Source organism: Streptomyces californicus (genome assembly GCF_000717645.1).
Lineage (GTDB): Bacteria > Actinomycetota > Actinomycetes > Streptomycetales > Streptomycetaceae > Streptomyces > Streptomyces californicus.
Map to the genome: position 1 here is coordinate 340020 of NZ_JNZZ01000016.1, position 98225 is coordinate 438244.

The 98225-nt window shown below is 73.2% G+C and carries 83 protein-coding genes and 4 pseudogenes (1 of these 87 only partly in view); 35 read left to right on the forward strand and 52 right to left on the reverse strand.

Going from position 1 to position 98225, the window contains the following annotated elements; translation table 11 throughout:
- The 3 genes in view from IF19_RS0121940 to IF19_RS0121950 are tightly spaced (each overlapping or abutting the next) and all read right to left on the reverse strand, a layout consistent with a single transcriptional unit that may run on beyond the window.
- Window positions 1–337, reverse strand: partial view of a FecCD family ABC transporter permease gene (locus IF19_RS0121940; protein ID WP_030116736.1) — the start only. The gene continues 716 nt to the left of window position 1, outside the view; the window shows 337 of its 1053 coding nt (coding positions 1–337); it begins with the start codon at window positions 335–337; the stop codon falls past the left edge of the window.
- Window positions 334–1374 (reverse strand): FecCD family ABC transporter permease, encoded by a 1041-nt coding sequence (locus IF19_RS0121945; RefSeq protein WP_030276772.1) that lies wholly within the window; start codon window positions 1372–1374, stop codon window positions 334–336. Before IF19_RS0121945 ends, IF19_RS0121940 begins: the two co-directional genes overlap by 4 nt.
- Window positions 1371–2402 (reverse strand): iron-siderophore ABC transporter substrate-binding protein, encoded by a 1032-nt coding sequence (locus IF19_RS0121950; protein ID WP_030116733.1) that lies wholly within the window; start codon window positions 2400–2402, stop codon window positions 1371–1373. Before IF19_RS0121950 ends, IF19_RS0121945 begins: the two co-directional genes overlap by 4 nt.
- Window positions 2403–2679: 277 nt before the next feature.
- On the opposite strand from IF19_RS0121950, the pseudogene IF19_RS1000000136365 reads away from it, so the two are divergent.
- Window positions 2680–3756: pseudogene (locus IF19_RS1000000136365) on the forward strand (MerR family transcriptional regulator); the annotation flags it as partial.
- A 46-nt stretch (window positions 3757–3802) separates the two neighbouring features.
- Here IF19_RS1000000136365 and IF19_RS0121960 read toward each other — a convergent pair.
- Window positions 3803–4615 (reverse strand): helix-turn-helix domain-containing protein, encoded by an 813-nt coding sequence (locus tag IF19_RS0121960; RefSeq protein ID WP_050499001.1) that lies wholly within the window; start codon window positions 4613–4615, stop codon window positions 3803–3805.
- Window positions 4616–4893: 278 nt separating this feature from the next.
- On the opposite strand from IF19_RS0121960, the gene IF19_RS0121965 reads away from it, so the two are divergent.
- Window positions 4894–5427, forward strand: coding sequence for an EF-hand domain-containing protein (locus IF19_RS0121965; protein ID WP_030116730.1), 534 nt, complete (start codon window positions 4894–4896; stop codon window positions 5425–5427).
- A gap of 199 nt (window positions 5428–5626) precedes the next feature.
- On the opposite strand, the gene IF19_RS0121970 is transcribed toward IF19_RS0121965, so the two are convergent.
- Window positions 5627–6880 carry an MFS transporter gene (locus tag IF19_RS0121970; RefSeq protein ID WP_078580786.1) on the reverse strand — a complete coding sequence of 418 codons (1254 nt, stop codon included), beginning with the start codon at window positions 6878–6880 and terminating at the stop codon, window positions 5627–5629.
- Between the two features lie 173 nt (window positions 6881–7053).
- Window positions 7054–7470, reverse strand: coding sequence for an acyl-CoA thioesterase (locus IF19_RS0121975; RefSeq protein ID WP_030116728.1), 417 nt, complete (start codon window positions 7468–7470; stop codon window positions 7054–7056).
- Window positions 7471–7663: 193 nt separating this feature from the next.
- Between IF19_RS0121975 and IF19_RS0121980 the strand changes: the two genes are divergently transcribed.
- Window positions 7664–10693 carry a carbohydrate binding domain-containing protein gene (locus IF19_RS0121980; protein ID WP_030116727.1) on the forward strand — a complete coding sequence of 1010 codons (3030 nt, stop codon included), beginning with the start codon at window positions 7664–7666 and terminating at the stop codon, window positions 10691–10693.
- A 133-nt stretch (window positions 10694–10826) separates the two neighbouring features.
- Here the strand turns inward: IF19_RS0121980 and IF19_RS1000000138390 are convergent.
- The 9 genes and pseudogenes from IF19_RS1000000138390 to IF19_RS0122020 all read right to left on the reverse strand — a co-directional run.
- A pseudogene (locus tag IF19_RS1000000138390) lies at window positions 10827–10997 on the reverse strand (galactose-1-epimerase); the annotation flags it as partial.
- A 43-nt stretch (window positions 10998–11040) separates the two neighbouring features.
- Window positions 11041–12090 carry a LacI family DNA-binding transcriptional regulator gene (locus IF19_RS0121985; RefSeq protein ID WP_030116726.1) on the reverse strand — a complete coding sequence of 350 codons (1050 nt, stop codon included), beginning with the start codon at window positions 12088–12090 and terminating at the stop codon, window positions 11041–11043.
- A gap of 55 nt (window positions 12091–12145) precedes the next feature.
- Window positions 12146–13195, reverse strand: a complete 1050-nt coding sequence (locus IF19_RS0121990) for an ABC transporter permease (protein ID WP_030116725.1) — start codon at window positions 13193–13195, stop codon at window positions 12146–12148.
- Window positions 13192–14166 (reverse strand): ABC transporter permease, encoded by a 975-nt coding sequence (locus IF19_RS0121995; RefSeq protein ID WP_030116724.1) that lies wholly within the window; start codon window positions 14164–14166, stop codon window positions 13192–13194. Before IF19_RS0121995 ends, IF19_RS0121990 begins: the two co-directional genes overlap by 4 nt.
- Window positions 14163–15887 carry a sugar ABC transporter ATP-binding protein gene (locus IF19_RS0122000; RefSeq protein WP_030116723.1) on the reverse strand — a complete coding sequence of 575 codons (1725 nt, stop codon included), beginning with the start codon at window positions 15885–15887 and terminating at the stop codon, window positions 14163–14165. The genes IF19_RS0121995 and IF19_RS0122000 overlap by 4 nt, the downstream gene beginning before the upstream one ends.
- Window positions 15888–16095: 208 nt before the next feature.
- The gene (locus IF19_RS0122005; protein WP_030116722.1) at window positions 16096–17175 is read right to left on the reverse strand and encodes an ABC transporter substrate-binding protein; all 1080 of its coding nucleotides are present in this window, start codon (window positions 17173–17175) and stop codon (window positions 16096–16098) included.
- A 706-nt stretch (window positions 17176–17881) separates the two neighbouring features.
- Window positions 17882–19537, reverse strand: coding sequence for an alpha/beta hydrolase (locus IF19_RS0122010; RefSeq protein ID WP_030276774.1), 1656 nt, complete (start codon window positions 19535–19537; stop codon window positions 17882–17884).
- Between the two features lie 254 nt (window positions 19538–19791).
- Window positions 19792–23157, reverse strand: coding sequence for a LamG-like jellyroll fold domain-containing protein (locus IF19_RS0122015; protein ID WP_030120437.1), 3366 nt, complete (start codon window positions 23155–23157; stop codon window positions 19792–19794).
- 80 nt (window positions 23158–23237) lie between these two features.
- On the reverse strand, window positions 23238–23453 hold the full coding sequence (locus tag IF19_RS0122020) for a hypothetical protein (RefSeq protein WP_030116718.1): 216 nt from the start codon (window positions 23451–23453) through the stop codon (window positions 23238–23240).
- A gap of 221 nt (window positions 23454–23674) precedes the next feature.
- Here IF19_RS0122020 and IF19_RS0122025 point away from each other — a divergent pair, with 221 nt between their 5' ends.
- Window positions 23675–24091, forward strand: coding sequence for an ATP-binding protein (locus IF19_RS0122025; protein ID WP_030189833.1), 417 nt, complete (start codon window positions 23675–23677; stop codon window positions 24089–24091).
- Between the two features lie 475 nt (window positions 24092–24566).
- On the opposite strand, the gene IF19_RS0122030 is transcribed toward IF19_RS0122025, so the two are convergent.
- Window positions 24567–24902, reverse strand: a complete 336-nt coding sequence (locus IF19_RS0122030; protein WP_030116716.1) for a YkvA family protein — start codon at window positions 24900–24902, stop codon at window positions 24567–24569.
- A gap of 109 nt (window positions 24903–25011) precedes the next feature.
- Window positions 25012–25278, reverse strand: coding sequence for a WhiB family transcriptional regulator (locus tag IF19_RS0122035; protein WP_030116715.1), 267 nt, complete (start codon window positions 25276–25278; stop codon window positions 25012–25014).
- 622 nt (window positions 25279–25900) lie between these two features.
- On the opposite strand from IF19_RS0122035, the gene IF19_RS0122040 reads away from it, so the two are divergent.
- Entirely contained in the window at window positions 25901–27076 is a 1176-nt protein-coding gene (locus tag IF19_RS0122040) for a serine hydrolase domain-containing protein (protein WP_170757297.1), read from the forward strand.
- Between the two features lie 97 nt (window positions 27077–27173).
- On the opposite strand, the gene IF19_RS0122045 is transcribed toward IF19_RS0122040, so the two are convergent.
- Window positions 27174–28271, reverse strand: a complete 1098-nt coding sequence (locus IF19_RS0122045; protein ID WP_030276778.1) for a PP2C family protein-serine/threonine phosphatase — start codon at window positions 28269–28271, stop codon at window positions 27174–27176.
- A 200-nt stretch (window positions 28272–28471) separates the two neighbouring features.
- A complete protein-coding gene (locus IF19_RS0122050; protein ID WP_030116712.1) occupies window positions 28472–29305 on the reverse strand; it encodes a Scr1 family TA system antitoxin-like transcriptional regulator in 834 nt (277 codons plus the stop codon).
- 177 nt (window positions 29306–29482) lie between these two features.
- Here IF19_RS0122050 and IF19_RS0122055 point away from each other — a divergent pair, with 177 nt between their 5' ends.
- The gene (locus tag IF19_RS0122055) at window positions 29483–29890 is read left to right on the forward strand and encodes an ATP-binding protein (RefSeq protein WP_267882448.1); all 408 of its coding nucleotides are present in this window, start codon (window positions 29483–29485) and stop codon (window positions 29888–29890) included.
- A 29-nt stretch (window positions 29891–29919) separates the two neighbouring features.
- Here the strand turns inward: IF19_RS0122055 and IF19_RS0122060 are convergent, their stop codons facing one another.
- Window positions 29920–30633, reverse strand: coding sequence for a ribonuclease H family protein (locus IF19_RS0122060; RefSeq protein ID WP_030116710.1), 714 nt, complete (start codon window positions 30631–30633; stop codon window positions 29920–29922).
- Between the two features lie 95 nt (window positions 30634–30728).
- Window positions 30729–31523 (reverse strand): SDR family NAD(P)-dependent oxidoreductase, encoded by a 795-nt coding sequence (locus IF19_RS0122065; RefSeq protein ID WP_030120434.1) that lies wholly within the window; start codon window positions 31521–31523, stop codon window positions 30729–30731.
- A gap of 190 nt (window positions 31524–31713) precedes the next feature.
- Here IF19_RS0122065 and IF19_RS0122070 point away from each other — a divergent pair, with 190 nt between their 5' ends.
- The gene (locus IF19_RS0122070) at window positions 31714–33612 is read left to right on the forward strand and encodes an ABC transporter ATP-binding protein (RefSeq protein WP_030116707.1); all 1899 of its coding nucleotides are present in this window, start codon (window positions 31714–31716) and stop codon (window positions 33610–33612) included.
- A gap of 62 nt (window positions 33613–33674) precedes the next feature.
- Here IF19_RS0122070 and IF19_RS0122075 read toward each other — a convergent pair whose 3' ends face one another.
- Entirely contained in the window at window positions 33675–33944 is a 270-nt protein-coding gene (locus IF19_RS0122075) for a hypothetical protein (RefSeq protein ID WP_030116706.1), read from the reverse strand.
- A 134-nt stretch (window positions 33945–34078) separates the two neighbouring features.
- Here IF19_RS0122075 and IF19_RS0122080 point away from each other — a divergent pair, with 134 nt between their 5' ends.
- From IF19_RS0122080 to IF19_RS0122090, 3 genes are all read left to right on the forward strand, one after another.
- The gene (locus IF19_RS0122080; RefSeq protein WP_030116705.1) at window positions 34079–34768 is read left to right on the forward strand and encodes a class I SAM-dependent methyltransferase; all 690 of its coding nucleotides are present in this window, start codon (window positions 34079–34081) and stop codon (window positions 34766–34768) included.
- A gap of 443 nt (window positions 34769–35211) precedes the next feature.
- Window positions 35212–35808, forward strand: coding sequence for a carbonic anhydrase (locus IF19_RS0122085; RefSeq protein ID WP_030116704.1), 597 nt, complete (start codon window positions 35212–35214; stop codon window positions 35806–35808).
- 70 nt (window positions 35809–35878) lie between these two features.
- The gene (locus IF19_RS0122090; RefSeq protein WP_030120432.1) at window positions 35879–37360 is read left to right on the forward strand and encodes a SulP family inorganic anion transporter; all 1482 of its coding nucleotides are present in this window, start codon (window positions 35879–35881) and stop codon (window positions 37358–37360) included.
- 218 nt (window positions 37361–37578) lie between these two features.
- Here the strand turns inward: IF19_RS0122090 and IF19_RS0122100 are convergent, their stop codons facing one another.
- Together IF19_RS0122100 and IF19_RS0122105 are read right to left on the reverse strand one after the other, a co-directional pair.
- On the reverse strand, window positions 37579–38016 hold the full coding sequence (locus IF19_RS0122100) for a DUF2267 domain-containing protein (protein ID WP_030116700.1): 438 nt from the start codon (window positions 38014–38016) through the stop codon (window positions 37579–37581).
- Window positions 38017–38192: 176 nt separating this feature from the next.
- Window positions 38193–38624 carry an Hsp20/alpha crystallin family protein gene (locus IF19_RS0122105; RefSeq protein ID WP_030116699.1) on the reverse strand — a complete coding sequence of 144 codons (432 nt, stop codon included), beginning with the start codon at window positions 38622–38624 and terminating at the stop codon, window positions 38193–38195.
- Between the two features lie 135 nt (window positions 38625–38759).
- On the opposite strand from IF19_RS0122105, the gene IF19_RS0122110 reads away from it, so the two are divergent.
- Window positions 38760–39443 (forward strand): hypothetical protein, encoded by a 684-nt coding sequence (locus IF19_RS0122110; protein ID WP_030116698.1) that lies wholly within the window; start codon window positions 38760–38762, stop codon window positions 39441–39443.
- Between the two features lie 138 nt (window positions 39444–39581).
- Here the strand turns inward: IF19_RS0122110 and IF19_RS0122115 are convergent, their stop codons facing one another.
- Both IF19_RS0122115 and IF19_RS1000000137760 read right to left on the reverse strand, forming a co-directional pair.
- Window positions 39582–40364, reverse strand: a complete 783-nt coding sequence (locus IF19_RS0122115; protein ID WP_030116697.1) for an SAM-dependent methyltransferase — start codon at window positions 40362–40364, stop codon at window positions 39582–39584.
- Window positions 40365–40608: 244 nt separating this feature from the next.
- Window positions 40609–40764 (reverse strand): hypothetical protein, encoded by a 156-nt coding sequence (locus IF19_RS1000000137760; RefSeq protein WP_167345047.1) that lies wholly within the window; start codon window positions 40762–40764, stop codon window positions 40609–40611.
- 187 nt (window positions 40765–40951) lie between these two features.
- Between IF19_RS1000000137760 and IF19_RS0122125 the strand changes: the two genes are divergently transcribed.
- Together IF19_RS0122125 and proP are read left to right on the forward strand one after the other, a co-directional pair.
- Window positions 40952–42439: an alpha/beta hydrolase family protein gene (locus IF19_RS0122125; RefSeq protein WP_199807299.1), complete on the forward strand. Its 1488-nt coding sequence runs from the start codon at window positions 40952–40954 to the stop codon at window positions 42437–42439.
- Window positions 42440–42633: 194 nt separating this feature from the next.
- Complete coding sequence (proP, locus tag IF19_RS0122130) at window positions 42634–44142, forward strand: glycine betaine/L-proline transporter ProP (RefSeq protein ID WP_030116695.1); 1509 nt, start codon at window positions 42634–42636, stop codon at window positions 44140–44142.
- 124 nt (window positions 44143–44266) lie between these two features.
- On the opposite strand, the gene IF19_RS0122135 is transcribed toward proP, so the two are convergent.
- The 5 genes from IF19_RS0122135 to IF19_RS1000000137765 form a co-directional block, all read right to left on the reverse strand.
- A complete protein-coding gene (locus tag IF19_RS0122135; RefSeq protein ID WP_234310488.1) occupies window positions 44267–45685 on the reverse strand; it encodes a lanthionine synthetase C family protein in 1419 nt (472 codons plus the stop codon).
- A complete protein-coding gene (locus IF19_RS0122140) occupies window positions 45657–46868 on the reverse strand; it encodes a JmjC domain-containing protein (RefSeq protein WP_030116693.1) in 1212 nt (403 codons plus the stop codon). The genes IF19_RS0122135 and IF19_RS0122140 overlap by 29 nt, the downstream gene beginning before the upstream one ends.
- Window positions 46865–48139 (reverse strand): hypothetical protein, encoded by a 1275-nt coding sequence (locus tag IF19_RS0122145; RefSeq protein WP_030116692.1) that lies wholly within the window; start codon window positions 48137–48139, stop codon window positions 46865–46867. The genes IF19_RS0122140 and IF19_RS0122145 overlap by 4 nt, the downstream gene beginning before the upstream one ends.
- Window positions 48136–50763: a type 2 lantipeptide synthetase LanM gene (locus IF19_RS0122150; RefSeq protein WP_234310490.1), complete on the reverse strand. Its 2628-nt coding sequence runs from the start codon at window positions 50761–50763 to the stop codon at window positions 48136–48138. Before IF19_RS0122150 ends, IF19_RS0122145 begins: the two co-directional genes overlap by 4 nt.
- Window positions 50764–50844: 81 nt before the next feature.
- The gene (locus IF19_RS1000000137765; RefSeq protein ID WP_167345048.1) at window positions 50845–51012 is read right to left on the reverse strand and encodes a hypothetical protein; all 168 of its coding nucleotides are present in this window, start codon (window positions 51010–51012) and stop codon (window positions 50845–50847) included.
- 235 nt (window positions 51013–51247) lie between these two features.
- Between IF19_RS1000000137765 and IF19_RS0122160 the strand changes: the two genes are divergently transcribed.
- Complete coding sequence (locus tag IF19_RS0122160; RefSeq protein ID WP_030116687.1) at window positions 51248–53302, forward strand: neutral/alkaline ceramidase; 2055 nt, start codon at window positions 51248–51250, stop codon at window positions 53300–53302.
- Window positions 53303–53306: 4 nt separating this feature from the next.
- Here IF19_RS0122160 and IF19_RS0122165 read toward each other — a convergent pair whose 3' ends face one another.
- The 4 genes from IF19_RS0122165 to IF19_RS0122180 form a co-directional block, all read right to left on the reverse strand.
- The gene (locus tag IF19_RS0122165; RefSeq protein WP_030116686.1) at window positions 53307–53789 is read right to left on the reverse strand and encodes an NUDIX hydrolase; all 483 of its coding nucleotides are present in this window, start codon (window positions 53787–53789) and stop codon (window positions 53307–53309) included.
- Between the two features lie 29 nt (window positions 53790–53818).
- Entirely contained in the window at window positions 53819–55411 is a 1593-nt protein-coding gene (gene lnt, locus IF19_RS0122170) for an apolipoprotein N-acyltransferase (RefSeq protein ID WP_030120426.1), read from the reverse strand.
- 217 nt (window positions 55412–55628) lie between these two features.
- A complete protein-coding gene (locus IF19_RS0122175) occupies window positions 55629–56192 on the reverse strand; it encodes a hypothetical protein (protein WP_030276783.1) in 564 nt (187 codons plus the stop codon).
- An 82-nt stretch (window positions 56193–56274) separates the two neighbouring features.
- Window positions 56275–57060, reverse strand: a complete 786-nt coding sequence (locus IF19_RS0122180) for a glutamate racemase (protein ID WP_030120424.1) — start codon at window positions 57058–57060, stop codon at window positions 56275–56277.
- 58 nt (window positions 57061–57118) lie between these two features.
- Here IF19_RS0122180 and IF19_RS0122185 point away from each other — a divergent pair, with 58 nt between their 5' ends.
- Window positions 57119–58300 (forward strand): glycosyltransferase, encoded by a 1182-nt coding sequence (locus tag IF19_RS0122185; protein WP_030276785.1) that lies wholly within the window; start codon window positions 57119–57121, stop codon window positions 58298–58300.
- Between the two features lie 40 nt (window positions 58301–58340).
- On the opposite strand, the gene IF19_RS0122190 is transcribed toward IF19_RS0122185, so the two are convergent.
- From IF19_RS0122190 to IF19_RS0122215, 6 genes are all read right to left on the reverse strand, one after another.
- Window positions 58341–59648 (reverse strand): TerD family protein, encoded by a 1308-nt coding sequence (locus tag IF19_RS0122190; protein ID WP_050493855.1) that lies wholly within the window; start codon window positions 59646–59648, stop codon window positions 58341–58343.
- Window positions 59649–59812: 164 nt separating this feature from the next.
- Window positions 59813–61339 carry a SulP family inorganic anion transporter gene (locus tag IF19_RS0122195; RefSeq protein WP_030116678.1) on the reverse strand — a complete coding sequence of 509 codons (1527 nt, stop codon included), beginning with the start codon at window positions 61337–61339 and terminating at the stop codon, window positions 59813–59815.
- Between the two features lie 82 nt (window positions 61340–61421).
- Entirely contained in the window at window positions 61422–62021 is a 600-nt protein-coding gene (locus IF19_RS0122200) for a carbonic anhydrase (RefSeq protein WP_030116677.1), read from the reverse strand.
- Window positions 62022–62400: 379 nt separating this feature from the next.
- Window positions 62401–63060 (reverse strand): response regulator transcription factor, encoded by a 660-nt coding sequence (locus IF19_RS0122205; RefSeq protein ID WP_030116676.1) that lies wholly within the window; start codon window positions 63058–63060, stop codon window positions 62401–62403.
- Window positions 62990–64489, reverse strand: a complete 1500-nt coding sequence (locus IF19_RS0122210; protein ID WP_030189762.1) for a sensor histidine kinase — start codon at window positions 64487–64489, stop codon at window positions 62990–62992. The genes IF19_RS0122205 and IF19_RS0122210 overlap by 71 nt, the downstream gene beginning before the upstream one ends.
- Complete coding sequence (locus IF19_RS0122215) at window positions 64489–64857, reverse strand: hypothetical protein (RefSeq protein ID WP_136975144.1); 369 nt, start codon at window positions 64855–64857, stop codon at window positions 64489–64491. Before IF19_RS0122215 ends, IF19_RS0122210 begins: the two co-directional genes overlap by 1 nt.
- Window positions 64858–65341: 484 nt before the next feature.
- Here IF19_RS0122215 and IF19_RS1000000137770 point away from each other — a divergent pair, with 484 nt between their 5' ends.
- The 6 genes from IF19_RS1000000137770 (at window position 65342) to IF19_RS0122245 (ending at window position 71766) form a co-directional block, all read left to right on the forward strand.
- Window positions 65342–65497, forward strand: a complete 156-nt coding sequence (locus tag IF19_RS1000000137770; protein WP_167345049.1) for a hypothetical protein — start codon at window positions 65342–65344, stop codon at window positions 65495–65497.
- Between the two features lie 133 nt (window positions 65498–65630).
- Window positions 65631–66869, forward strand: a complete 1239-nt coding sequence (locus IF19_RS0122225; RefSeq protein ID WP_030116672.1) for a phenylacetate--CoA ligase family protein — start codon at window positions 65631–65633, stop codon at window positions 66867–66869.
- A 34-nt stretch (window positions 66870–66903) separates the two neighbouring features.
- Window positions 66904–67419, forward strand: a complete 516-nt coding sequence (locus tag IF19_RS0122230) for a glycine-rich domain-containing protein (protein WP_030116671.1) — start codon at window positions 66904–66906, stop codon at window positions 67417–67419.
- 562 nt (window positions 67420–67981) lie between these two features.
- Complete coding sequence (locus IF19_RS0122235) at window positions 67982–68455, forward strand: DUF6643 family protein (protein WP_030189756.1); 474 nt, start codon at window positions 67982–67984, stop codon at window positions 68453–68455.
- A 136-nt stretch (window positions 68456–68591) separates the two neighbouring features.
- On the forward strand, window positions 68592–69185 hold the full coding sequence (locus tag IF19_RS0122240; protein ID WP_030337203.1) for an Rv1733c family protein: 594 nt from the start codon (window positions 68592–68594) through the stop codon (window positions 69183–69185).
- A gap of 151 nt (window positions 69186–69336) precedes the next feature.
- Window positions 69337–71766, forward strand: a complete 2430-nt coding sequence (locus tag IF19_RS0122245) for a right-handed parallel beta-helix repeat-containing protein (RefSeq protein WP_030189754.1) — start codon at window positions 69337–69339, stop codon at window positions 71764–71766.
- Here the strand turns inward: IF19_RS0122245 and IF19_RS0122250 are convergent.
- Window positions 71733–74183: a membrane protein gene (locus tag IF19_RS0122250; RefSeq protein WP_030276787.1), complete on the reverse strand. Its 2451-nt coding sequence runs from the start codon at window positions 74181–74183 to the stop codon at window positions 71733–71735. The two genes, IF19_RS0122245 and IF19_RS0122250, sit on opposite strands and share 34 nt — an antisense overlap.
- A 270-nt stretch (window positions 74184–74453) precedes the next feature.
- Between IF19_RS0122250 and IF19_RS0122255 the strand changes: the two genes are divergently transcribed.
- The 5 genes from IF19_RS0122255 to IF19_RS0122275 all read left to right on the forward strand — a co-directional run bounded on the left by IF19_RS0122255 (window position 74454) and on the right by IF19_RS0122275 (window position 80567).
- Window positions 74454–75323: a DeoR/GlpR family DNA-binding transcription regulator gene (locus IF19_RS0122255; RefSeq protein ID WP_030116665.1), complete on the forward strand. Its 870-nt coding sequence runs from the start codon at window positions 74454–74456 to the stop codon at window positions 75321–75323.
- A gap of 217 nt (window positions 75324–75540) precedes the next feature.
- Entirely contained in the window at window positions 75541–75990 is a 450-nt protein-coding gene (locus tag IF19_RS0122260) for an SRPBCC family protein (RefSeq protein ID WP_030116664.1), read from the forward strand.
- Window positions 75991–76200: 210 nt separating this feature from the next.
- Window positions 76201–78222 carry a hypothetical protein gene (locus IF19_RS0122265; protein ID WP_030116663.1) on the forward strand — a complete coding sequence of 674 codons (2022 nt, stop codon included), beginning with the start codon at window positions 76201–76203 and terminating at the stop codon, window positions 78220–78222.
- Window positions 78223–78435: 213 nt separating this feature from the next.
- Window positions 78436–80028, forward strand: coding sequence for an SDR family oxidoreductase (locus IF19_RS0122270; protein ID WP_030116662.1), 1593 nt, complete (start codon window positions 78436–78438; stop codon window positions 80026–80028).
- Window positions 80029–80087: 59 nt separating this feature from the next.
- Complete coding sequence (locus IF19_RS0122275) at window positions 80088–80567, forward strand: SRPBCC family protein (RefSeq protein ID WP_030116661.1); 480 nt, start codon at window positions 80088–80090, stop codon at window positions 80565–80567.
- A 27-nt stretch (window positions 80568–80594) separates the two neighbouring features.
- Here IF19_RS0122275 and IF19_RS1000000138940 read toward each other — a convergent pair.
- Window positions 80595–80816 (reverse strand): annotated as a pseudogene (locus IF19_RS1000000138940) (IS5/IS1182 family transposase); the annotation flags it as partial.
- A 224-nt stretch (window positions 80817–81040) separates the two neighbouring features.
- Between IF19_RS1000000138940 and IF19_RS0122280 the strand changes: the two are divergent.
- Complete coding sequence (locus IF19_RS0122280; RefSeq protein WP_030116660.1) at window positions 81041–81670, forward strand: class I SAM-dependent methyltransferase; 630 nt, start codon at window positions 81041–81043, stop codon at window positions 81668–81670.
- 130 nt (window positions 81671–81800) lie between these two features.
- Here the strand turns inward: IF19_RS0122280 and cds1 are convergent, their stop codons facing one another.
- A complete protein-coding gene (gene cds1 / locus IF19_RS0122285; protein ID WP_030276789.1) occupies window positions 81801–82934 on the reverse strand; it encodes an L-cysteine desulfhydrase Cds1 in 1134 nt (377 codons plus the stop codon).
- Window positions 82935–83179: 245 nt separating this feature from the next.
- Between cds1 and IF19_RS0122290 the strand changes: the two genes are divergently transcribed.
- Complete coding sequence (locus IF19_RS0122290) at window positions 83180–83497, forward strand: hypothetical protein (protein ID WP_007459530.1); 318 nt, start codon at window positions 83180–83182, stop codon at window positions 83495–83497.
- 254 nt (window positions 83498–83751) lie between these two features.
- Entirely contained in the window at window positions 83752–84270 is a 519-nt protein-coding gene (locus IF19_RS0122300; protein WP_078580793.1) for an ATP-binding protein, read from the forward strand.
- Between the two features lie 54 nt (window positions 84271–84324).
- Here IF19_RS0122300 and IF19_RS0122305 read toward each other — a convergent pair whose 3' ends face one another.
- Complete coding sequence (locus tag IF19_RS0122305) at window positions 84325–85539, reverse strand: ROK family protein (protein WP_030116656.1); 1215 nt, start codon at window positions 85537–85539, stop codon at window positions 84325–84327.
- Between the two features lie 286 nt (window positions 85540–85825).
- Here IF19_RS0122305 and IF19_RS0122310 point away from each other — a divergent pair, with 286 nt between their 5' ends.
- Complete coding sequence (locus tag IF19_RS0122310; RefSeq protein WP_030116655.1) at window positions 85826–86956, forward strand: MFS transporter; 1131 nt, start codon at window positions 85826–85828, stop codon at window positions 86954–86956.
- Between the two features lie 117 nt (window positions 86957–87073).
- Entirely contained in the window at window positions 87074–87439 is a 366-nt protein-coding gene (locus tag IF19_RS0122315; RefSeq protein ID WP_030120415.1) for an SCO4225 family membrane protein, read from the forward strand.
- Between the two features lie 82 nt (window positions 87440–87521).
- Here IF19_RS0122315 and IF19_RS0122320 read toward each other — a convergent pair whose 3' ends face one another.
- Complete coding sequence (locus IF19_RS0122320) at window positions 87522–88226, reverse strand: TetR/AcrR family transcriptional regulator (protein WP_032747762.1); 705 nt, start codon at window positions 88224–88226, stop codon at window positions 87522–87524.
- Window positions 88227–88351: 125 nt separating this feature from the next.
- On the opposite strand from IF19_RS0122320, the gene IF19_RS0122325 reads away from it, so the two are divergent.
- Window positions 88352–88807, forward strand: coding sequence for a nitroreductase family deazaflavin-dependent oxidoreductase (locus IF19_RS0122325; RefSeq protein WP_030116653.1), 456 nt, complete (start codon window positions 88352–88354; stop codon window positions 88805–88807).
- A 43-nt stretch (window positions 88808–88850) separates the two neighbouring features.
- Here IF19_RS0122325 and IF19_RS0122330 read toward each other — a convergent pair whose 3' ends face one another.
- On the reverse strand, window positions 88851–90065 hold the full coding sequence (locus tag IF19_RS0122330; protein ID WP_030116652.1) for a geranylgeranyl reductase family protein: 1215 nt from the start codon (window positions 90063–90065) through the stop codon (window positions 88851–88853).
- A gap of 195 nt (window positions 90066–90260) precedes the next feature.
- Here IF19_RS0122330 and IF19_RS0122335 point away from each other — a divergent pair, with 195 nt between their 5' ends.
- Window positions 90261–91625 carry a dipeptidase gene (locus tag IF19_RS0122335; RefSeq protein WP_030116651.1) on the forward strand — a complete coding sequence of 455 codons (1365 nt, stop codon included), beginning with the start codon at window positions 90261–90263 and terminating at the stop codon, window positions 91623–91625.
- Window positions 91626–91770: 145 nt separating this feature from the next.
- On the opposite strand, the gene IF19_RS0122340 is transcribed toward IF19_RS0122335, so the two are convergent.
- Together IF19_RS0122340 and IF19_RS0122345 are read right to left on the reverse strand one after the other, a co-directional pair.
- On the reverse strand, window positions 91771–92808 hold the full coding sequence (locus IF19_RS0122340) for an NUDIX hydrolase (RefSeq protein WP_030276793.1): 1038 nt from the start codon (window positions 92806–92808) through the stop codon (window positions 91771–91773).
- Window positions 92809–92906: 98 nt separating this feature from the next.
- Complete coding sequence (locus tag IF19_RS0122345) at window positions 92907–93839, reverse strand: ROK family protein (protein WP_030276794.1); 933 nt, start codon at window positions 93837–93839, stop codon at window positions 92907–92909.
- 208 nt (window positions 93840–94047) lie between these two features.
- Between IF19_RS0122345 and IF19_RS0122350 the strand changes: the two genes are divergently transcribed.
- Window positions 94048–95076: a LacI family DNA-binding transcriptional regulator gene (locus IF19_RS0122350; RefSeq protein ID WP_030276796.1), complete on the forward strand. Its 1029-nt coding sequence runs from the start codon at window positions 94048–94050 to the stop codon at window positions 95074–95076.
- A gap of 26 nt (window positions 95077–95102) precedes the next feature.
- Here the strand turns inward: IF19_RS0122350 and IF19_RS0122355 are convergent, their stop codons facing one another.
- Window positions 95103–95927, reverse strand: a complete 825-nt coding sequence (locus IF19_RS0122355; protein ID WP_030116645.1) for an alpha/beta fold hydrolase — start codon at window positions 95925–95927, stop codon at window positions 95103–95105.
- Between the two features lie 92 nt (window positions 95928–96019).
- On the opposite strand from IF19_RS0122355, the gene IF19_RS0122360 reads away from it, so the two are divergent.
- Window positions 96020–96568, forward strand: a complete 549-nt coding sequence (locus IF19_RS0122360) for a CGNR zinc finger domain-containing protein (protein ID WP_030116644.1) — start codon at window positions 96020–96022, stop codon at window positions 96566–96568.
- A 78-nt stretch (window positions 96569–96646) separates the two neighbouring features.
- Here the strand turns inward: IF19_RS0122360 and IF19_RS0122365 are convergent, their stop codons facing one another.
- Both IF19_RS0122365 and IF19_RS1000000136390 read right to left on the reverse strand, forming a co-directional pair.
- Window positions 96647–97945 (reverse strand): DUF6986 family protein, encoded by a 1299-nt coding sequence (locus IF19_RS0122365; protein WP_030116643.1) that lies wholly within the window; start codon window positions 97943–97945, stop codon window positions 96647–96649.
- A 166-nt stretch (window positions 97946–98111) separates the two neighbouring features.
- Window positions 98112–98225: pseudogene (locus tag IF19_RS1000000136390) on the reverse strand (electron transfer flavoprotein subunit alpha); the annotation flags it as partial.

Sequence of the window (98225 nt, forward strand, 5' to 3'; positions counted from 1 at the left end):
CGATGATGTCGGGGCTGGCGAGCGGGTTGCGGAGCATCGTCTGGAAGGTGACGCCGGCCAGACCGAAGCTGAATCCGGCGATGAGCGCGAGGACCGCGCGGGGCAGCCGCAGCCGGCCCACCGTGAACGACGCGCCGGGCACCTGCTCGCCGAGGATCACCCGGAGCACATCGCCGGGCGGGTAGTAGGTGCGGCCCGCCATCAGGGTCACGGCGAACGCGGCGGCCACGAGGAGGACCAGCACCAGGACGACGCGGCGGCGGCGCGAGGCGCCCCGGACGCGGCGGCGGGTGGCGGCCTCGACGGAGGCGGGCCGGGTGAGGACGGGCGCGCTCACAGGGCACGTACCTTCTGTCGGCGGACGATGTAGATGAAGAACGGGGCCCCGATCAGGGCCGTGACGATGCCGACGTCGATCTCGGAGGGTCGTGCCACGATCCGGCCGACGACGTCGGCGGCGGTGAGCAGGACCCCGCCGAGCACGGTGGAGAGCGGCAGGAGCCAGCGGTGGTCGACGCCGACGAGGAGCCGGCAGGCGTGCGGGACGACGAGACCGACGAAGCCGATCGGCCCGGCGACGGCGGTGGCCGCTCCGCAGAGCAGGACGGCACCGAGTGCGGCCACCGCCCGGGCCACGGCGACCCGTTCTCCGAGCCCGGCCGCCAACTCGTCTCCCAGGGCGAGCGAGTTGAGGGCGCGGGCGGAGAGCAGGCAGACGGCGAAGCCGACGGCGAGGAACGGCGCGACCTGGCCGATGCGTTCGAAGGACGCGCCGCCGACGCCGCCGATCTGCCAGAGCTTGAAGCTTCCGGCGATGTCGTTGCGCGGCAGGATGACCGCGCTGACGAGCGAGGCGAAGGCGGCCGATGTGGCGGCTCCGGCGAGCGCGAGCTTGAGCGGGGTGGCCCCTCCCCTGCCGAGCGTGCCGACGGTGTAGACGAAGAGGGCGGACAGCGCGGCGCCCACGATGGCGACCCAGATGTAGCTGGTCGGCGAGGTGAGCCCGAAGAACGCGACGGCCGTGACGACGGCGAGGGAGGCCCCCATGTTGACGCCGAGGATGCCCGGGTCGGCCAGCGGGTTACGGGTCACGCCCTGCATGACGCCGCCCGCGAGGCCGAGCGCCGCGCCGATGACGACGGCGAGGACCGTACGGGGAATGCGCTTGGTCGCGGCCGCCTGCCCCAGGGTGTCGTCCGAGCCGCCGAACGCCGCGACGACGTCGGACCACGGCACGTCGCGGGAGCCGAAGGCGACGGAGGCGACCATGACGGCGGCCAGGGCGAGCACGGAGAGCAGGAGCCACAGCAGGCGCGCGCCCACCGGACGCCTGGTGACGGCGTCCGGCGGGGTGCGGGTGTCGAGCGTGGTCACTTGACCTTGTCCGCGGCCTCGGCGAGGGCGGCGGCGTAGTCATCCAGCACGTAACCGATCGACAGCGGCGTCGGGTTGGCGGCGGTGGCCAGCGGGCTGCTGCCGGGCAGGAGGTAGGTGGAGCCGCGCTCGACGGCGGGGATCTTCGAGAGCAGCGGGTCCTTGGTGATGGTCTTCAGCAGCTCACCGGTGTCGTCGCCGTAGCCGGTGATGATGTCGACGTCGTCGAAGGCGTCGATCTGCTCGGCGCTCTTGGTGAGGGCGAACTTGTCCGTACCCTCGGACGCCTTCGCGATGGAGCCGGGGATCTTCATCCCGAGGTCCTGGAAGAACTGCGTGCGGGTGTCGTGGGCGGTGTAGAAGCCGACCTGGCTGACGTCGTTGGGGTCGACGTGCGTCATGAACATCGCCGACTTGCCCTTGAGCTGCGGGTACTTGGCGGCGGTCTCGGCGATGTCCCCGTCGAGCTTCTTGATCAGCTTCTCGCCCTCGTCCGCGAGCCCGATCGCCTTGCTGTTCGTCCGGATGATCTCGCGCCACGGCGTCGCCCAGGCGGCGTCCGGGTAGGCGACCACGGGGGCGATCTCGCTGAGGGTCTCGTAGTCCTTCTTGGTCAGACCCGAGTAGGCGGCCAGGATCACGTCCGGCTTCGTGTCGGCGACCGCCTCGAAGTCGATGCCGTCCGTCTCGTCGAAGAGCACCGGCGTCTTCGCCTTCAGCTCGTCGAGCTTTTCCTCGACCCAGGGCAGCACACCGTCGTCGTTGTCGTCGCCGAAGTTGGCCGCGGCCATGCCGACCGGTACGACGCCGAGTGCGAGCGGGACTTCGTGGTTGGCCCAGTTGACGGTCGCGACGCGCTTGGGCTTGGCAGGGATGGTGGTCTTGCCCAGGGCGTGCTCGACGGTCAGGGGGAACGCGCCGTCGGAGCGGCTCTCGTCCTTGCTCCCGGTGTCGGAGGGCCCGCCGCAGGCGGAGACGCCGACGAGGGCGGCCGCCACGACGAGCAGGCGGAAGCGATGTGAAGACATGGGTGTGTACCCGGCTTTCGGGAGGATCGGGGTGCCGCTTCCCGCACGTCCGGGCAGGGGCCGCCGTCGTGGAGGGGTGCACCGCGAAGGCAGAGCGGCTTAGGTAAGGCTTGCCTTCGTACTTTATGAGAGTAGGTCCGGCTGTCGCAATCAACCGTTTGAGACACATGCTGTAGCGATAAGGACATGCGTCGTCGGTGGTGCGGCGGTACATGAGGCTCTTGACCCTCACGTGGCGTCAGACCGCACAGTCGGTGCCGTGGAAGAGCACTGGACCGTGGGACGCGTGGCCGAGCTGGCCGGCGTGAGCGTCCGCACGCTGCATCACTACGACGCGATCGGGCTGGTCCGGCCGTCCGGGCGGACCGCGGCCGGGTACCGGGCCTATGCGGCTGGCGACATGGAACGGCTGCGTGAGGTGCTGGCCTATCGGCGGCTGGGCTTCGGACTGCGGGAGATCGCTGAGCTGGTCGACGACCCGTCGGCCGACGCGGTCGCGCACCTGCACCGGCTGCGCGGCCTGCTGCTGGAGCGGCGTGATCGCGCCGACGAGATGGTGACGGCCATCGACAGGGAACTCAGGACACGGGCGAAGGGACTTGAGGTGACACCGGAGGAGCAACTGAACCTGCTCGGTGCACGGCTGTACGACGCGATCGGAGACGCCTACACCGCGACCCGGCGCACCGATCCACGGATCGCCGCGCAGATCTGGGACGCGCTCGGGGACGCGCGGACGGTGCTGAACGTCGGGGCCGGAACCGGCTCCTACGAGCCCGCCGACCGACACGTGACGGCGGTGGAACCGTCGGCGGTCATGCGGGGGCAGCGGCCTCCCGGCTCGGCGCCGTGCGTCGACGCCCCCGCAGAGTGCCTGCCGTTCGCGGACCGTTCCTTCGATGTCGCGATGGCCGTCTCCACCGTTCACCACTGGGGGGACCCGATCGCGGGGCTGCGCGAAATGCGGCGTGTGGCCCGCCGCGTGGTGGTGCTCACCTTCGACACCGACGAGCCGGGGTGGCAGGACCGGTTCTGGCTCACCCGCGACTACCTGCCCGAGTTCACCGGTGTCCTCGCAAAATTCCCCTCGCTCGCCGGGATGGCCGACGCGATCGGCGCCCGCGCCGATCCGGTGCCCGTCCCGTGGGACTGCGCCGACGGCCTGTTCGAGGCGTACTGGCGTCGGCCGGGGGCGTATCTGGAGGAGCGTGTGCGCCGTGCGATGTCGGTGTGGACGAGGGTCGGGCCGGAAGCGGAGGGGCGTGCGGTACGCAGTCTCGGCGACGACCTCGCCTCCGGCCGGTGGGCCGAACGCAACGGCGATCTCGCCGGCCTCGACGCGGCGGATCTGGGGCCTGTCGGACCATTCCCGTCGTCGCCCGTAGGGCGGCCGCGCGGCGTCAGGTGCGTGCTCTCGGCGTGCCGGCTCCAGGCCCTCGTACTGGACGTACTTGGGCCTGGGGCGTCAGCCCGGTGGTCCGCCGGAAGGCCACGCCGAAGGCGCTCGCGGAGCGGTAGCCGACCTGTTCTGCGACCGACTCGACGTCCCAGCCCCGCGTGAGCAGGCCGATAGCGTGCTGCGCGCGGACCGTGGCGACCCAGCGTACGAAGCTCGTGCCCGTCTCGGCGCTGAAGGCGCGCGTGACCGTACGGGTGCTGACCCCCAGCTCGGATGCCCAGTCCGCCAGCGTCCGCCGGTCGCCCGGATCCTCGCGGACCGCGTCCGCGATGGGGCGCAGGAGGCCGGAGGTGGGGACCTGGACGAGCAGCTCGCGGGGCGACGGCGCGAGAACGTCGAGCACGAGCGCCTCGGTCGCGGCCCGGGAGGAGGCAGCGAGGCCGGGTTCGCCGAGCCGTTCCAGCAGGAGGCGCAGCAAGGGGGTGATCTCCACGGCGACCGGGGTGTCGGAGATCGACGATGTCGTGCGGAAGCCGAAGAAGCTCGCCCGGAACCAGGTCCCCGCCGCGGCCGACCCGGAGTGCAGGGTCCCGGCGGGCATCCACAGGCCGAGCGCGGGGGTGATGGTCCAGACGCGTTCGCCGACCACCGCCGAGGAGGCGCCCCGCTCGTTCCAGAGCAGTTCGTGGAAGGGGTGGGAGTGCGCGTCCCAGAGGGTGTCGTGGGTGACGACCTCGTCGTAGCCCTTGATGACGAAGGGAGTGTCGACCGCGCCGGGCGCGTGCGCGGGCAGCGACCGCGTCTCCCTGGTCATGGGAGGCGGCCCTGAACGGTACGGGTACGGCTCACGGCGGACGGGGGGCGCATCCGCACAGCGTAGGCCTTTCCGTTGGAATCGTGCCGACGGGGGGCGTGCGGGATCCGGTGCCCCCTTCGTCTGCCTCAACTCAAGGTTTATGCACGTCAGTTACGTCCTTCAGGTGAAAGACCCGGCGCTTTCGCCGCAGCGGCGCCTCCCCGGCGGACAGTGGGTGGGCCGCCCCGGTGGACCGCGGTCGGCGCGACGTGACGTACGGAGAAAGGTGACGGTTCATGGGCACTGAGGCCAGCAGGCGGGTCGCACTCGTCTTCTCCCTGTTCGACGCCAATGCCAACGGCGTCCTGGAACGGGACGACTTCGACCTCATGGCCGACCGCGTCGTCCGGGAGGCGCACGCGTCGGACCGGGCGGCGAAGGACGCGATGCGCGCGGCGTTCCGGAGGTACTGGACGACCCTGCTCACCGAGCTGGACGCCGACGGGGACGGGGAGATCAGCTTCGAGGAGTTCACGGCGTGCGTGCTCTCCCCCGAGCGGTTCGACGCCACCATCTCCGTGTTCGCCGAGGCGCTGGCCGCGCTGGGCGACCCGGACGGCGACGGGCTGATCGAGCGCCCGCTGTTCATGGCGCTGATGCGGGCGATCGGGTTCGAGCCGGAGAACATCGACGCGCTCTTCGACGCCTTCGAGCCGGCCGACGGGGACCGGATCCGGGTGGAGACGTGGGTCGAGGGGATCAAGGACTACTACGCCCCGGGCAAGGCCGGCATCCCCGGAGACCACCTGGTCGTCGGCACCGCGGTCTGACCGGCGCCGGGGGCGTGCAAGGCCCCCGACAGCGCCACGGGGCCGCCGCGCGACCGGCGACGGCCTCCGGGCGGACGTGCGCGACCCGGGCGGCGGCCTGCCGGTGGCCGCCCGGCCCTTCGGTGGCGGCTTCCGGTCTTCCCGGTGGCCGCCACCGGGTCGGCGCCGGTGGCGGATGCCCGGAGGCGTACGCCGTCCGTCACGGCTTCCCGGGGGGCCGGTTCCTTTCACCGGGGGCCTGCCGAGGGCCGTCCTCCGCGGCGTCGGCCGACGCCGTGTGACCGACCAGGAGAACGGCCGCGCCCGCCACGGCCAGCAGCACGGCCAGGGTGGCGAAGCCGGCGGCGAACGTGGCCACCTGCGCGGCGACGCCCAGCAGGAGGGAGCCCACGCCGGTGCCCGCGTCGTAGCCGATGTTCCACGCGACCGAGGTGGCGTGCCGGTTCTCCGCGCCCGCGTACGCGAACGCCTGGACGAGGGTGAGGCTCTGCAGCCCCCCGTACGCGACTCCGAGGAGGAGCAGCCCGCCCAGCAGGGCGCCGACCGGAGCCCCCTGCGAGCCGACGGCGAACGCGGTCAGCGCCAGCCCCGCGCCGGCGGTCAGGGCGAGCGCGCCGGTGAGGGGCCGGAGGGCGACCCGGTCCGCGAGTTCCCCGCACCCCCAGCGGGCCAGTGCGGCGGTGCCGGTGAGGGCGAGCAGCGCCGTGGCGGCGAGCGCGGGGGTGGCGGTGAACTGCGGGGCGAACGTAAGGACGGCTCCGCCCGCCGCGGTGACCAGGAGCAGTACGGCGAGGGGCCGCCGGATGCGCCGGAGCACCTCGGGCGCGCGGACGGCCCGCGGGCCGGGGCCGTCCGACGTCGCCTCGGCGTCGGTGCGAGTCTCGACCGCGCGTCCGAGGTGGCGCGCCCAGGGCAGGGCGAGGACGGGCAGCGCACCGCAGGCGATGACGGCGGGCAGGTCGAGGGCGTCGGTCAGCCACGGGGCCGCGGGGGTCAGGACGACCTGCGGCAGGGCGACAGCGAGACCGTAGAGGCCGATGACCGCCCCCTGGCGTCCGCGCGGGGCCAGGACGGCGGCGGCCGTCGCGCCGCAGACGGTGACGATGCCGAAGCCCGCGCCCCGCAGGGCGGTCGTCGCCAGGACGGGCACCAGATGGTCGCTGAGGGCTTGCAGGAGGGAGGGCAGTCCGAGCAGCAGTGCGCCGAGGACGAGGGTGCGGGTCCAACCGAGCCTGCGGAGCGCGACCCTGACGCACAACTGGGTCAGGACGGTGGCGGCCATCAGGACGGCGGTGACGAGACCGGCGCCGAACGCGTCCGCTCCCCCGTGGACGGCCCAGGCCGGGGAGACCGGAAGCAGGAGGGCGAAGCCGGAGAAGCAGAACAGCATCGTCGCCAGCAGGTGGGGGATGCCGGGGGCCCGGACGACGGATTCCTTCACGGGTGCGGACATGGGTGCGAGCTGGTCCTGTTCACGTACGGGGACGAGGGGCGGGGACGCGGTGGCGAGCCCCGCCCGGACAGGATAAGGACGGCTCGGCGGGGCGGGTGGGCGACCGCCCCGCACGGAGCAGGGGACCGGCGCCCGGCCCGCCGGTCGGACCGGGAGCCGGCCCCCAGCGGGCGTCAGCCCGTCAGCAGGTCCGGGTTGCCCGCCAGGGCGGCGAGGCGGCCCTGCGGGTTCGGCACGAGGCGGCGTTCGGTCAGGTCGAGGACGCCGGCGACTCCGGTGACCTCCGCGGCCACCGTGCCGTCCTCCTTGATGATCCGCTGCTCCATCGTGAACGTCTTGCCCGTGCCGTAGGCGAACCGGCAGGTGACCCGTACGCGCTCGCCGCCGCGCAGTTCGCGCCGGTACTTGACCGTCACCTCCAGCTGCACCGGGCCGATGCCGTCCGCCAGCAACTTGTCCTGCGGCAGCCCGGCGGCCCGCAGCAGCTCCCAGCGGGCGTGTTCGGCGTACTGGAGGTAGACGGCCTGGTTCAGGTGGCCCTGGGTGTCGAGTTCGTAGCCGCGCACGGTCACGTCAACGGAGAAGGTCATGACCGTGCGAACACCCGGGCTCCGCCGCCCATTCCGGGTGTGCCGGCCGGATCCCTTTACGCACCTGTCATGCACCGGTAACTTCCTCCCCGCAAGGAATTGCAGCAACATTCCGGCAAGGCTTGCCGCCGGATCGTGGTCACTCACCGAACCCCGAGGCGCGTCAGGGTTCTCCCCTCCCCTGGAGACACGTATGAGACGCACTCCTCACCGGCTGCTGTGCCGCCCGCTCTCGGCGGCCGTGGCAGCGGCCGGGCTGCTGGGACTCCTGACCGCCGTACCGCAAGCGCGTCCCGCCCCGGCGAGCGAACCCGTCGCCTCCTCGGCCGCCGCCGAGACCTCGGCGACCGTCTTCTACTCCACGAAGACCCGCGACTGGTCGGCGTACTACCTGCACTACTCCCCCGACGGGGGTTCCTGGACCACCGTCCCCGGCACCCGGATGGAGGCCGCCTGCACGGACTGGGTGAAGCTGACGGTCCCGCTCGGGGGTGCGGGCGGGCTGAAGGCGACCTTCACCGACGGCTCGGGCACCTGGGACAACAACGCCGGGAAGAACTACGGCCTCGGCACGGGCAGCATCACGGTCCAGGACGGTGTCGTGGCCCACAGCGACCCGTGCGCGGGGACGGACCCCGGGCAGCCGCAGGAGCCCGGCGGGCCGAACACCGCCTCCGTCTACTACGCGACGTCCACGGTCGGCTGGTCCACCGTCAACCTCCACTACCGCCCCCACGGCGGAGCGTGGACGACCGTCCCGGGGATCGGCATGGAGGCCGCCTGTACGGGCTGGGTGAGGCGCACGGTCGATCTCGGGACGGCCACCGGCCTCCAGGCCGCGTTCAACAACGGCAACGGCGTCTGGGACAACGACAACGGCGGCGACTACACCCTGACGGCCGGGCTCACCACGGTGCAGGACCGCACGGTGACCTCGGCGGCGAAGGACCCGTGCGCCGCCGAGGAACCGGACACCCGGGCGCCCTCCGCACCCACCGCGGTCAGGGCCACCGCCGACGGGATCTCGGCCGTCGTCACCTGGGAACCCGCCACGGACGACCGCGGTGTGACGAAGTACCAGGTGACCAGGGACGGCGGGACGAAGGGCACGGTGGTCACCGACACCACCTCGACCGTCCTCTCCGACACGGGGCTCGACGCGAAGACCGCCTACCGCTACACCGTCCGGGCCGTCGACGCCGCCGGGAACGTCTCGGCCGCGTCCGCCCCGGCCTCCGTCACCACCGGCGAGAAGCCCACCGTCCCGGCCACGGGCGCCCCTCTGGGCACCGACCCCCGCAAGGACCCGATCTACTTCGTGCTCACCGCCCGGTTCAACGACGGGGACTCCACGAACAACCGGGGCGGCAGCCAGCACGGGAAGTCCGGCAACGCCGCCAACGACGACCCCATGTTCCGCGGGGACTTCAAGGGCCTGGTGCAAAAGCTCGACTACATCAAGGGCCTCGGCTTCTCCGCGATCTGGATCACCCCGGTCGTGCTCAACCGCTCGGACTACGACTACCACGGCTACCACGGCTACGACTTCTACAAGGTCGATCCGAGACTGGAGTCCGCCGGGGCCTCCTACCAGGATCTCATCGACGCGGCCCACGCCAAGGGCATGAAGATCTACCAGGACGTCGTCCACAACCACTCCTCGCGGTGGGGGGTCAAGGGCCTGTTCACCCCGAAGACCTACGGCGTGCGCGACGCGCAGTGGAGCTGGTACTACGACGAGAGGAACGACGACTTCGCGTACGACGGTCTCACCGTCGAGCCGAAGTCGGGGAAGTCGTACTACAACGGCGACCTGTGGTCCACGGCCGAACCGACGGGCAACACCTGCGTGGGCTGGGGGACTCCCACCGGGCACACCTCGCCGGAGGGCTACCGGATCTACAACTGCCAGTGGCCGAGTCCCACTTCGGGCATGTTCCCGAAGGCGCTCTACCACAACTGCTGGATCGGCAACTGGGAGGGCGAGGACTCCCGCTCCTGCTGGCTGCACGACGACCTCGCCGACTTCAACACCGAGAACGCCCAGGTCCAGAACTATCTGATCGGCGCGTACGACAAGTACATCGACATGGGCGTCGACGGCTTCCGGCTCGACACGGCGGTGCACATCCCCCGCACCACCTGGAACCGCCGTTTCCTGCCCGCGATCCAGGAGCGCGTCACGCAGCGGTTCGGCGCCGAGGCGGCGAAGAACTTCTTCGTCTTCGGCGAGGTCGCGGCCTTCGTGAACGACAAGTGGAACCGCGGTTCGGTCAACCACTCCGCGCAGTTCTTCACCTGGAAGGAGCGGAAGGAGTACAGCGCGGACGACGGGAAGGCCGCCCTGGAGATGTACGACTACGAGCAGCGGCAGGGAACTTCGGCGCAGCCCGTCTCGGACAACGCCTTCCTCAAGGGCAACGCCTACCACGCGCCCGACCGGAGCCGGTTCTCCGGGATGAACATCATCGACATGCGGATGCACATGAACTTCGGTGACGCGGACGACGCGTTCCACAACGGCAAGGACTCCGACGACGCGACCAACGACGCCACGTACAACGTCGTCTACGTCGACAGCCACGACTACGGCCCCAACAAGAGCAGCGAGCGCTACGCCGGCGGCACCGACGCCTGGGCCGAGAACATGTCGCTGATGTGGACCTTCCGGGGCATCCCCACGCTCTACTACGGCTCCGAGATCGAATTCCAGAAGCGGAAGAAGATCGACTGCGGTCCGACCTGCCCGCTGGCCTCGACCGGGCGGGCCTACTTCGGGGACCATCTGGCCGGGGAGGTGACGGCTTCGGACTTCGGCAAGGTCGCCTCCGCCACCGGGAAGGTCGCCGACACCCTCTCCGCTCCCCTGGCCCGCCACCTCCAGCGCCTCAACGAGATCCGGCGTGCCGTGCCCGCGCTCCAGATGGGCCAGTACTCCACGGAGGGCATCAGCGGCTCCATGGCGTACAAGCGCCGCTACACCGACGCGGCGAACGGCACGGACAGCTTCGCCCTGGTGACGGTCTCCGGGAACGCCACGTTCACCGGCGTCCCGAACGGCACCTACAAGGACGCCGTCACCGGTGACACCAAGGTGGTGAGCGGCGGCTCGCTCACGGTCCCGGCCCCCGGGAAGGGCAACCTGCGCGTGTACGTTCTGGACCTCGGAGGGAAGAACGCGGCGCCGGGGAAGATCGGCGCGGCGGGGCCGTATCTGAAGTAGCGGGACCGGCCGGCCCGGCCGCCCGGACGCGCGCCTGCTCCGACAGATGCGGGAAGCGCCGTTCGGTGCGGCTGCGCAGGACCTCGCCGGGGCGCGGCACCGTGCCCGGGTGGCCGGGGCGGTCGGGTGGGTCCGGGAGGTGCCGGCCGGGGCGGCCGGCGGTGTCCGGCACGGTGAGGTTGTGCAGCTCACCGCCGTAGGTGAGGATCCCGGCCCGGACGCCGGTGCCGGTTTCGAGGGTCCAAAGGACGGTCGCGCTCTGCCCGTGGGCGCGGCCGAACGGTTTGCGGTGCACGGTGGGCATGAGGAGTTCCTCAGGGATGCGGAAGGGGCGTCGCGAGGGCGCGTCAGCGCGGTGGGCCGGCGGCCTCGGAGGGCGTGGCGGGGGCGCGGGGGGCGGTGGATTCGCGGACGACGAGGCGGTGGCCGGGGCGGGGCCGGCGGGGTTCGGCGACCGGGGTGCCCGCGAGGCGTTCGACGAGGCTGTCGACGGCGAGCCGGGCGATGGCCGACTTGTCCGGGGCGATGGTGGTGAGGGTGGTGGCCCCGTACCGGCTCTCCTCGATGTCGTCGAACCCGACGACGGCGATGTCGCCGGGGATGGTGAGGCCGCGTTCGGTGATGGTGCGCATGGCCCCGGTCGCGATCATGTCGTTGTACGCGAACACGGCGTCGGGCCGCTCGCCCCGGTCGAGGAGGGAGGCCATGGCGGCGGCGCCGTCCTCGCGGCCGTAGCCGTCGGTGACGACGACCAGGGACTCGTCGGGGGCGATGCCGGAGGCGGCCAGCTCCTCGCGCCAGCCGCGCAGCCGGAGGTGGGCGGGCTGGCGTTCCCGGCCGGTGCGGGAGCCGAGGAAGGCGATCCTGCGGTGGCCCAGTGCGATGAGGTGGGCGACGGCCTCGCGGGCGGCGGCCACGTTGTCGATGGCGATGTGGTCGTAGGGGGCCTCGTACTCGCGCTCGCCGAGCAGCACCAGGGGCGCGGTCTCGGTGCGGGCCATCAGGTCCTCGGTCTCCAGGTGGATGGGGCTGAGGATGAGGCCGTCGATGACGTGGGAGCGGAATCCCTGGCAGACCAGCAGCTCCTTCTCGCGCTGGCCGGCGGTGTGGTCGACCAGGACGGTGTAGTCGTGCCGGGCCGCCGCGTCGACGACCTCTCCGGCCAGCTCCGCGAAGTACGGGTTGCCGAACTCGGGGACGGCCAGCGCGATGATGCCGGTGCGGCCCTTGCGCAGGTGGCGGGCGGTGAGGTTCGGCCGGTAGCCCAGTTCGTCGATGGCCTGCTGGACCCTGGCCCGCATCTTCGGGGTGACGTGCTGGTAGTTGTTGACCACGTTCGACACGGTCTTGATGGACACGCCCGCCCGTTGAGCTACGTCCTTGAGGCTGACGCCCACGGCACTCCTTGTTGCTCGTCACTTGTTCGACTCGGCCCGGCCCGGCCCGTGCGGTTCAGGTAGTTCTCCGGCTGCGCGCGAGGTAACGCTGCGCCACGACGACAACGATAAGGAAGCCGCCGCTGACCACCGACTGGTACGAGGAGTTGAGGGAGCCGATCTGGTTGATGAGGTTCTGGATCACGGCGAGCAGGAGGACGCCCCAGAGGGTGCCGCTGATGGAGCCGGCCCCGCCGATGAGCAGCGTGCCGCCGATGACGACGGCGGAGATCGCGTCCAGTTCCATGCCGACGCCGACGATGGTGACACCGGAGGAGAGGCGGGCGGCGTTCAGCGCTCCGGCGAGTCCGGCGAGCAGTCCGCTGAGGGTATAGACGAGGATCTTCGTCCGGGCGACGGGCAGACCCATCAGGGTGGCCGCGTCGCTGCTGCCGCCGACGGCGAACAGCGTCTGGCCGAACGAGGTCCGCTGGAGGAGGAGGCCGCCCGCCCCGAAGAGGGCGAGCGCGATGAAGATCGGGTGGCCGAAGCCCCAGACGCTGCCCTGGCCCAGCTCGGCGAAGGCGGAGTCCTTGGGCACCAGGTAGGTGGTGGCCCCCTCGTCGGTGAAGGCGAGCAGCATGCCGCGCGCCGCGAGGAGGGCGGCGAGCGTGACGATGAAGGGGGCCATGCCGGCGCGGGCGATGAGCAGCCCGTTGACCAGGCCGATCGCCCCGCAGACCACCAGGGGCACCAGCAGGGCGGTGAGGAAGCCCCACTGCGAGGCCCAGGCGGCGAGGACGCCGCCGAGGGCGAAGACGGAGCCGACCGAGAGGTCGATGCCGCCGGTGATGATGACGAGCGTCATGCCGAGCGCGACGATCGCGAGGAACGACGCCTGGACGGTGACGCCCCGGGCGTTGTCCAGGCCGGCGAACGACGGGTAGACGAACGAGGCGATGAGGATCACGGTCAGCAGGACCGCGAGGACGCCCTGACGCTGGACCAGTTCCCCGACGCGGGAGCCGGTGGAGCGCTCGGGGCGGGGTTCGGGGCGCGAGGGGGCGCTCTTGAGCGGTGCGGGGGCCTTCGCCGCGGGCACGGTGGCCGGTGTGGTCTTGTTCATCGGGACCTACGCTCCCGGGCGACGTAGACGGCGGCGATGATGATGGCTGCCTGGGCGATCTGTGCGGTGGAGTCGGGCAGGTCGTGCTTGACGAGGGTGGCGCGCAGCAGCTGCATGAGCAGGGCGCCGGCGACGGTCCCGAGGACCCGGACGGAGCCGCCGTTCAGCGGGGTGCCGCCGACCACGACCGCCGTGATGGCGGAGAGTTCCATGAGGGTGCCGAGGGAGGACGGGTCGCTGGCGGTGAGCCGGGCGGTGGCGAGGATGCCGGCGAGGGCGGCCATCACTCCGCAGAGGACGTAGACGCCGATCAGGACGCGCTTGACCGGCAGCCCGGACAGGGCGGAGGCCGAGCGGTTGCCGCCGATGGCGACGATCTGCCGGCCGAAGGTGGTGCGCTGCACCAGGAACGCGACGGCGAGCGCGAGGACGCCCGCGATGAGCACGACCGTCGGGACGCCGAGGAAGGAGCCGGTGCCGAGCGCGAGGAGGTCCGGGTTGACGATCTGCTTGAGCTGACCGTCCGCCATCACGAGGGCGAGGCCGCGGCCTCCGACGAACAGGGCGAGGGTGGCGACGATGGGTTGCAGCCCGACGAGGGAGACGAGCGTCCCGTTGACCGCGCCGACCACCGCCCCGGCGAGCAGCGCGATCAGGAGCGCGGGGGCGAGGCCGTAGCCGAGGTAGAGCGGCAGCAGGGCGGCGGCGAGCGCCATGGTGGAGCCGACGGAGAGGTCGATGCCCTCGGTGCCGATGACCAGGGCCATGCCGAGCGCGACGATCACGATGGGCGCGACCTGGACGAGCTGGGTGCGCAGGTTGTCGGCCGTCATGAAGTGTTCGGTGAACAGCGCGTTGAACAGCAGGACGACGGCGACGGCCGCGTACACCCCGTACTCCTGGTACCAGGCGGGGTCGCGGAGCCGGGCCAGGGGTTTCGCGGGGCGGGGCAGGGTGGCCTCGGTGGTCATCGGGGGTCCTCCTGGCCGGCCGGGGCCCTTCCGCCGGGTCGGGGCGGTTGGTCATCGGGCGCGGCGTCGGGCGTACGGTCGGCGGGCGCGGAGCCGGGTGTGGGGTCGGCGGGCGCCGTGCCGGGTGCGCGGCCGGCGGGAACGGAGCCCGGCGAGTGGTCGGCGAGCACTTCGAGGAGGCGGCTCTCGTCGACCTCGTCGCCGGAGAGTTCACCGGCGACCGCGCCGCCGCGCAGGACGACGATGCGGTCGGCGCCCTCGATCAGCTCCTCGATGTCGGAGGAGATCAGCAGGACGGCCAGCCCCTCACGGGCGAGTTCGTCGATGAGGGACTGCACCTCGGCCTTGGCGCCGACGTCGATGCCGCGGGTGGGCTCGTCGAGCAGCAGCACCTTGGGCTCCAGGCAGAGCCAGCGGGCGAGGAGCACCTTCTGCTGGTTGCCGCCGGAGAGTTCGCCGACCTTCTGCTCGGGACCGGACGCCTTGATCCGCAGCCGCTTCATGAAGATCTCGACGATGCGGTCCTGCTGGGCGCGGGAGACGATGCCGGCCCTGGAGAGCCGGGGCATGGCGGCGAGCACGATGTTCTCGCGGACGGAGAGCCCGGGGACGATGCCCTCGGCCTTGCGGTCCTCGGGGAGCATGCTGATGCCCGCGCGGATGGCGGCGGCCGGGGTGGGACGGCCGACGCGCTTGCCGTCGACGGTGATCTCCCCGCCGTCCAGGGGCAGCGCGCCGGTGAGCGCCTTCGCGGTCTCGCTGCGCCCCGAGCCCAGCAGCCCGCCGAGTCCCAGCACCTCACCCGCGTACAACTCCAGCGAAATGCCATGCAGTTGGTGGCGCCGGTCGAGACCGGTCGCGGTGAGGACGGGGGTGCGGGCGGCGTCGTGGCCCTCGGTGGCGAAGCCGGTGAGGCCGTCGCGGCGGACCTCGGCCATGTCGCGGCCGAGCATCATCGACACCAGCCGCATGCGCTCCAGCGGGGCGAGTTCGCCGGTGTGGATGTGACGGCCGTCGCGCAGGACGGTGACCCGGTCGCAGACGCGGTAGAGCTCGTCCATGCGGTGGCTGACGTAGAGGACGGCGATGCCCTGGCCGCGCAGGTTCTCGATGACCCGGAACAGGGTCTCGACCTCGCGCGGCTCCAGCGACGAGGTGGGCTCGTCCATGATGACGACCCGCGCCTGTACGGAGACGGCGCGGGCGAGGGCGACCATCTGCTGGGTGCCGATGCCGAGGGTGTGCAGCGGCCGCTTGGGGTCGACGCGGACGCCGAAGCCGTCCAGGAGTTCGGTGGTCTCCCGGTTCATCCGGGAGAAGTCGATGAGCCCGAGACGGTTCTTCGGCTCCCGGCCCAGGAAGATGTTGCGCGCCACGCTCATCAGCGGGACGAGGTTCACCTCCTGGTAGATGGTGGAGATCCCGGCCTGCTGCGCCTCGAACGGGCGGGCGAAGCGGACGGGTTCGCCGCTGACGCACACCTCCCCCTCGTCGCTCCGGTAGACGCCGGTGAGCACCTTGATGAGGGTGGACTTGCCGGCGCCGTTCTCGCCGACGAGCGCGTGGACCTCGCCCGCGCGCAGCGCGAAGGAGACGTCGTCCAGGGCGACGACGCCCGGGAACCGCTTGCTCACGGAGCGGGCTTCGAGGACGGGGTCGGCGACGGCGGTCCCGGGCCCGGCGGTCTCCGGGGGCGGGGGTGTCGGGTGGGTTGGTGCCATGGCTGCTGGCCTTCCGGTGTTACGGGAACGGTGCCGGGCCGCCGCGTCCCCCGGGAGGAGCCCGGAGGGGTACGCGGCGGCCGGGATGCCGGTGGGAGCGCGGGCCGGGGCCCTTCGGAGGAAGCGCCGGGCGGGGGCTCCGGTGGGAGCGCGCGCCGGGGCTCCGGAGGGGGCTCCGGGTGGGATTTCGGCACGGGCGCCGGTCGGGTCAGTACGCTCCGCCGAGCGACTTCTCGGCGTTGGACTCGTCGTACGCGCGGTCGGCGATGATGACGTTCTCGGGGATCGCCTCACCGGCGTAGAACTTCTGCGCGGTGGCGAAGGCGAGCGGGCCGAAGCGGGGGTTGGACTCGATGACCGCGTTGTACTCGCCGTTGACGAGGGCCTGGACGGCGTTGCGCGTACCGTCGACGGAGACGATCTTGACGTCCTTGCCGGGCTTCTTCCCGGCGGCCTTCAGCGCGGTGACGGCTCCGAGCCCCATCTCGTCGTTCTCCGCGTAGACGGCGGTGATGTCGGGCTTGGACTGGATGAGCTGCTCCATGACCTGCTGGCCCTTGTCGCGGGCGAACTCGCCGGTCTGCTGGGCGACGATCTCCAGGCCGGGGGCCTTGGCCTCGATCTGGTCGACGAAGCCCTTGGTGCGGTCGGTGGTGACGTTGTTGCCGGACGCGCCGAGCAGGATGGCCACCTTGCCCTTGCCGCCGGTGGTCTTGATCATCGCGTCGGCGGCACGCTTGCCCTGTTCGACGAAGTCCGAGCCGAGGAAGGCAACATAGTCCTTGCAGGCGGTGGAGTTGACCTTGCGGTCGATGGTGAGGACGGGGACCTTCTTGGCGGCCGCCGCCTTCAACGCGGGCTCCAGACCGTCGGAGTTGAGCGGCGCGACGATGAGGAACTGGGCTCCCTGGGACAGCATGTCCTGGATGTCGCTGATCTGCTTGGACAGTTGGGACTGGGCGTTGGTGGTGAGGAGCTTCTTGACGCCGACCTTCTTCGCCTCGTCCCTGATGGACCGGGTCTCGGCGATCCGGAAGGGGTTGGCCTCCTTCTCCGACTGGGAGAAGCCGACCACGGCATCCTTGAGGTCCAGCTCGGGCGCCCCGTACGTCTCCAGCTTGCACCCCGAACCGGAGGAGGAGTCGGGGGTCTTGGCCTCCTGGGCCGCCTGACCGCTGTCTCCGCCCGCGTTGTCGGAGGTCTCCGACTTGGCGCAGCCGGCGGCGGCCAGCGCGGTGGCGAGGACGCAGGCCACGGCGAGGGTACGGGATCGACGCTGGATCATCATGCGCGGAACGCTCCTTGGCGGTTGACGGCACGTCGAACGGCGTGTGGTGGTGCATGCGGGACGAGGCATCGGCCCTGCGGCGGCCGATAACCCTGTATTCCTCACACCCCTGCCCCGTACTGCGGGAACAGCGGTCGTGAGAGCTCGCACAGCCTGTCGGCGACTCGGTTTACAACGTTATATAGGCGGTGCGGCACGGGCTGCAAGAGCGTTGCCGCCGCGTTTCCAAAAAGTGCCGACCACACGTCGGCCCTGACTCGTGGCCGTCAACTCGCCGCAGGGCGACTGCGTTCGGCCGGCGGCCGAGCGCAGGAGCCGCGCCCGGAAAGGACCACCCGACTGAACGAGGCGAACGGGCCGCTGACCTACGACCGCCACATCGTGAAGGTGGCTACGGCGCGGGTGAAGGCCGCCGACCAGGTCCTCATCCAGGCGTTCCGCAACCCGGTTCCGCCCGCGAACCTCCCCAACGGGCAGCACACATCGCTGAGGCGTGGCGGACCGAGCCCGGCGGCGGAAAGGCGTTCGACAGCCCGGCGCTGTTCGCCGGGGACACGACGTGGGCGGTGGGCGCGCCGTGGGCGCCGTGACGCACGCCGCCCGCAGGCTCCGACGACCGGATGAACGGCACGGCCCGGCGGCGACGGAGAAGTCCTTCCGTCGCCGCCGGGCCTTCTGTGTGCGGAGTCGGGGCGCTGGGCCGGGGTCAGAAGCGGTCCGGGGCGCGCTCCGGGGCCGGCGAGCCGGGGAACGTGTCCTGCTCACGGTTCTGCCGCGCCTGCTCGTTCGACCCCTCGGTCGCCCGGCAGGTCATGTCCTTCGCCGGGAGCTTGCCGGTCAGCAGGTAGCGGTCGATCGCGCCGTCCGTGCACGGGTTGCCGCTGGGGTAGATGCCGTGTCCCTCACCACCGCGGACGGTGACCATCTTCGACCCCTTGAGCTGCCGGTGCAGGGCCTGGCCGCTGGGGAGCGGGGTCTGCGAGTCCCACTCGTTCTGGACGACCAGGGAGCCCACCTTGTTGTTCACCTTCGTCGCCCGCTCCACGGAGCGGTCCCAGAAGGCGCACGGCTTGATGCTGGACGCGAAGTCCCCGAAGATCGGGTAGCGGCCCTTGTCCTCGATGGCGTCCCGCCGGTAGCTCTCGGGGTTGCGGGGCCAGGCCGCCGAGTTGTCACCGCAGACCACGGCCCAGAAGCTCGCGGTCATGTTGTCCGCCGGTGCGGCGGCGGCCCTGTTCGCGGCGTGCGGCGCCACGGGGCGGAGGAACCGGTCGAGCTTCTTCGGGGCGACGGCCTTGCCGGCTGCGGCGTTCCTCAGTTCCACGAACGACTCGGTGGCGTATTCGGGGGTGAAGACCGCCGCCCTCATGCCGATGCGGATGTCGTCGCCGGTGACCGGCTGCCCGTCCAGGTCGATCGGCTCCTTCTCGGCCCGTGCGACCAGGTCCCAGAAGGCCGCCTCCACCTTCTTCGGGGTGTCGCCGAGGCCGTACGTCCCCGAACGCTCGGCGGCCCACGCCGTCCACCGGTCGAACGCGGGTTCGGCGCCCCAGGCCCACCACTGGATCATCCCGCGCCAGGCTTGTTCCGGGTCGACCGCGCTGTCCAGCACGAACCGGTCGGCGCGCCGGGGGAAGAGCTGGGTGTAGACGGCTCCCAGGTAGGTCCCGTATGAGTACCCCAGGTAGTTGAGCTTCTTCTCGCCGAGGACCGCCCGGATCAGGTCCATGTCGCGTGCGGTGTTGCGGGTCGTGATGTGCGGGAGGACGGCGCCCGCCTTCTGCTCGCACTTGCGGGCGACCGTCCGCGCCCAGGCGACGTCGTCGTCGAAGGTCTCCGGCTTGTAGGGCCGCAGCCAGTCCTCCTCCTCCGGCTTCAGACCGCAGGTGACCGGGGTGCTGCTTCCCACGCCTCGCGGGTCGAAGCCGATGAGGTCGTACTTCTCCCGTGCGGCGGCGGGCAGCCATTGGGCCATGCCCAGGGGCAGGTACAGCCCCGGTCCGCCCGGGCCTCCGGGGTTGGAGAGCAGGACTCCCCGGCGCTTTCCGGTTCCGGTGGCCTTGATCCGGGATATGGCCACCTCTATCCGCTTGCCGCCGGGCTTGCGGTAGTCCAGCGGGACCTGGATCGTGGCGCACAGGATCTCCGGCGGCGCCTCCGGTTCGGGGCACCGCTTCCACTGCGGCTTCTGCTTCACGTAGCGGTCCAGCGCGCTCTTGCCGGCCGCCGCTCCCGCGGCCGAGGGGGCGGCGGCCGCGGGAGCGGTCGCCGGAGCGGCCGAGGCGGTCGAGGTGGCGAGCGCGGGGGCCAGCGTCGCCGTGAGGCTCAGCGCCAGCAGGGGCACGAGACGTCGTCTGCGCACGAATTCGATCCTTCCGGTCTCACGTTCGGACAGGAGAGATCCTCCAGGAGCGTTCGCGCGCGCGTAACCTCCGCCGGGCTGCACCTCGTATCCGTCTTGGGGATGATGCAACTCCGCACAATGATGCGCGAGTTGTACAAGCGGACGGGTCCTCGCCCGCACCGTCGTCCCGGTGCGGGCGAGGACCCGAGGCCGTCCGGGCACGGCCCCCGACGGCCGTTTCCGCCCGACGGCTCTTGCCGGCCGTTCCTGCGCTACGGCCGCTGCCGCCCGTGCAGCGCGGACACCTCCTCCGCGCTCAGGGCCCGGTCGTACACGCCGACTTCGTCGACGGAGCCGTTCCAGAAGTCGGTGCTCGCCCCGTCGTACCGGGCCCGCCCGACGGCGAGCGGGCCGGTGCTCACGTCGGCCGGTCCCGCCTCGGTGGTGGCGGCGGGCTCGCCGTCGACGTACAGCGTGATCGCGTCGCCCTCGCGGACCCCGACCAGGTGGTACCAGCGGCCGGTCTCCGGGGTGATCTCCAGGCGGGCGCGTTTTCCGCCCGGGGTGGAGAAGGCGAACGCGCCCTGCCCGTACTGGAGGTAGAAGGGGTTCTCGGTGCGGCGGCCGTCCTGGCTGACGACGGTGGCATAGTTGCCCGGGAGGGCGTTCAGCGTGGCCCAGGCGGAGACGGTGTAGTCCTTCGTGGTGTCCACGACCGGACCGGCGCTCTGCGCGTACTGTCCGTCACCGTCGAACGCCAGCGCCGATCCCTTGACTCCCGGAGCCCAGGACGAGCCGCCCGCCAGCCCGAGGTGGGCCTTGTTGGGGCCGCCGTCCCGGGCGGTGGCGCCCCTGTTCTCGTCGAGCACCCAGGAGCCGCCGCCCTTCAACGCGTCGCGTTCGCCGGCCTTCGCTCCGGCCGCGATGACCTGCCGGTTGATCTCACGGACCTTCTTCGGATCGACCTTGATCTCCCGACGGTCGTACGTCCAGAGCCCGTTCAGCTCGTTCTCCAGATCGCTGACCTGGGTGTAGACGGAGCCGGACAGTTCGGCACCGGCTGCCGCGAGGTAGTACGTACGGGTGTTGTCGACGTACTTCGCGGTGAGGGCCGCCTTGTCCGCGACACCGGAGTAGATGTTGGCCGGGGCTCCGGGCCACATGTGACCGGGTGTCCGCAGCGTGAAGCCGCCGTGCTCACCGTCCATCGCGGCGCGGCGCTCGTCCGGGAACGCCGGGTCGTCGTTCACGTAGTCGTGGTGGTCGATGATCTCGCCCTTTCCGGAATCCCCCTTGGAGTTGCAGCAGTTGACGCCGCTGTGTGCGTTGACGACCCGGGACGGGTCGAGCGCCTTGACGTCCTCGGCGATGCGGCCGGTCTCGGTCCGGTCCCACTCGCCCCAGCCCTCGTTGAAGACGATCCAGCCGCTGACCGAGGGCGAGTTGTGGAGCTGCTTCATCATCTCCTTGCCCTGGGTGAGGAAGGCGTTCTTGCCGGCGTCGTCGTCGATGTCGGCGTTGACGAAGTCCTGCCACACCAGCAGCCCGAGCCGGTCGGCGTGGTAGTACCAGCGCGGCGACTCCACCTTGATGTGCTTGCGTACGGCGTTGAAGCCGAGGTCCTTCTGCGCCTTCAGGTCGAAGGTGAGGGCGGCGTCGCTGGGCTGGGTGTACAGCCCGTCGGGCCAGAACCCCTGGTCGAGCATGGCGAGCGAGAAGAACGGCTTGCCGTTGAGGACGAGCTTCGGGTAGCCGCCGACCCGGTCGACCTTCAACTGCCGCATGCCGAAGTAGCTTTCGACCCGGTCCTCGGACCGGCCGTCGGTGAGCGAGACGTCGAGGTCGTACAGGTAGGGGTCGTCCGGCGACCACAGGCGCTGGTTCTTGACCGGCAGGCTCAGCTCGCGGTTGGCGGGGCCGCTGACCGTTCCGACGACCTTGCCCCGGCGGTCGCGGGCGACGGCCGTGATCCGGGCGCCGGCGGACGCCTTCGCGCTGTTGACGGTGACGGCGAGACGGCCCGTGTCGATGTCCGGGGTGGTGGTGAGGGAGTCGATGGCGGCGGGCGCCACCGGTTCCATCCAGACGGTCTGCCAGATGCCGGAGGTCGGGGTGTAGACGATGCCGCCGGGGTTGGTGGACTGCTTGCCCTTGGGCTGGTTCGGCCCGGTCCTGTCGGTGACCGCGACGACGATCTCCTGAGGGCCGCCGTCCTTCAGCGCGTCGGTGATGTCGGCGCTGAACCCGGTGTAACCGCCGGTGTGTTCGGCGACTTCGGTGCCGTTGACCCAGACGGTGGACCGGTAGTCGACGGCGTCGAAGTTGAGCTTCAGCCGCTGGTTCCGGCCGTTCCCGCTCCCCTTGCCTCCCTTGCCGACGCCCCAGCTCTTCGGCACGGTGACGAGCTTGCGGTAGAACATGTGGTCCTCGTCGCGCTCCAGGCCGGAGAGCTGCGATTCGACCGGGAACGGCACGATGATCCGCTCGTCGAGCTTCTTGCCGAAGACCGGCTGCTCGCCCTCGGCGGCACCGGCGAACTCCCAGGGTCCGTTGAGGTTCTGCCACCGGTCGCGGACCTGCTGCGGGCGTGGGTACTCGGGCAGCGGGTGGTTCCTGTCCAGCTTGTCGCCCCAGGTGGTGGTGAGGCGGTGGGTGGAGAGGTTCTTGGCGGTGCGGGCGATCTCCGGGACGGTCTCGCTCCCCGACCTCAGCCCGCCCTCGCCGTCGTAGACGACCTTGACGCGCTGGCCCTCGAGGACGGGCGCGGCGAGGTCGACGATCAGCGCCCTCGGGTCGTCCGAGGCCCGCTTCACCGACGTGACCGGCATCGGAGAGGTGTCGACCTCGATCTTGAGGTGCTCCTTCACCTTCCGGTAGTCCGAGACGCGGTCCCGGAACGTGGCCTGGAGGCGCTTGCCGTTCTTCGCGACGCCGAGGGCGACCGGGTACACCTCGAAGTCGGCGGGCGGGGTGAACGCGGACTCGGGAACGATCTGCTTCGGGAGCGTGGCCGTCTCCCAGCGGAGGAACATGCTCGCGCCGCCGACGTCCTGGAACATCTCCAGCTTGAAGTCGTGCTTCTCCCCCGCCTTCAGGGTGAGGGGAGCGCTGCGCTGCTCCTTGTCCCAGTCCGGCTCCCAGTGGTCGATGACAACGTTGCCGTCGAGGAAGAGCCGGAAGCCGTTGTCCCCGACGGCGTAGAAGGTGTAGTCGCCGTCCCGGGGCGCTTCGAGCTGCCCGGTCCACCGGGCCGTCGTGTGCTCGGTCCGGCCGGTCGCGGACTCGAAGGTCCCGGTCAGCCCGGGGAAGTCGATCTCGGGCTCCAGCGCCGTGGAGCCGAGCTCGGCGAAGTCACGGGCGCCCGGGGCGGACATCCGGAAGTACTCGCCCCTCACCCCGTGGACATCGGTGACCGGGTCGTCGGCGGCGAAGGAGTGAGCGGCGGTTCCGGCGGGGGCGGCGGGAGCCGCGGCGGCCGTGGGGACCACGGCGGCGGCGACCGGTATGAGCAGCGCCGCAGCACAGGCCAGGGCCCTGAACAGGGCGCGGGAGAGCGGGGGTTGTCGTCTCAAGGCGTCGTCCTCGTCGAAGAGCCGGGGGTGCCTCGACCGGGCGAGGCACTGCACATAGTCGAACATTGAGCCACAGCGGCAAACGCTGCACAACGGTCGTGCGCGCGGAATTTTCAACGATAGAAACTTCTGGTCGCGCCCGGGCCTCACACCAGGAGCGATGCGGTGGCAACGGCGAAGAACCCGGGGTCGCCGGCCCAGGGGAAGTGCCCCGCCCCGGGCCGCTCCAGGAACGTGACGCGAGGGAGCAGTTCCGCACAGGCGCCCACCGCACGCGGCGGATCGCCGGCGTTCAGTTCTCCGGTGAGCCGCGGAGCGGACCCGCGGAAGCGGGCGAGCAGCGTCCGCGCGGCCGGTGGCATCCAGCGGTACCGGCGCCGTCCGCGTGGCCGGCGGATCAAGCGTTGCCGCCGCCGTCGGCGCGGCCGGCGGATCCAGCGGGACCGGCTCGACGGCGGGACTCGACGGCGGGAACTGAGCCGTTCGGGGGAACGTACGCGTTCGTTTCCGTCCTGCTCCATGAACCGCCGGTTCCGGGGTACCCGAACGTCAGCCAGAAAGCTCACGCGACGGGGTGAACGCCATGAACGACCGCATTCTCATGACTTTGTCACCGGACGGCGAGACGCGTACCGATTTCGTCTGCCGACCGGAGAAGGCCGCCGACGCCCGGGACGCGGTCAGCGCGTTCGTCTCACGCCTGCACCCGGCGCCGACCTCGCACATGGTGCAGAGTCTCCTGCTCCTCGTCTCGGAGCTGGTCACCAACGCCGTCCGGCACGCGGGGGCCGTCACCGCCCTGTGGCTGACCGCCGACCGCAGGGGCGTCCACGTCCGGGTCACCGACCCGAGCCCGGCGCATCCGCAGGACCGCACACCCGACCTGACCGGCCGCACCGGCGGCTTCGGCTGGCCGATGGTCCAGCGGCTGGCCCAGGAGGTGCGGGTCCGCGAGACGGTCGGCGGCGGAAAGGTCATCCTCGCCACCGTGGCCCGCTGAGGCCGCGCCGCCGGAGCCCGCCCGGCCTGAACGGTCCCGGGCACGCGCGCCCCCGGAACTCCGCCCCCGCCGCCCCGCCACCCCAGGGGCCGGGGCGGATCCGGGGGCGCGCGTGCGGGAGGGCTCGGCGTACGTGGTCCGCCGGGGGCACGCCGCCGTGAGGGACGGGGACGACGTGGGGAGGCCCCCGGCGCGTGCTCCGGGGGCCTCCCCACACCCCTGCCCTCGGATGCTGGTGCTGCTGGGCGGCGAAGGCGACCGGTGCGTCCGTCGCGGGCCGACCGGGAGCGGGACGGCAGAGGCCGCGCCGACCGGGAGCGGGCCCAACTTCCGGTGTGAAGGGGCCGGTTCCCGCGCGGGTCGTTGACGGGAGTCGGTCCTGGCAGGCCCGGACAGAGCGATGCGACGGCCGAGCGCGGCCGGGCCGAGTGAGGCCACGGCCGGGCAGTGCGGGCCAACGATCAGTGCGGGCCGTTCACAGCACGCTGTCCGGGTGGCTCTCCACCGGAGTCTTCGTCCGGTCGCCCCCCGCCCCCGTGCGCACTCCCGCCGCCGCGGCGGCGGCGTGCAGGGAGCGCAGGGCGACGAGCAGGAACCCGATGTCGTCCAGGTAGACCGGGTCGGGCAGCAGATCGATCGGGGACACGGTGTAGATGACGGCCGCCCAGACCAACGCCTTGTCGCGCAGCGGGATTCCGGCATCGACCAGCAGCTTCCTGGCTCGGAAGACCCGCACGAGAAGGACGACGGCCAGGGCCAGCATGATCAGCACGACCACAGCTGCGACAACGAGCCAAACGGTGGAGTCCATGGCTCATCGTCTACCCAGCGAGCCCGGGATGAAGAACCCGTTGCGGCGCTGTCACATCGCTCCGTGCTCCGGTGGGCCGAGCGCCGGCGGCGCCCACCCACCACACGGATCAGGCCGTGCCGCGTCCCTGGGCCTCGGCGCGACGGCGGTTGCGGCGCTTCAGCGCACGCCGTTCGTTCTCGGACAGACCGCCCCAGATACCGGAGTCCTGCCTGTTCTCCAGGGCCCATTCCAGACAGGCCGCCTGTACCGGGCAGGTCCGGCAGACAGCCTTGGCCTCCTCGGTCTGGACGACGGCCGGGCCCGTGGTCCCGATGGGGAAGAACAGGTCCGGGTCCTCCTCGCGGCATGCGGCGTGCAGGCGCCAGTTCTCCATGATGCTCAACTCCGCTCACTCCCGATGTCGATACGTCGTAAGTCAGTTGCCGTATGTGCCTTCCGTGCGGGTGACCGGCGATCGGCGCCTCAAACACCGACCGGCGTGCGGGACGTACGACGGCACAGGTTCTTCGCGGGTCCATCACCCGACGGGGTGGCGCGGTGCGGGGAGCGTCCGGCGGTTCGGGCCGTCACGCCGAGAGCGTGCGCGGGCTTCGGGTCCCGGGGGCACGGAGACGCGGGTCCCGGGGACACGGGCAGCGCGGGGACGCGGGCAGCGCGGGGACGCGGGCAGCGCGGGGACGCGGGCAGCGCGGGGACGCGGGCAGCGCGGTGACGCGGGCAGCGCGGTGACGCGGGCAGCGCGGTGACGCAGGTTCCGGGGGTACGGGTCCCGGGGCACGGGCAGTGCGGAGGCACGGGTCCCGGGGGCACGGGCAGCGCGGGCCCGAGGGCACGGGAGCCGGCCATGGTCCCGCGTTGACGGTGAGACGTCCATCCGGCCGGCCCCCCGGTCACAGCTACCGCCGGCCCCCTCGCCGACCCCCCGGCCAACCCCCGTACGGAAAGGGGTGGGAGCCGGATGGTCGCGGACCCCCTGCCGTTCCTAATCTCGCCTCATGATCCTTCACCGTTCATGGCGGTACGCCGCGGTCCTCGCCCTGGCCATGTCCTTACTGCCACCGCTCGCCGCTTCGGCGGCGCCCCGCCCGCCCGGCACCGCGTGGTCGCCGCAGCACGATGCGGACGCGCTGCGGGACACCGGGGTCACCGGAGTGGCCGTCCGCCTGGATACCCCGCGCGGGACGGTCACGGCGCGCTCCGGGGTGGCGGACCTGGTCACCGGCCGCCCGGTTCCGCAGGACGGTTTCCTGCGCTTCGGCAGCGCCACCAAGACATTCGTCGCCACCGTGGTGCTGCAACTGGTGGGCGAAAAGAAGATCTCGCTCGACCGGACGGTGGAGGAGCTGCTGCCCGGGACCGTCTCCGGTGCGGGCAACGACGGCCGGACCATCACGCTCCGCGACCTGCTGCGGCACACCAGCGGCCTCTCCGACTACATAGCCGACGTCTTCCCGGAGCCCGGCGCCGCCACCTACTTCGCCAACCGATGGAGTACGCACACGCCCGAGGAACTCGTGGCCATGGCCATGCGCCACTCCCCCGCCTTCCCGGCGGGCACCGGCTGGGAGTACTCCAACACGAACTACGTACTGGCCGGAATGATCATCGAGAAGACAACCGGCCGCTCCTGGGAAGAGGAGGTGAGGAGGCGCATTCTGCGCCCGCTCGGCCTGCGGCACACCGACACTCCTGGCACCCGGCCCTTCCTGCCCCGGCCGCATGCGGCCAACCACCAGCAGTTCGTCCCGGGCGGTCCGCTGGTCGACACGACGATCGCCTACCGCCCGTTCGACAGCGGTGCCGACGGCTCCATGACCGGCACGGCACACGATCTCAACCGCTTCTTCGCCGCGCTGGCCGGCGGACGCCTGCTGAAGCCCGCAGAACTGGCCGCCATGCGGAGCACGGTGCCGGTGCCTCCGGGAAGCGGCCACCCGGAGGGCACCCGGGACGGGCTGGGGCTGTTCCTCACTCCGCTGTCCTGCGGCGGCGGCTACCTGGGGCACAGCGGGAGCGGCTTCGGATATGTCGTCCAGGCGGCGACGACCGTGGACGGACGGCGCACCGTCACCGTCTCCGCCCACAGCCGCGCCGGGGACCCCGAGACCGCCGCTCGGCAGGAGGACGCGCTGCACGAACTGGTCGACCACGCCCTGTGCCGTGCCACCTGAGCCCAAGCGCCCGTATTCCCTGTGCCCCCGGTCCATGCCACCGGGACCCGAGCCCCCGTCCCCCGAACACGCCTTCCCGCCCTCCGGGGCCGGCGGTTCAGCTCCTGCGCGCCGGGCGGTGCAGGGCGAGGAGTGCCTGGTCGTCCTGGACCCGGCCGCCGGTGTGGCGGCCGACGTCCTCGATCAGCAGGCGGAGGATCTGTGCCGGGGTCGCGGGGTCGCCGACCAGCGCGCGGGGGTGGAGGAGAAAGGGCAGCCGGACGGCGGCGTCGTAGAAGGCACCGGACTCGTCACGGGCCTCGGTGACCCCGTCCGTGTAGCAGACGAGGGTGGCCCCGGGAGGGAAGGGGAACATGTCCACCGGCGACGACCAGGCGCCCAGGGCGCTCATGCCGAGCGGTGGCGCCTCCTCGGACGGTTCGAGGAGGGTGGCCCGCCCCTCGGCGTCCAGCAGCACCGGCGGCGGGTGCCCCCGGTTGACCAGCCGTACCGTGTCCAGCCCTTCGGAGAACTCGGCGATCAGGGCGGTGGTGAACCCCTCCTCCTGCTCCTGCCCGCCACGCCGGCCGCCCTCGCGCAGCAGCGCCCGCTCCAGCGCGGCCACGAGGCCGGGCAGGTCCTCGGCCTCGTCCGCCGCGTACCGGAACGCCCCCAGGTCCGCGCAGACGGCGCTCACCGCGCCCAGCCCCTTGCCCCGTACGTCTCCGACCATCACCCGGACTCCGTGCGGGGTGTCCTGGACCACGTACAGGTCGCCGCCGATCATGGCCTCGTCCTCGGCGGGCACGTACCGGGCGGCGATCCGCAGTTCGCCGAGGCGCGAGGGCGGCCGGGGCAGGACCGCGCTCTGGGCGACGGCGGCGATGTGCCGGGCCCGCCGGGTCCGGGCGTCCCGCCCCTCCAGAGCGCGGTTGATCAGGACGGCGAGCACGGTTACGGCCAGAAGGGTGAGCTGGTTGGCCACGCCGCGCTGCCACCCGAAGGTGCCGTCGAACCACGCGAGGACCGCGTGGACGGCCATGGCGAGCGCGCCGATCGCGATGATGCCGCGCAGGGTGAGCAGAGGAGCGGCGGCGACGGGGGCGGCCATCAGCAGGGGTGCGGAGGTGACGTCCGTCGGCGTCACCAGGTCCAGCACGACGCCCAGCACGATGACCCCCAACGGGATCCACTTGGCTCTGCGCGGCTGCACCACTCCCCCACGCTGTACGGAACCGGTGCGGTACGCATCCCGGCGACCCCGTTCGACGCGGGACCCCGGCGCTCCGTCAGGCGGCGGCCCGGTTCCCGGTGGCCGGCGTCCCGCTCCGGGGCAACGTGCCCACCGCGCTCCTCCCGGGAATCGAGGAGGCCCCACGAACCGGCGGTCGGACGCGGCCCCGGCTCGACCGGGTTCTACTCCGGCAGCGGAGTCCCGGGGCCGGGGGCGGCGGCGCACGCGGCGTCGAGCCGGATACGGTGGGCCATGACGGCGTCGGGGTCGTCGATGAGATCGACCCGCACGCCCGGGGTCTCCAGCACCGCCTGGTCCCCGATCTCCGGCGCGGGCACCCGCAGGATGTGCAGGGGCGGTACGCCCGTCAGGGGGTGCGGCGGGTGATCCAGCGGCACCACCTGCACGGTGACGTGCTGCTCCTTCATCGCCTCGACGAGGGCCGCCCGCTGCTCGTCCATCGTCTCCCGGTCGCCGACCCGGGTGTGCAGGGCCGCCGCCGGGAACAGGGCCCAGAGCGCGGCCCCGCGCTCGCACAGGCGGCGCCGCCGCTCCCGCAGCAGTTCGACGCGGCGCTCCCGGCGGGCGGGGCTGTCGTCCGGATACCGCGTGCGGTAGAGCGCGGCGGCGTAGGCGGGGGTGCGCAGCAGTTCGGGGACCAGCGCCGGGTGCCAGGTGCGGACGAGACTGGCCGAGGACTCCATGCCGATGATCTCCTGCTGCCAGCTCTCCATCTCCTCCCGCCAGCGGTGCCACCAGCCGGGGAGGTTCGCGGTGGAGAGAGCCGCCATGATGGGCTCGGCCACCGTCGGCGGCACGCCGTAACAGCGCAGCAGCTCACCGACCTGCCGGGCGTCGAGCCCGGTCTCGGCGCGTTCGATGCGCCGGACGGTGGCGGGGTGGGCGCCCAGCGCCTGCGCCGCCGCCCTCAGGCTGATCCCGGCGCGTTCTCTCAGCCGGCGGAGGCGGACCGCGAGGACGCGGTGTTCCACGGTGGGACCGGACCGGGCTCGCATACGGAAACCTTCTTCGTCGAGCCCCGATACGGAGCACTACACACTCTGTCGCTTGCAAAGTACGCGTTTTGCGCCGAGAGTGCATACATGTCGGAAATAGTCAGTTGTGCGGAACGTACCCCCGATGACGGAGGTGTCCGAGGTGCCCGAAGTGCACACAGCTGGTGGGTCCCCCGTCTGCCCGGGGGCGTCCCCGAGGCCCGGCACCGGGTTCAGGAGGCCATGCGGGCCTGGGGTGAGCCGGCCGAGCGGATCGAGGCGGCGGCTCTGATCGTCACCGAGCTGGTCACCAACGCGGTCCGCCACACCAGCACCCGACGCATCCGCTGCCGCGTCCTGCGCTCCCCGGGGGGTGTGCGCATCTGCGTGTGGAACCGGGGCCGGGCCCGGATTCCGTCCCCGGCCCCACCGGCCGACTCGGCGAGTCTCCCGGTCGGCGAGGCGCCCGCGGCGGCCGACCTCGAAGGCGACGCGCTCGACCACCTCGCCGAGGACGGCCGGGGCCTCCTCCTGGTCGACGCGCTGGCGGCCCGCTGGGGCACCCGCGCCGCACTGGCCGGCCGCCTCGTCTGGGCCGATCTCTAGGGCGGTGCCGACCTCCCGAGCCACCACACTCAGGCGGGAGCGGTGCGGCACTCCGGGTGCCCCCAGCCGTTCGGGTTCTTCGCGATCGGCTCCTTCGCCGCGTACGACCGTCCGCAGTGGCATCGCCCCGCGAACCGGGCCTTGATCGTGCCGGTGGACCGCCCGCTCCGGGACGCGCCCCCACCGGTCCGCGCCTTCGCGCCGCCCGCTTGCCCGGAATCCCCCGTGCGCCCCTTGGTGGACCGCGCGGGCGCGGGTACCGGCAAAGCCGCCGCGCCGTGCGCCGTACCGGCAGGAAGCTGGGTGACCGCCGCCTCGCTGGCGGCCTGGTCCGCGATCGCGTTGAGCGGGTCGCCGTCCACCTGGTGCGCGGGCACGTAGCGGAACGACACCGCGCGGTCGGCGAGCAGCGCGTCGATACGGGTGACCAGCTCGCGGTTGGCGACCGGCTTGCCGCCCGAGGTCTTCCAGCCGTTGCGCTTCCAGCCCGGCAGCCACTTGGTCACCGCGTTCATGGCGTACTGCGAGTCCATCCGCACCTCGACGCGCACGGCCGGGTCGACGGACTCCAGCAGCTCCGCCAGGGCGGTGAGCTCGGCGACGTTGTTCGTCGCGGTGCCGAGCGGGCCGGCTTCCCAGCGCACCGGGGTTCCCTGCGCGTCCGCCACGACCCACGCCCAGGCCGCGGGCCCCGGATTTCCCTTCGACGCCCCGTCACACGCGGCGATGATGCTCTCGTTCATCCCTCGATCATGCCAGCCCCGCATGACCGTTCCGACCGGCCGGCGAGAGCCGTGACCGCCCCGAGCGGGGGCCCGTCAACCGCCCGTCGCCCCGGTCACGGCAGGATCGAGTCCACGTAGCCGCCGTCGACCCGCACCGCCGCGCCCGTAGTGGCCGACGCCTGGCCCGAGCTGAGGTAGACGACCAGGTTGGCGATCTCCTCGGGCTCGATGAGCCGCTGGAGCAGGGACTGCGGCCGGTGCACGCGCATGAACTCCCGCTGCGCCTCGTCCCAGGGCAGCTCCTTGTCGACCAGTTCGTACACGAAGTCCTCGACGCCCCCGGTGTGCGTGGGGCCGGCGATCACGGAATTGACCGTCACGCCGGTGCCCGCGGCCTCCTTGGCGAAGCCCCGGGACACGGCGAGCAGCGCGGTCTTCGACATGCCGTACTGGATCATCTCGGCGGGGATCACGATCGCGGAGTCGCTGGCGATGTTCAGCACCCGGCCCCATCCGCTGCCGGTCATGCCCGGCAGGTAGTGCCGGATGAGGCGGACGGCGCTGAGCACGTTCGTGTCGAAGTACGTCCGCCACTCGGCGTCGGTGATCTCCAGCGGCGGGCGGGAGCCGAAGATGCCGAGGTTGTTGACGAGGACGTCGGCTTCGGGCACGGCCTCGTACAGCCGTTCGGCGCCTTCCTCGGTGGTGAGGTCGCAGGCCACGGAGGTCACCGAGGCGTCCGGTACCGCGGCGCCCAGCGTCGCGGCGGCCGCCTCCAGTCGGTCCTGGTTCCGCCCGGTGAGGACGACCCCCGCGCCCGCCCCGGCCAGTCCGGTGGCGATCGCGAGGCCGATGCCCTGCGAGGACCCGGTCACCACCGCGTTCCTGCCCGTCAGATCGATGCGCACGCCGTCTCTCCCTCGCTCCGCCCGTCCGACCGTCCCCGCCAGCCTCGCATCCTCGCCGGCCTGATGCCCGTCGACCTTGACCTCAACCAAACTTGCGGTTCTAGCGTTCCCAGTGATCCCGGGGCCGATCGGCCGCCGGGACCCGCAGGCCGTCGGGGGAACCGGGGGCCGTCACCTCTCGGAGCGCCCCATGGACATGGAAGTCACCGCGTGGCATTCGCTGCACAGCGCGATGAACGCCCAACAGGACCGCCGGCCGTTCTCCCGCGCGGCGCTGCGCCGCATCCTGCTCTTCGCCCGGCCCCATCGGCGGCAGATCCAGCGCTTCCTGCTGCTGAGCGTGGTGACCGCGCTGCTCGCGGTGGCCACCCCGGTGCTGGCCGGGAAGGTCGTCGACGCGATCGTGGACGGCGAGGACACCGGCGCGGTCACCCGGCTCGCCCTGCTGATCGCGCTCATCGCCGTGGCCGAGGCCGCGCTCGGCCTGCTCCTGCGCTGGCTTTCGGCGACGCTGGGCGAGGGACTGATCCTGGATCTGCGCACCGCCGTGTTCGACCACGTGCAGCGGATGCCGGTGGCCTTCTTCACCCGGACCCGGACGGGCGCCCTGGTCAGCAGGCTCAACAACGACGTGATCGGCGCGCAGCGGGCCTTCAGCAACACGCTCTCCGGAGTCGTCTCCAACCTCGTCACGCTGGTGCTGACGCTCGTGGTCATGCTCACGATCTCCTGGCAGATCACGCTGCTCGCACTCGCGCTGCTCCCGGTCTTCGTCGTACCGGCACGCCGGATGGGGGCCCGGATGGCAGGGCTCCAGCGGGAGGCGGCCGACCACAATGCCGCGATGGGCACCCGCATGACCGAGCGGTTCTCCGCACCCGGCGCGACGCTGGTCAAGCTCTTCGGTCGGCCGGGCGACGAGTCGGCCGAGTTCGCCGCCCGCGCCGACCGGGTGCGCGACATCGGCGTCCGTACGGCGATGGCCCAGTCGGCGTTCATCACCGCCCTCACCCTGGTCTCCGCCCTGGCACTGGCCCTGGTCTACGGGCTCGGCGGCTTCTACGCCCTGCGCGGCAGCCTGGAGCCGGGGGCCGTGGTGGCACTGGCGCTGCTGCTGACGAGGCTGTACGCCCCGCTCACCGCCCTCGCCGGCGCGCGGGTCGAGGTGATGAGCGCGCTCGTCAGCTTCGAGCGGGTCTTCGAGATCCTGGACCTGAAGCCGCTGATCGAGCAGAAGCCGGACGCCCGTCCGGTGCCCGAGGGGCCGGTCTCCGTGGAGTTCGACGAGGTGTCCTTCGGCTACCCCTCGGCCGACAAGGTCTCCCTCGCGTCACTGGAAGAGGTCGCCACGCTCGACGACCGGGGCGGCACACCGGTCCTGCACGGGGTGTCCTTCCGCGCCGAACCGGGCCGCACGGTCGCGATCGTCGGCTCGTCCGGCGCGGGCAAGTCGACGATCGCGCAGCTGCTGCCCCGGTTGTACGACGCGGACGCGGGCTCCGTACGGCTGAACGGCGTGGACGTACGCGACCTCGACGCCGGGTCCGTCCGGGACACGGTCGGCATGGTCACCCAGGACGGGCACCTCTTCCACGATTCGGTGCGCGCCAACCTGCTGATCGCCCGGCCCGACGCCACCGAGGACGAGGTCTGGGACGCGCTGCGCCGCTCCCGTCTCGACGGTCTGATCGCCTCCCTGCCCGACGGGCTCGACACGGTGGTCGGCGAGCGCGGCTACCGGCTCTCCGGCGGGGAGCGCCAGCGGCTCACCATCGCGCGGCTGCTGCTGGCCCGTCAGCGGGTCGTGATCCTGGACGAGGCGACCGCGCACCTGGACACCACGTCGGAGGCCGCCGTCCAGGAGGCGCTGGCCGAAGCGCTGGCGGGCCGTACCGCCCTGGTGATCGCCCACCGGCTCTCGACCGTACGGGCGGCCGACCGGATCCTGGTCGTCGAGGAGGGCCGGATCGTCGAGGACGGCACCCACACCGCCTTGCTGGCCGCAGACGGAAGGTACGCGGAGCTGTACCGGACCCAGTTCGAGCAGCCGTCGTCGGAGGGCGACCGGTCGGCGCAGCCGGTCCGCTGACCCGGACGCGCACACGCTGATCCGGTGCTGTCCGGCCGGAGTCCCGGCCGGACAGCACCGGATCAGTGCCTGCCGACGCGGACGAGGGACACCCGCTCGGCGGCGCGCAGCCGCCTCAGCGCGTGGCCTCCGCACCGGCTCCACTCCCTCGGCGACACCCGGGGCCGGTGGCCGCCGTTGGTGACGAGCGCGTTCACCGAGGTCATCGGGTCCGCCGCCATGGTCTTGGCCAGCAGGACGCCGACCACCAGCGGGAGGAGCGTGACGGCCAGGGCGGAACCCGCGGTGGTGACGTGCTGGATGCCGGTACGGCGCGGCGCTTCGGAGGTCATACGGTCATCGAACAGCGGCCGGGGACGCCCGAGCATCCGGGAACGTACTCAGGGGCGCGGTACCGGCATACTCAGGCACCCGCGGGGGGACGCTGACAGCGGCCGGGCGCGCGGAGTACGGAGGGATCGCCTCGATGAACGACAGCCAGGTACGCGGTGACGGCGGGGAGCCCCGGGGCGGGCGGGGGCCCTCGGCCGAGGGGCGGGGCCGGACGGCGGCCGCGGTGTTCGACGCGCTGGGGGCGGAGTGCGAGCGGGCGTTCGCCGGGTCGGCGGCGCACCGCGCGTCGCTGGAGCGGCTCCTGGCGGATCTCGCGCCGGCGAGCCGGGTGCTGGACGTGGGCAGCGGGACGGGGCGGCCCACGGCGCAGACCCTGGCGGGGGCGGGGCACCGGGTGCTGGGCGTCGACGTGTCGCCGGTGATGACCGGCCTGGCGGCCCGGCAGGTGCCGGAGGCCGAGTTCCGGTGCGCGGACGTCCGCGATCTCGATCTGGCCGAGGGCGGGTTCGACGCGGTCTGCGTGTACTTCTCGCTGCTGCAGATGGAGCGCGACGAGCAGCGCGGGCTGGTGGAGCGGCTCGTCCGGGCGCTGCGGCCCGGCGGCGTGCTGGTCGTCGCGACGGTGCCGGTGGACGCCGAGGGCGTCGAGGCGGTGTTCATGGGGCAGCCGGTCCGGGTCTCCAGCTTCGGAGCCGAGGAGTTCGCCGCCCTCGTCACGCGGGCCGGGGCGGTCGTGGAGTGGGCGCACGACGCCCTGTTCACCCCGGACCACCCGGCGGGCTCGCCCGAGCCGCATCTCTTCCTGCACGCCCGCCGCGTCTGACGGCCGCGTCATCGCGGGACGCGGCCACCGCCGCGCGCCCCGGGACCGCTCCCGTCGGCCCGCCCCGTGAGTCCGGCGGCGGGACCACCCTCGCGGCACGTGGCCTTCACACCATCCTCGTAACCACAGCCCCAGCCTTCGCATACGGCACGCCCCACCCATTGGCTATCACAAAGATCAAGCCGAATGAATGACTTGGGTGGCGCATTCGCGTTCCCTCACAAGAAGGTAATGCGATAGCAAAGTACAGGTCTATATGCTCAGCTGTAGTCGTATCCGCGAGGAGCGGCCGGAGCCTTTTCCATGGCGGCTGCCCTACGGCGAACCACCAGGTGAAGCACCGTTCCCATTCCGAACATTCTTACGGATACGAACAGCTCATTCGTCAATATGACCCGACCACACCGCTCCCCGGCACCGCCGGATGCAGGAGGCAGGCCACCATGCAGTCCCTCGTCGAACACGCCCGGACATTTCCCGAGCACGTCGCCGCGAACGCAAAGGACTTCGAACGCCTCGCGGACGGTCAGACCCCCGAAGCACTCTTCGTCACCTGCTCGGACTCACGTGTCGTTCCCTCGCTGATCACCGGCGCCCGCCCGGGTCAGCTCTTCGAACTCCGTACCGCGGGCAACATCGTTCCGCCCTACCCGGCCGAAGACCGGCCCACCGGCGAAGCCGCCACCATCGAGTACGCGCTGCGCATGCTCCAGGTGCGCGACATCATCGTCTGCGGGCACTCCCACTGCGGCGCAGTGGGCGCGATACTCCGCGGCGACGACCTCTCCGCCATGCCCGCCGTCCGCCACTGGCTGGCACGCTGCACGGACGGCCGCACACCCCCGGCCGACGCCGGCGACCTGCCCGGCGCGGTCCAGGCCCACGCCCTCGCCCAGCTCGACACCCTGCGCGGCTACCCCGCGGTGCGCGAGCGGATCGCGGACGGTTCCCTCGGTCTGCACGCCTGGTACTACGAAGTGCACACCGGCTCCGTCAGCGTCCACCGGCCCGAACGCGGGACCGAGTTCGCCCGCCTTTGACGGTTTCCCTCCCCCACGCTCGCACGCCCGGCCACGGCCGGACACGACCGTACACACAAGGGAAACCATCGTGATCTCCGCGAAGGAACTCAAGAACCCCCACACCGTTCGACGTGACCTCATGGCGTCACTCGTCGTCTTCCTGGTCGCACTGCCGATGTGCGTCGGCGTCGCCGTCGCCTCCGGAGTACCGGCCGAACTGGGTCTGGTCACCGGAATCGTCGGCGGGCTGGTCGTCGGCTTCCTGCCCGGCAGCAGGCTCCAGGTCAGCGGTCCGACCGCCGGACTCGCCGTGCTCGTCTACGAGTCGATCACGGAGTTCGGTCTCGGCGCGCTCGGCCCGATCGTGCTGGCCGCCGGGCTGCTCCAGGTGGTCCTGGGCCTGGCGCGCTTCGGCCGCTGGTTCCGTGCCATCTCCGTCTCCGTGGTGCAGGGCATGCTCGCCGGCATCGGCCTGATCATCGTGCTCGGCCAGGTGTACGCCATGGCCGACACCGAACAACCGGGCAGCGGTCTCGCCACGCTGGCCGGACTCCCGGGCCTCGCCGTCGAGATCGCCACAAACCACGAGGCCCTGACCGCGTTCGGCCTGGGCGCCGGAACGGTCGCCGTGCTGTTGCTGTGGCCGAAACTCCCGGCCACCGTACGCCTCGTCCCGGCCCCCCTCGTGGCGGTCGCCCTGGCCACCGCCGTCGCCTCCCTCGCCGGGCTGCGGCCGGCGGTGGCCGATGTGAACGGCCTGCTGCAGGCCATCGCTCCGCCCGGCGGGGCGGAGTTCGCCCGTCTCGCCGATGTGGCCGTCATCGGCACCGTCCTGGCCATCACCGTGGTGGCCTCGGCGGAGAGTCTGTTCAGCGCGGCGGCCGTCGACCGGATGCAGGACGGGCCACGCACCGACTACAACAAGGAGTTGGTGGCCCAGGGCGTCGGCAACACCCTCTGCGGGGCGCTCGGCGCGCTCCCGATGGCCGCGGTCGTCGTCCGCAGCACCGCCAACGTCCAGGCCGGGGCGACCACCGCGCTCTCCCGGATCGCCCACGGCGTGTGGCTGCTGTTCTTCGCCGCGCTCCTGCCCGCCGCCGTCGGGATCATCCCGTTGGCGGCGCTCGCCGGGGTGCTCGTGCACGCCGGGTGCAAGCTGGTGCCCGCCAAGGAGTTCGGGCCGCTGTGGCGCGAACACCGCGGGGAGGCCGTGCTGCTGGCGGTCACCACGATCGCCATCGTGGTGACCAGCCTCCTCGAGGGGGTCGTGCTCGGCCTGCTGCTCGCGGTGGTCAAGTCCGCCTGGGAGACCTCGCACATCCAGCTCACCACCCACGAGCTGACCGGCGGCCGGGTCGTGGTGACCCTCACCGGGAACGCCACCTTCCTGCGGCTGCCCCGCATCCTGGAGCAGTTGGAGAGGCTCCCGCAGGACCAGCCCATCGAGCTGGACCTGACCCGGGTGCGCCATCTCGACCACGCCTGCCGGGTCGCCCTGGAGACCTGGGCCCGCCGGCACAACCACGCGGAGACCGAGCCGGTGACGATCCGCCGGGAGCCCTCCGCCTGAGACCGCTCGGTTGTGTCCGCCGGACACACCCCGGCTAGGCGGCCGTACGGGACGCCGAGCGCTTCACATAAGCGCCCGGCGTCTCCCCGAAGTAGCGCCGGAAGGCCAGGATGTAGCCGTTCGTGGAGACGAACCCCACCCGGAGGCCGCTGATCCGGGGCGTTCCCCGGCACGTCCGAGCGGGGCCCGGAATCCGGGCCCCGCTCGGACGTCGGTGCTCAGGCCGCCTGGGCGAGGAGCTCGGCGCGGCCGAAGAGGAGCGCGTAGCCGGGCGGCAGGCAGCTGACGACGTTCGCGACGAGGTCGTCGCCCACCAGCGCGGCGACCTGGCTGAGGACCACTCCGGCGTCCCACCGGGCGGTCGCCGGGGTGCCCCCGGTCTGCTCGGCGAGTTCCCGCACGAAGGCGGCGCCGGGAAGCTGCTTCACGGCCGGGACCTCCGCGGTGAACACGCGGGCCGCCTCCTCGGGCAGGGCCCCGGCGAGCGCGACCCGCTCGTCGCCGGTGATCTGGCGGCCGAGCGCGCCCAGCACCGCGCGCAGGCTCTCCTCGGCACGTTCGCGCGTGGGGTAGGCGCCCTCGTACCGGATCTTCTCCAACAGCAGGCCAAAGGTCGTGTCCATCGGTGCGCCGGTGTTCCGGGACTCGTGGATCATCGTGGCGGCAGCCCTTCTCATCCGTACTGCTCATGGCGATGCGCTGCCCGCCCTCGCGGCTCTTCGTCGAGCGGCGCGGGGCGGGCAGCGGGTGAAACGAGGTCAGGTGTTCATCGCATGCCCGCACGGGCACGGGTCACACCTGGACAGCGGGGGAAGAATCAGGATGACCTGGATCAGCCCTTGAGCTGCTTGCGCCGGGACTCGCCGCCGACGGCGATCTTCCGGGGCTTCGCGCGCTCCGCGATGGGGATACGCAGGGTCAGCACCCCCGCTTCGTATGCGGCGTCGATCCGCTCGGTGTCGAGCGTGTCCGCCAGGACGATCTGGCGGGAAAAGGCGCCCAGCGGCCGCTCTGACAGCTCCATCTGAACCTGGCCGGTGTCGACCTCGGGCCTTCGTTCGGCCTTGACGGTCAGCATGTTCCGTTCGACATCGATGTCGATCGCCTCCGGTGAGACACCGGGAAGGTCGAAAGCCACCACGTACTCGTCGCCCTCCCGGTACGCGTCCATCGGCATCGCCGATGGACGCGACCAGGTGCCGGGGCGCAGGAGTTGCTCGGTGATCCGGTCGAGTTCACGGAAGGGGTCGGTACGCATCAGCATGACGGGAAACACCTCCGGTCGTTCGGGCGGACAGCCCACGCTTTCACCTGCCCCTGTTGTAGCATGTCATCCATTCGACGACAACAAGGCGTGTCACCGAAAGAATGACGATCGTCCATCACTCCGAGGAGCCCCATGCCCCCACCCCCACAGCCCCAGCAGCCCCCGACTCCCGATCCGGACGCCGTCTCCTTCCTCGCCGCGTGGGCGGCTCTCCGAACCATCGACGAGGCGGTCCGCGATGCACGCGCGGGCGACGAGGACACGGCCTACGGTCCACCCCCGGCCACGGACCGCGCCCAGGCCCTCGCCTCGCTCCAGCTCCTGCGCGAGGTGCGGGAGAGGCTCGCCGGCTGGGAGAGCGGCCTGATCGAGACGGCGCGCGCGGCGGGGGCGAGCTGGGCCGATCTGGCCGACCCCCTGGGTGTGGCCAGCCGTCAAGCGGCCGAGCGGCGCTATCTGCGTCTGCGGCCCGGCCCCGAGGGCAGCACCGGGGAGCAGCGGGTGCGGGCGACCCGGGACCGCCGGGCGGGAGACCGGTCGATCACCACGTGGGCCCGGGAGAACGCGGCGGACCTGCGGTCGCTCGCCGGGCGTATCACGGCACTGGCCGACCTGCCCGCCGCGGCGGGCCCCTCACTGGCCCGGCTCCGCGAAGCGCTCGGCGGCGACGACGCGGCCGACCTGGTCGCTCCGCTCGCCGACCTTCGCTCCCATCTCGCCTCGGACCACCAGGAACTGGCGGATCGGGTGGACGGCCTCACCCACCACACCGGCCGACTGCGCGAGGACACCACGGCCCGACGCCGGGGCGACTGACCGGGGCGGGCGGGAGCCCGGGCACACGGGGATCAAGAGGGTCCGGGGTGCGCGGGGCAGGAGGCGCACTCGTTCCGGGCGCACGCACCCGGGCCCGAGGCGGTCCGGAGATGCCGCGCGCCCTCCGTACGGCCGGGGTCAGGGCTTGCGGGCGACGAGGCCGCACTGGTCGACCGGGACCGCGTCGTCCTCCTCGGGCCGCCACCGGTCGATCGGGACGAATCCGGGCTCGACCAGCTCCAGCCCTTCGGCGCACCCGGTGATCTCCTCGGGCTCGCGGACGAGGTAGGGCGGGTTGTCGCCCGACGCGTACGCCTCCTGCGCGGCCAGCGTCTGCGGCGTCTTGACCGTGTCGCACAGCACCAGGTAGCTGCCCGACGGCATCCGGTCCAGGTACCGCCGGACCACGTCGATCCCGTCGGCCGGGGCGAGATGGCCCAGGGTCGAGAGCAGGAGCACGGCGACGGGTTCGGACAGGTCGAGGGTCCTCGCCGCCTCGTCCACGACCGCGTCCACGTCGGACAGGTCTGCCTCCACGTAGGCTGTGCTCCCCTCGGACGCGCTGGTCAGCAGGGCCTCCGCGTGGGCGAGGACGATCGGGTCGTTGTCCACGTAGACGATCCGTGATTCCGGCGCGATGCTCTGCGCCACCTCGTGCGTGCTGTTCGCCACCGGCAGCCCGGTGCCGACGTCCAGGAACTGGCGCACCCCGGCCGAGGCCAGGTGGCGGACGGCCCTGATCTGGAAGGCGCGGGAGGCGCGGGCGATGTCGACCATCTGCGGGTAGGCGGCGCTCACCGCCTCGGCGAGCTCCCGGTCCACCGGGTAGTGGTCCTTGCCGCCCAGCCAGGCGTTCCAGACGCGCGCCGAGTGGGGGACGTCGGACCGGATCCTGCGGCGGAATTCGTCGTCGACGCTCATGGCTCTCCTCTGCCGGCTCTCCGTGCCGGGCGGCCGGCCGGGTGACACGCGCCGGGCGCCGGACCTCTGCCGGCGACCGTACCGCGCCGACCGGTGGCACGCAGCGGGGCCGGACCGGGAGAAGGGCGCTCAGCACTACTCAGCGGGGCCGGGCCGGGACACAAGCACTCAGCGGCACGCAGCGGGCCGGACCGGGACACAGGCACTCAGCGGCACGCAGCGGGACGGGCCGGGAGACCTGCGCTCAGAGAATGCGGCCCATGAGGCCGAAGACCCAGCTGATCAGTACCGCGAGCAGGACGAAGACCCCGACAGTGATGACGCCGCACCACGACCAGCCGCCCCCGGTGTCCGGCCCGTGGCCGTCCCGCCCGCCCGGCTCCACGTCGAACAGATCCATGTCCTGGTCCTCCCCCGTACGCGGAACGTCCTGGTTCCGCTGGGGAGTACTGTCCCACGTCCGCCGCCGGCCGGTCCGGTGTACCCGTGCGGGATGACGGGCCGCCCCGCCGCATGCGCCTCAGGTCGCACACGGTCGCGACGTAAGCGCGATGTGCCGGGCCGTCACCGGATCCGACGATGGCCGTATGACCGTATCGACCGGGGCGACGCTGTCCGCCCCCGAAGCCCTGACGGTGCTCGGCGCCCTCGTCCTCGTCCTGGCCCGCTGGCTTCCCCGGCGGTGGCGCGGCCCGGCGGCGCTCGGCTCGGGGGCGCTGCTCGTGGGCTCGGTGGCCGTGCTCGCCCTGACGGGGCCGCGCTGGCAGTTCGCGTCGGTGGTGGGCGCGGCCGCCGTCGCGGGGGCGTTCGCACTCGCCGGGTGGCGGGCGCGGCGCTCCGGCCGGAGGCCGCGGCGGGCCAAGTGGTGGGCGGCGCTGCCGGGGTCGGCGGTGTGCGTGGCGCTCGTCGTCGCGGGGCCGGTGGCGGCGTGGGCGTTTCCGGTGCCGGACTTCCCCGGACCGACGGGGCGTTTCCCGGTGGGCACACGGACGCTGGAGTGGTCCGTGCCCGCGGCGGACCGGGCCCGGGGGAAGAAGACGTACCGGGCGGAGGAGCGTTCCCGCGCGGACGGGGAGAAGGGGGCGCGTCCACTCGTCGTACAGCTCTGGTATCCGGCGGGGCGGGGCCAGGGGGACGCCCGGCGGGCCCCGTATCTCGGGCGGACCGAGGCGGAGGCGCGCACGGTCTCGGCGGCGCTGGCCGACTACTCGGGCGTACCCGGGTTCCTGCTCGACGGACTGCCGCGCGCCCGGACCCACGCGGTGCCCGGCGCTCCGGTGGCGGAGGACGGCGGCCCCTTCCCGGTGGTGCTCTTCTCCCCCGGGCTCGGTGGTGTGCGCACCCAGAACACCGCCTGGGCCGAGGAACTCGCCTCCCACGGCTACGTCGTGGCCGCCGTCGACCACCCGTACGACGCGGCGGCCGTGGTCCTCTCCGACGGCCGGATCCTCCGTACCCGGGTCACCGCCACCGGCGACCCGGCGAAGGACGAGGCGCTGGCGGTGGGGTGGACGCGGACGCGCGCGGCGGATCTGCGGGCGGTGCTCAGCCGGCTGGAGCGCGTGGGGAGCGGCGGCGCGGACGGGCCGCTCGCCGGGCGGCTCGACACCGGGAGGGTGGCGGTGGCCGGGCACTCGATCGGAGGCGCGGCGGCGCTCGTGGCGGCGCGCGAGGACGCCCGGTTCGACGCGGTCGTCGACCTGGACGGCTATCCGCACGGGACAGACGGAGGGCGTGTCGAGCAGCCGGTGCTGGCGCTCACGCAGGAGATCGGCCCGGACACCGACCCGGACTATCTGCCGCGGCTCACCCGGGTGCTGGAGTCCGGCGCGGCGGTGAACTACCGGCTGACCGTCCCCGGGGCCGCGCACCTCACCTTCACCGACGCCCCGCTCTACCTGCCGCCGGTCCCGGGCGTCGTCGGCTCCCTGGGGCGTACGGAGAGCATCCGGACCACCGCGGACGCGACCCGCGCCTTCCTCGACGCCACCCTGCGCGGCTCCCCCGGCGACCTGCGCTCCGCGCTCGCGGCCCACGGGGAGGTGACGGTGCACCGCCCCGGCGGCGTCCGCTGACCGCCTCACCCGTGCGCACCGCCCGGGAGGCCGGGACGGTGCGGCGGGGCCAGAATCGGAGGCGCTGAGCTCCGGGACGCCCCGTGCCCCACCACGGCGGCCGTCCTCGCGGGCGGAGAGGGCGGACGATGGCCGGACCGGCACGGCGGGGGCGTAACCCCCGGCGCGGAAATGACAACGCGGCCGTGGACCGCATGGTCCGCACCCTGATCCGCCGACGCAAGAAGTCGTTCCGCGAGGGGGACGTCACCGTCACCGATCCGCCGAAGGTCCGGCGCGCGGTGACGGCCGCGGCCCTCGGCAACACCATGGAGTGGTTCGACTTCGGGGTCTACGCCTATCTCGCGGGGACGCTCGGCAAGGTCTTCTTCCCGGCCAGTTCGCCGGGCGCGCAGGTGGTGTCGACGTTCGCGACGTTCGCGGCGGCCTTCCTGGTGCGTCCGCTGGGCGGGCTGGTCTTCGGGCCGCTCGGCGACCGGGTGGGGCGGCAGAAGGTCCTGGCGCTCACGATGATCATGATGGCGGCGAGCACGTTCGCCGTCGGCTTCCTGCCCACGTACGCGGCGGTCGGCTTCGCGGCCCCGCTGCTGCTCCTGGTCTGCCGTCTGGTGCAGGGCTTCTCCACCGGCGGGGAGTACGCGGGCGCCACGACGTACATCGCGGAGTACGCCCCCGACAAGCGGCGGGGCTTCCTGGGCAGTTGGCTCGACTTCGGCACGTTCGTGGGCTACTCGCTCGGTTCCGGCCTGGTCACCGTGCTCACCGCCGTCCTCGGCACGGACGGGATGACGGACTGGGGCTGGCGCATCCCGTTCTTCGTCGCGGGTCCGATGGGCATCATCGGCCTGTACATGCGGCTCAAGCTGGAGGAGACGCCCGCCTTCCAGCAGGAGGAGGCGTACCAGGCCGCCGAGGCGCGGTCCGGCGGCGAGGACGATCCGGTCGAGGAGGCCCGGCAGTCGGGCAAGGGGCGGCTCAAGGAGATCTTCACGAAGCACTGGGAGGCCGTGCTCATCTGCATGGGCCTGGTGCTGCTGTACAACGTCACCAACTACATGGTGACGTCCTATCTCCCCACCTACATGTCCTCCACCCTCGGCGAGCCGGAGACCACCTCCCAGCTCCTGGTCCTCGGCACGATGCTGCTGGTGGTGCTGCTCATCACCACCGTGGGGCGGACCTCCGACCGGTGGGGCCGCAGACCGGTGTTCATGGCGGGCAGCCTGGCCCTGATCGCCCTGTCCGCGCCCGCCTTCCTGCTGATCCGGCAGGGCGGCATCCTGCTGCCGGCGCTGGGCTGCGGGGTGCTCGGTCTGCTGCTGGTCTGCTTCGCGGGGACGGCCGCCTCGACGCTGCCCGCGCTGTTCCCGACCCGGCTGCGGTACGGCGCGCTGTCGATCGCCTTCAACATCTCGGTGTCGCTGTTCGGCGGTACGACCCCGCTGTTCGCCTCGGGCCTGGTGGAGGCCACGGGGAACGAGATGGTGCCCGCGTACTACCTGATGGTGGCCGGAGTGATCGGGCTGGTGTCCACGTTCTTCCTGCACGAGACGGCGGGGCGCCCGCTGCGCGGTTCGGGCCCGATGGTGGAGACGCCGGAACAGGCGCGGGAGCTGGTGGCGCGGAGCCGGACGGCGGCGGGCCGCCAGGCGCGCGACGTATGGCTGCGGGTGCGGAACCTGTGGCGGGGGCCGCCGCGCTGAGCGGGCGTCCCGGGTCCCGTACGTACACCGCGCGCGCAACACGGTCCGGCCCTTGGCGATGCCGCCGCGTCAGGTCGGGTCAGGTCAGGTCAGGTCAGGTCAGGTCAGGTCAGGTCAGGTCAGGTCAGGTCAGCAACAGGGCGCCGTCCCAGGAGGTCACCGGCGGCTTCCCCGTGGCGTACGTGTGCAGGGCGAGGGCGATGCCCGCCGCGCCCTCCAGGAAGCCGGGGCGGTCGAGGGGGCGGCGCGCCAGTGCGTGGGCGTAGCGGTAGCCGAAGGGCGCCTTCGGATCGAACCCTTCCAGCGTCCGGAGCGCCAGCCGGTCGGCGGCGGTGTGGAGGGCCGGATCGGCGGTGCCGTGGGCGGTGCGCAGGACGATCTGGAGGAGTCCGGACCAGCCGTGACAGAGCGCGGAGTCGCGGATCAGGTCGTCGCCCGCCGCCGTCAGCGCGCCGAGGAGCGCGGCGCGGGCCTCGGCCCGCCAGTCGGGCCGGTCCAGCGCGGCGGCGGCGAGGTGGACCGCGCGGGCCGTGCCCGCCGCGCCGTAGCACCAGGAGTCCCGGCCGCGCTCCGGCGGGTCTGCGGCGGCGATACGTTCCCGGGTCATCAGGTGCGGCCAGCGCGGACCGGCCTCGTCGGTGGTGGCCAGCCGGGCCAGCAGCGCCACGGTCCGCTCGACGGCCTCGTCCTGGCGGTCGACCCGCACGCCCGCCAGCCAGGCGGTGGAGAGCAGGGCGAGGGGGCCGGACACCCCGTGGGCGAGGCCGAGGTTGACGTGTTCGGCGAGCCCGTGGTCGAGGCCGTCGGTGATCCACCAGGCGGGCAGCCGGGTGCCGTGGCGCACGATGTCGTCGGCGGTCGCGGCGGCGACGAGCGAGGTGAGCACCTCGGTCAGCGCGGTTCCGGCCGCCTCCCGCGCCTCCCGGCTCTCCGCCGCCCGGTGCCGGGCCAGCAGATAGCGGCCGATCCCGGCGGTGCCGCCGAGCACGTCGTAACGGGCCCACGCGCCGGCGGGCTCGCCGGCCCGGAACCGTTCCAGGTCGGCCCGGGCCCGGGTGCGGGCCTGGTCCAGGATGTGCCGGTCGAGTCCGGTGAGCAGGGTGGTGTAGCCGCCGGAGCCGAGAGCCGCGGTGTGCCCGGCGTACGCGAGCGCCACCATTCCGCCGAACAGCGACTGGGGCAGCAGCCGGATCCCGGAGGCGAGTGCGGCGGACAGGTGCGCGTGGGCCCGCTCGCGCGCCGCGGTGTCCCCGGCCGCCAACTCGGCGTGGAGCAGGGCGACTCCGGGGTGGCCGTCGGAGAGCTGGAGCGGGTCCCAGACCGGTTGCGGGTCGCCCGGGTAGTGCATGAGGTTGTCCGGGGCGCCCGCGATCCGCGCGACCCGCCCGGGGTCGGCCAGCCGCTCCGCGACCTCGGCGACCACGTCGGCGGCGGCCTGCCGGTGGGCGGGCTCGTGGGGCGGGCGGTCGTCCCGGGGATCGGCCTGCCCGAGGCCGCCCCCGTACGGTGAACGGTCAATGGGGGTCGGCGCGTGTGACGGCACGGAAGCTCTCCAGTTCCTCCAGCAGGCGGCGGACCTCCGCACGCCCGGACTCGGGCAGTTCCCCGACCCGTACCGGCTCCCCGGCCGCCAGCCGCCGCAGCACCGCGTGAGCCTCGGCGCCGACCCGGCCCGAGGTCGTGTGGCCGCCCGCCGCCCAGGCGCGCGGACCGTCGCCGGGGGCGGGCAGCAGCGGGGCGGACCGCCGTACGGGAGTGTCGTCGTCCAGGGCGCTCGGCGTGGCGGGCGGTTCGGTGGGCCAGAAGCCGCCCGCGGTCCTGACCCGCAGGGCGAGGCCGGTGGCCCGGTCGTCGAACCGGTCCTGTGCGAGCTCGGCGGCGAAGGCGTCCACGGCGTCGGCCAGGGCGGTGGGCAGTTCGGCGGCGAGGCGGCCGTCCGCGTCGGCGTCCGGGGTGAACAGCGGGGCGGAGGAGGCCGCCCGGGTGCCCCGGAACAGGTCCTTGATCTCGTAGTACGGCCGGTGCTCACGGCGCGGGACGCCCACGTTGACGCTGGTCGCGGGCGTGTCCCCGGCGCTCTCGCCCACGTGGTAGTAGCGCGAGGGCCAGTAGAGCAGGTCGCCCGGCTCGACCTCCGCGACGAACGAGGACGCCAGGTAGGGCTGGTAGTCCAGCACCGTGTGCACCGGGTCCGACCACGGCCGTTGCGCCCAGAACCGCATCCGCTTGGCGCCGCGTACGCAGAACATGAAGGTGGCGAACCGGTCCTGGTGCACGCCGACCGGACTGTGCTCGTAGGAGCCGTGGAACATCGTGGAGCCGACGCTGTGCGTGGGCTGGCCGACCCGCTCCCACAGCCCCGCGTAGAACCGGCGCGCGCGGTCCCACAGCGGATGGGAGAAGGAGTGGAAGCGGTGCACGACGAGGGCGTAGCGCTGCCCGTCCAGCCGGTCGGCCATGCGCCGCTCGTAGCCGTCGAAGGAGCCGTCGGACGGCTCGGGCAGGTAGTCGTACGGCCGGGTCTGCTGCCGTCGCCGTACGAGGAACTGGAGGTTGCCCGGAACGGCGAGGGGGTGGGGCGGACGGCTGCCGAGCACGGCGGCCCGGAACACCTCGGGCTCGGCGAACGGCACCGTGTCCACGCCCTTGTACAGCACGGGCCGCCGGTCCCAGAACCGCTCGGTGAAGGTGTCCCAGTCGAAGGTCTTCTGAACGGTCAGGGTCATGGCGTCCGCTCCTCGTCGACCAGGTCGATGCCGCGCAGCCGGTACAGCTTGTCGAGCAGCGCGAGCACCGTCGCCGCGTTCCCGTCGCCGTCGGCCCCCAGGGCGCGGCACACCTCGTCGGCCCCGGTCTCCCCGCCGTCGCCGAGAGCCGCGTACACCCGGTCGCCCGCGGCTCTCGGCAGCGTGAAGACGTTCCCCTCCACCGCCCAGACCTCGTGCCCGGGTCCGTCGGCCATCCGGACGATCTCGCCGGTGCGGCGGAAACGGGTGGACCGGGTGATCGCCGCGCCCCCGCGGGGCGCCGGGATCGGTTCGAGGCCGGCGGCGGAGCGCAGCGCCGCCCAGCGGATCCGCAGGGTTCTGCGCAGGTGTTCCCCGTCCACGACCGTGCGCAGGTCGTCGCCGAGCGCGGTGAGCCGGGGCAGCACACCGTCCGGGCCGTCGACGGCGGTGCCGGGGCCGAACGGGAAGTACGGGACGGTCTCGTCGCCGCCGCGGCCCGCGTGCACCAGATCGGCGAGGAGGTCCCGCAGGGCGGTGAAGGGCAGCGTCCGGTCGACCGGGACGCGCAGGCGGAGGGCGACGCACCGGTCCCGGTAGACGTCCACGTGCCGGTGGTCGCCGGGCCAGTACAGCAGCTCCCCCGCCCCGGCGCTCAGAGCGCGTGTCCCGGGGACGTCCCGGTCCGGGTCCGCGATGGTCTCCGGCGGGGGCCCGCCGCGCTCGTCCCACAGCCTCACGTCCATCCGCCCGCGCAGCACCCAGGTCAGCGCGGCGTGCGTCGGGGCCTCGGCCGCGCCGACGTGCTGGGTGAACCGGTCGCCCGTCAACACCTCGGCCACCACGGGGAGGTTGGGCCAGCCGACCTGACGCCAGAGGCCGCTGACCGCGTCGCGCACGGCGGACCACAGGGCGTGGTCGAGAAGCAGCGGCTGACGCACCGTCAGCAGATAGCCCTGCCTGGCGAGATCGGCGTCGAGGCGGTCGAGGTGGGCGTCCAGGGTCGGGTCATCCGCGTCGGGCAGCAGGGCGCCGGGCGCGCGCAGCCAGCCGTCCCCCGCGAGGAACCGGACGTCGGGCATCACCCAGAACCGCGTTCCGGCGCGGAACGGCGCGCAGGAGGCGACGTTCAGGGGATGGACCCGGTCGAGGCCGAACGGCGGCGGCGCGGTCAGCCGCACGGGCTCCCGGTCCCAGTGGTTCCGGGCGAACAGCTCCCAGTCGACTCCGCGGGGCGGGGCCCCGCGGGTCCCGGGGGCGAGCGTGCTCATGTCGCTTCCCTTCCGGTCAACGTCCGTTCGACCGAATCCGGGGGCCGGGGCTCCGCCTCGGCCCGTACGGTGCCTCCCCGGGGCGGTCGCCCTGACGGGACCCGCGCACCCTCCCCGGGCGGGCGCCCGGACGGGTCGCGCGCCTCCTCCCGGGGCGGGCGCCCGGACGGGTCGCGCACCACGTCACCCAGCGGGAACCGGCGCCGGATGCGCTCCGTGTGGTCGGCCAGGGGGTCCATGCCGTAGGCGGCGCGGCGCTGGTCCACCCGCTCCGGCTCCTCGATGGGCCAGGGCTCCAACCGGCCCGCCACCGGCTCGAACTTGGTCCCGTACACCTGCGGGCGCCCTTCGTCGACGCGCAATTCATCGGTGAGGTAGGCGACTTCGCGCCACGGAAGGTCCCGTCGCCCGGCGGCCTCCCGCATCAGCTCCAGACAGCGGCGGCGGAAGTCGAGGTGTCCGCGCGCGTGTTGTACGAGGCGGCTCGCGGCGGCCGCCGCCTCCGCGCCGACCAGGGCGTGCCCCGGCCATCCGTGTTCCGCGACGATCGTGGCGAGCCAGGCGATCCCGGCGTCGGTCAGCTCCCGCAGGCGGCGTTCGGCCCGCTCGTCGCGCATCCCGTCGGCCGCCCACGGCATCCGGACCGCGCCGTCGAGCCGGTCCAGCCGCAGCAGCCGGCGGCGGATCTCCCCGGCGGGCGCGGGCTCCACCGGAGCCTCGGGGGCGTCGACGGGGTCGACGCCCAGCCGCACCTTCGCACGGTCCCACCGGTAGGTGATCCGGCGCCCGGCCTCCGGCCAGTCGAAGGAGACCTGCCCCTCGGCGGGGCTCTGCAGGTGCAGCCGTACCCCCAGGGCCTCGTCCGTGACGACGTGGTCGGTCACGTCGTCGAAGACGTGCTCCACGGCGTCCCGGAGGGCGACCCCCAGACCGGCGAGCGTGAGGTTCGCGCCCTCCAGCAGCTCCGCCAGCGGGGGCCAGCCGCCCTCGGGTTCGGGCCGGGCCGCCACGGGGGACGTGCCGAACGGGACGGGCGGCGGTTCGACGGCGAGCACCGGGCCGCCGCTCAGCGGGCGGACGAAGTAGGGCACGTCCATGCGCCGCAGCTGTTCGGTCTCGGCCCGGTCGAACCGTACGTCCGGATCGGCCGGGCGGGGTGCGGCGCCGCCGCCGGAGAGCCAGCGGGGCACGAGCGCGTCGAAGTACTGGAAGGTGGGCCGGCGCAGCACCCGTACGTGGTGGCCGGGGGCGGCCGCGGCGAAGAACGCGGCGATCTCGGCGCGTCGGCGGCACATCAGGGTCCAGGCGTCGAACATGCCGCGCAGCAGAGCGGGCAGGTAGGGCCCGTAGCCGGTGCGCCCTTCGGTGTCGGCGACGACGTTCCTGGTCTCGTCCCGGGCGAAGGAGACCCTGCGCCGGTGCAGGCGCAGCCCTCCGGACGGCTCCTCGGCCCAGCACACCGGTGGCCCCTCGGCGGCGCACCAGCGGGCGAAGCGCTCCAGCCCGACGTGGTGCTGGTCGATCTCGGCGGTCGCGTCGTGCAGGAGGCCGGTGTCGTACAGGCGCGGGACCCGGCAGAGGTAGATCTCCAGGTCGATCGGGTAGAGCAGCGGCTCCGGGTCGCCGGGTCTGCTGCCGGTGACCACGTTGCCGCCGATCATGTCGGTGATGCCGAAGGCGAACATCGCGGCGGTCAGCGAGCCGGTGCGGTGCCAGAAGCGCCCGGACTCCTCGGGGGTGAAGCGGGCGGCGGACAGCTCCCGGCGTCCGGACGTGCGGATCGGGCCCCACTGGGCGGGGGGTTCGATCCACTCCTGCCAGAGGTAGCCGGGTCCGCTCCCGGGCCGGCAGTCCAGCACGGGGAGCCGGATCTCTCCGGACGCGGCGGGCGCGCGGTTGAGCAGGTCGAACAGCGAGGCGGGCGGCCCGGCGCCGCCGGCCCGGGTGAACAGCAGTTCCCCGGAGGCCGGGCGGGGCTTGTAGGCGATCCGACCGCCGCCGGCGCAGTCCAGGCGCAGCACGCGCTGGCGCCCGTTGTGGGTCTCCTCGCCGTGGGCCCACAGCCCGACGACCGGCCCTCGGAACGCGGGGCCGGCGGGCCAGCAGGCGGCCATGTCCCGTTCCAGCCGGTCGAGGAAGAGCGTCAGGAATTCCTCGCAGCGCGCTCCCCACTCGGCCACCCGCTCACGGGCGTGACGCGGCTTTCCCGCGGCGCAGGCCACAAATGCCTCGGACACCGTGGGACCGAAGACATCCGCGTTCGTGATGTCGAGTATTCCGGCGGAAACAACGCCCGAATAACGTGGTGCGGAATGGGCGCACCAGTCGTCGAGCCGTTCCCACAGTTCCAGCAGGGGCGAGAACCGCCCGTCACGGAGCGCGCGTTCGAGCATCCGCGCGTCAGCCTCGCCGCCGAGCAGCCGGTCGACCGCGACCGTCCCCTCGGGGCCCGCGCCGACCACGGGAGGGAACATGGCGCCCGCCGCGCCCTCGCGCACGGCGTCGACCACGCGCCGCGCGGACGAGGGGAGTCGGGCCGGGGCCTCGCGCCCGCGCGCCTCACCCGGGCTGTCGGGGGCGGGCATCTCCCAGAGCACTTCGGCGTCGAGGGGTGAATCCGGCACAGCGGCCCTCCGTGTCGTCGCTGGGGGACGTACACGCGCGACCGGGTGGCGCCGGACCGGGCCGACGCCACCCGACACGCGTCAACAGCAGTAGACGCCCGCGCACGTACCACAGGCGGTGCCGCTGCCCGAGTTCGTCGGAGAAGCGAGCGGCGGGATTTCCTGTTCCAGATCGCCGATCACCAGATCGAATACGTCATCGGCGTTCCGGTCCGTTCCGCCCTGGACCTTTTCCTCGACTGCCTGCATGAATATCCTCCTCCCGTACTGGCCAATTCATCCGCCACTCAGTAGAACAATGCGCCATGCACATGTCAACGCTGCGCCCTCGGTGCGACACCGGGCGCGAACGATTTACTGACCGGTAGACATCTATGCGACGCAGGTCACACTCCTCTACGGTCGGGGCACCGTCCCGGCGCCCGTACATCGGTGAGCCGCCGACCGGGCCCGGATGCCGCCCGCTCCCGTCCCAGGAGGTCCCATGCCACCACCCGCCGCCCGCCGCTCCCGGCGCAGGCTCCCCGTCACGGTCCTGACCGCCGTCCTCGCGGCGGTCACCCTCGGCGCGCCCTCCCCCGCCTCGGCCTCGGACACCGCCGGGGAGTACCTCATCGGGCGCGGCATCTCCGACGTCACGGGCGAGGCCGCCGAGACGGGGATGATGGGCTACTCCAGCTTCGACCAGAAGACCTCGGGCATCCACCAGCGCCAGCGGTCGCGCGCCTTCGTCGTCGTCGACCGGGCGAGCGGCAAGCGCGTGGTGTACGTCAACGCCGATCTGGCGATGATCTTCCAGTCGGTCCGCCAGGGCGTCCTCGCCCGGCTGAAGGAGCGCTACGGCAGCCTGTACGGCGAGGAGAACGTGCTCCTGTCGGCCACCCACACCCACTCGGGGCCGGGCGGCTACTCCCACAACGTCGCCTACAACCTCTCCGTCCTCGGCTTCCAGAAGAAGACCTACCGGGCGATCGTGGACGGCATCACCGACTCGGTCGCCGAGGCGCACCAGGACCTGAAGCCCGGCACCATGAGCCTGGGCACCGGCACCCTCACCAACGCCAGCGTCAACCGCTCCCGCGCGGCGTTCGACCGCAACCCGGCCGCCGACCGGGCCGCCTTCCCCGACGCGATCGACCCGGCGATGACCGTGCTGCGCTTCCGGCAGGGCGGCGAGGACGTGGGCGCGATCAACTGGTTCGCCACCCACAACACCTCGATCACCAACAAGAACACGCTGATCAGCCCGGACAACAAGGGCTACGCCTCCTACGCCTGGGAGCACGGCCACGAGGGCGTGCGCTACCTCGACGACACCCCCGGATTCGTCGCGGCCTTCCCGAACACCAACGCCGGCGACATGTCCCCCAACCTCAACCTCAAGCCCGGGTCCGGGCCCACCGAGGACGAGTTCGAGAACGCGCGCATCATCGGCGAGCGCCAGCTCGACAAGGCCCGCGAGATCCACCGCGACGCCGAGCCGGTCGCCGGAGGGGTCGACTCCCGGCTCGCCTACGTCGACATGGAGGACGTGACCGTCGGCGGGGCGTACACCCCGGACGGCGAGGAGCACCGCACCTGCCCCGCCGTCGTGGGCGCGTCCACGCTCGCCGGCAGCGTCGAGGACGGTCCGGCCATCCCCCTCTTCGAGGAGGGCATGCGCACGCCGATCGCCCCGATCCTCGAAGCGCTGCGCGTCGACACCCCCTCCTGGCTCGCCGCCTGCCAGTACCCGAAGGCGAGCCTGATCCCCACGGGCCTGCTGAGCGACGTCCACCCGGTCACCCCCAAGCGGCTCCCGCTGCAGATCATGAAGATCGGCGAGCTGCACCTGGTGGCCGCGCCGGGCGAGTTCACGATCGCCTCCGGACTCCGCGTACGCCGCACGGTGGCCGAGCGCCTCGGCGTTCCGCTGGACCGCGTCCTGCTCCAGGGGTACGCCAACGCCTACAGCCAGTACGTCACGACGCCGGAGGAGTACGACACCCAGAACTACGAGGGCGGCTCCACCCTGTACGGCCGCTACACGCTCCCCGCCTACCAGCAGGAGTACGCCCGGATCGCGGACTCCCTGCGCGCGGGCACCGCACTGGACCGGGGCACGGCGCCGCCGGACGAGTCGGGGCGGCAGTTCACCTTCCAGACCGGGGTCGTGTACGACAACCCGCCCTCGGGCAAGTCGTTCGGCTCGGTACTGAAGGCCCCGGAGGGCTCGTACGCGCGCGGCTCCACCGCCACCGCCGAGTTCGCCACCGGTCACCCGAAGAACGACGTCCGCCGGGGCTCCACCTTCCTGGAGGTGCAGCGGCTGGAGAACGGGACGTGGAAGCGGGTGCTGGACGACGGTGACTGGGAGACCACCTACCGCTGGACCCGGCTCAACGGTCTGACCGGCACCTCGAAGGCGACGATCACCTGGAGGATCGCACCGGACACCGCACCCGGCGCCTACCGGATCGTGCACCACGGGGACGCGAAGAGCCTCCTGGGGAAGATCACGCCGTTCACCGGAGCCACGGGGACCTTCACGGTGAGGTAGAGGTTCAGGGTGTACGCGGGGTGGGCTGAAACCAGGCGGGGCCGTCGGTGAGGGCCTGCTTGATCCGGAACAGGGCGAACTCCCCGAGCGGCGGGAGCCCGTCCAGCGGGAACCAGCCCACCTCCAGCGACTCGTCGTCGTTGACCCGTGCCTCGCCGCCGGTCGCCCGGCAGCGGAAGGTGACGTCCAGATACTGGCAGCGGTCGCCGTTGGCGTACTGGACGGGGGCCAGCGCCTGGGTGAGCACCACCCGCTCGGCCACGCAGTGGACGCCGGTCTCCTCCAGCACCTCGCGCTCCGCCGTCGCGGCGGGCTCCTCCCCCGGTTCGGAGATCCCGCCGATCACCGACCACTTGCCGGTGTCCGCGCGCCGTCCGAGCAGCACCCGCCCCTCGTCCTCGAAGACGACGGCCGTCACGCCGGGCAGCAGGAGCAACTGGTGCCCGGCGGTGGCGCGGATGTCACGGATGAAGTCGGGAGTGGCCATGGAGCGAGCCTACGGGGCCGGATCCGGTGCTATCGCGCGGTGCCCCCGGTCCGGCGCGCCCGGACCGCCGTGACACCCGCCCAGCCGAGGCCCGCCAGGGCCAGCAGCGCGATCAGGCCCTCGGGGAGGGGCCCCATGCGGGTGGCGGGGGTGAGCGACGAACGCAGGGGGACGTCCTCGACGAGGGCGTCGGGGGTGAACATCCCGCTCTTCTCCACGATCGTGCCGTCGGGCCGGATCACCGCGCTGACGCCGCTGGTGACGGGCACGACGACGGCACGCCCGTGCTCGACGGCCCGCACCTGGCTCATGGCGAGCTGCTGGTAGGTCATCTCGCTGCGGCCGAACGTCGCGTTGTTGCTCGGTACGGCGATCATCTGCCCGCCGTGGGTGACGGTGTCGCGCACAGCGTCGTCGAAAGCGGCCTCGTAACAGGTCACGAGCCCCACCCGGGTCCCCGCCAGGTCGAAGACGCCGACCTCGGTGCCGGGGACGAACTCGCGCTGCACCCGGTCGACGTCCTCGCTGAAGAAGCGGGCGACGGTCCGCATCGGCATGTACTCGCCGAAGGGCTGGATGTGCCGCTTGTCGTAGGTGGCGACGGGGCCCTTGTCGGGCTCCCACTCGATCAGCGTGTTGCGCAGGCTGTCGGAGCCCTTCTCGACCACCGACCCGATGACCGTGGGGACACCGATCTCCCTGACCGCGCCGTCGATGATGTCGCGGGCGTCCGCGTTGAGGTAGGGGTCGAGGTCGGAGGAGTTCTCCGGCCACAGGACGAAGTCGGGCTGCTTCACCTTGCCCGCCTTCACCTCGTCGGCCAGCTGCGCGGTGCGCCGGGCGTGGTTGTCGAGGACGGCGCGGCGCTGGGCGTTGAAGTCGAGGCCGAGGCGCGGCACGTTGCCCTGGATCGCGGCTACGGTGGCGGTGCCGTTCTCCGCCGAGTCGTCGACCAGCGGCAGCGCGGCGAACGCTCCGGCGACCGGGACGAGGACGCTCGCGGCGGCCCCGGCGACGGCGGCGCGGGGGATCTTCCCGGTGCTCCGGTACGCCACGCCCCGGCGCACCGCCTCGTAGAGCCCGAAGCCGCACAGCACGACGGCGAAGGAGAGCAGCGGGGTGCCGCCGAGCGCGGCGATCGGCAGGAAGGGGCTCTCGGACTGGCCGAAGGCGATCTTGCCCCAGGGGAAGCCGCCGAACGGGATCCGGGCGCGGACCGCCTCGTCCAGCGTCCAGACGGCGGCCGCCCAGAGCGGCCAGTACGCGAGGCGGGTCACCGCGGCGATGGCCAGGCAGCCGACGGCGATGAAGAGCGCTTCCGCGGTGGCCAGGGCCAGCCACGGCACCGGGCCGACGTCCTCGCCGGTCCAGCGCAGCAGGGGGAGCATGAAGCCGAGCCCGGACAGCAGCCCGAGGCCGAAGGCGGCCCGGAGCCGGCGTCCGTGCAGCACCCATCCGAGCAGCGCGAACCCGGGCAGCACGAGCCACCACACGGTCCGGGGCGGGAAGCTCGCGTAGAGCAGGAGCCCGGACAGGACGGCGGCCGCCGGGCGCAGGAGCCGGCGCGGCAGTCCGGTCGTCCGGGGTGCCGCCGGGGGCGGCGATTCGTCGACGGGGGTCATGGTGGCGGTCACCCGCCGGAGTCTACGGTGGGCGGCGGTGAGCGGCGGAGTCGACCTGCGCGGGCCGGTGCGTGAGCGGGGGCCGGCGGGCGGCCGGGCGGCGGCACGGACCACCGGCGGCGGTACGGGGCGGCGCGCACACGGTACGGGGCGATGCGTCGGCGGTACGGGGCGGTGCGTCGGCGGCCGGGCTCCGCGCAGGCCGGGGCGGACGGGTTCAGTCGCGCGGGCGCCCGCCCGCGGCCGGCAGGTGCAGGCGTGCGCCGATGAACCGTACGGCCTCCTCGGCGTCGTCGACCGTGACGGTGAAGGTGCGGCCGTCGCCGAGGCGCAGGGCCATGCCCTCGCCCCTGCGGACCACGACGGCGGTGCCCTGTTCGGGGCGCCAGCGGTAGCCCCAGCCGCCCCAGTGGCGCGGGGTGATCCGGGGGACGAACTCAGCGCCCGTCACATGGCTGAGCAGGATCCGGCGGCGCGGCAGTCCGGCGTGTCCGCACCGGACCTCCAGGCTGTCCCCGTCCACTCTGACGGCGACGTGGACGAAGGCGAGGGTGCCGAAGAGGATCAGCAGTCCGGCGGCGAGGCAGCCGATCACCGACATCAGCAGCGGGGCGATGCCGGAGGTCCAGGCGCCGTCCAGCGCGAGTTCGATGCCCAGTGCCACGCAGCCGGCGCCCGCGAGGGCCGGCAGCCACTGGAAGCGGTTGGTGGCGCGGCCGTTCCACTCCGCGGGCGGCGCCTGGCTCGACCCGTGGGCGGCCTGGTCGGGGTGGTCCGTCATATGCGGCAGCGTAGCCGCGTTCGGCCCTCCCGGCCGGGGCGGCGGGGGCCGATCGGGCGAAGCGGAGCCGAGGGCGGCCCGGTCAGCGGACGGGCGTTCCGGCGGCCAGGACACGGCCTTCGGCGTACGTCAGCGCGGCGTCCGGCAGGGCGGCGACGCTGCCGCCCCGGAGCACGGTGAGGGTGCCGGACGGTTCGGCCGTCGGAGCGGGGTCCGCCCCGATCCGGCGCAGCGCCTGGGCGGCGACCGCTCCGGCGGAGGCGTGCAGGGCGAGCGGCGGGCGGCCGGGGCGCTGCACGGCGTCGCGGATGCGGCCGGCGACGAGCTCGTAGTGGGTGCAGCCGAGGACGACCGCCCGCACGTCGGAGGGGGTCAGGGCGGCAGCGGCGGCGACGGCCCGGTCGATCCCGGCCTCGTCGCCGTGCTCGACGGCGTCGGCGAGTCCGGGGCAGGGGACCTCGGTGACCTCGGCGGCGCCGCCGAACTCCGCGATCAGCGCGCGCTGGTAGGGGCTGCCGGTGGTGGCCGGGGTGGCCCAGATGGCGACGGAGCCGCCGCCCGCGGCCGCGGGCTTGATCGCGGGCACGGTGCCGATGACCGGCAGCGCGGGCTCCAGCTCGGCGCGGATCGCCGGCAGGGCGTGGACCGAGGCCGTGTTGCAGGCGATGATCAGCGCGTCGGGGCAGTGGGCCGCGGCGGCGCGTGCGACGTCCAGGGCGAGGGCGGTCAGCTCCTCGGGGGTGCGCGGTCCCCAGGGCATCGAGCCGGGGTCCGACGAGAGCACCAGTTCGGCGTCGGGCCGCAGGCGGCGCACGGCGGCCGCTGCCGCCAGCAGGCCGATTCCGGAGTCCATGAGCGCGATCTTCACCCGGTCACCCTAGCCGACAGCCCTTGCGGACCGGGCTCGGTGGGGCAGACTTCGGCGGATGAGCGCCGTTGCCTGGATCGCCGTGGGTTCGCTGATCGTGTGGGGGTGGCTGCTCCTGGGCCAGGGCTTCTACTGGCGGACGGACCAGCGGCTCCCCCGGCGCGAGGACCCGGTGCGGTGGCCGTCGGTCGCGGTGGTGGTGCCGGCCCGCGACGAGGCGGAGATGCTGCCGGTGAGCCTGCCGTCGCTGCTGGTCCAGGACTATCCGGGGGACGCGCGGATCATCCTCGTCGACGACTGCAGCAGCGACGGCACCGGGCGGCTCGCCCGGGAGCTGGCCACCCGGTACGGGGGGCTGCCGCTGACCGTGGTGACGCCCGGGGAGCCGGAGCGGGGCTGGACCGGCAAGCTCTGGGCGCTGCGGCACGGGATCGCGGTGGCCCGGCGGGAGAAGCCGGACTTCCTGCTGCTGACCGACGCGGACATCGCGCACGAGCCGGACAGCCTGCGCGATCTGGTGGCCGCCGCCGGCCCCTCGGGCCCGGACGGCTTCGACCTGGTGTCGCAGATGGCGCGGCTTCGGGTGGAGAGCTTCTGGGAGCGTCTGGTGGTGCCCGCCTTCGTCTACTTCTTCGGGCAGCTCTACCCGTTCCGCCGGGTGAACCGGGACCGGTCGCGGACCGCCGCGGCGGCGGGCGGCTGCGTCCTGCTGCGCACCGGGGCCGCCGAGCGGGCGCGGATCCCGGAGTCGATCCGGCAGGCGGTGATCGACGACGTGTCGCTGGCCCGGGAGGTGCGGCGGGCCGGCGGCCGGATCTGGCTGGGGCTCGCGGAGCGGGTGGACAGCGTACGTGCCTACCCCCGGCTGGCGGACCTGTGGCGGATGGTCGCGCGCAGTGCGTACGCGCAGCTGCGGCACAGTCCGCTGCTGCTGGCGGGGACGGTGCCGGGGCTGCTGCTCGTGTACGTCGCGCCGCCCGCGACGCTGGTGGCGGGGGTGCTGACGGGCGACGGGGCGGCCGCCTGGGCGGGCGGGGCCGCGTGGACGGTGATGACGGCGACGTACCTGCCGATGCTGGCGTACTACCGCCAGTCGCCGTGGCTGGGGCCGCTGCTGCCGGTGACGGCCGTGCTCTACCTGCTGATGACGGTGGACTCGGCGGTCCAGCACTACCGGGGGCGGGGTGCGGCCTGGAAGGGCCGTACGTACGCGCGTCCGGACGCCGCGCCGGACCGGTGAGGCCGCCGGGCGGCGGCGGGCCGGTCCGGGCGGGCGCCGGTCACTTGCGGCCGGGCGTCCAGTTCATGCCCCAGCCGTAGGCGGCGTCGATGGTGCGCTGCGGGCTGACGCCCCGGTTCGGGACGAGGTAGCGGGCCTCGCGCCGCACGGTGAGTTCGCCTCCGTCGTTGGTGATGAGGGCGAGGGCGCAGACGGTGGACGGCACGGTGCACTCGTCGAGGGAGAAGTCGACGGGTGCGCCGTTCTGCGGCTGGAGGGTGACCGTGGCGTGCAGGTCGGCGAAGCTCCGCGCGCCCTCGTAGATGGTGACGAAGATCAGGACGCGGCGCAGCAGGTCCTTGTGGTCGAGGTTGATGGTCATGTTCTCGCCGCTGGAGACCGCGCCGGTGCGGTCGTCGCCGTCGAGGTGGATGAAGGGCGGCCGGTCCAGCGCGCCGAACGCGTTGCCGAGCGCCTGGACGACCCCCTTGCGCCCGTCGGCGAGTTCGTACAGGGCGCAGAGGTCGAGGTCGAGGTCGGCGTGCATGGCGACGGCCCGTCCGAGCTTCGCCCCCCAGCCCTTGAACTGCTTACGGACCTCCCAGTTGAGGTTGACGCGCAGGGCGCCGGAGGTGCCGCCCTGCTTGGCGAGCGAGACGGCCGGGGCGCTCTTGGTCAGCGTGATCTTGGTGAGCCGTACGGGTGCGGGGGCGGCGGGCGCCGGAGGCGCGGGGGCCGGAGCAGCGGGTGCCGGGGCGGGCGCGGGCGCGGCGGGCCGGGGCGGTGCGGGAGGAGCCGCCGGGGCCTGCGGGGCGGGGGCCGGGGCGTGCTGCGGTTCGTCCACGGAGATGCCGAAGTCCGTGGCCAGCCCTTCGAGGCCGCTGCTGTATCCCTGGCCCACCGCGCGGAACTTCCAGGCGCCCTGACGCAGGTACAGCTCGCCGAGAATGAACGCGGTCTCGACGGTGGCGTCCGTGCTGTCGAAGCGGGCCAGTTCCGCACCGCTCGCCGCGTCGGTGATCCGCACGTGGAGCCCGGCCACCCGGCCGAAGGTTCCGCCGTCCGCCGAGGCGGCGAGGACGACGCGTTCGATCCCGGCCTCGATCTTCCCGAAGTCGACGACGAGGGTGTCGGTGACCCGGTCGGCGGCGGTCTGCTTGCCTTCGTGCCTCACCGCACCGGAGGCGTGGGCGGGCTGGTTGTAGAAGACGAAGTCGGCGTCGTCGCGCACCCTGCCCGCCACCAGCAGGAGTGCGGAGGCGTCGACGTCGGGGGCGCCCGGCGCGTTCTGCCGCCCCACCTCGACGCGCACGGTGCCGGCCGGCACCGGAACGTTGCTTCCCTTTTGCATGGTCATGGTCGCCCCCATCACGAGTCCGGCTGCCCGCCGGGCAGCCCCCACAACCTAGTCCCCCGGCCTCGGCGCGAGGTGGGGGACCCGCCCGGAGAGGGGGCGGCCGGGGCCCTGCCGCCGCCCGACGGGGCGGCGGCAGGGCCGGGGCGTACGGACGGCCGGCGCCGGGGCGAACCCGGCTACCGTCCTGGTTCCGGGGGCCTTCGGCCGTCCGGAGCGGCGGCCGCGAGTGCGACCCCGCGCGGTCCCCCGCCGTCGGCCGAAGCGTGGGCCCCGGCGCTGTGCGCGGTCCACGCCTCCAGCGCCGTGCGGCAGGCGTGGTCCAGGTGGCGCAGCCGCGAGAGGTCGAGCTCCACCGGCCGGTCCTTCGGGAGGGCTTCCAGGGTGTCCAGGATCAGCGGCAGGCGCAGGAAGGTGGCGCTGCCGCTGAGGGCGACCGTGACGCGGTCCTCCCGCTCGTCGACGTCGAGGCGTACGGCGGAGGTCTCCCACGCGGTCTTCACCACGGCCAGCCCGATGCCGAGCAGCACCCCCATGAACATGTCCGTGAGGATGATCGCCAGCGCGGTCGCCGTCAGGACGACGGCCTCGCCCCGGTGTTCGCGCCAGAGCGGCCGGATGGTCGTGACGGGGATGAGCTTCGCACCCGCGTGGACGAGGATTCCGGCGAGGGCGGCCACGGGGATCAGCCCGAGCGCGGCGGGGAACAGGGCCGCGAACAGCAGGAGCCACACCCCGTGCAGGATGCGGGACGCCTTGGTGCGCGCGCCGGCCTGCACGTTGGCCGCGCTGCGCACGATGACGGCGGTCATGGGCAGCGCGCCGACGAGGCCGCAGAGGGTGTTGCCCGCGCCCTGGGCGATGAGTTCCTTGTTGTACTGGGTGCGCGGTCCGTCGTGCATCCGGTCCACGGCGGCGGCGCTGAAGAGGGATTCGGCCGAGGCGATGAGGGTGAAGGCGAAGACGACGCCCAGGAGCCCGAGGTCGGCCAGGAGGCCGAAGTCGTCCAGTCCCGTCAGCCGCAGCGAGTCGATCAGGCCCCGGACCTCGATGGTGGCGACGGGCAGGTCGAACAGCGCCACCGCCGCGATGGCGAGCGCGACGGCCACCAGGGGCCCGGGGAGCACCCCCGGCAGCCGGCCCGGGAGCCGCTTCCACAGGATCAGCACGGCGATGGTGCCGACGCCGATGGCCGTGGAGGACAGCGCCGCGGGGCCGGTGACGCGGGTGAACAGGTCCGGCAGTCCGGCCAGGTTGTCGAGGCCGCTCCCGGGTGCGCTCGCCCCGGCCATGGCGTAGAGCTGGCTGCTGATCAGTACGAGTCCGATGCCGGCGAGCATGCCGTGGACGACGGCGGTCGAGATGGCGCGGAACCACCGGCCGAAGCCGACGAGGCCCAGTCCGACCTGGAGGAGTCCCGTGGCCAGGACGAGGATGCCGAGCGCGGCGACGCCGTGGGTGGTGACGGCCTCGTACACCAGGACGGTGAGCCCGGCGGCGGGGCCGCTGACCTGGAGCGAGCTGCCGGGCATCGCGCCGGCGACCAGTCCGCCGACGATGCCCGTGACGAGGCCCAGCTCGGCGGGGACGCCGGAGGCGACCGCGATCCCGACGCAGAGGGGGACGGCGACGAGGAACACGACGATCGAGGCGAGGACGTCCTGGGACAGGGCGTCCGGGCGTAACCGGAGGTGGGGGGAGGACATGAGAGCGTCAGCTCCTTGGGGAGTGGGGGGAGACAGCGGGCGGCGGCGGGGGCGGACCGCGGCGCTCACCCTCGGGTCGCTGTCACAGGGAGGAGAAGGTTCCGGTGGAGATCCGGTGGCTCCGTACGGCGCCGGTGTGGACCTCGTAGTACCAGGCGTGCAGTCCGAGGCGCCCCTCGCGCACCGCCCGGTCCACGCACGGGTAGGCGCGCAGCGTGTCCAGTTGCGCCACCGCGTGCCGCTGTACGGGCTGTTCGCAGTCGGGGCCGAAGCCCTCGGGGTCCTGGAAGCCGCCCGCGGGGGCCGAGCGGCCGAGCCAGCCGCGTACCGCGGGCAGCGTCCGCAGGTCCTCGCCCCGGGCCAGGGCGCCGACCGCGCCGCAGTGGGAGTGTCCGCAGAGGATGATGTCGGACACCTCCAGCACGCAGACCGCGTACTCGACGGTCGCCATCTCGCTCGTGGGCGCGTCCGGGTCGTAGGGCGGGACGATGTTCCCCGCCGTGCGCATCTCGAAGAGCTCTCCGGGCTCCGCGCCGGTCAGCAGGGCCGGGACCACCCGGGAGTCGGAGCAGGTGATGAACATGGTGGACGGCCGTTGGCCGGCCTCGAACTCCCTCAGGTCACGGCCCGATTCACCGCAGCGGGCGGGGAAGGTGCGGGCGTGGTCGATGAGTCGTCGCACAGGGGTGTCCTCCCTACGGAAGTGGTGTGGATCGTCACGGGCGGCCTCCGGCACCTGCCGACCGGGCCCGCGCGGTACGCGGTGGTCGGGTGCGGGTCTCCCGCGCGGGGCGGCCGGGGGGTTCGCCTCCGTGTCCGCTGCCGGGCGCGGCGGCGCTCCCGTGCCGGGCGGGGCGGCGGCGGCTGCCCCGCCCGGCTCACGGGTCTCGTCGCGTCGGCGCCCCGTACCGAGGAGTCTGCGGGCCGGCCATGAGGTGGCGGTGAGACGGCGGTGAGACTGCTCTCATCCGAGCGGCCCGGGTCTCGTCGGTGCGGCGCGTGCGAGCGGCGCCCCGGGGTGGGGCGCGGGCCGGCCCCTCGGCCCGGCGGCGGAGCGCGGGTCAGACGCGCAGCCGGTAGCCCACGCCCCGTACGGTCTGGACCCGGTCGGCTCCGATCTTGCGCCGCAGGTACCGGATGTAGACGTCGACGATGTTCGAGCCGGGGTCGTAGTCGAACCCCCAGACCTGGCTCAGCAGTTGCTCCCGGGACAGGACCCGGTCGGGGTTGCGCATGAGGATCTCGGCGAGGGCGAACTCGCGGGCCGACAGGTCGGTGACGCGTTCGCCGGCCCTGACCCGGCGGGTCCGGAGGTCGAGGAGCAGATCGCCCACCCGCAGCAGGAAGTTCTCCGGCGGCTCCTCGCGGCGCAGGCGCAGCCGTACGCGGGCCAGCAGTTCGTCGAAGGCGAACGGCTTGACCATGTAGTCGTCGGCGCCGCTCTCCAGGCCCGCCACGACGTCGCTCACGCTGTCGCGCGCGGTGAGGATGACGACGGGCAGGGCGACACGCGCCTTCCGCAGCTTGCGCAGTACGGTCAGCCCGTCGTCCCCGGGGAGGCCGAGGTCGAGTATGAGGAGGTCGAAGTCGCGGCCCCGGGCCTGCTCGTAGGCGGCGACGCCGTCGGCGACGACCCGGGTGACGTATCCGCTACGGCGCAGGCCTTTTTCGACGAAGGCAGCGATTCTTGCCTCGTCCTCGGCTATCAGGATCCTGCTCACTGAGGGTTCCTTCGGTCGTGGGGTGCAGGGCGGGGAGGTCGATGACGAATCTCGCGCCGCCCCCGGAAGCCTCCTCTACGCGCGCCGTGCCGTCGTGCGCCTGGGCGATCTCGCGGACCAGCGCCAGTCCGAGGCCGATGCCGGTGTCGGCCCTGCCGGGGACCGCCGTGCCCGCCTGGTAGAAGCACTGGAAAATCCGTTCGCGGTCCTCCGGGGCCACGCCGGGCCCGGTGTCCGCCACCCACAGCAGGACCCGGCCGCGCTCCAGGCGCGACCCGATCTCGATGGCGTCCCCTTCTCCGGTGTGGCCGACCGCGTTGGCGGCGAGCTGCATCAGGGCCTGGGTGACCCGTTGTTCGTCGAGGTGCACGCTGACGTCGGCGACCTCGGCCACCGCCCAGCGTCTGCGGCCCAGCGCCTGCGCCTTGGCCGCCACGTCGACCACCAGGTCGGTCAGGCCGGCCCGGCCCAGGGTGAGGAAGTCGGGGCGCTCGGCGCGGGCCAGGAGCAGCAGGTCGTCCACGATCCGCCGCATGCGGTCCAGTTCGTCGACGAGCAGGGCGCGGGTGTGCCGGTGCCTGCTGTCGGGGTCCTCGTCCATCAGCTCCAGATGCCCGCGCAGGACCGTGATGGGGGTCCGCAGTTCGTGCGCCACCTCGTCCAGGAACCGGCGCTGCGCGATGAAGGCCCCGGAGAGACGGTCAAGCATGTGGTTGAACGTTTCGGCCAGGGCCGCCACGTCGTCGCTCCCCCGCACCGGCAGCCGCTGGCTCAGGTCCGTCTCGCTGATCCGCTCGGCCGTCTGCCGGACGAGCCGGATCGGGGCCAGGACGCGGCCCGCGACCAGCCAGCTCGCCAGCCCCGCGACCACCAGGGCGAAGCACCCGGAGGCCAGCAGCAGCCGCGCCATGTGGCGTTCCTGCCGCAGCTCCCGGTCCCGGAAGGACAGCAGGACGAGCCGGGTGTCGGCGTGGTCGCCCGCCATCTGCACCGGGACGACGCCGTAACGGACCCGGCCCGCCGGGGAGTCCAGCCACCGGACCCGGGTGTCGGCCGTGCGTGCCATCAGGGCCACGACCTCCGGGTCCCGGTCCAGCCGGGCCGGGGCGGGGCCCGGGCTGCGCCGGTCCGCCCGCCCGTCGACGACGCTGAAGAAGGCCGCGTTGTGCTCGGGGCGGTGGACGGCCATGAACGCGGTCAGCAGCGCGGCGCCGGAGGTGAACCGTTCACCGGTGTACGGGTCGCGGGAGGTGCGGGCGAACGCGCGTAGCTTGTCGGCCTCGGACAGGAGCCGGGCATCGACCTCGCGGTCCAGTTCCGCCTGCCAGACGATCGTGATGCCGAAGGTGGGCACGGCCAGGGCCGCGCCGAGCAGCAGAAGCATCCAGCCCACGATCCGGGAGCGCGCGCTGGCGGTGCGCCGGATCATCAGTCGTCCCACTCGTCGTCCGTGTCTTCCCGGCCGTGTGACGCGCCCTCGTCCTCGTCGCCCTCGGCGCCCCGATCGTCGTCCGGTCCGCCCCGGGGAGGGCGTGACGCCTTCTCGTCGTCGGTGACGCGTGACGCGTCCCGCCCGTCGGTGCGGGCGGCAGTCCGGGAGCCGTGCTTCCCGTCGTCGGCGACGGCGGGGGGCGGCGGGGGCGGTACGGGCCGGCCGCCCGAACAGGTGCGGGAGGGACCGGGCGCGACGGCGGGCGGCGTCGCCGCGGGGCGGCCGGGGCCGGTCGGCGGGGCCGCCGAGGGCGTCGGACCGTGCGGGACGGGCACGACCACGACGGGCCCCATCGAGGGGGGCACGCTCTGTCCGGGCCATAACCAGAGGGCCAGTAACGCCACAGCCCCCGCGCCGCATCCCGTCAGAACCGATCCCACCCCTCGCCACACCATCGGGCCATTCTCCCTGCGCGCGGCCCTGGTGACGGGTTCGAGGAGAGCATTCTCATCTTCGAGGCCGGCGGCTTCTCCCGCCGCTCGTGACGGCGCTGTCGCGAGGGTGGCGGAAGACCCTCCGCGCCACCCGGCCCACCCGCGCCCATCAGGGACTTCACGGCCGGCGCGAGAGAGCCCGCGGGTCGTGCCGCGCACCCGTCGCACCCCGGGAAACCCGCGCCGGAATCGCGGCGGATCCCCCCGGCCACAAGCCGCTTCCCCCGATACGGCATTACCGTTCATTGACAGTCGCTCAAGGGCGCTTTTACATTCGGCGAGCGGGTCGAGAGGTGATTGATTCACCGTCGGCCCATCGCCCGGAGTACCTTCCGCACTGTCATCGGAGGACCCCATGGAACAGCTCATCAAGAAGATGTCCGAGGACGGCGTCTGGCAGAATTGGCTCGCCGCCAACTCGGCCCGGCAGTCCCCGAAGAACGGCTGTATCAGCGCCGCTCCCAAGAGCGGATGCATCAGCGCGGCGCCGAAGGCCGGCTGCATTTCCTGACCGGCCGCGGGGCGCCCGGGATCAGGTCCGTCGGAGATCGCTCCCCCCACCGCGGACCGCTCCCGGGCGCCCCGTTCCGGATCTCCCCGTCCCCTGTGTCTTCAGCCGATCGAAACATGAGAGGGAATTCATCATGGTCCGGCCGACCGACGAGGTCATCGACCATATTCGCGACATACCGATCTATCAGGAGTCCTTGGCGAACGGCTGTTTCCCCGTACTGGACAAGACGGAGATCGCCCGCGGGTTCCCCGACAACTGGATGACGCCCCGGCTGGCGGCGGCGCTGCGGAACGGCGAGGCGGAGTTCGTCCTGTCGACCGGCACCAACCACGCCCGCATGCGGATCATCCGGCCGCCGTACTTCCTGCTCCGCTCGTACTACGCGTTGTGGCGCGACCACCCCGACATCGGCCGGACCTGGGAGTCGGGCTGCCCCCGTCTCTCCCTGACCACGGTCCTCGCCACGGAGCACGTGGCGCGGGTCAACGCCGCCCGGCGCGGCGCCGAGCCGGGGCGTCCGCCCACCCCGGCCGACCGCCGGCTGGACGAACGCACCTCCTATCTGAACCTCCGCCTGGACCCGGCGCGCTGGACCCGCGAGGACGTGCTGCGGATGCTCGGCGAGATCGACCTTGCCCGCTCCGCGCATCCGCGCGGCGAATACCATCTCGACTGCTCCGGCTACCACTTGGCGCATCTGGTGCGGAAGGTCGAGGCATGGGGCCTGGAGAACGCGTTCCCGGAGCCCGCCAGCATCGTCCACGCCTACGAGTACACCCCGGTGAACGTGCGGCGGTTCCTGCACCGGCGCTTCGCGTGCCCGGTCATCGACCTGTACGGCAGTACGGAGTTGGGCTACCTCTTCTACAGCGACCGGGAGGGCAGGTACTGGCCCCACCTCGACCGGATGAGCGTGGAACTGCTGCCGGCGGCCCCCGGGGGCGCCATCCACCAGTTGATCGTCACCAGCGTGCGCAATCCCCACATGCCACTCGTCCGCTACCGGACCGGCGATTGCGTACGCACGCTCGACGGCACACCGGACCCCGGGAAGATCGTCCAATTCTGCGGCCGTCTCAAGGAATTGCTCACGACACCGGACGGCCCCGTCGCACAGGGCGACCTCGACCGGCATATCGCGGCCGCCACCCCGCGGATCTTTCTGCACCAACTCCGCCTCCACGGCGATACGGAGGCGACCCTGCTCTACACGACGTTCACCGGCGAGCCTCTCGGGGCCGCCGAGACGGAGTCGCTGCGGCGGAGCACCGGTGAACTGACCGGACGGAACTGCCGGATCGAGCACCGCGCCCGCATTCCGATCGGTCCTTCCGGCAAGTACGCCTGGCTCACCGCCGACCGCGCCTGACGCCCCGCCCCACCACCCGAGCACGAGGAGTGCCATGAACGGCGCACGGACCCTTTCCGCCGACGACCTCACCCTGATCCTCGGAAAGGGTCTCCACGCCGAGGTGGTACGGCATTTTCAGGACAAGGCGCCCGGCGCGCCGCCCGCGTTCGTGGAGCGTCAGGTCACGGAATGCCTGCGGTACCTCTATCTCGTCTCCCGGTACCCGGAGCGGCTCGGCGGCCTTTTCCTGCCGGTCGAACAGGACATCGACGAGATCTGGCATTTCCTCATCCTGCAGACACGTGAATACCGAGCGCTGTGCGAGGAGCGGCTGCCCGGGCGGTTCTTCATCCATCACCGCAGCATCGCCTACGAGGACTACCAGGAAGGCCCGGGACGCGAACAGGTACTGGAGGAGGCATTGCGTTGGATTCCCCTCTACTGCCGGGAATTCGGCCCGTTCGACGCCGGAGCTCTGCCGCACTGGACCATGGTGAGATTCCTCCACGAGCGGATGCTCATCTCACTCGCGGACATCGCGGACCTCAAACCCGTGCCCGCGGTCTGAGCGGAATCCCTCTCGCCCGCACGCGTAAACGGGAGCGCACCGCTTCCGAGGTCCGGCCGGTCATCGGCGCTCACGGCGCCGCGCCGAAGGACGCGACGGGAGCCCGCCGAACCGGCGCGGCCGGCAGCGGAGTTCCCGGCGGCGCGCACGGCACCCCCGGAGCGGTGACGGCCGCGGCCTGCGGAAGCGCGTACGCTCCTTCGCGACGCCGCCGTCGGCGCTCGCCCCGGCCGTCCGATCCCGCCCGACCCACCGCTTCCCCGGCGCCGAGCACCCGGGGAGGACGGCGCCTTTCGCTCCGCGGACGATCTCCGCGCGGCCGATCCGGGCCGCCTCGCCCTTTGGGCGAACACCATTCGACTCTCACCAACCGCGTCCGAGCCGTTACCGGTCAAGGCCGGGAGCGCGGGCGAAGGGAGCCGTCCGTCGACGGAAAGACCCCTGCCGTCAACGAAAGCTTTAACCGCGTTCCGGCAGCCCAGGAGCACAGAACCAGCGTAAATCGGATAACCCGACGATTGGGACTCCCCATCCAGCACATCGTGGGCTTAACTTAGGTGGCATGACGTCCCCCCGCTCCACCTTCGGCGGCGGCTACTACGCCGCGTCGTTCCCCGACACTCCGATCTACGACTCCTTGGTCGCGGAGCGGGGAACCCCTCAGATCGCCCCCATCCGCGTCCCGGCCGCGTACGACACGGGCAACAGCTATCTGCCGGCCCTGCCGTCGGCGCTGCCCGCCCTGCCCGCGGCGCCGCAGCAGTCCGGCTCCTACGGCTACCCGCAGCAGCAGCCGATGCCGCAGTACCAGCAGGCTCCCGCGCCGGCGCAGCCCGCCCAACTCCAGCACGCGCCCGCGCCGTACATCCCGCAGCAGCCCTCTGCGGTCCGCGGCTACCCGCAGCAGGCCCAGCCGCAGCGGCCCGCGCCCGCCACCGGGTACGAGGCCATGCGACCGGCCTCGCCGCGGCCCGTACCGGCGCAGTCGCCCTACGAGGACCCGTACAACCGGCCGTACCAGAGCCGGGGATACTGAACCTCGCATCAGTCGTGCGGCACGGTGCGCCGGGGGACGCACCGGGCATCGGGCGCGCCCGGGAGACGGGCGCGCCGACGGCCACCGGCCGCACACCGGCCCCCGCCCGGCAGGAAGTCGACGGAGGGGGCTCGGGGTGCGTGTGCTGTGGGAGACGCTGCTGGGACGGCGCGGCCCGCTGCGCCATGCCCCTGACCGGCACGAGGCGTGGGTGGCGCTCGGGGCGCTGCTGCTCCTCGTGACCGGCGCCCCGGTCGCGGGGTGGGCGGGCGGCGCGGTCGCCGACGCCGCTCTCCGGCGAGCGGTGCACGCCCAGCACGCGGAGCGCCACGCGGTCGAGGCGGTCGTGGTCGGGCCGACGCGGTTCGCCGGTGATCCAGAGGGCGGCCGGCAGTCCCCGCGCGCCCGGGTGACGGTGTCCTGGCCGGCTCCGGACGGCACCACGCGCACCGGGGAGGTGGCCGTCGCCTCGCGGCCCGGCCCCCCGGGGTCCCGGCTGCGGATCTGGACCGACGCGGCGGGCCTGCCGGTTGCTCCGCCGATGGACGGCCACACCGCCCGGACCCACGCGTTGCTGGGCGGCGTCGGCTCCTTCCTGGTCGCCGCCGCAGGCGTCGAGGCGGGCCGACGGCTGGTCGTCAGACGCCTGGTGCGGCTGCGCCACGCACGGCTCGACCGGGAGTGGGCCGCGACGGCTCCGCACTGGGGCAGGACCGGAACGGGCGGCTGACCGCCACCGCCCCGCCCCGGTGCGTGTCCGGCGGGGCCGACCCGTCAACTCCCTCCCCTCGCGCGCGCTACGGTGGTCCGACCCCGTCCGCCTCCCGGCGACGGACGGGCCCGAGGCATCGCACAGCACGAGGTGGGGGCACAGCAACGCCATGGCACAGGGCACGGTCCAGGTGACGCACACCGGCACATCGCGATGGCGCCGCCGCACGGGCGAGTACGCCTCCCTCTCCGCGGCCCTGGAGGCGGCGGCCGACGGAGACATCCTCACCGTCGCGCCCGGAACGTACCGGGAGAACCTCGTGGTCCACCGCGCGGTGACGCTGCGCGGCCCCGACGGGCCGGTCGGTTCCGTCCGGATCGCCCCGGCCGACGGCGTACCGCTGACCGTGCGCGCCTCCGCGATCGTCCAGGACCTCCACATCGAGGGCCAGGACGCGGCGGCCCCGGCGCTGCTGGTCGAGGACGGCACGGCGGAACTGCGTGACCTGCGGATCGTGACGCGGTCCGCCGCGGGCATCGAGGTGCGCGGCGCGGCCCGCCCCACCGTGAGGCGGTGCACGGTCGACAACCCGGCCGGCGTCGGCATCGCCGTACTGGACGGCGCGGGCGGTGTGTTCGAGGAGTGCGAGATCGTCTCGGCGGGCCAGTCGGGCGTCTCGGTCCGCGACGGCGGCCACCCGCGTCTGGACCGCTGCCGGATCCACCACGCCTCCGGAGCCGGCATCGGCGTCACCGGCGAGGGCAGCGGCCTGGAGGCGTTCGGCTGCGAGGTGTACGAGATCAAGGGCAGCGGCGTCCAGGTCACCGCCCGTGCCTCGGCGCACCTGACCGACTGCACGGTGCACCGCACGTCGGCGGACGGCGTCACGCTGGACACCGACGCGGTGCTGACGCTCGCCGACTGCGACATCCACGACATTCCGGAGAACGCGGTCGATCTGCGGTCCCGCTCGGTCCTCACCCTGACCCGCTCCACGGTCCGCCGGTTCGGCCGCAACGGCCTCTCCGTCTGGGATCCCGGGACCCGGGTCGACGCCAACCAGTGCGAGATACACGACAGTACGGGCGACTACCCGGCGGTCTGGGTCAGCGACGGGGCGACGGTGATACTGGACGCCTGCCGGGTGCACGACGTACCGGACGCGCTCTTCGTCCTGGACCGGGGCTCGCGCGCCGACGTCGTCGACAGCGACCTCTCCCAGATCCGCAACACCGCCGTCTCGGTGAGCGACGGGGCCACCGCCCAGCTCGACGACTGCCGGATCAGGGAGGCGTCCACGGGCGCCTGGTTCCGCGACCACGGCAGCGGCGGCACGCTGAGCAACTGCACGATCGACGCGGCGCAGACGGGGGTCATCGTCACCAAGGGCGCCGACCCCGCCATCGAGCGCTGCACGGTCACCTCACCGGCCGAGGCGGGGTTCTACGTCTCGGCCGAGGGCCGCGGCACCTTCGACGGCTGCCGGGTGACCGGCAGCGAGGGCTACGGCTTCCACGTCATGGACGGCTGCCGCACCACCCTGACCCGCTGCCGTACGGAGCGGTGCGCGCGGGGCGGGTACGAGTTCCCCGAGGGCGACGGCGCTTCGGGGACCGGTCCCGTGGTCGAGGACTGCACGAGCGACGAGAGCGCGCTGCGCACGGCACCGGCCCCGGCGCCCCCGGTGCTGACGGCCACGCAGGCCGCGCCCGGACTGCTGGGAGCCCTGCCCGGTCAGCGCCCGGCCGAGCCCGTCCCGGAGCCGCCCGCCCCGGCGAAGCCGGCCCGGGACTCCTCGGCGGTCCTCGGCGAACTGGACGCGCTGGTGGGCCTGGAGAGCGTCAAGCGCGAGGTGCGGGCGCTGACCGACATGATCGAGGTGGGCCGCCGCCGCCAGGAGGCCGGGCTCAAGGCCGCCTCCGTCCGCCGCCACCTCGTCTTCACCGGATCCCCCGGCACGGGCAAGACGACGGTCGCCCGGCTGTACGGGGAGATCCTGGCCTCGCTCGGCGTGCTGGAACGGGGTCATCTGGTCGAGGTCTCGCGGGTGGACCTGGTCGGGGAGCACATCGGGTCGACGGCGATCCGGACGCAGGAGGCGTTCGACCGGGCGCGCGGCGGGGTGCTGTTCGTCGACGAGGCGTACGCCCTCTCCCCCGAGGACTCCGGCCGGGACTTCGGACGGGAGGCCATCGACACGCTGGTGAAGCTGATGGAGGACCACCGGGACGCGGTGGTCGTGATCGTCGCGGGCTACACCCTGGAGATGGAGCGCTTCCTCACCGTCAACCCCGGGGTGGCCTCGCGGTTCTCCCGGACCATCACCTTCGGCGACTACCTCCCCGAGGAGCTGCTGCGGATCGTCGGGCAGCAGGCCGACGAGCACGAGTACAGCCTGGCGGAGGGCACCGGGGAGGCGCTGCTGAAGTACTTCACCGAGCTTCCCAAGGGCCCCGCCTTCGGCAACGGCCGCACCGCCCGCCAGACGTTCGAGTCGATGGTGGAGCGGCACGCGGGCCGGGTCGCCCAGCTCGCCGAGACGAGTACGGACGACCTGACCCTGCTCTACCCCGAGGACCTCCCCGAACTGTCCTCGTGAAGCCCGGCCCCGGCCTGCCGGGGCAGCCTGGGCCCCAGCGCGTCGAGGAGGTCGGCCCGCGCCTCGGCGAAGGCGGGGTCGGCCTGGTAGTCGGAGTGGCCGAGGATCGGTTCGGGCAGCGGGAGCCTCGTGGTCCGCCCGTAGGCCTGCGGGTCCTTCAGCGGGCCCCGGTCGACACCCGGGTCGGGGTCGGCGCAGATCCGGACGGGGCCGCCGATCGGATCGGTCGCCCGCCACAGGTTGCGCCAGCAGCGCACCGACCGGTGCAGCCCCAGCAGCGGTTCGGGGCCGAAGTAGGCCGGGAACCACCGTCCGTACAGCCGCTCCAGGGGCGATCCGTAGGTGAGCAGGGCGATCCGGCGGCGGGTGGCGTCGGGGAGTTGCCACACGGCGGACGCGGCGAGGACGCTGCCCTGTGAGTGGCCCGAGATGACCAGCCGGCCCCGAGGGGTGGTCGCCGTCCAGGCCGACATCCGGGACGCGAGGTCGGGGACGGCGCGTTCGGCGTAGCACGGGGGCGCGAAGGGGTGGGCGGCGCGCGGCCAGAAGGTGCCCACGTCCCAGAGGATGCCGATGGTGCGGCGGGCCGAGGCGTCCTTGTAGGCACGGCGGCCCCCGGCGACGAACAGTATGAAGCCGAGGCCGATCAGCCAGGAGCCGGTCGACTGGGCCGCGTCGGCGAGCGATTCGAGGAGCGGCCCCCTCCCGTCCGCCGCCCGGCCCGGTACCTCGTCGCTGACCCAGGCTCCGGCCACCGCCCCCGCTCCGAGCAGCAGGGTGGCGGCGGAGACCACGCCGACGATCCAGGGCGCGGAGTCGGTGAGGGCGGCGGTCGCGCGGATCCGGGCGATACGGCGGGTACGGCCCTCGTCCGGCTGCTCGGGGGCGTACTCCGCCTCGATCACCGGCCCGAGGCGACGGGCACGGCGCGCGGTGCGGACGACCAGGAACACGACCGGCACGAGCAGGAGGATCAGGAGCACCGGGATGACGGACGCCTGCCAGCTGAGCACGACCGGCGGCCCGGGAATGTCGGTGTCGTGGCCCATGCCCGGGGTGCCGGGCCCGTCGAGCCAGTCGGCGACGCGCTGGGCCACGCCTCCGGTCATCACGCCGCCGAGCGCGCAGGCGAGCATGGCGACGACGGGGCCGCCGAGCCCGCGCAGGACGGTACGGGGGTCGGGGGCACGCAGGTAGAGGCCCCGGGCGACGACGGCGAGCGCGACGACGAGGATGCCCTGGCCGAGGGAGAGCAGCCGGAAGGCGGCCTCGCCGGGCAGAGTGCCGGCGGACTGCCAGTCGGGGCGCGACCAGGCGGCGTGCACGACGGCGAGGGCGAGCAGGGCCAGCGCGGAGCCGGGCAGATAGGTGATCAGCGCGCCGTCCAGCCGGGTGTCGCGGGTCCGTTCGCTGCGGCCCCGGCGGCAGACGACCGCGACGGTGATCAGGGCGCACCCGGCGATGCCGCCCTCGACGGCCGTGCCCAGGAACGCCGCGACCGGCCCTCCCTCGCCCCGGTCGTACCGCGCGGCGGCGCCGACGACGGCCGCGGCGACGGTCAGGAAGCCGGCGGCCGTGTGGGCGGCGCGGAGCCGGGCGACCAGTCGTCGCCCGTACCAGAAGCCCGGCCTGCCGAGTGCGGGACGGACCGGTACGGTCGGACGCGGGCAGCCCTCGGCGTCCGGTTCGGGCGCGCCGGGGCCGTGGGCCTCCTCCATCCCGAAGGGGTCTCCGGTGTCGAAGTCCTGCCCGTCCAGCGGGCGTTGGGACTCGTACGCGCTCCAGGTCCGGTTGGAGAGATACCACAGCAGTCCCACCAGGGCGGCGGGCACGGCCGCCGCGAGGGCGAGGCGGCGGCCCGGCTGGGACCACCAGCCGCCCTGATGGGCTGACAGGAAGCCGAGCCAGGAACGCCGTACGGCGCAGGCGTCAAGGCCCGCGCACTGCCAGGCCACCAGGTCCAGGGCGACCTCGCAGGCGGCCGCCGTGAGCAGCACGGTGAGGCTGAGCGCGAGGAGCCGCACCAGGACGCCGTACAGCCGGACCGCGCGGGTGCGGCCGACGGCGGAGGGGCGCATCCAGTGGGCGAGGTTGACCACCATGAACGGCAGGAGCAGCAGCCACAGCGCGCGGGAGCCGTTGCCGGAGGTGAGGCCGGACCAGCAGTACGCCTCGGCCACGGGCTCGTCCCGGTAGCGCTCGGGGTGCTTCTCCCCGTCGACGTCCTCGGTACGGCGGTACACGGCGGCGGTCGCGTCCCCGGTGACCCGGACCGTACGGGGGTCGTCCAGCATCTCCTGCGGGGTGGTGCCGCCGACGCCGTGGACGAGCAGCTCCAGCGCGGTCCCGGTGTGCCGCGCGGAGGGGGAGGACGGCGAGGGCGGGGAGGGGATCGGGGGCGGGGCGGCAGATGCCAAGGGACGGGCTCTCTCTCGGGCGCGCCGGCCTCGGCGGCCGGCGGGGACGTGCGCGGGTGCCGGTGGTGCGGGCTCCGGGGGGGGTGCCGTGGGCTCCGGGCCGGGGCGGCCCACCGGTGTCCGGGCCCAGGATTCCGGGCGCGGGGCGGGTGCGTGAGCGGTCTCACGGAATCTCCCCAGGTGACACGTCGGACATGCGTGCGTGGCAGGATGAGCGTGTCGCGCAGACCGCTGCGGACCGTACGGCTGAGGGAAGGACCGGGCCCGGCGTTGAGCGAGAATCAGAACCTGCTCGCGGAGCAGCGCCGTGCGCTGATCCTCGACGAGGTGCGCAGGCGCGGCGGGGTCCGGGTCAACGAGCTGACCCGCAAGCTGAACGTCTCCGACATGACGATCCGCCGGGACCTGGACGCGCTGGCCCGTCAGGGCCTCATCGAGAAGGTCCACGGCGGGGCGGTCCCGGTCGTCGAGGCGAGTACGCACGAGCCGGGGTTCGAGGCGAAGTCGGCACTGGAGCCGAGCGCCAAGGAGGAGATCGCGCGGGCGGCGGCCGCCCTGGCGGCTCCGGGCAGCGCCATCGCGCTCTCCGGCGGGACGACGACCTACGCGCTGGCCCGGCACCTGCTGGACGTGCCGGATCTGACGGTGGTGACCAACTCGGTGCGGGTGGCCGACGTGTTCCACGACGCGCGGCACACGGCCGGGGGCGGGGGCGCGCGGCCCGGGGCCGCGACGGTGGTCCTGACGGGCGGGGTGCGCACACCGTCGGACTCGCTGGTCGGCCCGGTCGCCGACCGGGCCATCGGCTCGCTCCACTTCGACGTGCTCTTCCTCGGTGTGCACGGGATCTCGGCCGAGGCAGGGCTCTCGACGCCCAACCTCGCGGAGGCGGAGACCAACCGGCGTCTCGTGCGGGCGGCGCGCCGGATCGTGGTGGTCGCCGATCACACCAAGTGGGGCACGGTGGGCCTGAGTTCCTTCGCCGCGCTGGACGAGGTCGACACGTTCGTCACGGACGCGGGGCTGGCTCCGGAGCTGCGCGCGGAGATCGGTGAGCACCTGCCGGGGCTGCTGGTGGCGGGCGACGCCCCGGGGGATCCGGTCGAACCCGCCGACGCCCCGCCCTCCCCCGGAGCCTGACCGCACGGCCACGGTCTCGGCCCGGTCGGACGGGTCGGCCCGCCACGGTCGGGTGCACCGGGCCCGGCGGGTCCGCCCGACACGGCTCGGCCCGGCGGGTCCGCCCGACACGGCTGGTTCGCTCGGCCGGGCTGGTCCGCCCGACATGGCTGGTCCGCTCGGCACGGCGGATTCGCTCGGCCCGGCGGGCGTGCCGAGCACCCCCTAGGATCGCCGTGTGGCCGTCTTCCGGATCGAGCGCTTCTCCCCCCTCCCCGCAGCCGAGGCATGGCGCCGGGTGACCGACTGGGAACGGCACGCCGCGCAGGTGCCGTTGACCACGATCTCGGTCCCGACCGGGCTGCCCTCGCGGCTCGGCACGGTCTTCGTGGCCCGTACGGGGCTGGGCCCGCTGGCGTTCGACGATCCGATGGAAGTGGTGCGGTGGACGCCGCCCGCCGGGGGCCGGGCCGGGGCCTGCCTGCTGGAGAAGCGGGGCTCCGTGGTGCTGGGCCGGGCCTCGATCGACGTGCTGCCCACGGGTTCCGGTTCCCATGTGGTCTGGGTCGAGGAGCTGCGGGTGCGGCTGGTGCCCCGGTTCGGCGATCCGCTGCTCGCCTCGGCCGGACGGCGGATGTTCGGGAAGGTCCTCGACGCCCTGCTCGCCTCGCCCGGCGCGGACGCGTAGGCAGCGGACCGGAGCCCGGCGCGGGCGCGTGAGGACGGGCGCGTCCCGGCCCCGGCGCGGACGCGTGGGCAGCGGGACCGCGAGCCGGGCGCGTGAGCGGCGGGCGCGAGGAGGCGTACGCGCGCCGTGCACGCCGGTGGTGTGACCGTCACACGATTGACTCGTTTGCCGGTAGGACACCTCGCCACGGCCCCGGAAGGCACCCCGCTCATGCCGATCGTCCCACCACAGCAACGGCCCGACGTACGCCGCGACCGCACCGACGTGCGGCGGGCCGAGGCCGCCCTCGTGGAGCACTACCCCCACCTGGTGCGCCTCGCCTACGTGGTGCTGCCGCCGGGGCTCGGCCGTCACCGCCGTGTGCTGGCCGCCCACGCCGTCGTGCAGCGCGCGCTGCCGGCTGTCGGCGGCGGTGCGCCGACGGCGCGTGTGCCCGCCCAGTCCCGCCGGAGCAGCCCCACCGGCGAAGCGACCGGTACCGACAGCGGCACCGGTACCGACACCGGTACCGCGTACGGATGGATGCGGCTGCGGGTGCTGCGGACGGCGCTGGCGTACGAGCGGCGGCCCCGCTGGTGGCCCGGACGGCTTCCGGCACCGGCGGCGCTGCGTCCGACCGTGCCGGTGGTGTGGGGGCTGCGGCTCTTCCCCCGGGCGGGCGGCGTCGACGAACTGGCCCTGGACCGGGCGCTGTCCCGGGTCGACGGGGCGGCCCGGGCCGCGTTCGCCCTGCAGGTGCTGGAGGGGCTCGACGCGTCGGCGGTCCGCGATCTGCTCGCGCGGGCGGCGGTGGACGACCCGGCCGACGCGGTACGGCGGGCGGCCGGACTGGGGAGCCCGGACCGGGACGGGGCGCGGGCGATGCTCGGCTCCGGCGAGTTCGACCCGTGCACGGTCCAGACGCGCCCGAGCGACCTGCTGCGGCGCAGGCAGCGGGTGCGCGCGGCGGCGGTCGCGGCGGCGCTGTGCGTACTGGCGGGCGGCCTTGCGGTCGCCGTCGAGGAGAGCACGCGGGCGACGGGCGCGGACCGGAGTCCGGCGGGTGCCCTGGCTCCGGTGCTCGACCCGGCGAAGCTGCTGCGGACGGCGGCCGAGCAGTGGGCGGACACCTCGCGCGTCGACTTCACCGCCTGGCCGGCCCGGGGCGGGCGTACGAGCGATACGGAGTTGCTCGGCCGGGCGCTGCGGGCCTGGGCGGAGCCCCCGGGTTCGGTGCGGGTCTCCGCCACGCCGGGTACGGGCACCGTGCCGCCCGTCGAGCCGCCCCGGCTGCTGTTCGCGGGCGAGGTGGACGGCGCGGCCGTCGTGCTGTTCCACGACAGCGCGGACCGGGTGGTGCGGTACGCGGAGCCGCTGTCCGGGACCGGCGGGGCGGCGCTCGACTTCGCCCGGACCGACGACGCGGACGTGACGACGGGCGGGGCGGTCGTCATCGGCCGTACGGGCGACGGCGCGCGGTTCCTCCTCGCCCCCTGGATCGCCGAGTCCACCACCCGGGACCTGCTAGCGCCCGACACGCCGGGCCGGCCGCTGGCGGTGGGGCGTGACGGGGTCACGGCGGCGGTGCCCCGGCCCGCCCTGGGCGGTGCGTGCGACGCCTGGCCGGTGCTCCAACTGCGGTCCTCGGAAAGGATCGTGGAGAAGCACGCGTTCCTGGTGACGGATCTGGGCGATCTGGCCCCCGTCCATCTGACGTACACGCCGAAGCCCGGGCGGGGCGCCCCGGCCCGGCAGCCGCGCGAGGCGACGGGTCCCGAGGCGCTGCTCGCCTGGGCGCGTACGGCGTGCTCGCTGCGGACCCTGTCGGCCGCCGGGGTGCGGTCGGTGAACAACTGGGCCTTCGCCGAGCAGAAGCTGCCCGAGGGCGGGGGCCCGGCGGACTGGCTGTGCACCCGGGCCGAGACGTGGCGGGGTCCGGGCCGGGCCCTGGTGCAGTTCCTCCCGGCCGCCGCCTCGCCCACGGAACCGGCCACGGTCGTCGCGGACCGCGGGGACACGGCCCTGTGCGGCCGGTTCGGGCAGCACGTCCTGGCGGGCACCCATTGGAAGGCGCCCTCGGGCCGGTGGTACGTGCTGGCCGCCGGGAGCCGGGCGGTGACCCGTATCGAGGCGAAGGGCGCGGTACGCGGCGCGGCGGACGGAACGGCCTTCGCCGTGCGGGCGCCCCGGGACGCCGAGGTGGAGCTGACGGCGGCGGTGCGCGGCGGAGGCACGCTTCCGGCGGTGTACTGACCGTGCGGGGCCGGCATGCGGGGGCTGCCGTACGGGGGGCGTCGCACCACCCGGCGCTGCCGACCCGCCCGGGGCCGCACGGGTTCGCCCCGCCGCGGCGGGCCGTCGCGCCGCTCCGGACCGCACCGGAGGGCGTCCGGCCCCGGGAAGCCGACGCGGCCGTACGGAGTGCCCGACCGGTCGTACGCGCCGACCGGTGCCAGACTCGGACATATGACGGATCGTGACGACGGCTCTGACGACAACTCCGGCCACCTGAAACTTCCCGACGCCCCCGTGCGCCCCGACGGTTCGGCTCCGCGCTGCCTGGTGACCGGGGCGACCGGCTACATCGGCGGGCGGCTGGTGCCCGCCCTGCTCGACGCCGGCTACCGGGTGCGCGCCCTGGCGAGAACTCCGCAGAAGCTGCGCGACTACCCCTGGGCCGACCGGGTCGAGGTGGTGCGCGGCGATGTCACGGACGCCGATTCGCTGGCCGAGGCGATGCGGGACGTCGACGTGGCGTACTACCTGGTGCACGCGCTCGGTTCCGGTGCGGACTTCGAGGAGACCGACCGCCGGGCCGCCCGGAACTTCGGCGAACGGGCGCGGGCGGCCGGAGTGAGCCGGATCGTGTACCTGGGCGGGCTGACCCCGTCCGGGGTGCCCGAGCGCGACCTGTCACCGCATCTGCGCTCCCGGGCCGAGGTGGGGCACCTCCTGCTGGACTCCGGGGTGCCGACGGCGGTGCTGCGCGCCGCGATCGTGATCGGCTCGGGTTCCGCCTCCTTCGAGATGCTCCGGTACCTCACCGAGCGGCTGCCGCTGATGGTCACCCCGAGCTGGGTGCGGACCCGTATCCAGCCGGTGGCGGTACGGGACGTCATCCGGTACCTCGTGGGGTGCGCCTCGCTGCCGGCCGAGGTGAACCGGGCCTTCGACATCGGCGGTCCGGACGTCATGACGTACCGGGACATGATGCAGCGCTACGCCCGGGTGGCGGGGCTGCGGCGCCGGCTGATCCTGCCGGTGCCGGTGCTCACCCCGACGCTCTCCAGCCGCTGGGTCGGCCTGGTCACCCCGGTGCCCAGCTCCATCGCCCGGCCGCTCACCGAGTCGCTGCGCCACGAGGTCGTCTGCCGGGAGCACGACATCAAGGAGTACGTCCCCGACCCGCCGGACGGGACCATCGGCTTCGACCGGGCGCTGCGCCTTGCGCTGAAGCGGATCCAGGAGGCGCGGGTCGACACCCGCTGGTCCAACGCCTCGGTGCCGGGCGCGCCGAGCGACCCGCTGCCCACCGACCCGAACTGGGCGGGCGGCAGCCTCTACCGCGACGAGCGGGAGCTGGTCGTGCCGGTCGGCCCGGAGGCGCTGTGGCGGGTGATCGAGGGCATCGGCGGGGAGAACGGCTGGTACTCCTTCCCGCTGGCCTGGGCGGTGCGCGGCTGGCTGGACCGGCTCGTCGGCGGGGTGGGGCTGCGGCGCGGCCGGCGGGACGCCCAGCACCTGCGCGTCGGCGACTCGCTGGACTTCTGGCGGGTGGAGGAGATCATCCCGGGCGAACTGCTGCGGCTGCGGGCCGAGATGCGGGTGCCGGGGCTGGCCTGGCTGGAGCTGTCGGTACGGCGCGACGACCGCGGCCGCACGGTGTACGGGCAGCGCGCCCTGTACCACCCGCGCGGGCTGCCCGGCCACGCCTACTGGTGGAGCGTGTGGCCCTTCCACTCGGTGGTGTTCGGCGGGATGGCACGCAACATCGCCAAGGCGGCCGAAGAGGAGGAGAGGCGGCGCGCGGCGATGGCCGACAGTGGTACAGACAACTGACGGTCCGACCGCTATCGTGTGCCCGGCCCGCACGCCGCAGACCGCCGGAGGTGTACGCGATGACCCGCCGACTCCGTACCGTGGAAAGGGAGTTCGCCGAGTCCGCGCCAATGCGGCTGGTGTTCGCCGCCGAGGTCGCCGCACCGCCGGATGTGGTCTACCGCGCCCTCGCCGACGAGGTCGAGTCCTGGCCGTCCTGGTTCACCGCCGTCGTCCGGGCCACGCCCACGGACGGGGGCGCGGGCCGGGAGGTGCGGCTGCGGGGCGGAATCGTGGTCCGCGAGACGATCATGGCCGCCGAGCCGGGCGCCTGTTACGCCTACCGGGCGGACGCCTCCAACGCCCCGGGGCTGCGGGCCCTGCTGGAGGAGTGGCGGCTCACCCCGGAGGGGTCCGGGACCCGGGTGCGGTGGACCTTCGCAGCCGACGGTACGGGGCCGTTCCGTCTGGCGCTGAGCCTGGGGCGGGCGGGGGTGGGCCGGTCCTTCCGGGACGCCGTGCGCCGCCTGGACGCACGACTGGCGGCCCGGACCCCCTAAGGGCTGTCCGACAAATGACGACCCCGTGGGCTCGCGGAGCCAGAGGATCAAGGAAGCCCGGTCAACTCCGGCACGGTAGCGGTCGCCGGGCTTGTCGAACCGGGTCGCGATCGCGCGGAACTGCTGGAGGCGGGCGAAGCATCGTTCGACGACGTCGCGGTCACGGTAGGTGACCTTGTCCAAGGCCGACGGACGGCCGCCGAGGGCTCCGCGCCGGTGGCGGTTCGCCGCCTGGTCGCTGGGGGGCGGACGGCACCTGGGCACGGTTGCTGGAGCACACTCGGGTCCGCGATGACGCGGTGGGGTCCGCAGCCGCCACAGCCCCCGTCGACCACCTGCCGGTGATCACACCACGGACGGCCGCGTCCGTCCGCCTGCGGCAACAGGGGCCGCATTCGCCCCCATGCCGCATCCGTCAACCCATCTCGACCTGCCACGAGAGCAGTTATCAGACCGGCTATAGAGTCCTGCCCGTGGCACATCACCAGGACGAGATCAGGACGGCCTACGACGGCGTCGTCGAGCTGTACGCGTCGCTGTTCGCAGACCGGCTGGAGACACAGCCCTTCTCCCGGGCCATGATCGGCACCTTCGCCGAACTGGTGCGCGCGACAGGCAACCTGCGGGCAGCGGACGTCGGGTGCGGGCCCGGACACCTGACAGCCATGCTGCACGAACTGGGCCTGGACGTCTTCGGACTCGACCTCGCCCCCGGCATGGTCGACCACGCCCAGCGGGCCCATCCGGCGCTGCGCTTCCAAGAGGCGCGGATGGAATCCCTCCCGATCGAGGACGGCGCGCTCGGCGGCGTTCTGGCCCACTACTCGATGATCCACACCCCTCCGGGTGAGCTGCCGGAGCTGCTCGCCAAACAGGTACGCGTTCTGGCGCCGGATGGCCTGCTCCTGGTCTCCTTCTTCGGGACCGACGGACAAGAACCGGTCCGGTTCGACCACAAAGTGGCGCCCGCCTACAGCTGGCCGGTGGATCGCCTCGCCGAACTGCTGGGCGCTGCCGGGCTCGATCCCTTCGCCCGGCTGCTCCACGATCCGGCCTCTGATCGGGGTTTCCTCGACGCCCATCTGCTGGCCCGACGCTCGTAGGGCCTGCCGGGCAATACCCGCCGGATGTCGGCGCATACTCGGACTGCCAGATCGACGGACGCTCGCTGATCCACCGGGAATTGCGGGACACCCCTCAGGCGGGTCCGGCGGATTCTGACCGGCCCGCCGGTCAGCAGGGCCAGGTTCCGGTGGTGAGGAACGTGTCGATGGCGGCGGTGTACGGGGCGATGTCGAGGCCCTGCTCCTCCAGCCAGGAGTCGGAGTAGTACTTGTCCAGGTAGCGGTCGCCGGGGTCGCACAGCAGGGTGACGACGCTGCCCCGCTCGCCCTGCTCGACCATCTCGGCGATCAGCTTGAACGCGCTCCACAGGCCGGTGCCCGTGGAACCGCCCGCCTTGCGGCCGATGGCCCGTTCCAGAGCGCGGACGGCGGCGACGCTGGCGGCGTCGGGGACCTTCATCATGCGGTCGATGGCGCCGGGCACGAAGCTGGGCTCCATACGCGGGCGGCCGATGCCCTCGATGCGCGAGCCCCGGTCGCTGGCGGCGAGCGGGTCGTGGTTGGTCCAGCCGTCGAAGAAGCAGGAGTTCTCGGGGTCGGGCACACAGACGCGGGTGTCGTGCTGGAGGTAGTGCACGTAGCGGGCGATGGTCGCGGAGGTGCCGCCGGTCCCGGCGGTGGCGACGATCCAGGCGGGCTCCGGGAAGCGCTCCAGGCGCAGTTGCTGGTAGATCGACTCCGCGATGTTGTTGTTGCCGCGCCAGTCGGTGGCCCGCTCGGCGTAGGTGAACTGGTCCATGTAGTGGCCGCCGGTCTCGGCGGCGAGCGCGGCCGACTGCTCGTACATCGTGCGGGAGTCGTCCACGAAGTGGCACTGTCCACCGTGGAACTCGATCAGGCGGCACTTCTCGGGGCTGGTGGTGCGCGGCATCACGGCGATGAACGGGATGCCGATCAGCTTCGCGAAGTACGCCTCCGACACGGCGGTCGAGCCGCTGGACGCCTCGATGACCGGCTTGCCCGGGCGGATCCAGCCGTTGCAGAGCCCGTACAGGAAGAGCGAGCGGGCGAGGCGGTGCTTCAGGCTCCCGGTGGGGTGCGTCGACTCGTCCTTGAGGTAGAGGTCGATGCCCCACTGCTCGGGCAGCGGGAAGCGCAGGAGATGGGTGTCGGCGGAGCGGTTGGCGTCGGCCTGGACCTTGCGGACGGCCTCCTTCAGCCAGGCCCGGTACTCCGGGTCGCTGCGGTCGACGTCGACGGTGGCCCTGGCTCCGTGCCCGGCCGCGCTTTCCGTGGTGTCCATGGGCCCGCTCCTGTCGGTCGTACCGCTCGGTGCTCGATCGGTGGTCCTGCCTCAACGATAGGCCCCCCACCTGCACAAACGGTCACTTGGAGGGTCCATAGCCCTGCCTTTGGGGACGGCGCCCGGGGGCTGCTGCGACAGGCGGTGCGCGCGGGTCGCGGCCCGCTTCCGGGCCCCCTGGCGGACCGGCCCGCGGCCGTGCACACTGCACAGCAGGAGAGGTGACGAAGGGGGGCGAATCCGCGATGGCGGACGTCGAGTTCAGTGCGTCGGGGGTCAGGATCGAACGGTTCACAAGATCGCTGACCAGGGCCGGTCAGGTGGTGGTGAAGGACGGCCGGCTGTCGCTCCTCACGAGCAACGGGCGCGAGATCGACAGCGCCCCCGTGGGCACGGTCAGCGCGCGGAAGTGGTGGTTCATCGCGGCGGATTCCGTCATCGCCCGGGTGAACGGGGTGCGCTACCGGTTGACGATGGGGCAGCGCAGCCGCAGACGCGACGGGGCGGCTCCCCTGCGGCGCTTCCTGGAGACGCTGCGCAGCGCACGCGGCCGCCGGGACTGACTAGGTGCGGTACGCGGGGCGGCGGACCGGGTCCGGGGCCGCCGCCCCGCGCCGCGAGTTGCGGAGCACGACCCGCTGGGCCACGCTGGTCCCATGTCACTGATGGTGCACCATCGGTGACAGAGCGGCCCCCTCCACGGACCGGGTCGCGCGACACGAGCAGACACGACAAGAGCAGAGCGGATGCGGCGGTCAGTCATCCGCCGGCTCCGTTCGTTTCTCTTCTTCCGGACCTATTTCGGGGAGTCGCAGCCGTGATCAGTGAGCCCAGCAGGCACTGCACGGTGGCGCTCCAGGCCATGCCGTCGCGGATCGGCCAAGTCCGCAGGATCATCTCGGCGCAACTGCGCTATTGGCATCTCGATCCTCTGATCGACCAGGCGGCCCTGGGCGTCACCGAGCTTCTGACCAATGTCCACCGGCACGCACAGCCGGACAAGTCGTGCACCGTCGACATCGAGCTGCTGCTCGACCGGCTGACGGTCTCCGTGCACGACCACGATCCGCGTCTGCCCACGGTGAACGAGGCGGATTCGTTCGCCACGTCGGGCCGGGGGCTGGCGCTGATCGCCGCCGTCAGCGAGAGCTGGGGCGTTCGGCCGGTCGGTACGGCGGGGAAGGCCGTCTGGTTCACCCTGCCGGCGACGACGGGCGCCTCGACCCTGCCGCCGCTCGCGGTCTACGGGTCGATGACCGACGGGCCGTTCGGGTCCGCCACCGTCGCGCCCGACGACCTCTCCTCCCTGCCCGCCCGGTCGGCCGTCGTCGGCTGACCGGGGCGGGAGCGGGCGGGGAGCGCGACCGCCCGGCGGGCGAAGGGCCGCGCCTCAGGCCAGGGCCGCGAGCGGATCGTCGAGGACCGGCTGCCAGGCCAGTTCGGCCGCGCCCACCAGGCTGTTGTGCGCCAGCGTGCACGGCAGGATCGGCACGCTCCCGCTGCGCCCCCACAGGCTGCGGTCGGCGACGACGGCGCGCAGCCGCTCCGGGTCCGCCTCCAGCAGGTCGCGGTGGAGGCCGCCGAGGATGATCCGGTCGGGGTTGAGGATGTTGACCAGACCGGCGAGGCCCAGGCCCAGGCGGTCGATCAGCTCTTCGGCCGCGTGCCGCACGGCGGGGTCGTCGTACTCGGCGCGGAGCAGGTCGCCCGCCTGCTTGAGCAGGGACTCCTCGGGCCCCGGTTCGCGGCGGGCGGTGGTGAGGAAGGCCAGTGGATCGGTCTCCACGTCGAGGCAGCCCCGCCCACCGCAGTGGCAGGGCCGGCCCTCGGGGTTCACCGTGAGGTGGCCCACCTCCAGGGCCAGCCCCGAACTCCCGCTGTGCAGGCGGCCGTCGAGGACGAGCGCCCCTCCGACGCCCCGGTGCCCGGTGGCGACGCACAGGAGGTGCTGGGCGCCGCGGCCCGCGCCGTGCCGGTGCTCGGCGAGGGCGGTGAGGTTGACGTCGTTGCCGGTGAACGCGGGGCCGGTGATGCCCGCTTCGCGTACGCAGGCGGAGAAGATGTCCCGGACCGGGGAGCCGGCGGGCCAGGCGATGTGCAGCGGGTTGAGGGCGGTCCCGTCCGGTTCGGCGACCGCGGACGGCACCGCGAGTCCGGCCCCGACGCAGCGCAGCCCGCTCGCGCGGAGCAGGGCCGCCCCCGCGCCCACGACCTCGCCGAGCACCTGGGCGGGGTCGGCCATCACCGCGACGCATCCCGGTGTGGTGGCGACGATCCGCCCGCCGAGCCCGACGAGCGCGGCCCGGAACCCGTCGGCGTGCACTTGGGCGGCGAGGACGACCGGGCCGGCCTCCAGGACGGACAGCCGGTGCGAGGGGCGGCCCTGGGAGCCGGCCGCCGACCCGGGGCTGGAGTCGACCCGGATCAGGCCGAGCGCCTCCAGCTCCGCGGCGACCGCTCCGGCGGTGGCGCGGGTGACGCCGAGTTCGGAGGTGAGGACGGCCCGGGTGGGAGCGCGGCCGGTGTGGACCAGTTCCAGTGCGGGCCCGAGGGCGCTGCGGCCCCTCTCCAACTTCGTCCGGGTGGTCGTCGCCTTGCCGTTCATGGGGCTGAGTCTCCCATGATCCGGAGGGGCTCCGGACGCCCGGACCCGGCGCGGGAGCGGCTTCCGGTCACCGCCGCACGCCGCCCGTCCGGCGCCTCCCGGCGGGGGCGCCCACCGGCGGCCCCGGGCCGGACGCGGCTGCCGGGCAGGGGTGTTGCGCGCATCCTCCGGGCGCCCCTATCCTGAGTTTGTGCCGCAACTAAACAAACTGCGGACGGCCCTACCGGGGGGACCTGGCGGAGACACCGCCCCACCCTCGTCGGCCCGCCTCCGTACCGCGCTGACCGTGTTCTTCGCCCTCGACGGGTTCCTCTTCGCCGGCTGGGTGGTCCGCATCCCGGCCATCAAGCAGCAGACCGGCGCCTCGGCCGCCACCCTCGGCCTCGCCCTGCTCGGCGTCTCCGCCGGCGCGGTGATCACCATGATGCTCACCGGCCGGCTCTGCCGCCGCTTCGGCAGCCACGCCGTCACCGTGGCCTGCGGCGTCCTGCTCCCCCTGAGCATCGCGCTGCCCGCCCAGACCCACTCGGCGCTCTCCCTCGGTCTCGTCCTGCTGGTGTTCGGCGCGGCGTACGGCGGGATGAACGTGGCGATGAACAGCGCCGCCGTCGATCTGGTCGCCTCGCTGCGCAGGCCGGTGATGCCGAGCTTCCACGCGGCGTTCAGCCTGGGCGGCATGATCGGCGCCGGACTCGGCGGCCTGGTCGCGGGCGGCTTGTCCGCCTCCGCCCACCTCTTCGTCCTGGCCGGGATCGGCCTGCTCGTCACGGCGTTCGCCGGCCCCGCGCTGCTGCGCCACCGCCCGGCCCACGCCGCTCCCGAGGCCGCCGCCGGGCGCTCCCCCCGGCAGCGGCTGTCGCCCCGCGTCCGCCGGGTCGTCGTGCTCTTCGGCGTGATCGCGCTCTGCACGGCGTACGGGGAGGGCGCCCTGGCCGACTGGGGCGCGCTGCACCTGGAGCAGGACCTGGGCGCGCACCCCGGGGTCGCCGCCGCCGGATACGCGGTGTTCGCCCTGACGATGACGGCGGGCCGGCTGACGGGGACCCTGCTGCTGGAGCGGCTCGGCCAGACCCGAACCCTGGTTCTCGGCGGGGCGACGGCGGCGGCCGGGATGCTCCTGGGCTCGCTGGCGCCGACCGCCTGGGCGGCGCTGGCCGGGTTCGCGGTCACCGGGCTCGGCCTCGCCAACATCTTCCCCGTCGCGGTGGGCCGTGCGGGCGAGCTGGCGGGCCCGAGCGGTGTCGCCGCGGCGTCCACGCTCGGCTACGGCGGCATGCTGCTCGGCCCGCCCGCGATCGGGTTCCTGGCGGACTGGTTCTCGCTGCCGCTGGCCCTGACGACGGTCGCGCTGCTGGCGGCCGCGGCGGCCGCCCTGGGCTACGGGGCCCGCAACGCCACGTCGGACGCGCACGCCTGACCGCTCCGCGCTCGCGGCCGGCCACCCGCACACCGGACCGATTGAGTAGCCGTACTCAGGCGGCGGCCCGCTCCCCCGGCGCACGATGGAAACCCGACCGACCCGAGGGAGCCCGTCATGAAGCGCCTGTCCGACCACCCGCACCTGAACACCGTGGTCCGGCTGACCTTCCGCAACCGCGCCTCTCAGATCTACCTCGGCCTGGTGGTCGCGGCGGCGCTCTTCGTCGCCGTGGACACCTTGTTCGTCACCCACGAGGACGCCTCGTTCGCCGGCGTCTGGCTGTTCCTCCTCGCCGCCCCGGCCGTCGTCCTGTTCTTCGTCGGCGGCTCACTGGCGGGGGCCGGGGCGGGCGGCCCCACCTGGTACCTGGTGCTGGCGCTGGTGGTCTCGGTCCTCGTCCAGTCGCTGGCCCTGGGCTGGTTCGTCCGCCTGGTCCGCCACGCCGGATCGCCCGGGACCGCCCACGCACGAGGCGTCTGACGCCCGAACAGCGAGGAGGCCCGCCGGACACATGTCCGGCGGGCCTCCTCGTTTCCGTGCCCCCGCAGAGCGGCGTCGACGCTCAGGCCGCGGGGGCGGCGGGGAGGCCGACCGAGCGGGCCAGTTCGCCGACGGCGCGGCGGAACAGCGGCTCGCGCGCCTCCACCACCCGGTTGAACTGGCCGAACAGCTCGAAGGAGATCAGGCCGAACACCTGGGCCCAGGCGGCCACCAGAGCCGCGACGGCGGCAGGCGGCACGCCCGGGGCGAACTCGGCGGCCATCCGCTCGGCGTCGCGGCGCAGCTCCGGCGCGAGCGCGGGCACGGCGAGTTCGCCGGCCTCGGACGCGGCGCGGGCGATGCCGATGAAGACCAGCCCCACCCGGGAGGCGGGCCCCACCGTGTCCATCGGGGCGGTGTAGCCGGGTACGGGCGAGCCGAAGATCAGCGCGTACTCGTGGGGGTGGGCGAGCCCCCACTCCCGTACGGCACAGGCGACGGCGGTCCAGCGTTCGACGGGCGGAACGGTGTGCGCGCGATCGGCCGCCGCCCGCTCCGCCACCGCACCGATCGCGTCGTACGCGTCGACGATCAGGGCGGTGAGCAGGTCGTCGCGGCTGGGGAAGTAGCGGTAGAGCGCGGAGGAGGCCATGCCCAGCTCCCGCGCCACGGCCCGGAGCGAGAGCTTGGCCGCGCCCTCCTCGGCGAGCTGCTTCCTCGCCTCGTCCTTGATGGCGGCGGTCACTTCGACGCGGGCGCGTTCCCTGGCCCCTCGGATGGTGCTCATGCGATCAGCCTGCCACAGGATCGGAGCACCGTACAGAAACGAGAGCACTGCTCTTGCCTGCCGCCCTCGATGCGTGCACACTGATCTCAAGCGAGAGCACCGCTCTCATTTTTGCGGGAGTCATCATGACGCAGCAGGCGTACTACCTCCGGGCGAGCTCCTTCGCCCAGCGGCTGAACCGGATCGTGGGATGGCTGGCCCGGCACGGGCTGAGCCTGGGCGGGTCGGCCGAGCTGTCCGTGCGCGGCCGCCGCAGCGGGCAGATGCAGCGCATCCCGGTCAACATGCACACCTTCGAGGGCGAGCGGTACCTGGTCTCCGCCCGGGGCCACTCCCAGTGGGTGCGCAACATGCGCGCCGCCGCAGGCGGGGAACTGCGACTGGGGCGCAGGGTCGACCACTTCACGGCGGTGGAGATCGCCGACGACGCGCAGAAGGCCCGGATCATCCGGGCCTATCTGGAGCGGTGGGGCTGGCAGGTCGACCAGTACTTCCAGGGGATCACGGCGAAGTCGACGGACGCCGAGCTGCTGGCCGCCTGCCCGGACCACCCGGTCTTCCGGATCGGCGCGGCGGCCTGACCGCGCGCCGCTCGGTCACCGGGGCGCGGTCAGGACAACGGGCTCAGCGGTCCATCGCGTGCAGCGCCCGCTGGGCGAGCGGGTGCGTACGGACCAGTTCGGCCAGCGACGTGGTGCCCCGGGTGACGCCGGCGAACGCCTTCCACGCCGGGCGGAAACCGGTCAGCACCGCGTGCAGCACGCCCGGACGGCGCTCGAACAGCTTGAGCATGCGACGGCCCACGCCCATCTCCACGCCGAGGCCCGCCTTGATGGCGAAGGCGTAGTTGAGGGCCTGGCGGCGGGCGTCCACCGCGTCGTGCGCCTCCGCGATCCTGACCGCCCACTCCCCCGCCAGCCGGCCCGAGCGCAGCGCGAAGGAGATGCCCTCGCGGGTCCACGGCTCCAGCAGCCCGGCCGCGTCACCGCAGACCACGACCCGGCCGCGGGAGAGCGGCGAGTCGTCGCTGCGGCAGCGGGTGAGGTGGCCGGAGGAGACGGCGGGCTCGAACCCGGCGAGGCCGAGGCGGGCGATGAAGTCCTCCAGATACCGCTTGGTGCCCGCTCCGTCGCCGCGCGCCGAGATGACGCCCACGGTGAGCGTGTCGCCCTTGGGGAAGACCCAGCCGTAACTGCCCGGCATCGGGCCCCAGTCGATGAGCACCCGGCCCGCCCAGTCCTCAGCGACGGTGGCCGGGACCGGGATCTCCGCCTCCAGGCCGAGGTCGACCTGGTCGAGCTTCACCCCGACATGGGCCCCTATGCGACCGGCGCTGCCGTCCGCGCCGACGACCGCCCGTGCGAGTACTGTCTCGCCACCGGCCAGCACCACGGCGACCGTTCGCCGGTCGGGGACGGCGGGGCCGTGCTGCTCGACCCGTACGACCGATGCGCCGGTGCGCAGCTCGGCCCCGGCCTTCTGCGCCTCCTCGACCAGACCGGCGTCGAACTCCGGGCGGTTGATGAGCCCGAAGAGCATGCGCCGGGAGCGGCGGGTGCGCGACAGCTTGCCGTTGAGCGAGAAGGTGACCGCGTGGATGCGGTCCTTCAGGGGCAGTTCGAACCCCGGTGGCAGCGAGTCCCGGGAGAATCCGATGATTCCGCCGCCGCAGGTCTTGTAGCGGGGCAGTTCCGCCTTCTCCAGCAGGAGGACCCTCCTGCCCGCCACGGCTGCCGCGTACGCCGCCGATGCGCCGGCCGGTCCGGCGCCGACGACGACGACATCCCACACGGACGACTCTTCCGGCTCACGTCCGGCGTCTGCGTTCTCGCTGCTCACGATGTGCTTCTGCTCCTGATCCGACCAGTGGCCCCAAGCTGCTCACGGCATCCTACGGCGCGTTCCGGCCAACCCCTCCTGTGGGAGGATCGGCCATGATTTCGTCGTACATGCGTCGCCGTACCGACGGCGCCGCACACGGTCGCGTACTCACCGCGCCCTACACATAACGTCGCACCCACGAGGAGCGTGCCCATGACCGCCCGTCCGATTCCCGAGACCGTCGCCTCGCTGATGCCCCGCGCCCGGGAGGAGCTGGCCGAGCTGGTGGCGTTCCAGTCGGTGGCGGACCCGGCGGTGTTCCCGAAGAGCGAGTGCGAGGGCGCGGCCGACTGGGTCGCCGACGCGCTGCGCGCCGAGGGGTTCACGGACGTCGCCCTCCTGGACACCCCCGACGGAACGCAGTCCGTCTACGGGTACCTGCCCGGGCCGGCCGGGGCGCCGACCGTCCTGCTCTACGCCCACTACGACGTACAGCCGCCGCTGGACGAGTCGGCGTGGCTTTCCCCGCCGTTCGAGCTGACCGAGCGCGACGGACGCTGGTACGGGCGGGGCGCGGCCGACTGCAAGGGCGGGTTCATCATGCACCTGCTCGCGCTGCGCGCCCTCAAGGCGGACGGCGGCGTCCCGGTCTCGGTGAAGGTGATCGCCGAGGGCTCCGAGGAGCAGGGCACCGGCGGTCTGGAGCGGTACGCGGAGGCGCACCCGGAGCTGCTGCGCGCGGACACGATCGTCATCGGCGACACCGGCAACTTCCGGGTCGGGCTGCCGACGGTGACGGCGACGCTGCGGGGGATGACCATGCTGCGCGTGCGGTTGGACACCCTCGAAGGCAACCTGCACTCGGGGCAGTTCGGCGGTGCGGCGCCGGACGCGCTGGCCGCGATGATCCAGCTGCTGGCCTCGCTGCGCGCCGAGGACGGGACGACCACGGTCGACGGACTGACCGGCGACGCCGACTGGGACGGAATCCAGTACCCGGAGGCGGAGTTCCGGCAGGACGCCAAGGTGCTGGACGGCGTCGAGCTGATCGGCACGGGTACGGTCGCGGACCGCATCTGGGCCCGTCCCGCCGTCACCGTCATCGGCATCGACTGCCCGCCGGTGGTCGGCGCGACCCCGTCCGTGCAGGCGAGCGCGCGGGCGCAGGTCAGTCTGCGGGTGCCGCCGGGCCACGACGCGGCCGAGGCGACGAAGCTGCTCACCGCCCATCTGGAGTCCCGTGCCCCCTGGGGCGCGCGGGTGACGGTGGAGCAGGTCGGCCAGGGCCAGCCGTTCCGGGCGGACATGACCAGCCCGGCGTACACGGCGATGGCGGACGCGATGCGGGACGCCTACCCGGGCCAGGAGATGCAGTCCTCCGGCATGGGCGGTTCCATCCCGCTCTGCAACACGCTGGCGGGCCTCTATCCGGAGGCGGAGATCCTGCTGATCGGGCTGAGCGAGCCGGAGGCGCAGATCCACGCGGTGAACGAGAGCGTGTCGCCCGAGGAGCTGGAGCGGATGTCGGTCGCGGAGGCGCTGTTCCTGCGCAACTACGCGGAGTCGAAGAAGGTCTGAGCCGCCCGGGGCCCGGTGCCGGCGCTGTTCCCGTCGGGGGCGTCCGGAGCGTGGGTCCGCGGGTCCGGGCGGCGTGCGTACGCGGTGCCGTACGCACGCAGCCCGGGTCTCGTCCCTGTTCTTCCCGTTCCTTCCCGGGCCCCGCTCAGCCCACCGGCACCCCCGCCTCAAGGTTGAGCACCGTCTTCCGCTCGCGCGCCCGCAGCGCCCAGCGCAGCCGCTCGTACCGGGTGGGCGGCAGCATCCCCGCCGCCTCCGCCTCGGTGACGAACCGCCAGCCGCGCAGCTCGGAGCCGGGCAGCAGCAGTCGCCCGGCGTCCTCGGAGCGGAGCTGACCGCCGTCGAAGAGGAAGCGCAGCCCGCCGTATCCGGGCGGGCGGGGTGACTCCCAGTCGACGAGCAGCAGGGTGGGCACCCGGTCGAGGCCGAGGCCGATCTCCTCGGCGACCTCACGGATCCCGGCCTGCGCGGGGGCCTCGCCCGCCTCCACGACCCCGCCGGGGAACTCCCACCCGGGTTTGTACGTGGGGTCGACGAGCAGTACCCGGTCCTCCTCGTCGAAGAGCAGCACCCCGGCGGCCACCGTCTCGCCGGTCGGCTCGGGAGTCTGCACGATGGAGCACGGCGACGCGCTCCCGGTGCGCACGGCGGCCGCGATCCGCTCGGCGGTCTCCCGAGGAGTGAGGGCGCCGTTGTCGACCACATGCGCGTCCTGGGCGATCCATGCGAGGGCCTCGCGGTACGCGCCGATGTGCTCGTACGCCCACCTGCGCACCCGCTCGCTCTGCTCGTCGTCGCCCGGGAACTCCTCACGGCCCGCGATCCGGCCGCGCAGGATCGTTTCCTCAGGTGAGAGCGCCACATGGCGGACCGGAATGCGCCGGGAGGCGAGTCCTCCGAAGATCTCGTCCCGGTACTCCTGTCTCAGCAGCGTCATCGGCACCACCAGGACCCCGGGCACCTCGGCGAGCAGCGCCGCCGCCGTGTCCACCACGAGCCGCCGCCAGATCGGCAGGTCCTGGAAGTCGGTGACCTCGGCGAGCCGCTTCTGCGGCAGCAGGGCGCGCAGCCCCGCGCCGGTGACCTCCGGGTCGTACAGCGTGCTGTCCGGGATCAGCTCGACCAGTTCGGCCGCGGCACTGGTCTTGCCCGCACTGAACGCGCCGTTTATCCAGACGATCACGGTTCCCCCTCCTCCGTAGCCTCCTGTGGCTTGCCCGCTCCACCCTGTCGCGGAAACCCCCTGGCGGCGACGGCGTCGACCGGATGCGTTCGTTCCGGCTAGCTGCGCAGCGCGATGGCGGCCGCCGCGGCCCCGACCAGGCCCGCGTCCGTGCCCATCACGGCGGGCGCGACGGTGAGCCGGCGCAGGTAGGAGAGCGTGGCGTACTCGCGCAGGCTGCGGCGCAACGGGGCGAAGAGCACGTCCCCGGCTCCGGCCACTCCCCCGCCGACCACCGCGATGTCGAGGTCCGCCAGGGTGGCCGTGGCGGCGATGCCGGCCGCCAGGGCGCGCGCCGCGCGCTCGTACGAGGCGATGGCGACCGGGTCCCCGGCACGGGCGGCGACGGCCACCGCGGCGGCCGTGACGTCGCCGTCCGGACCGGGCCGCCAGCCGTTCTCCAGCGCGCGGCGGGCGATGTTGGGACCGCTGGCGATGCCTTCGACGCAGCCGCGCGCGCCGCAGGGGCACAGCTCGCCGTCCAGGTCGACGCTGATGTGGCCGATGTGCCCGGCGTTGCCCGACGGGCCGGGACGCGGGGTGCCGTCGAGGACGAGTCCGCCGCCGACGCCCGTCGACACGACGAGGCAGAGCGCGTTGTCGTGGCCGCGGGCGGCGCCGAGCCAGTGCTCGGCGGCCGTCATCGCGACCCCGTCGCCCACCAGCGCGACCGGCAGCCCGTCCGCCGTCTTGTGCACCCGCTCCACAAGGGGGAAGGCCCGCCAGCCGGGCACGTTGACCGGGCTGACCGTGCCCGCCGCCGCGTCGACCGGGCCGGCGCTGCCGATGCCGACGGAGCGGGCCGCGCTCCACAGCGGCGAGGCCATCAGCTCGCCCAGCACCTCGTCCACGGCGCCCATGACCGCCTCGGCGCCCTCCCGGGCGGGCGTCGGCCGCTGCGCCCGTACGCGGAGGGAACCGTCGCCGCCCACCAGCGCGCCGGCGATCTTGGTGCCGCCGATGTCGAGCGCGGCGACGAGGTCGGTATGCATCGGTGTGGGCTCTCCGGATCGGTGAAGGGGCGGGACCTGCGGGTTCCGACCTTAGTTTGCACAGTCTCCATTCTGTTGACAACGTTGTCCAGGGCCTATGCTCGACGCCACAGCCTCCGATCACCCCCGCGGTGTCCCGCTCGGCCGACCCGGGCGCCCGGCCGGAGCACCGCAGCCCCCGCCCGTATCCGACGACAGGACAGCGCACGTGGACCGGACCGCCCGTCATTCCGAGACCCGCTACGGCAACCGGCCGACGATGAAGGACGTGGCGGCCCGCGCCGGAGTCGGCCTCAAGACGGTCTCCCGGGTGGTGAACAGCGAGCCCGGCGTCACGCCCGACACCGAACGGCGTGTGCAGGAGGCCATCGAGGCGCTCGGCTTCCGCCGCAACGACAGCGCCCGCGTGCTGCGCAAGGGCCGTACGGCGTCCATCGGGCTGGTCCTGGAGGATCTGGCGGACCCGTTCTACGGTCCGCTGAGCCGTGCCGTGGAGGAGGTGGCGCGTGCGCACGGGGCGCTGCTGATCAACGGCTCCAGCGCCGAGGACCCGGAGCGGGAGCAGGAGCTGGTCCTGGCGCTGTGCGCCCGTCGCGTGGACGGGCTGATCGTGATCCCGGCGGGCGACGACCACCGCTATCTGGAGCCGGAGATCAAGGCGGGCATCGCCACGGTCTTCGTGGACCGCCCGGCAGGCCATGTGGATGTCGACATGGTCCTCTCCGACAGCTTCGGCGGGTCCCGGGAGGGCGTGGCGCACCTCATCGCGCACGGCCACCGCAGGATCGGCTTCATCGGCGACCAGCCGCGCATCCACACGGCCACCGAGCGTCTGCGCGGCTACCACGCCGCCATGGCGGACGCGGGCATCACCGTCGCGGACGGCTGGGTCTCCCTCGGCTCGACGGAGCCGGAGCGGGTCCGCATGGCTGTCGAGGAGATGCTGAGCGGCCCCGAGCCGGTCACCGCCATGTTCGCCGGCAACAACCGGGTGACGGTGACGGTCGTGCGGGTGCTCGCGGAGCGGGAGCGCCCGGTGGCACTGGTGGGCTTCGACGACATCGAGCTGGCCGATCTGCTCGGCATCACCGTCATATCGCAGGACGCCGCGGCGGTCGGCCGGACGGCGGCCGAGCACCTGTTCCGCCGCCTCGACGGGGCGGACCACGCCACGGCCCGGGTGGAGCTGCCAACGACGCTGATCCCCCGCGGCTCGGGCGAACTGCCGCCCGCCTGAGGGCTGTCACCCGGGCCGGGGACTCGTCAGGAGCGCTTCTCGAACGGGCGGGTGAGCAGCGCCAGTACCTGTGCGGGCGCGTCCTCCTGGACCGCGTGCCCCGCACCGTCGATCCAGTGCAGCTCGGAGTGCGGGATGAGCGCGTGCAGTTGCTCGCCGAAGGGCGGCGGCAGGAAGCCGTCCTCGCGCCCCCAGATGATCCGGGTCGGCACCGGCACCGTTGCGAGCAGGTGCTGGAACTCATCGGTGTCGGCCTGCTCCAGCTGCCCGTACTGGCGGTAGTACGCCGCCCGCCCCTCTTCGCCGCGCCAGGGGTCGAGATGGGCGGCCAGGGTGTCCGGCCGATAGCCCCGGCCGCTCGCGAAGCGCAGGTGGCTCTCGGCCAGCGCCTCGTGGGCGTACACGGGCAGCCGCTCGAAGACGTGCGCGTTCTCCCGCACGAGGCGGAACAGCCCGGTCCCCCAGTCACCGCAGGCCACGGCGTCCATCAGCGTGAGATCGGCGAACCGCGCTCCTTCGAGGAGGAGTGCCCGCAGCGCCACCGCTCCGCCGATGTCGTGGGCGATCACCCGCGGGCGCTCCAGCCCCCAGTGGTCCAGGAGCCCGGTGAACACCCGGGCCTGCGCGGCCAGTCGGAGGTCCTGGCCGGGGCGGCGCTCCGACCGCCCGTAGCCCGGCAGGTCGAAGGTGAAGACCTGGTGGTCCCGGGCGAGCGCGGGGGCGATCTCGCGCCAGATGAAGGAGGAGAACGGGGTGCCGTGGAGCAGGACGACGGGCTCCCCCTCCCCCTGCGCCTCCCAGTGGACGGCGCCGCTCGGGGATGTGTGGGTCCCGGACGAAATCGCGTTCATGAGATGCCTCCTGAAATGGGGTGCAGGACTCGGTCGCACCACCGACGTTACCAGAGCTCTCGCAAAGCCGGTAACTCACCTAGGATGGGGGCATGCGAAGGAACCCGGCGCCCGCCGAGCTGGAACTGGTCGAGGCGTTCTGCAACACGGCGACCCTGCTGCACGGCGAGGACGACCTCGTCCGGCCGGAGTCGGCGGCCGGCTGGCTGCGCGCGCACGGACTGCCCGAGGCGTCCGCCCCGGCGGATCTGGCGATGCTCGTCCAGGCCCGGGAGACCGTGCGGGCCTTCCTCGTCGACCGGACCTCCGCCGAGGCGGTCGACGGCCTCAACCGGCTGATCGCCTCGGTCGCGGGCCCGCCGGCCGTCCGCCTCGACGGCTCACTCGCCCTGCGGCCGGCCACGGACGACCCGGCGGCCGAGGCTGTGCGCGCCGTGCTCGAACCCCTGGTGCGGGACGGCCTGAGCGGCCGCCACGCCACCCGGCTCAAGGCGTGCGCCGCCCCCGACTGCCGCTGGGTCTTCTACGATCGCGCGCCGGCGTCGAACGGCACCTGGTGCGACATGGACGTGTGCGGGGCCCGGCACAAGATGCGCGCCTACCGGGCGCGCGGCGGCGGGGCGGCCCGCGGGACCACGTGAAGGAGCCCGGTCCAGGGCGGTGTCCGGACCGGGCTCTTCGGGCCGCAGGCGTACGGCCGGGGCAGGGGACGCGGGCGGCTACGGCGCCGTGACCGTCAGGTCGCCCCGGCGCGGCGAGGCGAAGGCGTCCAGGTCGGCGCGGGTCAGGCCGGTCAGCCGGGCGACCTCGTCGGTGTCCAGCGCGCCGCAGTCGATACCGCGCAGCAGGTAGCCGCTGAGGGCCTTGGCGGTGGCGGGCTCGTCCATCACGTCGCCGTCCGCCTTGGCCACGTACGCGGCGAGCCGGGCGGCGGCCGGCTCCAGGCCCTCCCGGTAGAAGGCGTAGACGGCGGCGTAGCGGGTCGGCAGGTGGCCGGGGTGCATGTCCCAGCCCTGGTAGTAGGCGCGGGCCAGCGCGCGGCGGGTGAGGCCGTAGTGCAGCCGCCACGCCTCGTGGACCCGGTCGGTCGGACCGACGGGCAGGACGTTGGTGGAACCGTCGGAGACGCGTACACCGGTGCCCGCGGCGGCGACCTGCATGACGGCCTTGGCATGGTCGGCGGCCGGGTGGTCACTGGCCTGGTAGGCGGCGCTGACCCCGACGCAGGCGCTGTAGTCGAAGGTGCCGTAGTGCAGGCCGGCCGCCCGGCCCCGGGCCGCGTCGATCATCCGGGCGACGGCGGCGGTGCCGTCGGCCGCGAGGATGGACTGGCTGGTCTCGATCTGGATCTCGAAGCCGATGCGTCCGGCGTCCAGGCCGTGCGCCTTCTCGAAGGCTTCCAGGAGGTGGACGAAGGCGGTGACCTGCTCGGGGTAGGTGACCTTGGGCAGGGTCAGCACGAGGCCGTCGGGGAGCCCGCCGTTCTCCATGAGCCCGCTGAGGAAGACGTCGGTGGTACGGATGCCCCGGTCCCGCACACCGGCCTCCATGCACTTCATCCGGATGCCCATGTAGGGGGCGGCGGTGCCGTTCGCGTACGCCTCGGAGACCAGGCGGGCGGCGCGGGCGGCGGCCCGGTCCTCCTCGGCGTCCGGGCGGGGGCCGTAACCGTCCTCGAAGTCGATACGCAGGTCCTCGACGGGCTCGCGATCCAGCTTTGCTCGCACGCGGTCGTGGACCGGGCCCGCCAACTCCTCGGGGATGCCGAGGACGGCGGCGAACGAGGCGGCGTCCGGGGCGTGTTCATCGAGGGCGGCGAGCGCCTGGTCGCCCCAGGAGCGCAGCGTGCCGGGCTCGAAGACGTCACCGGGCACATAGACGGTGTGCACGGGCTGGCGGGTGCCGGGGTCGCCCGGGTAGCGACGGGCCAGCTCCGCGTCTACCGCCGCGAGGGAGGCGCTGATCTCCTCGCTGACCGCACCGGCGAGGCTCGTCGCCACCTTCTCCTGCTGACCCATGACCGTTCCCTCCACACTCTCGCTGTTTCCGCTTCCCGGAATCAACAATCCGTATAGTGAAGTTATAAGGCCGCTCGACCTGCGTCAATGGTCGCCCGATACGGCTCCGGGCCGCGCGGTGGGGTTCACCGTGCGGCCCGGGACGGGTGGTGCTGGGAGCGAGGGGTCAGCCCTTGCGCGCGGTGATCTCCTCGGTGAGCTGGGGGACGACGGTGAAGAGGTCGCCCACGACGCCGTAGTCGACGAGCTCGAAGATCGGGGCCTCGGGGTCCTTGTTGAT

Coding starts and splice junctions, on each gene's coding strand:
- IF19_RS0121950 (WP_030116733.1), bottom strand. CDS start 2,402: ATGTCTTCACATCGCTTCCGCCTGCTCGTCGTGGCGGCCGCCCTCGTC.
- IF19_RS0121960 (WP_050499001.1), bottom strand. CDS start 4,615: ATGACCAGGGAGACGCGGTCGCTGCCCGCGCACGCGCCCGGCGCGGTC.
- IF19_RS0121965 (WP_030116730.1), top strand. CDS start 4,894: ATGGGCACTGAGGCCAGCAGGCGGGTCGCACTCGTCTTCTCCCTGTTC.
- IF19_RS0121970 (WP_078580786.1), bottom strand. CDS start 6,880: ATGTCCGCACCCGTGAAGGAATCCGTCGTCCGGGCCCCCGGCATCCCC.
- IF19_RS0121975 (WP_030116728.1), bottom strand. CDS start 7,470: ATGACCTTCTCCGTTGACGTGACCGTGCGCGGCTACGAACTCGACACC.
- IF19_RS0121980 (WP_030116727.1), top strand. CDS start 7,664: ATGAGACGCACTCCTCACCGGCTGCTGTGCCGCCCGCTCTCGGCGGCC.
- IF19_RS0121990 (WP_030116725.1), bottom strand. CDS start 13,195: ATGAACAAGACCACACCGGCCACCGTGCCCGCGGCGAAGGCCCCCGCA.
- IF19_RS0121995 (WP_030116724.1), bottom strand. CDS start 14,166: ATGACCACCGAGGCCACCCTGCCCCGCCCCGCGAAACCCCTGGCCCGG.
- IF19_RS0122000 (WP_030116723.1), bottom strand. CDS start 15,887: ATGGCACCAACCCACCCGACACCCCCGCCCCCGGAGACCGCCGGGCCC.
- IF19_RS0122005 (WP_030116722.1), bottom strand. CDS start 17,175: ATGATGATCCAGCGTCGATCCCGTACCCTCGCCGTGGCCTGCGTCCTC.
- IF19_RS0122015 (WP_030120437.1), bottom strand. CDS start 23,157: ATGTTCGACTATGTGCAGTGCCTCGCCCGGTCGAGGCACCCCCGGCTC.
- IF19_RS0122020 (WP_030116718.1), bottom strand. CDS start 23,453: ATGCCACCGGCCGCGCGGACGCTGCTCGCCCGCTTCCGCGGGTCCGCT.
- IF19_RS0122025 (WP_030189833.1), top strand. CDS start 23,675: ATGAACGACCGCATTCTCATGACTTTGTCACCGGACGGCGAGACGCGT.
- IF19_RS0122030 (WP_030116716.1), bottom strand. CDS start 24,902: ATGGACTCCACCGTTTGGCTCGTTGTCGCAGCTGTGGTCGTGCTGATC.
- IF19_RS0122035 (WP_030116715.1), bottom strand. CDS start 25,278: ATGGAGAACTGGCGCCTGCACGCCGCATGCCGCGAGGAGGACCCGGAC.
- IF19_RS0122040 (WP_170757297.1), top strand. CDS start 25,901: ATGATCCTTCACCGTTCATGGCGGTACGCCGCGGTCCTCGCCCTGGCC.
- IF19_RS0122050 (WP_030116712.1), bottom strand. CDS start 29,305: ATGCGAGCCCGGTCCGGTCCCACCGTGGAACACCGCGTCCTCGCGGTC.
- IF19_RS0122060 (WP_030116710.1), bottom strand. CDS start 30,633: ATGAACGAGAGCATCATCGCCGCGTGTGACGGGGCGTCGAAGGGAAAT.
- IF19_RS0122070 (WP_030116707.1), top strand. CDS start 31,714: ATGGACATGGAAGTCACCGCGTGGCATTCGCTGCACAGCGCGATGAAC.
- IF19_RS0122075 (WP_030116706.1), bottom strand. CDS start 33,944: ATGACCTCCGAAGCGCCGCGCCGTACCGGCATCCAGCACGTCACCACC.
- IF19_RS0122080 (WP_030116705.1), top strand. CDS start 34,079: ATGAACGACAGCCAGGTACGCGGTGACGGCGGGGAGCCCCGGGGCGGG.
- IF19_RS0122085 (WP_030116704.1), top strand. CDS start 35,212: ATGCAGTCCCTCGTCGAACACGCCCGGACATTTCCCGAGCACGTCGCC.
- IF19_RS0122100 (WP_030116700.1), bottom strand. CDS start 38,016: ATGATCCACGAGTCCCGGAACACCGGCGCACCGATGGACACGACCTTT.
- IF19_RS0122105 (WP_030116699.1), bottom strand. CDS start 38,624: ATGCTGATGCGTACCGACCCCTTCCGTGAACTCGACCGGATCACCGAG.
- IF19_RS0122110 (WP_030116698.1), top strand. CDS start 38,760: ATGCCCCCACCCCCACAGCCCCAGCAGCCCCCGACTCCCGATCCGGAC.
- IF19_RS0122115 (WP_030116697.1), bottom strand. CDS start 40,364: ATGAGCGTCGACGACGAATTCCGCCGCAGGATCCGGTCCGACGTCCCC.
- IF19_RS1000000137760 (WP_167345047.1), bottom strand. CDS start 40,764: ATGGATCTGTTCGACGTGGAGCCGGGCGGGCGGGACGGCCACGGGCCG.
- IF19_RS0122125 (WP_199807299.1), top strand. CDS start 40,952: ATGACCGTATCGACCGGGGCGACGCTGTCCGCCCCCGAAGCCCTGACG.
- proP (WP_030116695.1), top strand. CDS start 42,634: ATGGTCCGCACCCTGATCCGCCGACGCAAGAAGTCGTTCCGCGAGGGG.
- IF19_RS0122140 (WP_030116693.1), bottom strand. CDS start 46,868: ATGACCCTGACCGTTCAGAAGACCTTCGACTGGGACACCTTCACCGAG.
- IF19_RS0122145 (WP_030116692.1), bottom strand. CDS start 48,139: ATGAGCACGCTCGCCCCCGGGACCCGCGGGGCCCCGCCCCGCGGAGTC.
- IF19_RS1000000137765 (WP_167345048.1), bottom strand. CDS start 51,012: ATGCAGGCAGTCGAGGAAAAGGTCCAGGGCGGAACGGACCGGAACGCC.
- IF19_RS0122160 (WP_030116687.1), top strand. CDS start 51,248: ATGCCACCACCCGCCGCCCGCCGCTCCCGGCGCAGGCTCCCCGTCACG.
- IF19_RS0122165 (WP_030116686.1), bottom strand. CDS start 53,789: ATGGCCACTCCCGACTTCATCCGTGACATCCGCGCCACCGCCGGGCAC.
- lnt (WP_030120426.1), bottom strand. CDS start 55,411: ATGACCCCCGTCGACGAATCGCCGCCCCCGGCGGCACCCCGGACGACC.
- IF19_RS0122175 (WP_030276783.1), bottom strand. CDS start 56,192: ATGACGGACCACCCCGACCAGGCCGCCCACGGGTCGAGCCAGGCGCCG.
- IF19_RS0122185 (WP_030276785.1), top strand. CDS start 57,119: ATGAGCGCCGTTGCCTGGATCGCCGTGGGTTCGCTGATCGTGTGGGGG.
- IF19_RS0122190 (WP_050493855.1), bottom strand. CDS start 59,648: ATGGGGGCGACCATGACCATGCAAAAGGGAAGCAACGTTCCGGTGCCG.
- IF19_RS0122195 (WP_030116678.1), bottom strand. CDS start 61,339: ATGTCCTCCCCCCACCTCCGGTTACGCCCGGACGCCCTGTCCCAGGAC.
- IF19_RS0122210 (WP_030189762.1), bottom strand. CDS start 64,489: ATGATCCGGCGCACCGCCAGCGCGCGCTCCCGGATCGTGGGCTGGATG.
- IF19_RS1000000137770 (WP_167345049.1), top strand. CDS start 65,342: ATGGAACAGCTCATCAAGAAGATGTCCGAGGACGGCGTCTGGCAGAAT.
- IF19_RS0122225 (WP_030116672.1), top strand. CDS start 65,631: ATGGTCCGGCCGACCGACGAGGTCATCGACCATATTCGCGACATACCG.
- IF19_RS0122230 (WP_030116671.1), top strand. CDS start 66,904: ATGAACGGCGCACGGACCCTTTCCGCCGACGACCTCACCCTGATCCTC.
- IF19_RS0122235 (WP_030189756.1), top strand. CDS start 67,982: ATGACGTCCCCCCGCTCCACCTTCGGCGGCGGCTACTACGCCGCGTCG.
- IF19_RS0122245 (WP_030189754.1), top strand. CDS start 69,337: ATGGCACAGGGCACGGTCCAGGTGACGCACACCGGCACATCGCGATGG.
- IF19_RS0122265 (WP_030116663.1), top strand. CDS start 76,201: ATGCCGATCGTCCCACCACAGCAACGGCCCGACGTACGCCGCGACCGC.
- IF19_RS0122270 (WP_030116662.1), top strand. CDS start 78,436: ATGACGGATCGTGACGACGGCTCTGACGACAACTCCGGCCACCTGAAA.
- IF19_RS0122275 (WP_030116661.1), top strand. CDS start 80,088: ATGACCCGCCGACTCCGTACCGTGGAAAGGGAGTTCGCCGAGTCCGCG.
- cds1 (WP_030276789.1), bottom strand. CDS start 82,934: ATGGACACCACGGAAAGCGCGGCCGGGCACGGAGCCAGGGCCACCGTC.
- IF19_RS0122290 (WP_007459530.1), top strand. CDS start 83,180: ATGGCGGACGTCGAGTTCAGTGCGTCGGGGGTCAGGATCGAACGGTTC.
- IF19_RS0122305 (WP_030116656.1), bottom strand. CDS start 85,539: ATGAACGGCAAGGCGACGACCACCCGGACGAAGTTGGAGAGGGGCCGC.
- IF19_RS0122315 (WP_030120415.1), top strand. CDS start 87,074: ATGAAGCGCCTGTCCGACCACCCGCACCTGAACACCGTGGTCCGGCTG.
- IF19_RS0122320 (WP_032747762.1), bottom strand. CDS start 88,226: ATGAGCACCATCCGAGGGGCCAGGGAACGCGCCCGCGTCGAAGTGACC.
- IF19_RS0122325 (WP_030116653.1), top strand. CDS start 88,352: ATGACGCAGCAGGCGTACTACCTCCGGGCGAGCTCCTTCGCCCAGCGG.
- IF19_RS0122335 (WP_030116651.1), top strand. CDS start 90,261: ATGACCGCCCGTCCGATTCCCGAGACCGTCGCCTCGCTGATGCCCCGC.
- IF19_RS0122345 (WP_030276794.1), bottom strand. CDS start 93,839: ATGCATACCGACCTCGTCGCCGCGCTCGACATCGGCGGCACCAAGATC.
- IF19_RS0122355 (WP_030116645.1), bottom strand. CDS start 95,927: ATGAACGCGATTTCGTCCGGGACCCACACATCCCCGAGCGGCGCCGTC.
- IF19_RS0122360 (WP_030116644.1), top strand. CDS start 96,020: ATGCGAAGGAACCCGGCGCCCGCCGAGCTGGAACTGGTCGAGGCGTTC.
- IF19_RS0122365 (WP_030116643.1), bottom strand. CDS start 97,945: ATGGGTCAGCAGGAGAAGGTGGCGACGAGCCTCGCCGGTGCGGTCAGC.